Origin of the sequence: Pseudomonas sp. SORT22 (genome assembly GCF_018417635.1) — a bacterium.
Taxonomy (GTDB): Bacteria; Pseudomonadota; Gammaproteobacteria; order Pseudomonadales; family Pseudomonadaceae; genus Aquipseudomonas.
Genome location: NZ_CP071007.1, coordinates 226,050 through 336,233, shown reverse-complemented (window position 1 = coordinate 336,233; position 110,184 = coordinate 226,050). Strand labels below are relative to the sequence as shown.

Genomic DNA, 110,184 nt, shown 5'->3' with positions numbered 1-110,184 from the left:
GGCAAGTTCCGCCACCCGTGGGCTGGGCACGAACAACGGCAATTGCGCCAACTGCGGCCAGTGTTCACCGGCCAGTTGGCGCAAGTGTTGAAAACCCTGCCCACTGCTGACCACCAGGCCGTTCAGGCGTTCCCCGGCGATACACCGGACCAGGGTGGCCTCAGGGTAATGCGGCAGGTAGCGGCGATACAACTCAAGGTAATCGACCCGCGCGCCAAGTGCCGCCAGACGCTCGGCGAGCAGCTCGCGCCCGCCTTCGCCACGGATGATCAGCACCCGGGATTGCGGGCGCTTGATCGCCGCGGTCAACGCCGGCAGTTGAAGCAGCGCTTCGCTGTCATCACCTTGTGCCGGGTAGCTGACATTCAGACCGTGGTCGTCGAGGATCTGTGCGGTGGCAGCGCCAACGGTGAACCAGGCTTGCGCGGGCAGCTGCGGCCAGTGCGCGTTCAGTTGCTCAAGCGCCAGGCGCGCCGCCGGCTTGCTGACGACGATGATCGCGCTGTACTGGTCGAGCGCCTGCACCTGGCCAAGCTGCGCCGGCGTCAGCGCCAGCGGCTCGGTTTCCAGCAACGGCAGGCTACTGCTGAACACGCCCTGCTCAGCAAGCGTGCGGGCCAGCGCGCTGCACTCTTCGGCCGGCCGGGTCAGCAGCAGGCGCCAGGCGCTCACGGGTGCCCGGCCTCGCCGTAGACCGCCTTGAGGATGTCTTCGGCACCTTGAGCCAGCAGGTCTTCAGCGACCTTGATACCGAGCGCTTCGGCCTCCTCGCGCGGCGCACGGGCCTGAGCCGTGAGCAGCTTGCCGCCAGCCGGTTCGCCAACCAGGCCGCGCAGCCACAGCTGCTCGCCTTCGAGCACCGCGTAGCAGGCAATCGGCACCTGGCAGCCACCATTGAGGTGTTTGTTAAGGGCGCGCTCGGCAGTCACCCGGTCGGCGGTGTCGGCGTGATGCAGCGGCGCCAGCAGCGCATGGATTTCGCTGTCGGCACTGCGGCACTCGATGCCCACTGCGCCCTGGCCGCCTGCGGGCAGGCTGTCGTCGACGCTGATGCTGGAGGTGATACGGTCTTCGAAGCCCAGGCGGATCAGGCCGGCGGCGGCGAGGATGATGGCGTCGTACTCGCCGGCATCGAGCTTGGCCAGACGGGTGTTGACGTTGCCGCGCAAGAAGCGGATCTCGAGGTCCGGGCGGCGGGTCAGCAACTGCGCCTGGCGGCGCAGGCTTGAGGTACCGACGATACTGCCGGCCGGCAACGCCTCAAGGCTGTCGAAGGTGTTGGAAACAAAGGCATCGCGCGGGTCTTCGCGCTCGCAGATGCAGAACAGGCCCAGGCCTTCGGGGAAGTCCATCGGCACGTCTTTCATCGAGTGCACGGCGATGTCGGCCTGGTTTTCCAGCAGCGCGGTTTCCAGCTCTTTGACGAACAGGCCCTTGCCGCCGATTTTCGACAGCGGCGAGTCGAGCAGTTTGTCGCCACGGCTGACCATCGGCACCAGGGTCACGACCAGGCCGGCGTGGGCCTGTTCCAGACGGGCTTTGACATATTCGGCCTGCCACAGGGCCAAGGCACTTTTGCGGGTGGCAATGCGGATTTCGCGAGTGGACATGGAACGATCCGTACGAGATAGATTCGCCCGATGATAACAGCTCAGTCCAGACCGCTAGCAGATCTAAATCATGGTAGGAGCCGACCATCCCTGGCCGTCGACCGCTCCCTGGTCCCCGCCCTTAAAGCTGTTGCATCATTTTGCGTACACCAGCCACATGCCGGCGGCTGACGATCAGGGCATCACCGTTGAGGCCCTTGAGGAATAGCTGAAAATGCCCAAGCGGCGTGCGTTGCAGACGTTCGATGCGGTTGCGGGCGACCAGCGCATTGCGGTGAATGCGCACAAAGCGTTCACCAAACTCGTCTTCCAGAGCCTTGAGCGGCTCGTCCAGCAGCACTTCGCCGGCCTCGTGGCGCAAGGTCACGTATTTGTGATCGGCAATGAAGTAGATCACCTGGTCGAGCGGAATCAGCTCGATACCCTTGCGGGTGCGCGCGCTGATATGGCTGCGCGGGCCGCTGCCGCTCTCGGCGGCCGGGCGGGTCAGGGCCGCCAGTTGCACGCGGTTGGGCCGTTCGGCCTTTTTCAAGGCGTCGCGCAGGCTGTCGGGCTGCACCGGCTTGAGCACGAAGCCCAGGGTGCTGTCCTTGAACGACTCGACGGTGAACTCATCGTCACCGGTGCAAAACACCACCGCAGGCGGTGCTTCGCGTTCGCACAGCCGGGCAGCGACCTGCAGGCCATCCAGGCCCGGCATGCGAATGTCGAGCAGGACCACCTCAGGCTTGAGGCTGTCGATCAGGGCCAGGGCCTCTTCGCCATTGGTGGCGCTGGGCTCCAGCACGGTATAGCCCTCCAGTTCGCCGAGCAGTCGGCTCAGGCGTTCCCGGGCTTGGGGTTCGTCATCAACGATCAGGACATTCATATAGCGCTGGATTCCTGCGTGAGTCTCGCACAAGGATAGCGTAGACAGGTGAGGTGACGACCGTCACGGCGATCCACGCTCAGACTCGCACGATGGCTAAAGATTCACTGGCCCGGCAGGAAACATGCCGCGCCTCTGTCCAACTGTAGACGGTTGCCGCAACACTGCCGTTCAATCGATAAATATCCTGTTGCAAGCGCGCTGTCGCGGGCCTGTGCTGCGACATAAACCCGCATTTGCCCCGACCGCCGCACTCCGGCAGCCCCGCCAATCCTGCTATGATCGACGCCACTTTTTCCGTTCACGCCTTCAAGAGTGAATCCATGAGCACCGACAAGACCAATCAGTCCTGGGGCGGCCGCTTCAGTGAGCCCGTCGACGCCTTCGTCGCCCGTTTCACCGCCTCCGTCAATTTCGACCAGCGCCTGTACCGCCACGACATCATGGGTTCGATCGCCCACGCCACCATGCTGGCGAAGGTCGGCGTCCTCACCGACGCCGAGCGCGACACCATCATCGATGGCCTGAAAACCATCCAGGGTGAAATCGAGGCCGGCAACTTCGACTGGCGCGTCGACCTTGAAGACGTGCACATGAACATCGAAGCGCGCCTGACCGACCGCATCGGCATCACCGGCAAGAAGCTGCACACCGGCCGTAGCCGCAACGACCAGGTCGCCACCGACATCCGCCTGTGGCTGCGTGACGAAATCGACCTGATCCTGGCCGAGATCACCCGCCTGCAGCAGGGCCTGCTGGAGCAGGCCGAGCGCGAAGCCGAGACCATCATGCCCGGCTTTACCCACCTGCAAACCGCGCAGCCGGTGACTTTCGGCCACCACCTGCTGGCCTGGTTCGAAATGCTCAGCCGCGACTATGAGCGCCTGGTTGATTGTCGCAAGCGCACCAACCGCATGCCCCTGGGCAGCGCCGCGCTGGCCGGCACCACCTACCCGATCGATCGCGAACTGACCTGCCAGCTGCTGGGCTTCGAAGCTGTGGGCGGCAACTCGCTGGACGGCGTTTCCGATCGCGACTTCGCCATCGAGTTCTGCGCCGCCGCCAGCGTGGCGATGATGCACCTGTCGCGTTTCTCCGAAGAGCTGGTGCTGTGGACCAGCGCGCAGTTCCAGTTCATCGACCTGCCTGATCGCTTCTGCACCGGCAGCTCGATCATGCCGCAAAAGAAGAACCCGGACGTCCCGGAGCTGGTGCGCGGCAAGACCGGCCGTGTGTTCGGCGCCCTCACCGGCCTGCTGACCCTGATGAAAGGCCAACCGCTGGCCTACAACAAGGACAACCAGGAAGACAAAGAGCCGCTGTTCGACGCCGCCGACACCCTGCGCGACTCGCTGCGCGCCTTTGCCGACATGATCCCGGCGATCAAGCCTCGCCACGCCATCATGCGCGAAGCGGCCCTGCGCGGCTTCAGCACCGCCACCGACCTGGCCGACTACCTGGTGCGCCGCGGCCTGCCGTTCCGTGATTGCCACGAAATCGTTGGCCACGCGGTGAAGTACGGCGTCGATACCGGCAAGGACCTGGCCGAGATGAGCCTGGAGGAACTGCGCCAGTTCAGCGACCAGATCGAGCAGGACGTGTTCGCCGTACTGACCCTCGAAGGCTCGGTCAACGCCCGTGACCACATCGGCGGGACTGCGCCTGCGCAAGTACGCGCCGCCGTAGCCCGCGGCAAGGCGCTGCTCGCCGCGCGCTAAGCCCTTCCTGCGTCTTGCTACCCAGCCAGTTCTGCCTGGGTAGCCGCACGCAAGCGCTGAAGGAAAGCCGGCGTTTCGGCTTTCCTGTCAGCTGCGACCTTGTGCACATTCGGATTTTCCCCCAGTCGCTCGAACAGTGCCCGGGCGCCCGGCAATGGCTGCAGGTAATCAATGCCGAACAGACGCTGGCCAACCTGGCAGGCCAGGTCGACGCTATAGAGAAAGTACAGGTCCGCCAGGGTAAGGCACTCGCCTGCCACATACGGGGCGAATCGACCGCGCTGGGCCAGGGCGGCAAAGCCCTTGTCCAGATCACGCCGGGCCTTGGCCTTCAAGGCCTCCGGGGTCGCCCTGCCGGCAAAGAACACTTCGACATAGCAGTAGCGGGCGGGCAGCTCGATGTACAGCTCGATTTCCTTGGCCAGCGCGCGCACCTGGGCGCGCTGGAAAGGATCGGCCGGCAACAGCGCCACCTCAGGGCAGGCCTCTTCGAGGTAATCGAGGATGGCGTCGGTTTCGCTGATAAAGCCCTGCGCCACCTCCAGCACCGGCACCTTGCCGCGCGGGCTGATCGCCAGCACTTGCGGGTTCTGGCAACCATGCAGGGGCACCTCCTCGAACGGCAGGCGTTTTTCCAGCAGGGCGAGCTTGACCATGTTGTAGTAGTTGCTTGCAGAGAATCCGTGCAGTCGGAACATTTCCGGCCTCCTAGCCGTGTGAAGTCTCTGCATTTTTGGAACGAATCAAGCCAGAAAGCTGCCGTATGCTTCCGATAAACACGTAGGAGCTTTCTGCTTTTGCCTCAATAGTGCTCCAATCAGCGCTTGCCCGAGCGCACCATCTCGAGGAAAGCCGGCATCTGCGCTTCCTTGTCGGCGACGATCTTCTGTACGTTCGGGTTGTTCTTGAACTGCTCCAGCAGCGCCTTGGCCTGTGGGAAGTCTTCCAGCACATCGATGGCAAAAACCTTCTTGCCCACGGCATAGGCCAGGTCGACGCTGAAGCAGAACAGCAAGTCGGCGATGGTCAGGCTGTCGCCGGCCACATAAGGGCTGAACTTGCCGTTGCGCTTGAGGGTAGCGATACCGGCCAGCAGTTCGGTCTTGGCCTTGGCCTTGATGGCTTCATCGACCTGGGCGCCGAAAAACGCTTCGGGGTAGCAGGCACGTGCGGGCAGCTCGATATACAGCTCGATTTCCTTGGCCAGCTCGTGAACCTTGGCCTGGGCAAATACCCCCTCCGGTAGCAATGCCTTGCCTGGCTGGGTCTGCTCGATGTAGTCGAGGATCAGGCTGGTTTCACTGAGAAAACCGTCTTCGCTCTGCAGCGCCGGTACTTTGCCGCGCGGGCTGATTTTCAGCGCTTCGGGGCTCTGGCCGCCGAAAAACAGCACTTCCTCAAACGGTACGCCCTTTTCCAGCAGCGCCAGTTTGACCATGTTGTAGTAGTTGCTGACCGCGAATCCATGAAGCTTGAGCATGAAACAGCCTCCAGGCCGAAAAGGGGTTGGCCGGGTTGTTATAGACCCAAGTGCCGGGTACTGACCAGCATCATGAAGATTGTCGATAACAAGGCATTGCTGCCGGGCCCGTGGCAAACTGGGCACCCCAAAAGAGGAAAGCGCCCATGAGCGAACCTACCGATATCGACAACGACGAAGAAGCGTTCGCCGAGTCGACCCTGATCGAAGCGATCGAGAACCAGATCGAAAGCGACAACCCGCCAGCGGCCAAGGCCACGTTCAACAAGCTGACCCTGGTGGGCTACGAGCGTGAAGACATCCTCAACCTTATGGCCCACGTGCTGGCCTACGAGATTGATGCGATGCTTGAAGACGACCGCGCGTTCAACACCGAATGGTACGAAACCGCCTTGCGCGCCCTGCCCGAGCTGCCGCCGGAAAAGGACTGAAGCAAAGCAGGATTTCCCTGACTACACTGCAAAACCAGGCACCGGCGACGGTGCTGCCCTCCTTGTCTGGAAGTCGGAGTCTTTATGTCGTTTACCCCCGAACTGATTGCCGAGCTGGAAGTCCTTGCCTTGTTCAACCTGGATAGCAGCCAGGAAGGCATCAAGGTGCATAACACTGCCTCCAAGGAGGTGATCGCCGCTGCGCGTCGCCTGTACGAGAAAAAGCTCACCGACCAGCCCGATGGCGGTTATCTGACCAGCCTTGGTCACGATGCTGCCGAGAACGTGCAGGTGTTGCTGAACATTCTGAACGTCGTCGAACCTGCCTGATAACTGCAATCGCGGGGCAAGTCGGGGCGCCGCACCGCCGCTCCTGCCGGCCTGGTGGGTGAGGCGGTGCGGCGCCCCGACTTGCCCCGCGATGCGTCAAGCGCTAATAAAATGGCGTCAAATTCCAAATACCACTTAAACTCGCCATTGCTCCCTAGACGGCCGGTTTCAGCTCGCCATGAACCACCCCCACGAAATTCGCCCCGACCTCGACCAGGGCATTGACCGCAAGGTGCTCAGCCAGCTGCGCCAACGCTTCCTGAAGCTCAACCAGGGGCGCCTGGGGCGGGCCATGGACGGGCTGTCGAGCCGCCAGCAGCAGGTCTTGACCCTGCTGCCGCTGTTTTTTCACGTCAATCACCCACTGTTGCCCGGTTATGTCTCAGGCACGACGCCTGCGGGGGTCGCCAACTTCGAGCCTGATGCGCAACTGCTGGCCGAAGCCCAGCGCCTGACCCGCTCATTTTCGTACAAGGCCCGGCGCGGCAACCCGCCCCAGCCGATTCACGGGCTGTTCCTGATGGGCAGCCTGGGCACCCTGGCCCAGGCCGAGCAGAGCGACATGGACGTCTGGGTCTGTCACGCCGCCGACCTGAGCGAAAGCGAACTGGCGGAGTTGCGCAAGAAATGCCTGCTGCTGGAAATCTGGGCCGCCAGCCAGGGCGCCGAAGCCCACCTGTTCTTGATCGAGCCGCAAGGCTTCGTTCAGGGCGAACGCGACGGCCAGCTCAGCTCCGATGACTGCGGCACCACCCAGCATTACCTGCTGCTCGACGAGTTCTACCGCACCGCCATCTGGCTGGCCGGGCGCACACCCTTGTGGTGGCTGGTGCCGGTCTATGAAGAACCACGCTACCGGCAATACATCCAGACCCTGCTGTCCAAGCGTTTCGTGCGTGCTGAAGACCACCTCGACCTCGGCCACCTGGCGCACATCCCTCCGGGCGAATTCGTCGGCGCCGGGCTCTGGCAACTGTTCAAGGGCATTGAATCGCCCTACAAGTCGGTGCTCAAGCTGCTGCTTACCGAGGTCTACGCCAGTGAACACCCGCAGGTGCAGTGCCTGAGCCTGCAGTTCAAGCAGGCGGTGTTCAGCAATCGCCTCGACCTCGACGAGCTCGACCCCTACATGATGGTCTACCGGCGTATCGAGCAGTACCTGCAAGGCCGCGGCGAACGCGAGCGGCTGGAGCTGGTGCGGCGCAGCCTGTACCTGAAGGTCAACAAGAAGCTCAGCGGCCTGGCCCGCCAGCGCAGTGCCAGCTGGCAGCGGGACCTGCTGCAGCGCCTGAGCCAGGAATGGAGCTGGGATCAACGCCAGCTGGCGCTGCTCGACAACCGCAGCCAATGGAAAGTCCGCCAGGTGGCGGTCGAGCGCCGGGAGCTGGTAGCCGAGCTGAACTACAGCTACCGCTTCCTCTGCCAGTTTGCCCGCAGCCAGAACGCCACCAGCCGCATCGACCAGCGCGATCTCAGCGTGCTCGGCCGGCGCCTGTACGCCGCCTTTGAACGGCGCGCCGGCAAGGTTGAGTTCATCAACCCGGGCATCGCCCCGGACCTCGCCGAAGACACCCTGACCCTGGTGCAGTCACCCAACCGCAAAGAGCCCGGGCAGACCCACTGGGGCCTGTACAACGGCAACCTCGGCGTGCACGAGTGGGAGCACTTCGCGCCGATCAAACGCTGCCGCGAACTGCTCGAACTGCTGACCTGGGCGCACCGCAACGGTGTGATCGACAGCAGCACGCGCCTGGCCCTGCACCCGGGCAGCAGCGACCTGAGCGAGTATGAGCTGTTCAACCTGCTCGGCAGCCTGCAACAGAGCGTCGCCCTGCCCCTGACGGTGGTCAGCGAACAGCGCCTGCTGCAACCGAGCGTGGTGGACGAGATCCTGCTGCTGGTCAATGTCGGCATCGACCCGCTACAGCACCACCGCGACCTGAACATCCTGATGACCACCGAGCGCACTGACTCGCTGAGCTACGCCGGGGTGCGCGAAAACCTGGTGCTGACCCTCGACCAGGTCACCCTCAACAGCTGGAACGAAGTGCAGGTGCACCGCTACGACGGCGAACATGCCCTGCTGCGTTGCCTGCGTGATTACCTCAACAGCCTGGGCGCCGGCCACACGCCCAGGCTGCGGGTCCGCTGCTTCTGCCACAACCGCGCCCAGGCCATCGCCCTGCGGGTCGAGGAAGTGTTCGCCAGCACTCAGGCGCTGCTGGCGCAGAACCTCAACCAGCGCTACTTGTTGCAAGTCGAGCAGCACACCCATGTACTGGAACTGCAACGCGGCGCGGTAAACCTGGTGACCCTCGACGATCCGGACGCGGTGCTGCGCTACCTCGGTGAAGAACGCAGTGACTACAGCCCCCTGCACCTGGACGCCAATGCCCTGCAGGAGCTCGACCTGGCGCAACTGCTGCCGCTGGGCCAGCCGCAGTGCATCCAGCTGTTCTATCGGCTGCAGGACACCTGGGCGGATGTCTACGTACTCGATGAGCACAATGCCCTGTGGCAGCAGCGCTTGCCGTTTCACGATGAAAACAGCCTGTTGTTGCCGCTGCAGCGCTTCTTGCAATCGATCGTGTTTCGCCGCGATGCGCGCCTGCCACTGGACAGCCTGCAGGCCCAGGGTTCACTGGATATTCTTTATTACCAATTGTTGCCATCAGGCACTGGCAAGGTTCGCCAGGTAGAAGCGCGCCAGGTCGAGGTCAAGGCCATCGACCGGCCCTACTACGAAGTGCAGGCGATTCTGCAGGCCGGCGCCAGCGATGACGTACAAGTCACGCTGTACTGCAATCAGCGGGAGTTTTCCCAGCTCGAGCATGGCGACCAGCTGTATGCGGTGGTCGCCCGCGAGATCATCGAGCAGCGCCGCGAGGCTGAGCGCTACCGCTGCTACATCACCGACCTGGACTTGTCGGGCCTGCTGGCCGATGGCCTGGGCTCGAGCATTCTCTACCTGCGCTACAAGGGCGAACTGGAGCGGGCGCTCAACGAGGCCCTGGCGCAGGCTTGAGGCTCAGAGGTCGAAGTCACCTGCCGCTTCTGGCTGGTATTCGACTTCAAGCAGCTTGAGCTTGAGGGTCTTGCCGCCCGGGGCCGGCCAGTCGATCTGCTCGCCTACCGACAAGCCCAGCAGCGCGCTGCCGATCGGCGCGAGGATAGAGATCTTGCCTTCGTCGGCGTTGGCGTCTTTCGGGTAGACCAGGGTCAGGTGGTAGTCCTTGCCGCTGGCTTCTTCGCGGCAATGAACCCGGGAGTTCATGGTCACGACACCGGCCGGAACTTCCTCGTGACCGACCTGGTCGGCGCGGTCGAGCTCGTCCTGCAAGGCGAGCACACCCGGCGAGTCCTGCGTCTTCTCATCGAGGCTGTCGATCAGACGCTCGAGACGCTGCACGTCCAAGCGGGTGACGATAATGGAAGGGTGGGTGCTCATGATCCGGTCAGACTCCTTTTTTTGGGCGATATAAAGCAAAACCCCGCCCAAGGGCGGGGTTTGCAGGAATTCGGCACAGCCGAAACAGGTTCGACACTACCACAGCCAAGTAAATACACAATACCCGCAGGGTCTATGCCAACCCGGCCAGCTGTCGACGCGCCAGCGCCTCGCGGCAGATCTGCCGGCGCTGCTCGTCATCGGCCGCGCGCCACTGGCGAATGTCCTCGACATGGCGATAGCAACCGATGCAGACCTTGTGTTCATCCAGCCGGCAGGTGCTGATGCACGGCGACGGTACTGCCGGGCTGACGTTACTGTAGAGCGGCTTGGCCGGCTTGGCTGCGCTGCTCATCAGATGTCGTCGAAATCGAGCTTTTCACCCGCCCGCTCCCAGACGATGCGCTCCAGCATCTCGCCCAGCAGCTCCTCGGTCTTTTCACAGGTCCACTTGCCGTTCTGCTCGTCGTAGTCGAAGTGGAAACCACCGGACTTGTCGGCCAGCCACAGCTGGCGCAGCGGTTCCTGGCGGCTGAAGATCAGCTGGCTGCCGTTGTCGAACTTGATGGTCAGGACCCCTGCCGAGTTCTCCATGTCCAGATCCAGGTCAGTCTCGTCGAACAGGTCTTCCAGCGCCTGTTGGGTCGCGTCGACCAGGTCGTGAAAACGCGCTTCGGTCAAACTCATTGCAAGAACCTCAAAAATGTCTGCACACACGCAAGCCGGGCAAGATACGAGCGCGGCGCGCCGAATGCAAAGGATACCGACCTGCGCCAGGCAGCGCAGCCACCACCCCGCCCGACGGCGGGTTGCCCGCATAGGCAAGGGGCCGGGCGCTCGGTATACTCGGGCGCAATACTGCTTATTACAAAGGATTACGCCATGAAGCGCCTGATCTCCACCCTCGCGGCGCTCGTCGCGGTTGCCTGCCTCGTTTCCGCCTGCGGCCAGAAGGGCCCGCTGTACCTGCCAGACGACAGCAAAGACGGTAAAAAGTCGCAATCGCACAAGCACCAGTAAGGGTAACCCATGGACGCTTTCAACTACCGCGACGGTCAGCTGTTCGCGGAAGGCGTGGCCCTGTCGGCCATCGCCGAACGTTTCGGCACGCCGACCTACGTCTACTCGCGCGCCCACATCGAGGCCCAGTACCGTAGCTACGCCGATGCTCTGGAGGGGGTTTCGCACCTGGTGTGCTTCGCCGTCAAGGCCAACTCCAACCTCGCTGTGCTGAACCTGCTGGCCCGCCTGGGCGCAGGTTTCGACATCGTTTCCGGCGGTGAGCTGGAGCGTGTACTGGCCGCGGGCGGGCGTGCCGATCGCGTGGTGTTCTCCGGCGTCGGCAAAACCCGCGAAGACATGCGCCGCGCCCTGGAAGTCGGCGTGCACTGCTTCAACGTCGAATCCACCGACGAGCTCGAGCGCCTGCAGGTAGTGGCCGCCGAAATGGGCGTACGCGCGCCGGTTTCGCTGCGGGTCAACCCGGACGTCGATGCCGGTACCCACCCGTACATCTCCACGGGCCTGAAAGAAAACAAGTTCGGTATCGCCATCGCCGATGCCGAAGAGGTGTACATCCGCGCCGCGCAACTGCCGAACCTGGAAGTGGTCGGCGTCGACTGCCATATCGGCTCGCAGCTGACCACCCTGGAACCCTTCCTCGATGCCCTCGACCGCCTGCTGGCGTTGATCGACCGCCTCGGCGACTGCGGCATCCTCCTGCGTCACCTGGACCTGGGTGGCGGCGTCGGTGTGCGTTATCGCGACGAAGAGCCGCCGCTGGCCGGCGACTACATCAAGGCCATCCGCGAGCGCGTCGGCGACCGCGACCTGGCCCTGGTGTTCGAACCGGGCCGCTATATCGTCGCCAACGCTGGCGTGCTGCTGACCCAGGTCGAGTACCTCAAGCACACCGAGCACAAGGATTTCGCCATCGTCGATGCGGCGATGAACGACCTGATCCGCCCAGCCCTGTACCAGGCCTGGATGAACGTTACGGCGGTGCAGCCGCGTGCCGGCGAAGGCCGTGTTTACGACATCGTCGGGCCGATCTGCGAAACCGGCGACTTCCTCGCCAAGGAGCGCGAGCTGAACCTGGCCGAAGGCGACCTGCTGGCGGTGCACTCGGCGGGCGCCTATGGTTTTGTCATGAGCTCGAACTACAACACCCGTGGTCGTTGTGCCGAAGTGCTGGTCGATGGTGACCAGGCCTTCGAAGTGCGTCGTCGCGAAACCGTGGCCGAGTTGTTCGCCGGCGAAAGCCTGCTGCCGGAGTAAACCCATGCTGCTGCGTTTTACCAAGATGCATGGGCTGGGCAACGACTTCATGGTCCTCGACCTGGTCAGCCAGCATGCGCACATTTTACCCAAGCACGCCAAGCAATGGGGCGACCGCCACACCGGCATCGGTTTCGACCAGTTGCTGATCGTCGAGGCGCCGAGCAATCCGGAAGTGGATTTCCGCTACCGGATCTTCAACGCCGACGGCTCCGAGGTCGAACAGTGCGGCAACGGTGCGCGCTGCTTTGCGCGCTTCGTGCTGGACAAGCGCCTGACTGCGAAAAAACGCATCCGCGTTGAAACCAAAGGCGGCATCATCGAGCTGGACGTGCGCAACGACGGGCAGATCAGCGTCGACATGGGCCCGCCGCGGCTGGTGCCGGCCGAGATCCCGTTCGACGCGCCGGCCCAGGCCCTGAGCTACCCGCTCGAGGTCGCAGGGCGCAACGTCGAACTCTTCGCCGTGTCGATGGGCAACCCCCATGCCGTGCTGCGCGTCGACGACATCAACGCCGCGCCGGTGCACGAGCTGGGCGCGCAGATCGAACATCACCCGCGCTTCCCGCAGCGGGTCAATGTCGGTTTCATCCAGGTCATCGACCGTCACCGCGCGCAACTGCGGGTGTGGGAACGCGGCGCGGGCGAAACCCAGGCCTGCGGTACCGGTGCCTGCGCCGCTGCCGTGGCGGCGATCAGCCAGGGCTGGATGGATTCACCGCTGTTGATCGACCTGCCGGGTGGGCGCCTGTCCATCGAATGGGCAGGCCCGGGCAAACCGGTGTTGATGACCGGCCCCGCCGTACGTGTGTTTGAAGGACAGGTTCGTCTATGAGTGAGTACCAGCCATGACCGATCAGCCCCAGGCTCCCGCCGAACAGCCCACCGACCTTAGCGCCGAGGGCTCGACGCCCACCCTCGGGGCTGAGGCCGTGGTTGCCTACCTGCGCGACAACCCGACGTTCTTCGCCGAGCACGACGAACTGCTCAGCGAGCTGCACATTCCCCATCAGCGTGGCGATAGCGTGTCGCTGGTCGAGCGCCAGCTCAAGCTGCTGCGCGACCGCAATATCGAGATGCGTCACCGCCTGTCGCAACTGATGGACGTGGCCCGCGACAACGACCGGCTGTTCGACAAGACCCGCCGGCTGATCCTCGACCTGCTCGATGCTGACAGCCTCGAAAGCGTGGTGATGGCTGTCGAAGACAGCCTGCGCCAGGAGTTCAAGGTGCCCTTCGTCAGCCTGATTCTGTTCGGCGAAACTGCCGCGCCGGTCGGCCGCTGGGTCAACAGCGGCGACGCCCAGCAAGCCATTGGCGGCCTGTTGTGCGCCGGCAAGACGGTCAGCGGCAACTTGCGCGATCATGAGCTGGACTTCCTGTTCGGCGAAGAGCAGCGCAAGGAAGTCGGCTCCAGCGCCGTCGCCACCCTCAACCACCAGGGCCTGCACGGCGTACTGGCAATCGGTAGTCGCGACCCGCAGCATTACAAGAGCACGGTCGGTACCCTGTTCCTCAGCTACATCGCCGAAGTGCTCGGCCGGGTCGTCCCGCGCCATACCCAGACCCTGCGTCCGGTGCGCTAGTGGAACGCCAGCTGGAGGCCTTCTGCGCGCACTTGCGCAACGAGCGCCAGGTGTCCGAACACACCCAGCTGGCCTACCGACGCGACCTCGAAAGCGTCCTGGCGTTCTGCACCAAGAGCGGCATCGACAGCTGGAACGCCCTGCAGATCCAGCACCTGCGCCAACTGATCGCCCGCCAGCATCACCAGGGCCAGTCCTCGCGCAGCCTTGCCCGCCTGCTCTCAGCGGTGCGCGGTTTCTACCGTTACCTCAACCGTGAAGGCCACTGCAGCCACGATCCGGCCAACGGCCTGTCAGCGCCCAAGGGCGAACGGCGCCTGCCCAAGACCCTCGACACCGACCGTGCCCTGCAACTGCTGGAAGGCGCGGTCGAAGATGAATTTCTCGCCCGCCGCGACCAGGCCATGCTCGAGCTGTTCTACTCCTCCGGCCTGCGCCTGTCGGAGTTGACCAGCCTCAACCTGGAGCAGCTCGACCTGCCCGGTGGCCTGGTGCAAGTCCATGGCAAGGGCAGCAAGACCCGCGTGCTGCCAGTCGGGCGCAAGGCCCGCGAGGCGCTGGAGCAATGGCTGGTGCTGCGCGCCGGCAGCGGCCCGCAGGACGGCGCGGTGTTCGTCAGCCAGCAGGGCCGGCGCCTGGGCCCACGGGCCATTCAACTGCGGGTGCAAGCCGCTGGCGCCCGCGAACTGGGCCAGAACCTGCACCCGCACATGTTGCGACACTCCTTCGCCAGCCACTTGCTGGAATCGTCCCAGGACCTGCGCGCCGTGCAAGAGATGCTCGGCCACGCCGACATCGCCACCACGCAGATCTACACTCACCTGGACTTCCAGCACCTGGCCGCCGTGTATGACAGCGCCCACCCCCGGGCCAAACGCAGTAAGGGCAGTGACTCATGAGCATCAAGCTGATCACCTTCGACCTCGACGACACCCTGTGGGACACCGCACCAGTGATCGTCAGCGCCGAGACCACCCTGCGCGACTGGCTGGCAGCCAATGCGCCAACCCTGGGCGCGGTTCCGGTCGAGCACCTGTATGCCATTCGCGAGCGCCTGGTGCAGGCAGAACCCGGGCTCAAGCACCGCATCAGCGCCCTGCGCCGGCGCGTACTGTTCCATGCCCTGGAAGAGGTCGGCTACAGCGAGAACAAGGCCCGTGAGCTGGCCAACGAAGGCTTTGAAGTGTTCCTCCACGCCCGCCACCAGATCGATATCTTCCCTGAGGTGCAGCCGGTGCTGGAGATCCTCCGTCACCACTACACCCTGGGCGTGGTCACCAATGGCAACGCCGATGTGCGCCGCCTGGGCCTGGCCGATTACTTCAAATTTGCCCTGTGCGCCGAAGACCTAGGCATCGGCAAACCCGACCCGCAACCCTTCCTCGAAGCCCTGCGCCAGGGCGAAGTCGAGGCGACTGCGGCGGTGCACATTGGCGATCACCCCGGCGATGACATTGCCGGGGCCCAGCGCGCCGGCCTGCGGGCGATCTGGTTCAACCCCCAGGGCAAGGCCTGGGAAGCCGAGAACCGCCCTGACGCAGAGATCCAGCGCCTGTCGCAGTTGCCTGAACTGCTCAACAGCTGGCGTTAATTCTGTGGGAGCGGCGGTGCGGCGACCCGACTTGACCCGCGATTGCGGACTGTCAGCGCACATCGCATCGCGGGGCAAGCCCGCTCCCACATTTCGGCGACCCAACCATTACAGACACAAAAAAGCCCGCAGCGACGGCGGGCTTTCTTGCTGACGGGGCCACTCAGATAGGGCGGCTACCGTACTTGTTGTCCGGCTTCTTGGGCGGATCGGCGACCACGTTGGCCTCCACTTCCTGCACCTTGCCACCACGGGAGAGAAACTCTTCCATGGCCTTGGCCAGGGCATCACGCTCCTTCTGCTTGGCTTCCATGCTCGGCATGTCTTCTACCGAGACTGCCGCCGACTTCGACTTGCCTTTGGCTACGGGAGCCGGGCTGTCGTCGCCGCTGTCGTCAGCCACATCATCGGCTGCCGCTTCGAGGCCTTCATCGCCTTCGTCTTCATCGCCTACTTCGAGGTCGTCATTTTCCAGATCGTCGTCGCTCATGTTCTACCTCATGACTTGCGAAAAGCAGATTAGTTATAGACCAGCAACGTCGAAAATCGACAGCTGCCAGAAAAAATTCAAGGACCGCAGGCAGGCTGCGGGCCGTGGTTGCGCCACAACGAATGGCGAGAACCGGGCAAACCCCACGTCACGGGCGAGGTCTGTACAAATAAAGAGCGGGCGGCGGTAATGCGCCGACATACCCTGGCATGATCGACTCGCTTATTGGCAAGCCTAGCAAAGGGTACGGAAGTTTGCGGACAGCTCGTCAGCACCCTTCGGCGCGCATTCTAGCGTGCTCAGAGAAAAAGCAAAGTGCCTAAATTTCACTGAGCGCTGTAAGTTTTCTGCCCACGTCGCACGCAGCCATCTAAGCGCGGCAAGAAACCGTTTGCGCCTGAGAGAAGTGACAAAATCCGGACAAAAAAATGCCCGGCAAGCCGGGCAAGATTTTTTCGAGGACGTTACAGGTTGTAGCCGCGCTCGTTGTGTTGCGCCAGGTCGAGACCGACCGACTCTTCTTCTTCGTTGACCCGCAGGCCCATGACCAGATCCAGCACCTTGAGAATCACGTAGGTGACGATCGCGGTGTAGATCACGGTAAAGCCGACGCCCTTGGCCTGAATCCAGACTTGCGCGCCGATGTCTTCGACGGTGCCGAAGCCGCCCAGTGCCGGGGCTGCGAACACGCCGGTGAGGATCGCGCCGACAATACCGCCGATGCCGTGCACGCCGAAGGCATCCAGGGAGTCGTCGTAACCCAGCTTGCGCTTGAGGCTGGTGGCGCAGAAGTAGCAGATCACGCCCGCCACCAGGCCGATTACCAGGGCGCCCATCGGCCCGACAGTGCCGGCAGCCGGGGTGATGGCCACAAGACCTGCGACCACGCCCGAGGCGATGCCCAGTGCGCTTGGCTTACCGTGGGTCAGCCACTCGGCGAACATCCAGCCCAGGGCCGCTGCGGCGGTAGCAATCTGGGTCACCAGCATGGCCATGCCGGCGGTGCCGTTGGCGGCAGCGGCGGAGCCTGCGTTGAAGCCGAACCAGCCAATCCACAGCATGGCCGCGCCCATCAGCGTATAGCCGAGGTTGTGCGGCGCCATTGGCGTGGTCGGGAAGCCCTTGCGCTTGCCCAGTACCAGGCAGGCCACCAGGCCGGCAATACCGGCGTTGATGTGCACCACGGTGCCGCCAGCGAAATCGAGCACGCCCCAATCCCACATCAGGCCGCCGTTACCGCTCCAGACCATATGGGCGATGGGCGCATAGACCAGGGTGAACCAGATGGCCATGAAGATCAGCATCGCCGAGAACTTCATGCGCTCGGCAAAGGCGCCGACGATCAGCGCCGGGGTGATGATCGCGAAGGTCATCTGGAAGGTGATGAACACCGCTTCAGGGAACAGCGCCGCCGAAGAGGTCAGGCTCGCCGGGGTCACGCCGGCGAGGAACGCCTTGGACAGACCGCCAACGAAGGAATTGAAGTTGACGACACCTTGCTCCATACCGGTGGTATCGAAGGCCAGGCTGTAGCCGTAAACCACCCACAGGACGCTGATCAGGCCGGTGATCGCAAAGCACTGCATCATCACCGACAGCACGTTCTTGGAACGCACCATGCCGCCGTAGAACAGGGCCAGACCAGGGATGGTCATGAACAGCACCAGGGCTGTAGCGGTCAACATCCAGGCGGTGTCGCCGGAGTTGAGCACGGGGGCTGCCGCCTCCTCTGCCAGGGCCAGGCCAGGCATTACGAGGGACAAAAGGGCTCCTAGCCCTGCGAACTGACGCAGAGTCATATTGTTATCTCCTGGGGCGTTGGGGTTTGGTGAGGCTTTTTTTAGATCGCGTCGGTATCGGTTTCGCCGGTACGGATGCGAATCGCCTGCTCCAGATTGACCACGAAAATCTTGCCGTCACCGATCTTGCCGGTGTTGGCCGCCTTGGTGATCGCCTCGATGACCCGGTCCAGATCCTTGTCGTCGATGGCGACGTCGATCTTCACCTTGGGCAGAAAATCGACCACATACTCAGCGCCGCGATACAGCTCGGTGTGACCTTTCTGCCGGCCGAAACCTTTGACTTCAGTGACAGTAATGCCCTGCACGCCGATTTCGGACAGCGACTCGCGCACGTCGTCCAACTTGAACGGCTTGATGATGGCAGTGACTAGCTTCATGAAACTCTCTCCCGAATTGGTGGACTTGCCCCAGGAAAACAAACCCGACTCAAGTCTAAGCGCAGTGCCTGGCTTTGTAACGCGTCGTCATGGTGACTGCATCAGTGCATGGGTCATGAAGGACATAGCAGAAACCTTGCCAGAATGGTTAAAGCCCCGGATTACAGGGACTTAGGTTGCACAACCCGACTTGGCCAGTCGCCAGCACGGGTTTGCTGCACAACAACGGTGCGCGGCGTTTCGCCGCCATGCGCGAAAAGCGTGCAGCATTGGGGCGCTGAGGCTGCGTGTTACACTGGCGCCCCATTGCATACTGTGGACAGCCGAACATGCTCGCGCCCAAAGCCTTTCTTGATGCCCTGAGCGACCAGGCCTCGCGCCTGTTCAGCGGCGACACCTCGCAGCCTCGCAGCGAAATCGAAAGCCAGTTCAAAGCCCTGCTGCAAAGCGGCTTCAGCAAACTCGAGCTGGTCAGCCGGGAAGAATTCGACAGCCAGATGGTCGTCCTGGCCCGCACCCGCGCCCGTCTTGAGGCGCTCGAAGCCAAGGTCGCGGAAATGGAAGCACGCCTGAACCCGCCTGCTGCCGAGTGAGCTTGCGATGACGCCTTCTACTGAGTACCCGGTGCTGTTGTTCTCCTATGGCACCCTGCAGGACAAAGCTGTGCAGTTGGCCAACTTCGGCCGTGAACTGGTCGGCCAGGAGGACCAGATGCTCGGTTACAGCCAGGCCTGGGTGGAAATCACCGACCCGCAAGTCCTGGCCACCAGCGGCAAGACCCACCACCCGATCGTCACCCCCAGCAGCAATGCCGACGACAGCGTACCCGGCATGGTCTTGCAGATCAGCGAAGCCGAACTTGCCGCGGCGGATGCCTATGAAGTGTCCGACTACAAGCGGGTTGCGGTGACCCTGGCCTCTGGTCTGACGGCCTGGGTTTACGTGCGCGCCTGAGCGACGCGGTAGTGGTCAAGGCGTCGCACATAACGCTCGGCGTGGCTGGCTGTACTGGCCTCATCGCGGGTCAAGCCCGCTCCTACAAGCCTGAGAACAGTGCTGAACCTGTCGGAGCTGGCTTGCCGGCGATCGAGTGCGCAGCGCTCGCACTAGTGGTCCTGTAAAAACCAGACTCACTCTTCCCCGCCCCGATCCGCTCCACCCCACTACGCTTGCAGAGCCGCAGGACGCGGCTTTGTCTAGATCATGGAGCGTTCATGTCCCTCGCCCTTGTCCACAGCCGTGCCCAGGTCGGTGTTTCGGCCCCGGCGGTCAGTGTTGAAGCGCATCTGGCCAATGGTCTGCCGGCACTGACCCTGGTTGGCCTGCCGGAAGCGACCGTGAAAGAAAGCAAGGATCGGGTGCGCAGCGCGATCCTCAATTCCGGCCTGGAATTCCCCGCCCGGCGCATCACCCTTAACCTTGCACCCGCGGATTTACCCAAGGATGGCGGACGCTTTGACCTCGCCATCGCCCTGGGGATCCTTGCCGCCAACGGCCAGTTCCCGATTGCAGCGCTTGGCGAGGTGGAATGCCTGGGTGAACTGGCGCTGTCCGGGGCAATCCGCTCGGTGCAAGGCGTACTGCCCGCTGCCTTGGCGGCACGAGAAGCCGGCCGGGCCTTGGTGGTGCCGCAAGAGAATGCCGAAGAAGCCTGTTTAGCATCGGGCCTGGTAGTGTTTGCAGTCAGTCACCTGCTGGAACTGGTCGCCCACTTCAACGGCCAGAGCCCGCTCAATCCCTACGCTGCCAACGGCCTGTTGCTACAGATCCGTCCCTACCCCGACCTCAACGAAGTACAGGGCCAGCAAGCCGCCAAGCGCGCACTGCTGGTTGCCGCCGCCGGTGCGCACAACCTGCTGTTCAGCGGCCCACCGGGCACCGGCAAGACCCTGCTCGCCAGCCGCCTGCCCGGCCTGTTGCCACCGCTGGATGAACGCGAAGCGCTGGAGGTGGCGGCGATACAGTCGGTGGCCAGCCATGTGCCGCTGAACAGTTGGCCGCAGCGGCCGTTTCGCCATCCGCATCACTCGGCCTCCGGTGCTGCACTGGTCGGCGGTGGCAGCCGACCGCAACCAGGAGAGATAACCCTGGCCCATCACGGCGTGCTGTTCCTCGATGAGCTGCCGGAGTTCGAGCGGCGGGTACTGGAAGTGCTGCGCGAACCGCTGGAATCCGGCGAAATCGTCATCGCCCGGGCCAAGGACAAAATCCGCTTTCCAGCGCGCTTCCAGCTGGTCGCCGCCATGAACCCCTGCCCCTGTGGATATCTTGGCGACCCCACCGGCCGCTGTCGCTGCAGCAGCGAACAGATCCAGCGCTACCGCAACAAACTCTCCGGGCCCCTGCTCGACCGTATCGACCTGCACCTGACCGTCGCCCGCGAAGCCACGGCACTGTCCACCAACAGCAGCCACGGCGAAAGCAGCGCCACCATTGCCGCGCAAGTCGCCGCCGCCCGCGACATCCAGCAACAGCGCCAGGGCTGTGCCAACGCCTTCCTCGACCTGCCCGGCCTGCGCCATTACTGCGGGTTATCCACAGCCGACCAGAGCTGGCTGGAAAGCGCCTGCGAACGCCTGACCCTGTCCTTGCGCGCCGCCCATCGCCTGCTCAAGGTGGCGCGCACCCTGGCCGACCTGGAACAGGCTGAAAACATCGGACGCGGGCACCTGGCTGAAGCGCTGCACTATCGCCCGAGCAACCAGTAGTAATTGCCCGCATTCTGCTCTTAACTTGGCAACAGCCCACCGCACCGAGACCGGTATGTTCGCATTCGCCCAGAGTTACCCGCTGTTGCTCGGCATTACCCTGATCGTGCTCGACCTCACGCTCTGGCAACTGATACCCGTCAATCGCCGGCCCTGGCGCATCGCTGCGCGTTTGCTGGTGTTTTCGCTGTTCACCTGGGTGCTGATCAGCGCCGGGGTCAGCCCGCTACAACCTGCGCCCTGGGTCGAGGATGTGCCGCGTAATCTGCTCGCTACGGTGCTGGGGATTGCCTGGTGGCTGTTTGCGGCGCGTACCGCGACGGTGGTGATTGGCTTGGTGCTGGTGGCCCGTAGCGGCCACACCGGGCGCTTGCTGCAGGATGTGCTGGGGGCGGTGATTTTCCTGGTGGCCATTGTGGCTGCGGCGGCCTATGTGTTGCAGTTGCCGGTCAAAGGCCTGCTGGCCACCTCGGGGGTGATGGCGATCGTCATCGGCCTGGCGCTGCAGAGCACGCTCAGCGACGTGTTCTCCGGCATTGTGCTGAACACCACCCGCCCCTATCAGATCGGCGACTCGATCAGCATCGACGGCACCGAAGGCAAGGTCATCGAGATCGACTGGCGCGCCACCCGCTTGCTGACTGGCAACGGCAGCATGGCGGTGATTCCCAACTCGGTGGCGGCCAAGGCCAAGCTGCTTAATTTCAGCCAGCCCAGCGATGTGCATGGCGTCTCCATCAGCGTCGTGGTGCCGGCCAAGGTACGCCCGCGACGGGTGCTCGATGCCCTGGAAAAAACCCTGCAAGGCACACGTACCTTGCTGACCAGCCCGGCACCGAAAGCCACGATCAAGAGTTCGAGCCTGGAATCGGTGGAGTACGAGGCCAGCGGTTTTGTCAGTGCCATGAGCCAGAAGACCGAGGTGCGTAACCATATGTTCGACCTCGCCCACCGGCACCTGGAAGCCGCCGGCGTAGTGTGGAACAGCGACTCCCAGCAAGGCCAGGTGTGGAACCGTCAGCGCGCCCTGCTCGAAGACGTGCGCATCTTCCGTTCGCTCAGCAACGAGGAAAAAGACAACCTCAGCCAGCGCATGACCGCTGTGGAATACCTGGCCGACCAGGTGATCCTCGGCGTCGGCGACAGTTCGGACTACCTGCTGGTGATTGGCACCGGGGTAGTGTCGGTGGGTGTTAGTGATGGCGACAAGCAGCTCGAAGCCGGGCGCATGGGTCCGGGTGAGGTGCTGGGGGTGGAAGGCCTGCTCGAAGCGGAAGACTCCACTGCCGAGTTCCGCACCCTGACCAGTTGCATCCTCTACCGTATCGACAAGGACGAAGTACGCAGCTGCCTGGAACAACGCACCGAGGTCAAGACCGCACTGATCAAGTTGCAACGCATCCGCCAGCAAACCCGCCAGTCACTGCTCGAGCAAAAACCTGCAGCCATCAAGAAAGGCGGCTTTCTCAGCTGGCTGCACAAGTAGCGGTCAGAGCACCACGCGCAAGCACTGCCCGGCGTGATACAGCGAGAACCCGGTTTCGTAGAAGCCGGTCCGCAGCGCCGGCGCCGACACCGGTTTCATCGCCGAGAACGGAATCGGCAAGGCATCGGGGTTATCGCACAACAGGTACTGGGCGAAGGCTTTGCCGATCACTGTGCCGGTGGTGTTGCCGCGGCCGTTGTAGCCGGTGACGGCGACGATGCCCGGCGCTGGCTCGAACAGGCGCATCAGGTGGTCCGGGGTGAAGTCGATGCAACCGGTCCAATGCATTTCCCACTCGACTTTGCCCAGTTGCGGGAAGTAATGGTTCTGGATGCGATCGGCCCAGCTGCGGATGAACCAGGCCGGCTTGTTGTCGACCCGCCCAAGGCTGCCGAGCAACAGCCGACCCTGAACATCGCGACGGATGCTGCTGAGCACCGTGCGCGTATCCCATGAACCCTGGCCGTGCTTGAGCACGTTGTCGGCAGCGGCGCCTTGCAGCGGTACCGAAGCGACCTGGTAGTAGTAACCGCGGAAGAACTGGCGTTGCAGGTTGGTCCAGTCGCCCTCGGTGTAGGCGCCGGTGGAGATCACCACCTTGTCGGCACTGACCGAACCCTGGGCGGTTTTCACTCGCCAATTGCTGCCTTCACGCTCCAGGCCTTGCACGGCGGACTGCTGGAAGATCTGCCCGCCCAGGCGCTCGACCGCAGCGGCCAGGCCCTGGGTATACCCCATGGGGTTGATGGTGCCGGCGCGGCGATCAAGCAGCGCGGCGGAAATCTTGTCAGTACCGCAATATTCTTCGCACTTTGCCCCGGTCAGCAGTTCGACATCGGCACCGCGACTGCTCCATTGCTGGTGACGGGCTTGGAGGTCGGCAACGCCGGTGGCGTTGTGGGCCATGTGCAGGGTGCCGCTGTTGTGCGCCTGGCAGTCGATACCCAGGCGTTCGATGGTGGCGAACACCTCGCCCGGCGCTTCGCCCAGCACCTTGTTCAGGCGGCTGCCTTGCTTCTGGCCCAGGGTCGCTTCGACGTCGTCCGGGCGAATCCAGGTGCCGGCGTTGACCAGGCCAACGTTGCGCCCGGAACCTCCGTGGCCGATTTTCCAGGCTTCGAGCAGGATGACTGACTTGCCCTGCTCAAGCAGGTGGATGGCTGCCGACAGGCCAGTGATGCCGCCGCCGATGATGCACACATCGGCCTTGAGTTCGGCGCTCAGCACACGGGACGGCGCGGCGGGCTGGGTGACGTGCTCCCAGAGGCATTGTTGACGCAGTTCTGGCATGGCCGGCTTCCTGTTTTATTCTTGTACAGTGGTGTTCTGATCGCGGGGCAAGCCCGCTCCCACAGAGATCACCTCCCCTGTGGGAGCGGGCTTGCCCCGCGATAGGGCCCGTCAGTCGAACACGATCCCCTGCGCCAACGGCAGCTCGCGGGAATAGTTCACGGTATTGGTCTGCCGGCGCATGTAGGCCTTCCACGAATCCGAGCCCGACTCACGGCCACCGCCGGTTTCCTTCTCACCGCCAAACGCCCCGCCAATCTCCGCACCGCTGGTGCCAATGTTGACGTTGGCAATCCCGCAGTCACTGCCCGCGGCGCTCTGGAAGCGCTCGGCTTCGCGCAGGTCGGTGGTGAAGATGCACGACGACAAACCTTGCGGCACTTCGTTGTTCAGGCGCAGGGCTTCTTCGAACTCGTCGTAGGCCAGCACGTAGAGGATCGGTGCAAAGGTTTCATGACGAACCACGGCGCTCTGGCCAGGCATCTCGACGATCGCCGGGGCCACGTAGTAGGCATTCGGGTACTGGTCCTGAATCTGCCGCTCACCGCCAAACACCTGGCCGCCTTCATCGCGGGCGCGCGCCAAAGCGTCCTGCATGCCTTCGAACGAAGCCTTGTCGATCAGCGGGCCGACCAGGTTGTCCTTGCGCGGGTCGCCGATACGAACCTTGGCATAGGCGGCTTTGACCCGAGCAACCACTTCGTCCTTGATCGAGCGATGGACGATCAGCCGGCGCAAGGTGGTGCAGCGCTGGCCAGCAGTACCGACGGCGCTGAAGAGGATGCCGCGCACGGCCAGATCCAGGTCGGCACTCGGTGCAAGAATCATCGCGTTGTTGCCACCCAGTTCGAGGATGCTGCGGCCGAAACGTGCAGCCACCCGCGGGCCGACTTCACGGCCCATGCGGGTGCTGCCGGTGGCGCTAACCAGCGGCACGCGCGGATCGTCGACCAGCGCTTCGCCGGCCTCACGATCACCGATGATCAACTGGCTCAGGCCTTCTGGCGCATCACCAAAGGCTTTCAGGGCTTTTTCGAACAGCGCCTGGCAGGCCAGCGCGGTCAGCGGGGTTTTCTCCGACGGCTTCCAGACCACGGCGTTGCCGCACACCAATGCCAGGGTGGTGTTCCAGGCCCAGACCGCGACGGGGAAGTTGAAGGCGCTGATCACTCCAACCACGCCCAACGGGTGCCAGGTTTCACGCATATGGTGGCCCGGGCGCTCGGAGGCGATAGTCAGGCCATAGAGCTGACGCGACAGGCCGACGGCGAAGTCGCAGATGTCGATCATTTCCTGCACTTCGCCCAGGCCTTCCTGGGTGATCTTGCCGGCTTCGATCGACACCAGCTCGCCGAGCTCGGCCTTGTGCTTGCGCAATACTTCGCCGAACAGGCGGATCAACTCACCGCGGCGTGGGGCCGGGACGTTGCGCCAGGCCTGGAAGGCTTTTTCGGCCTGATCGATCTTGGCGGTTACCTGGGCTTTGCTTTCCAGGTGCACCGCGGCAATCGCGCTGCCATCGATAGGGGTGTGAACGGGATGGTTACCGTGGGTGTAGGCAGTGGCCGGGACACCGAGGCGGTCAAGCAGTCCATCAACCATTTTCTTCTCCTGCATGCGATGAGTGGTTGAAATAGTGATAGGGATCAGTATTAATCCGATCACTCTGGCGCAACAAACGACCTTTATTCTGCATATCATTCCGCCAGGTAATGATCTACTGGCTTAGAGACCGCTATGTCCAAACGTCTGGTGCCATCGATGGCCGCCCTGCAGTGTTTCGAGGCTGCCGCCCGGCACCTGAGCTTCACCCGCGCCGCCGAGGAGCTGCACCTGACCCAGAGCGCAGTGAGCAAGCAGGTGGCCCAGCTTGAAGAGATGCTCCGCCATCATTTGTTTCTGCGCATCCGCCGGCGCCTGCAGCTGACACCAGCAGGCGCGCTGTACCTGGCCGAGGTCAACAAGATTCTCACCCAGGTCGATATGTCCAGCCGTTACATCATGTCCTACGGCGAGCAGACCGAAGTCCTCAAGGTAGCCACTCAGCCGAGCTTTGGCGTGCGCTGGCTGATTCCGCACCTCAAGGGCTTCGGCAAGCAGCACCCGAACATCCACCTCGACATCCGCAACGAAATGGAACCCTTCGCCCTGTTGCAGGCGACCGCCGACGTGGTGTTCTTCTTTGGCCAGGGCACCTGGCCTGGCGCGACCTGCATCGAGCTGTTCGGTGAAGAAGTGCTGCCGGTGTGTGCGCCAGAGCTGTTGCAGGGGCGCACACTCAAGGACGCCAGCGAACTGGCCGAACTGGTGCTGCTGCAAAGCACCTCGCGCCCGGAGGCCTGGCATGAGTGGTTCCTGGAGCAAGGCCTGCACTCGGCCCACAGCTATCACGGGCCGCGCTTCGACACCTTCTATATGAGCCTGAGCGCTGCCCAGTCCGGCTGCGGCGTGGCCCTGGTACCGCGCTACCTGGTGGCCCAGGAGCTGGCCGAGGGCAAACTGGTGGTGCCCTGGCAGCACAGCATGCGCAGCAATGGCGCGCATTTCCTGGCGTTTTCCGAGCATGCCGCCGAGGTGCCGAAGGTGCGCGCCTTGGTCGACTGGATTCGCGCTGAGCTGGCTGGGCAAGATCGATAATTTTTGGAATGACGCATCGACTTTTTTTCGCTTGTGCAGGTACTGCATTCCTCGCTTTCATGTAAGGGTGCCCACTTACCAGGAAGCTTTCGATGCCCGCTCAAGATTTCGTCAGCCCGGACAGCATTCGCGCGCAGTTCTCGGCCGCCATGTCGCTCATGTACAAGCAAGAAGTGCCGCTGTACGGCACGCTGCTGTCGCTGGTGAGCGAAATCAATCAGCAGGTGATGGCTGAACAACCCGAAGTTGCCCAGGCCCTGCGCTGGACCGGCGAAATCGAGCGCCTCGATCAGGAACGCCACGGCGCCATTCGCGTCGGAACCGCCGAAGAGCTGACGACCATCGGCCGCCTGTTCGCGGTAATGGGCATGCAGCCGGTGGGCTACTACGACTTGAGCTGCGCCGGTGTACCGGTGCATTCCACCGCCTTTCGCGCCGTGCACGAGCAAGCGCTGCACATCAGCCCGTTCCGGGTCTTCACCTCCTTGCTGCGCCTGGAACTGATCGACAACCCGGCGCTGCGTGAACTGGCGCGCGAGATTCTTGCCCGGCGGCAGATCTTCACTCCGCGCGCGCTGCAACTGATCGAACAGTTCGAGCGTGCTGGCGGCCTGAATGCCGACGATGCCCAGGCGTTTGTCGACGAAGCCCTGCATACCTTCCGCTGGCACCGGGACGCCACGGTGACCGCCGAGCAGTACCAGCAACTGCACGACCAGCACCGCCTGATTGCCGATGTGGTGGCCTTCAAGGGCCCGCACATCAATCACCTGACCCCACGCACCCTGGACATCGATGCCATTCAGCTGGGCATGCCGGCCAAGGGCATTCCGCCCAAAGCCGTGATCGAAGGGCCGCCACCGCGCCGCTGCCCGATACTGCTGCGTCAAACCAGCTTCAAGGCGCTGCAGGAAAAGGTCGCGTTCACCGATCAGAACGGGGAAGGCAGCGGCAGCCATACCGCGCGCTTTGGCGAGATCGAACAACGGGGTGCGGCGTTGACGCCCAAAGGCCGCGAGCTTTACGACCAACTGCTCGATGGCGCCCGCGCGGCGCTAGGTGGTGTGCCGGCCGAGGCCAATGCCGAGCGCTACATGAGCCTGCTCAGCGACAGCTTCAAGGCCTTCCCCGATGACCTGGCGCAGATGCGCGAGCAGGGGCTGGCGTACTTCCGCTACTTTGCCACCGAGCGTGGCCTGGCAGCCCGCGGCGATGCTCAGCGGCCGACGTCACTGCAGGCGTTGATCGATGCCGGGCATATCCACTTTGAGGCCCTGGTGTACGAGGACTTTCTGCCGGTCAGTGCGGCGGGAATCTTCCAGTCGAATCTGGGTGATGATGCGCAGAGCGAGTACGGCAGCAACGCCAACCGCGACGCCTTCGAACAGGCGCTGGGCAAGCCGGTGCAGGATGAGTTGGCGTTGTATGCCGAAAGTGAGCGGCGCTCGCTGATGGCCTGTGCGCAGGCGCTGGATATGCCTGGGCTTTGAGGGCCTCATCGCGGGTCAAGTCGAGGCGTCGCACCGCCGCTCCTACAAAGTCTGTGGGAGCGGCGGTGCGACGCCTCGACTTGACCCGCGATGGCGTCACCGCCCAACCCGAAACCTGTCCACTTCCTGCCGCAACTGCCCCGCCAACCCCTCAAGCTCACGCGCGGTAGCCGCCAGGTTAGTCGCCACCTCATGCTGCTCGCTGTTGGCCAGGGCAATGCTCTGCAGGTTGCGGCTGAGCACGTTCGCCGTGCTGCTCTGCTCCTGGGTAGCGGTGGTAATGGCGGCAAACTGCTCCCCCGCCGAGCGGCTGCGCTCATCGATCTGCGCCAGCGCTGCGGCAACCTTGGCATTGCGTTCCAGGCCTTCTTGCATCAGGCGGTTGCCCTGCTCCATGGTGCTGATGGCATTGCCGGTTTCCTGCTGGATGCTGCCGATCATCGCCGAGATTTCATCGGTGGCCTGACGGGTGCGCGAGGCCAGGTTGCGCACCTCGTCGGCAACCACGGCAAAGCCCCGGCCCTGCTCACCGGCCCGCGCCGCTTCGATGGCAGCGTTCAAGGCCAGCAGGTTGGTCTGCTCGGCAATCGAGGTGATCACGCCGACGATGCCGCCAATTTCTTCGGAGCGCAGGCCCAGGGTGTCGATCACCGTGGCGGTGCCGGCCAGGGCGCTGGCGATCTGCTCCAGGGACGATGACGCCTGGTCCATCGAGGCACGGCCAATGCGGGTTTGCTGGACGTTGTCCTGGGCCATGCGTTCGGTGCTGCCCATGTTCTCGGCGATGTTCATCGAGGTGGCGCTGAACTGCTCGACAGCGCCGGCCATGCTGGTGATTTCGCCAGACTGCTGCTCCATGCCCTCACAGGCCCCGGAGGACATGCCCGACAAGGCCTGGGCGCGGCTGCTGACTTGCTCCGCTGCTGCGCGAATGTGCTCGACCATGCTCGCCAGGGCTTCGCCCATCTGGTTGAAACTGTGCGCCAACTGGCCGATTTCGTCATCGCTCGATACCCGCAAGCGCGCCTGCAGGTCACCGGCGCCAAGGGCCTGCGCCTGCTGCAAGAGGTCAGCCAAGGGGCGCAGACGGCGGCGCAACAGCCACAGGGTGGCGGCGACCGCCAGCAACATCGCCAGCAAACTGCCGATGGCCAGGCGCGTGCCGACGCTCCAGGTCACTGCGCGGATTTCCGCCTTCGGCATGCTTGCCACCACCGTCCACGGCCCGCCGGCAAACGCCACGGTCACGCTGAACAGCTCTTCGACGCCGTCATGCCAGAAACGCCCTTCGCCCGCAGTGAACCCGGCAAGCGCCTGCGCCGCCTGACTGTCCGCACGCACACCTGCTGGCGGCACCAACCAGTGCTGCTTGTCGTCGAGCAAGGCCAGTGAACCGGTCTGGCCGATACGAAAACGTCCGAGGTTGGCAAACTGAGCCTTCTGCGCGTCGGTGTAGTCGAAACCGACAAACAGCACCGCGATCACCCGCCCGCTGCCGTCACGCACCGGGGTGTACTGGGTCATGTAGTCGCGCTCGAACAGGTTGGCCCGGCCAACGTAGGCCTGACCGGCTAGCAAGCGCGCGTAGGCCGGATGCTGACGATCCAGCAGGGTGCCAATGGCGCGACTGCCGTCCTGCTTGGTCAGCGAGGTGCTGATGCGAATGAAGTCGTCGCCGCTGCGCACGAACAAGGTGGCAACGCCTGCGGTCATCTGGCGAAAATCATCCACCTGGCGAAAGTCGTTGTTGAGCAGTTGCTCGCCCAGGTACAGCGCGGGCGTGGAAACCCCGGCAACCGTCACCGACTCCCCTGGATGCAGCTGCAAACCGGCAGCAAAGCGCTTCTCGAACAGCCCGCTGAGGCGCTGGGTGCTTTCGCGCAGGGTACTGTGGAAAGTGTCGAGCTGATCGGCGAGCAGGCGCGCTTCACTGGCCAGGTGTTCCTGGCGGGTATTCAGGTTGGCGTTGTCCAGCGAACGCAGGGCAAACAGGGTGCTACCGGTAATCACCACAGCAAGCACGATGGCAAGGGCGATACCGAGTTGCGAGGCAATCCGGGCACGGGGTTGAGACATGGAAGCTCCTGGCAAGAGGGGCCGGGATCGTCCTGATCACGCTGACCGTCCGCATCGATACGGGAATCGAACCATCTAGGCGTGGCTCTGATGCCTCTGCTTCGGCGGCCTGACGCAATACTTGAGCGTGCAACAGGGTTATCCTGCGCAAACGGTCAACTCGCTCCGATTGCCGCTGATGTCCCCAGAATTTGAACCTTGGGCAGGTCCATCGAATCCGCCTCGCCCTGCAGGAAGTCGCTCAGACGCCGCAGCCGCTCGCCACCGGGGCGGGTTCGCGGCCAGACCAGGTAGTAATCCAGGCCGCTGGCAACCGCTGTCGGCCACGGCAGGCTCAGGCGGCCCTGGGCGACGTCTTCGGCAACCATCAGCAGGTCGCCCATGGACACTCCATAACCGCGAGCGGCGGCGATCATGCCCAGCTCCAGGGTATCGAATACCTGGCCGCCCTTGAGCGACACCTTGTCGGTGAGGTCCATGCGCGCCAGCCAGCTGCGCCAGTCGCGCTTGTCGGGGGTTGGATGCAGCAGCTCGACACCGGCCAGGCGCCGCTCGTCCCACTGCCCTTCCTTGAGCAGCTCGGGCGCGCCTACCGGGATCAGCAGCTCGGAAAACAGCCGCTTGACCTCCCAGTCCGGCGGAAAGTGACCGTCGCTGAGCAATACCGCGCAGTCGAAAGGCTCATGGTTGAAATCGACATGATCGACATCCATCCAGGCGCTGGTCAGTTGCACTTCGTTGCCCGGCTGCAGGTGGCGAAAGCGACTGAGGCGCGCCAGCAGCCAGCGCATGGTCAGGGTCGAAGGGGCTTTCATGCGCAGGATGTCGTCTTCACTGCGCAGGGTGTTGCAGGCCCGCTCCAGCGCGGCAAAGCCTTCGCGCACCCCTGGCAACAGCAAACGCGCCGCTTCGCTCAGTTGCAAGCTGCGGCCATTGCGCACGAACAAACGGCAGGCAAAGTGCTCTTCAAGGGTGCGGATGTGCCGGCTGACGGCACTCTGGGTTATCGATAACTCATCTGCGGCGCGGGTGAACGAGCTATGCCGGGCCGCCGCTTCGAAGGCCCGCAGTGCATACAGAGGCGGTAAACGGCGAGACATGGCGGCGGGCTCCGGGTTATCCACAGGCAATCGACTGGATCATACTCCCATGAGTTTTAATCATGCCAACCATCGCTATTATCCTTTTGTGGATAACCGCACCAAGCCTCAGACTTTCACGCTTTGAATCTATCGCGTAAGAAAAGGACGACTCCATGCAGGCTGCGCCTACCCAAGAACTCAAGGCTTTGCTGCGCCTGGCCGGGCCGCTGATTGCCTCGCAGTTGGCGCACATGCTGATGGTGCTCACCGACACTCTGATGATGGCCCGCATCAGCCCGCAGGCCCTGGCCGGTGGCGGCCTGGGCGCGGCGAGCTATTCGTTCGTGTCGATCTTTTGCCTGGGCGTGATCGCCGCCGTCGGCACCCTGGTGGCGATTCGCAAGGGTGCTGGCGACATCGCCGGCGCCACCCGCCTGACCCAGGCCGGGTTGTGGCTGGCCTGGGTCATGGCCCTGGTGGCGGCTTTGGCGCTGTGGAACCTGGAGCCGGTACTGCTATTGCTCGGCCAGAGCCCGAACAACGTCGAGGCGGCCGCGCAGTTCCTGCTGCTGCTGCCCTTCGCCCTGCCCGGCTACCTGAGTTTCATGGCCCTGCGCGGCTTTACCAGCGCCATTGGCCGCTCGACGCCGGTGATGGTCATCAGCCTGATCGGCACGGTGGCCAACTTCCTGCTCAACTATGCGCTGATCGAAGGCATGTTCGGCCTGCCGAAGCTGGGCCTGGTGGGCATCGGCCTGGTGACCGCAATCGTTGCCAACTGCATGGCCGTGGCCATGGCGCTGTATATCCGCTGGCACCCGGCCTATGCACCCTACCCGATTCGCCAGGGCCTGAGCCGCCCGTCGTGGCCAGCCCTGCGTGAGCTGTGGCGCCTGGGCCTGCCGATTGGCGGCACCTACACCGTCGAGGTCGGCCTGTTCGCCTTCGCCGCGCTGTGCATGGGCGTGCTCGGCAGCACCGAGCTTGCCGCGCACCAGATCGCCCTGCAGATCGTCTCTACCGCATTCATGATTCCGGCCGGCCTGTCGTACGCCGTGACCATGCGTGTAGGGCTCTATTACGGCGCCGACAACCTGTTGGGGGCACGGCATGCCGGCCGCGTGGGTATCGGTTTTGGCGCGGCGATGATGCTGATGTTCGCCATCCTCTTCTGGCTGCTGCCAGACCCGCTGGTGGGGCTGTTCCTCGACCACGGTGACCCGGCCTTTGCCGACATCATCCAGCTGGCGGTAAGCCTGTTGATGGTCGCCGCCTGGTTCGAGCTGTTCGACGGCGTGCAGACCATTGCCATGGGCTCGATCCGAGGCCTCAAGGATGCCAAGACCACCTTCCTGGTCGGGCTGTTCTGTTACTGGGTGATCGGTGCACCGGCGGCCTGGCTGCTGGCCTTCAACCTCGGCCTGGGCGCGGTAGGCGTGTGGTGGGGGCTGGCGCTGGGCCTGGCGTGTGCGGCGGTGAGCCTGACCCTGGCATTCGAATGGCGGATGAAGCGCTTGCTGGGCAGTGCCGCTGGGGTGAACAAGGTGACTGCTTCAGTGGTTTGAAGGGCCCCATCGCGGGTCAAGCCCGCTCCTACATGACCCGCGATGCTGCTTGCTGCGCCGGCCCGCGCAGCAAATACTCCATCAACTCATCAATCGGCAATGGCCGGCTGATCAGAAACCCCTGCACCTGATCGCAATCGAAACTGCGCAGCAGGTCCATTTGCTCCGGGGTTTCCACGCCCTCGGCCACCACCTCGAGGTTGAGGTTGTGCGCCAGGTTGATCATCGCGTGCACCAGCTTGCGGTTCTCTTCACGCTGCTCCATGCCGCCGACAAAGCTGCGATCGACCTTGAGCAAGGTGATCGGCAGGCTGTTGAGGTGCACGAACGACGAAAAGCCGGTGCCGAAATCGTCCAGCGAGAAGCGCACGCCCAGGCGCCCAAGGGCGTCCATGGTCTGTTTGACCAGGTCATTGCGGCGCATCACGGCGGTTTCGGTCAGTTCGAATTCCAGCCAGCGGGCATCGACGCCGTGTTCGATGATCAGCCGGCTCAGGGTCGCCAACAGCTGGCTGTCCTGGAACTGGCGAAACGACAGGTTCACCGCCATGTGCAACGGCGCCAGGCCCTGCTCACGCAGCGCCTGCATGTCGCGCAGGGCCCGGGAGATGACCCAGTAGCCCAAAGGCACGATCAGCCCACTCTGCTCGGCCAGCGGTACGAACTCGCTGGGCGGCAGCAGCCCGCGTTCGGCATGGCGCCAGCGCACCAGGGCTTCGAGGCCGACAATGCGCCCGTCGGCCAGGTTCAGTCGCGGCTGGTAATGCAGCTCCAGCTCGTCGCGGCGCAGCGCCCGGCGCAGCTCGCTTTCCAGGTCGGCAAGGCTGCGGGCGTTGCGGTTGATGCGTTCGTTGAAGACGTGAAAGGTACAGCCCTGGGTGCTCTTGGCCTGCTGCATGGCGATGTGCGCATGCCACATCAGCGGGTCGGCGCCACCCTGGGCGCGGGCGTGGGCAACCCCCAGGCTGCAGCCGAGCAACAGGCTTTCGCCGTCGATCCAGTAAGGTTCGGCCAGGGCTTCGGTGATGCGTTCGGCCATCCATTCGGCGCGCTGCGGCTCGCGGCGGGTATCGATCAACAGGGCGAATTCGTCGCTGCCCAGACGTGCAACCTGGTCGCCGGCTTCAAGCTGGCTCTTCAGCCGGCCCACCACCTGCAGGATCAACCGGTCGCCGGCCTGGTGGCCGAGGGCGTCGTTGGCATGGCGAAAGTTGTCCAGGTCCAGGTGCCCGAGGGCGACGCCGCGCCCTTCGTTGTCGGCCAGGCGCGCAGCCAGCAGGGTCTGGAAACCCTGGCGGTTGGCGATGCCCGTCAGCGGGTCCTGTTCGGCCAGGCGTTGCAGGGTCGCTTCGAGGACGCCGCGCTCGCGGACGTGGCGCAGGCTGCGGCGCAGGATATTGCTGGTCAGCTGGTCACGAATCAGCCAGTCGCTGACACCCGGCGGCGGCACCTGCGGTTCATGCTCGAGCAGCAGCACCATCGGCAGCACGCAACGCCCGGGCGCCGGCTGCAGTTGCGGGGTCGCCAGCACCAGCGCATTGCGGTCATTGGCAAACAGGCTGTCGACCGCCTCCCAGTTCGGAGCGGTCAGCAATACCGCCTGGCCCGCCATCGGCAGCAGACACTCGCGCAACACAATGGCCCATTCCGGCTCATCGGCCAGCAGGAGCAAACGCAAGGGTTCGACGGGCGTAGACAAGCTGGCTCCTTAGGACGTAGACACAGTCAAATGACGATGGGCAGCGAGAATGCGTATCCTAAACCATTAATGAAAATGATTTTCACTTAAAGTCATGCCATTCCATTGCCGACATCCCGCAGGTTTCGCCACGCATCCTGCGGGAAAGTATCAAATGCGGCAAATTTAGATCGCGTGGTACGTCACACTGTCAGACGGTCGCGGCAGAAACTTTCTACCCCTGCTAAAATGCCCGGCTATTTTTCTAGCGTCCCCGGTTTTCGTCATGTCCCGACTCAACCCCCGGCAACAAGAAGCCGTGAACTACGTCGGCGGCCCTCTTTTGGTGCTCGCCGGTGCAGGCTCCGGCAAAACCAGCGTGATCACCCGCAAGATCGCGCACTTGATCCAGAACTGTGGCATCCGTGCCCAGTACATCGTGGCCATGACCTTCACCAACAAGGCCGCGCGGGAGATGAAAGAGCGGGTCGGCACCCTGCTGCGCAAGGGCGAAGGCCGCGGCCTGACCGTGTCGACCTTCCACAACCTGGGCCTGAACATCATCCGCAAGGAGCATGAACGGCTGGGCTTCAAACCGGGCTTCTCGATTTTCGACGAGACCGATGTCAAAGCCCTGATGACCGACATCATGCAGAAGGAATACTCGGGCGACGACGGTGTCGACGAGATCAAGAACATGATCGGCGCCTGGAAGAACGACCTGATCCTGCCGCCCGAAGCCCTGGAAAACGCCCGCAACCCCAAGGAGCAGACCGCCGCGGTGGTCTATGCGCACTATCAGCGCACCCTGCGGGCGTTCAACGCGGTGGACTTCGACGACCTGATCCTGCTGCCGGTCAAGCTGTTCCAGGACAACCCCGATGTCCTCGAAAAGTGGCAGAACAAGGTCCGTTACCTGCTGGTCGACGAATACCAGGACACCAACGCCAGCCAGTACCTGCTGGTGAAGATGCTGATCGGCACGCGCAACCAGTTCACCGTGGTTGGCGACGACGACCAGTCGATCTACGCCTGGCGCGGCGCCCGGCCCGAGAACCTGATGCTGCTCAAGGACGACTACCCGTCGCTGAAAGTGGTGATGCTCGAGCAGAACTACCGCTCCACCAGCCGCATTTTGCGCTGCGCCAACGTGCTCATCTCGAACAACCCGCATGCCTTCGAAAAGCAGCTGTGGAGCGAGATGGGCCACGGCGACGAGATCCGCGTGATCCGCTGCAAGAACGAGGAAGCCGAGGCCGAACGGGTAGCCATGGAAATCCTCAGCCTGCACCTGCGCACCGACCGGCCCTACAGTGACTTCGCCATTCTTTACCGGGGCAACTACCAGGCCAAGCTGATCGAGCTGAAGCTGCAGCACCACCAGGTGCCGTATCGCCTGTCCGGCGGCAACAGCTTCTTCGGACGCCAGGAAGTTAAAGACCTGATGGCCTACTTCCGCCTGCTGGTAAATCCGGACGATGACAACGCCTACCTGCGGGTGATCAACGTACCGCGCCGGGAAATCGGCTCGACCACCCTGGAAAAACTCGGCAACTACGCCACCGAGCGCAAGGTTTCGATGTATGCCGCCAGCGAGGAGCTGGGCCTTGGCGAGCACCTGGACAGCCGTTATACCGACCGCCTGCAGCGCTTCAAGCGCTGGATGGACAAGGTCCGCGAACAGGTTGCCCTGGAAGACCCGATCGCTGCCCTGCGCAGCATGATCATGGACATCGACTACGAAAACTGGATTCGCACCAACAGCTCCAGCGACAAGGCTGCGGATTTTCGCATGAGCAACGTCTGGTTCCTGATCGAGGCGTTGAAAAACACCCTCGAGAAAGACGAAGACGGCGGCATGACCATCGAAGAGGCCATCGGCAAGCTGGTTTTGCGCGACATGCTCGAGCGCCAGCAGGAAGAGGAAGACGGTGCCGAAGGCGTGCAGATGATGACCCTGCACGCCTCCAAGGGCCTGGAATTCCCCTACGTGTTCATCATGGGCATGGAGGAGGAAATCCTCCCGCACCGTTCCAGCATCGAAGCCGACACCATCGAAGAAGAACGGCGCCTGGCCTACGTCGGGATTACCCGCGCACGTCAGACCCTGGCCTTCACCTTTGCTGCCAAGCGCAAGCAGTACGGCGAAATCATCGATTGCTCGCCGAGCCGCTTCCTGGACGAGTTGCCCGACGACGACCTGGCCTGGGAGGGCCTGGACGACGCGCCAACCGAAGTGAAGGCCGCTCGCGGCAACAACGCACTGGCCGATATCCGTGCCATGCTCAAACGTTAGATAATCAACCTTTGCTGCGGCGTATTGCCGTGGCCACTCTTGCTACATCGAGGAAATACCACAGTGGAAGCACTGCACCAGAAGATTCGCGAAGAAGGCATCGTGCTTTCCGATCAGGTTCTCAAAGTCGATGCGTTTCTCAACCATCAGATCGACCCTGCGCTGATGCAACTGATTGGCGACGAGTTCGCCCGCCGGTTTGCCGATTCGGGCATCACCAAGATCGTCACCATCGAAGCCTCGGGCATTGCCCCGGCGGTGATGACCGGCCTGAAACTGGGCGTCCCGGTGATTTTCGCGCGCAAGCACCAGTCGCTGACCCTGACCGAAAACCTGCTGGTGGCTTCGGTGTATTCCTTCACCAAGCAGACTGAGAACACCGTGGCGATCTCCCCGCGCCACCTCAACAGCAGCGACCGCGTGCTGGTGATCGACGACTTCCTGGCCAACGGCAAAGCCTCCCAGGCGCTGATCTCGATCATCAAGCAAGCCGGCGCCACTGTTGCCGGCCTGGGTATCGTCATCGAGAAATCGTTCCAGGGCGGTCGCGCCGAGCTGGACAGCCAGGGCTACCGCGTTGAATCGCTGGCCCGGGTCAAGTCGCTGAAAGATGGCGTGGTTACTTTCATCGAGTAATCAACGCCGACTTTTTCGCGGGGCAAGCCCGCTCCTACCAGCCTGTAGGAGCGGGCTTGCCCCGCGATCAGTTAAAAGCTGTCGCCTGCAACCCCGCCAGCAACAGCCGCTGATACAGATCTTCCTTCAGCCCCTGCGGCTGCGCCAGGTTCATCCGCGCCAACTGCGCAGGAAACGCCTCGGGCGCCGGTGCATCCAGCGCCGCCTTGCCCAGCTCCAGCACCTCGCTCAACTTGAACTTGCTCTTCAGCCAGTTCAGCGCCCGCAGCAAATCGCGCTCCTCGGCGGTGAAATCACTGCCCAGTGGATACTCGGGGAACAACCGTGCATGGCGGTCACGCAGCGCCTGCAAACGCTGCGGGGTGTTGTCGCTGAAGCGCGGGGCCAGGCAAAAGTCCTTGGGCAACTTGCCGGCTTTCTGCGCCCGCTCGATCAGTTCGGGCTGAAAGCGCGAGTCCGTGATCGCCAGCAAACGGGCAATCACCTCGGCATCGGTCTGCCCGCGCAGGTCGGCGATTCCGTATTCGGTGACGACGATATCGCGCAGGTGGCGGGGAATGGTGCAATGGCCGTATTCCCAGACCAGGTTGGAACTGACCTCGCCGCCTGACTCACGCCAGCTGCGCAGCAGCAGGATCGAACGCGCGCCTTCCAGGGCATGGCCCTGGGCAACGAAGTTGTACTGCCCGCCGACCCCGCTGAGCACCCGGCCGTCTTCCAGCTGGTCGGCGACCCCGGCGCCCATCAAGGTCATGGTGAACACCGTATTGATAAAGCGCGCATCCCGGCGCTGCAGGCGCTTGAGCGACTCCTGGCCATACAGCTCGTTGATGTAGCTGATGGCGCTCATGGCGAAGCGTTTGCGCTGGCTTGGCGGCATTTCCCGCAGGCGCTGGTAAAACGCCTGAGGGCCAAGAAAGAAGCCGCCATGCACTAGCACACCCTGGTCATCCAGCTCGCCGTTGTTGGCCGCCTGCTGGCGCGACTCGTCCGGGTACACCGGGCGGCGGATAATTCCGGCTTCGACCAGTGCCAGCAGGCCGTTGACGAACATTTCGCTGCAGCCGTACAGGCCGCGGGCAAAGGGCTGGAGGCCGCCTTCGCGTTCGATCAGGCTATGCCAGGGCGTCAGGTTGATATCTGCCAGCAATGCCTGGTACGCCTCGCTGTCAGCCTGTCGCGCCAGCAACCCTGCGGTCAGCGCATCGCCCATGGCACCAATGCCGATCTGCAGGGTGCCGCCATCGCGCACCAGGGTGCTGGCATGCAGGCCGATGAAATGGTCCTGGGTGGTCACCGGCATGTTCGGCGTGGAGAACAACCGGGTGTTTTCCGGGCGGTCGATCAGCAGGTCGAAGTCATCCCGGGGCAGCTCGGACGCGCCCGGCATGTACGGCAGTTCGGCATGCACCTGGCCGAGCATGAGGATGGTTTCGCCGGCTGCCCGGCGGCGGGCAATCATTGGCAGCAGGTCGAGGGTGATGTCCGGGTTGCAGCTCAGGCTCAACTGGCCGGGATGTGCCGGATCTTCGGCTACCAGCTGCGCCACCAGGTTCAAGCCCTTGGCGTTGATATCGCGGGCGGCATGGCTGTAGTTGCTGCTGACGTAGTCCTGCTGGGCCATGGTGCTGTGCAACAGGCTGCCGGGTTGCATGAAGAACTGCTCGACACGGATGTTGGCCGGCAACTGGTCGCGGCGCAGGTCATGCAGGTAGTCCAGCTCAAGGTAGTCGGCGAACACCCGCTCGATGAAGGGCTCAAGAAAGCGCCGCTGCAAGCCGTCGCCCAGGTCCGGGCGGCCCAGGCTCAAAGCGGTGTAAATGGTCAGTTGCCGCTCGGGCAACTGGCGGATTCGCGCATACAGGGCGTTGACGAAGCGGTTGGGCTTGCCCAGCCCCAGCGGCAGGCCCATGTGGATATGCGCGGGCAGGCGCGCCAGCACCTGGTCTACGGCATCGTCGATCGAACAGCTGTACGCCATCGCGGCCTCCTGTGGCATTCCTTGAACAGGTTGGACCGAGCATGCCGCCAGATTGCTGCGCTGGCCAGCGCTAAAAAGCACAAAGCCCGCACGTGGCGGGCTTTGTTGGGCAAGCGCTGGGCTTACAGGCCGGACATCTTCTTGATGGCGCCCATCAGGTCGTCATCCGAGCAGTCGGCGCAGGTGCCTTTCGGCGGCATGGCGTTGATGCCGGTAATGGCCTTGGCGAGGATGCCGTCCAGACCACCCTGGTGGTCGGAGCGCTCTTTCCAGGCGGCGGTATCGCCGATTTTCGGCGCGCCGAGCAGGCCACTGCCATGGCAAGCATTGCAGTGCTTGGCGATGATTTCATCCGGGGTCTTGGCACCGCCGCCAGCAGCAGAGGCTGCGACTTCCATTCCCTTGCATTCCTGCCCCTGAACACACACCTGGCCGACCGGTTCCAGTCGCTTGGCGATGTCGTCGTTGGTCGCAGCTTGAGCGCTGACTGCCCAAAGGGCCAATACGGCAGCTGGTACGGCCAGCATTTTCTTGATTAGATTCACGCGTACACCCTCATGGTGGCTAGTCACGCCCGCGGCCACGGTTTCGCAGGCGGCGCAAGTATAACGGGAACCCTGCCTCACCGAAACAACCCTAGTGTCCAAAGGGTCTTAGCCGCGACAATCCGCCGCGCAATACCCGCTAGAAGTTGGCCGGAGTCGCCGCGCTGATCAGCCGGGCCGGCTCATCGTAAGGATTGCGGAAACGGTGCGGCTTGGTACTTTCAAAATAGTAGCTGTCGCCCGCTTCGAGGATGAAAGTTTCCAGGCCTACTACCAGTTCGAGACGACCTTCAAGAAGGATGCCGGTCTCTTCGCCGTCGTGGGTGAGCATTTCTTCGCCGGTGTCGGCACCCGGTGGATAAACCTCGTTGAGAAAGGCAATGGCCCGGCTCGGGTGCGCCTTGCCGACCAGTTTCATGGTCACCGCGCCGTCCGAAATGTCGATCAGCTCGTGAGCCTTGTAGACGATCTGGGTGGGGTTTTCCGGTTGCAGCTCTTCGGAAAAGAACTCGACCATGGACATCGGAATACCGCTCAACACCTTGCGCAACGAGCTGATGGAAGGGCTGACGCTGTTCTTCTCGATCATCGAGATGGTGCTGTTGGTGACGCCCGCACGTTTGGCGAGTTCACGCTGTGACAGGCCCTTGAGCTTGCGTATGGCTTGCAGTCGTTCACCGACGTCCAAAGCTGGAGCCCTCCTAAACGAACGAGTGGGGTCGAAATTGAACGTTATCATCGCAACAGCGTTCAGTATTTACAACACTTCGACCCGCAGCCTGTCCGCTTTGGCGCCTTAATCGCCGCTGTAGTCCAGCGGTACGCGCTTGAGGTTGCAGAAAATCTGGTAAGGGATGTTGCCAGCGTGCATGGCCACTTCGCTGGCCAGCACGTTTTTGCCCCACAGTTCCACCGGGCTGCCGAGGCCCGCTTCAGGCACGTCGGTGAGGTCAATGCAGAGCATGTCCATCGATACCCGGCCAATCAGCTGGGTACGTTTGCCGGCCACCAGCACCGGCGTACCGTTTGGCGCCTGGCGCGGGTAGCCATCGGCGTAACCCATGGCCACCACACCAACCCGGGTCGGCCGCGGGCTGACAAACTTGGCACCGTAGCCTACCGGCTCGCCGGCTGGCAGCTCACGCACGCTGATCACCCGTGATTGCACGGTCATCACCGGCTGCAGGCGCGCCGCTTGAGCCTGGGGCACTTCGAACGGCGTAGCGCCGTACAGCATCAGGCCCGGGCGCACCCAGTCGCTGGGCATGTTCGGCCAACCGAGCACGGCCGGCGAGTTGCGCAGGCTGACCTCGGCGCTCAAGCCCTGGCGTGCGGCCTGAAATACCGCCAGTTGTTCGTTGCTGGCCTCGCTGTCGAGCTCATCGGCACGGGCGAAGTGGCTCATCAGCACAATGCGCGCAACCTTGCCGCTGGCCAGCAGGCGCTGGTACGCGGCCTGGTAGTCCTTGGCATGCAGGCCAACCCGGTGCATGCCCGAGTCGAGCTTGAGCCAGACTGTAATCGGCTTGCTCAGGTGCGCCTGTTCGATAGCCTCCAGTTGCCACAGCGAATGCACCACGCACCACAGGTCATGCTCGGCGATCAGTTGCAGTTCGCTGGCTTCAAAGAAGCCTTCGAGCAACAGCACCGGCGGCTTGATCCCGGCTGCGCGCAGCTCCAGCGCCTCTTCGATGCAGGCCACGGCAAAACCATCGGCGTGCTGCTCCAGGGCCAGGGCGCAACGCACGGCACCGTGACCATAGGCATCGGCCTTGATCACGGCCAGGGCTTTGGCTCCGGTCAGTTCGCGGGCAAGTTGATAGTTGTGACGCAGGGCTTGAAGATCGATCAGGGCACGGGCGGGACGCATGACGGCAGCCTTCTGGGCAGTCTGGTTAGAAGTAAAAAGCCCGGTGCTCGAAGGCAGCTGGTCGGCCGCCGGCGGCACCGGGTTAGGGATCGGGTATTACGGCAGTGCGGCGACCACCGACAGCTCGATAAGGATTTCCGGCTCGCACAGCTTGGCTTCAACGGTGGCACGGGCCGGGGCGACGCCTTTTGGCAGCCACTTGTCCCACACCGCGTTCATGCCCTGAAAATGCGCGTCGATGTCCTTGAGATAGATGGTCACCGAAAGCAGGCGGCTCTTGTCGGTGCCGGCCAGGTCCAGCAGGCGCTCGATGTTGGCCAGGGTCTCGCGGGTTTGCTGCTCGATCCCGGCGTTCATGTCGTCACCGACCTGGCCCGCGAGGTACACGGTGCCGTTGTGGGTAACGATCTGGCTCATGCGCTCATTGGTGAGCTGGCGCTGGACTGACATGCTTGGCAGGCTCCTGGTGTTTTCCGTAGCGAGAGATATCGAGGCCTTCAGCGCTGATTTGCGGCTTCTTGCGCGCAATCAGGTCGGCCAGCAGGCGACCGGAACCGCAGGCCATGGTCCAACCCAGGGTACCGTGACCGGTGTTGAGGAACAGGTTACGGAACGGGGTAGCACCGACGATCGGCGTACCGTCCGGGGTGGTCGGGCGCAGGCCGGTCCAGAAACTGGCCTGGCTCAGGTCGCCGCCACGAGGATAAAGGTCGTTGACGATCATCTCCAGGGTTTCGCGCCGACGCGGGTTCAGCGACAGGTCGAAACCGGCGATTTCAGCCATGCCGCCGACGCGGATGCGGTTGTCGAAACGGGTGATCGCGACCTTGTAGGTTTCGTCGAGAATGGTCGAGGTCGGGGCCATGGCCGGATCGGTGATCGGCACGGTCAGCGAGTAGCCTTTGAGCGGGTAGACCGGGGCCTTGATGCCCAACGGCTTGAGCAACTGCGGCGAGTAGCTGCCCAGGGCCAGCACGTAGCGGTCGGCGGTTTCCAGCTTGCCGTCGATCCATACACCGTTGATGCGATCACCGGCGTAGTCCAGGCGCTGAATGTCCTGGCCAAAGCGGAACTCGACACCAAGCTTGATCGCCATTTCCGCCAGGCGGGTAGTGAACAGCTGGCAGTCGCCAGTCTGGTCGTTGGGCAGGCGCAGGGCGCCGGCAAGGATATCGGTCACGTTGGCCAGGGCCGGCTCGACGCGGGCAATGCCTTCGCGGTCGAGGACTTCGTACGGCACGCCGGACTGCTCGAGGACGGCGATGTCCTTGGCGGCGTTGTCCAGTTGCGCCTGGGTGCGGAACAGCTGGGTAGTACCCAGGGTACGGCCTTCGTAGGCAATGCCGGTTTCGGCGCGCAGCTCGTCGAGGCAGTCACGGCTGTACTCGGACAGGCGCACCATGCGCTCCTTGTTCACCGCGTAACGGTTGGCGGTGCAGTTGCGCAGCATTTGCGCCATCCACAGGTACTGGTCGATGTCGGCGGTGGCCTTGATGGCCAGGGGCGCGTGGCGCTCCAGCAGCCACTTGATGGCCTTGAGCGGCACGCCCGGGGCAGCCCAGGGCGAAGCGTAACCAGGCGAGACCTGGCCGGCGTTGGCAAAGCTGGTTTCCATGGCGACTGCCGGTTGACGGTCGACCACGACGACTTCGAACCCTTGCCGTGCCAGATAGTAGGCACTGGCGGTTCCGATCACACCGCTACCAAGTACCAGAACTCGCATGTTTATTACCCTCGACGCAGCGTACCGCTGACATTTGTTGTTAATGGCGTAGATGCGCGCAGTATAGGAAGGTATGACCAGTGCTTTTCACTATATAAAAGCCTATATTTGGCGAGAATTCTCGGCAAGGTTGGCTTTTACGGAGGGGCATCCACTATGAGAACCCAGCACCAAAGCAAGCGTGAACTGGACAAGATCGACCGCAATATTCTGCGCATCCTGCAGGCCGATGGACGCATCTCGTTTACTGAACTGGGCGAAAAGGTCGGCCTGTCGACCACCCCCTGCACCGAGCGGGTCCGGCGCCTGGAGCGCGAAGGGATCATCATGGGCTACAACGCCCGGCTCAATCCGCAGCACTTGAAGGGCAGCCTGCTGGTGTTCGTCGAGATCAGCCTCGACTACAAGTCGGGCGACACTTTCGAAGAGTTCCGACGTGCCGTGCTGAAGTTGCCGCACGTGCTCGAGTGCCACCTGGTCTCGGGCGACTTCGATTACCTGGTCAAGGCGCGGATTTCCGAGATGGCCTCGTACCGCAAGCTGCTTGGCGACATCCTGCTCAAGCTGCCGCATGTGCGCGAGTCGAAGAGCTACATCGTCATGGAAGAGGTGAAGGAAAGCCTCAACCTGCCGATTCCGGACTGAGGTTCAGACCAGCACCTGGCGGGTGCTGGCGATGTACTGGTGGACCAGCTTCTCGGCCTGCGGATCGATCATCTCGGCCGGGCCGCGGCCATTGGGGCATGGCAGCTTCGGCGTGGTACCGAACAGGCGGCAGATCAGCGGCCGCTCTTCGTACACGGTGCAACCGTTGGGGCCCAGGTGCACGCAGTTCAGTTCCGCCAGCGCGGCTTCCTGCTCGGCGGCACTCTTGCGCGGCAGGCGGGCCATTTCTTCTGACGAAGTGGTGACCGGCCCGCAACAGTCGTGACAGCCCGGCACACATTCAAACGACGGGATCTGCTCGCGCAGGAAGCGGATCTTGTGGCTGTTGCAACTCATGGCGGCCTGCGGCAAAGAAGTCTGGCGCTCTATTTTGCCCTACGGTTGCCCACCCCTGAAAGCGCAGCTTATCCTGCGTAAAATTTTCCAAACACTCAGAACCAGGACATCGCCATGAACGCCGGCGTTCAGCAGCCCGCCTCGCACACCGCTTCCTACTACGCTGCCAGCAGCGCCCCACAAGCGGATTATCCACAGCTGCAGGGCGAACTGAGTTGCGACGTCTGTATTGTCGGCGGTGGTTTTTCCGGGCTGAACACGGCGATCGAACTGGCCGAGCGCGGCCTCAATGTGATCCTGCTGGAAGCGCGCAAAATCGGCTGGGGCGCCAGTGGGCGTAACGGCGGGCAGCTTATTCGTGGCGTCGGCCACGGCCTTGAGCAGTTCACGTCGATCCTTGGTTGCGACGGCGTGCGCGAGCTCAAGCTGATGGGCCTGGAAGCGGTAGACATCGTCCGCGAGCGTATCGAGCGGCACAGCATAGAGTGCGACCTGACCTGGGGTTACTGCGACCTGGCCAACAAACCGCGCGACCTGCAAGGTTTCGCCGAGGATGCCGAAGAACTGCGCAACCTCGGTTACCGCCACGAGCTACGCCTGGTAGCGCCGGAGCAGATGCACAGCGTGGTCGGCTCGGACCGCTACGTTGGCGGCTTGATCGACATGGGCTCCGGGCATTTGCACCCGCTCAACCTGGCCCTGGGCGAGGCCGTGGTGGCTGGCAAGCTGGGCGTGCGCCTGTTCGAGCAGTCTGCGGTGACGCGCATCGACTATGGCCAACAGGTGCGCGTGCACACCGCGCAAGGTTCGGTATTGGCCAGCACCCTGGTGCTCGGTTGCAACGCCTACCTTAACGACCTGAACCCCGAACTCGGTGGCAAGGTGCTGCCCGCCGGCAGCTACATCATCGCCACCGAGCCTCTGAGCGAAGCCCAGGCCAGCCAGTTGCTGCCGCAAAACATGGCCGTCTGCGACCAGCGCGTGGCCCTCGATTACTACCGCCTGTCGGCCGATCGCCGGCTGCTGTTTGGCGGTGCCTGTCATTACTCCGGACGCGATCCGCAAGACATCGCCGCCTACATGCGGCCGAAAATGCTCAAGGTGTTCCCGCAGCTCGCCGATGTGCGCATCGACTATCAATGGGGTGGAATGATCGGCATCGGTGCCAATCGCCTGCCGCAGATCGGCCGCCTACCCAACCAGCCCAACGTGTACTTCGCCCAAGCGTATTCCGGCCATGGCCTGAATGCCACGCACCTGGCCGGCAGGCTGCTCGGTGAAGCCATCAGTGGCCAGCACAGCGGGCGCTTCGACTTGTTCGCACGGGTGCCGCACATCACCTTCCCGGGCGGCAAACACCTGCGCTCGCCGCTGCTGGCTCTGGGCATGCTCTGGCATCGGATGAAAGAGCTGGTCTAAGACCGCCAGAACGGCTTCAAGCCTTCCTCGCGGGCCTGCTCAGGAGTCAGGCCGACGTCGCGCAGTTGCGCTGCGTCCAGCGCCAGTAGTGCCCTGCGGGTATGCCAACGGTGCGCCATCAGGCCCCAGCGACTGAGACCGGTGGGCGCACTGAACAGCTGGGTACGCTGCTCGCGGCTCAGTTCTTCGGCATACAGTTTCAGGCGCACATCGCTCATGCCGCTCATTGCTTATTACCTCCAGGGTGTGTGAACCGTGGAGAAAGCATGCGCGTCAAGGCAAAACCATTACAGATCCAAAGACCGACTATTATTTCCATACAGAATTGGCAGATTTCCTACTGAATGCTGTATTTTTTCCTCATCTGTATTGGTCTGTTGCTGTAGTCGTTTTCCGGAGTATGCCATGACGTTGTACATCAACCTCGCCGAGCTGCTCGGTGCCCGTATCGAACAAGGCCTATACCGTCCCGGCGACCGCTTGCCTTCGGTACGCGCCCTGAGCATCGAACATGGTGTCAGCCTGAGCACGGTGCAGCAGGCCTATCGCCTGCTGGAAGACAACGGCCTGGCCGCACCACGGCCAAAATCCGGCTACTTCGTGCCCAACAACCGCAGCCTGCCCGCCCTCCCCGATGTCAGCCGCCCGGCACAACGGCCGGTGGATATTTCCCAATGGGAGCAGGTCATCGAGCTGATCCGCAGCGAGCCGAATAAAAACGTGGTGCAACTGGGCCGCGGCATGCCCGATATCGACAGCCCGACTCTCAAGCCGCTGCTGCGCAGCCTGGCCCAGCTCAGCCGGCGCCAGGACATGCCCGGCCTGTATTACGACACCATCTCTGGCACCCGCGCCCTGCGCGAGCAGATCGCCCGGCTGATGCTCGACTCCGGCTGCACTGTGAGCCCGGCCGACCTGGTGGTGACTACCGGTTGCCACGAAGCGCTGTCGAGCAGCATCCGCGCGGTGTGCCAGCCTGGCGATATCGTCGCGGTGGATTCGCCCAGCTTTCATGGCGCCATGCAAACCCTCAAGGGCCTGGGCATGAAGGCCCTGGAGATCCCCACCGACCCGCTCACCGGGATCAGCCTCGAAGCCCTGGAACTGGCCCTGGAGCAATGGCCGATCAAGCTCATCCAGATCACCCCGAACTGCAACAACCCGCTCGGCTACATCATGCCCGAGGCGCGCAAGAAGGCCTTGCTGACCCTGGCGCAACGCTTCGACGTAGCGATCCTGGAAGACGATGTGTATGGCGACCTTGCCTACACCTATCCCAGACCGCGGACCATCAAGTCGTTCGACGAGGACGGTCGAGTGCTGCTCTGCAGCTCGTTCTCCAAGACCCTGGCGCCAGGCCTGCGCATTGGCTGGGCGGCCCCGGGACGGTATCTGGAGCGGGTGCTGCACATGAAGTACATCAGCACCGGCTGCACCGCCACCCAGCCGCAACTGGCAATTGCCGACTTCATCGAAGGCGGCCACTACCAGCCGCACCTGCGGCGCATGCGCAGCCAGTACCAGCGCGGGCGCGACCAGATGAGCGACTGGGTTACCCGCTACTTTCCACCGGGCACCCGCGCCAGCCGGCCCCAGGGTGGTTTCATGCTGTGGGTGGAATTGCCGGAAAGTTTCGACACGCTGCGCCTGAACCGGGCTTTACTTGGGCAGGGCGTGCAGATTGCTGTCGGCAGTATTTTCTCGGCCTCGGGCAAGTACCGTAACTGCCTGCGGATGAACTTCGCCGCACGCCCCAGTGCCGAAATCGAAGCGGCAGTGCGCAAGGTTGGCGAAACCGCCATTCGTCTACTGGCCCAGGAGCACGGCGCCGGGTAACTTTGCGCCGCCGCTCGCGGTCCATATTCTTACGCCTCAGTTGTAACAGGACGATCTTTTTGAAAAGCCAGCGGGTGCTGCCACTACTGCTGTCGCTACTGCTCGGCCTGGGCGGCTGCGCCAGCGTCAGCCAGCCACGGGAAGTCAGCCAGGCGCTGCCGGCCAGTGACTCGGCCTTTGGCCGTTCAGTGCAGCGCCAGGCCTCGGCCTATGACGGGCGTTCCGGCTTTCGCCTGCTGCCCAACAGCAACGAAGCCTTCCGCGCCCGCGCCGAGCTGATTCGCAACGCCCAGTCGAGCATCGACCTGCAGTACTACATCGTCCACGACGGCCTCAGCACCCGCGCGCTGGTGCACGAGCTGCTGCAGGCCGCCGACCGCGGGGTGCGCGTGCGCATCCTGCTCGACGACACCACCAGCGATGGCCTCGACGAAATGATCGGCACCCTGGCCGCGCATCCGAACATTCACATCCGCGTGTTCAACCCCTTGCACCTGGGCCGCAGCACTGGCGTAACCCGGGCCATGGGCCGGCTGTTCAACCTGTCGTTGCAGCACCGGCGAATGCACAACAAGCTGTGGCTGGTGGACAACAGCATGGCCATTGTCGGGGGGCGCAACCTGGGCGATGAGTATTTCGATGCCGAACCCAACCTCAACTTTACTGACATCGACCTGCTCGGCGTCGGCCCGGTGGCCGAACAGCTGGGGCACAGTTTCGACCAGTACTGGAACAGCGCGCTGAGCAGGCCGATTGGCGATTTTCTGTTCACCCAACCCGATGCCGACGACCTGCGCAACAGCCGCCAGCGCCTTGAGGCGTCACTGGCCGATGCGCGGGTCAAGCGCAAGGCTCTGTATGACCGGCTGATGGCCTATCAAGCCCAGCCGCGCCTCGACGTGTGGCGCAACGAGCTGATCTGGGCCCATAACCAGGCGCTCTGGGACGCGCCAAGCAAGGTACTGGCCCGTGACGAGCCGGACCCGCAACTGCTGATGACCCAACAACTGGCACCGGACCTGAACAACGTCCAGCACGAGCTGATCCTGATCTCGGCCTATTTCGTGCCCCGCGAGTCCGGCCTGCTCTACCTGACCAGCCATGCCGACAAAGGCGTATCGGTAAAATTGCTGACCAATTCACTGGAAGCCACCGATGTGCCGGCGGTGCATGGCGGCTATGCACCCTATCGCAAGGCACTGCTCGAGCACGGCGTGCACCTGTATGAACTACGCCGCCAGCCAGGCGATCCGGGCTCGCGCCGCGGCTTGCGCTTTCATGGCAGCTCGGACTCGAGCCTGCACAGCAAGGCGATCGTCTTCGACCGCAAGAAGACCTTCATTGGCTCGTTCAACTTCGACCCACGCTCGGTGCTGTGGAACACCGAGGTCGGGGTGTTGGTCGACAGCCCGGAACTGGCCGAATACACCCGCGAGCTAGCCGCCCAGGGTATGGCCCCGGCGGTCAGCTACCAGCCACAATTGGTCGATGGCCAGCTGGTCTGGGTGACCGAGGACAACCACCGCCTGCACACCCTGACCACCGAGCCCGGTGGTCTGTGGCGGCGCTTCAACGCCTGGATCAGCAAGGCTGTGGGCCTGGAGAAGATGCTCTAGACCGGCGCCGGCTCAAAAGCATTGGGCCGCCGCGCGAGCAGCACCAGGCCAAAGGCCCCCACGGCCATGAACAGCGGCAGCGCATGCCCGCTGACCCATTGGCTGCCCGCCCCTGCCGCCAGCGGTCCGATCAGGCAACCGATGCCCCACAGCTGCGCAACATGAGCATTGGCGCGCACCAGTGCGTCGTCGCGGTAGCGTTCGCCAATCAGCACCAGCGACAAGGTGAACAGGCCGCCGGCACTGGCGCCGAACAACACCCACAAAGGCCAGATCAGCGGCGTTTGCAGCGCCAGCGGGATTGCCAGGCTCGAAGCCAGCAGCGTCAAGGCACAGCCACTGAACAGCGTGCGCCGCGACATGCGGTCGGCCAGTGCGCCGATCGGCAGTTGCAGCAGCGCATCACCGACCACCACGGTACTGACCATGAACAGGGCGATTTCGGTAGTGAACCCCTGCTGCAGGCAATAAACCGGCAGCAAGGTCAGGATCATCGCCTCGAAGGCAGCAAACAGGGCAATAGCCCAGGCGATCACCGGCAATCGCCGGCAGAAACCGAACAGGTCGGTGAAGGTCACGCTGCAGGCTTCGGCACTCGGTGCACCGTCGCGCCCGAGCAGCACCAATGGCGCGGCAATCAGCAGACCGGCACCGATCCAGAAGCCCAGGTCATCCTCCGAACCCACCACGCCAAGCAACAATGGCCCGGCCAACTGGCTCAAGGCATAACTGCTGCCATACAGCGCCACCAGACGCCCGCGCCATTGCTCGACCACCAGCTGGTTGATCCAGCTTTCGCCGAGGATGAACACGATAGTCAGGATGATCCCGATCAACAGGCGCAAGGCCAGCCACAACGGATAGCTCGGCAGCAACGCCAGCAAGCCGATAGACAACGCCCCCGCCCACAGGCACAGGCGCATCAGCCCCGGCGTACCAAAACGCGCGGCCAGACGGCTGGACAGGCTGGCACCGACCAGCACGCCAATGGCCGGCATCGCCGCCATCACACCAATGGCAAAGCTGCCGTAGCCCCAACCCTCCAGGCGCAACGACACCAGCGGCATACTGACGCCCAGGGCCAGGCCGACACTGAGCACGGCCGCCAGCACGGCGAAATAGGTTCCCCAACGCATCGGCGTCTTCCTCGCAAAAAAATCGCGGGGCAAGCCCGCTCCCACACTGTGGAAGAGGGCTTGCCCCGCGACAGGTCCGTCTGGATTTACAGCTTGATCCAGGTCGCCTTCAGCTCGGTGTACTTGTCCAGCGCGTGCAGCGACTTGTCACGGCCGTTGCCCGACTGCTTGAAGCCGCCGAACGGTGCGGTCATGTCGCCGCCATCGTACTGGTTGACCCACACGCTACCGGCACGCAGGGCCTTGGCGGTCAGGTGCGCCTTGGAGATGTCGGCGGTCCACACACCGGCAGCCAGGCCGTATGGGGTGTCGTTGGCGATGTTGATCGCCTCGATGGTGGTGTCGAAGGTGATCACCGACAGGACCGGGCCGAAGATCTCTTCCTGGGCGATCTTCATGGCGTTGGTCACGCCGTCGAAGATGGTCGGTTCGACATAGGTGCCGCCGGTTTCTTCGAGAATGCGCTTGCCGCCCACCAGCAGCTTGGCACCATCGCTGTGGCCAGCGTCAATGTAGGACAGCACGGTGTTCATCTGCTGGGTATCGACCAGAGCACCGACGGTGGTAGCTGGGTCAAGCGGGTTGCCCGGCTTCCAGGCCTTGAGTGCTTCGAGCACCAGCGGCAGGAACTTGTCCTTGATCGAGCGCTCGACCAGCAGGCGTGAACCTGCGGTGCAGACTTCGCCCTGGTTGAAGGCAATGGCGCTGGCGGCGGCCTCGGCGGCGGCGTTGAGGTCGGGGGCGTCAGCGAAGACGATGTTCGGGCTCTTGCCGCCGGCTTCCAGCCAGACGCGCTTCATGTTCGACTCACCCGCGTAAATCATCAGCTGCTTGGCGATCTTGGTCGAACCGGTGAACACCAGGGTATCGACGTCCATGTGCAGGGCCAGGGCCTTGCCAACGGTGTGGCCATAGCCTGGCAGCACGTTGAGTACGCCCGCCGGGATGCCGGCCTCGATCGCCAGTTGGGCGATACGGATGGCAGTCAGCGGTGATTTTTCAGAAGGCTTGAGCACCACCGAGTTACCGGTGGCCAGGGCCGGGCCGAGTTTCCAGCTGGCCATCAGCAGCGGGAAGTTCCACGGCACGATGGCGGCAACCACGCCCACCGGCTCGCGGGTCACCAGGCCGAGCTGGTCGTGCGGGGTAGCGGCGACTTCGTCGTAAATCTTGTCGATCGCTTCACCGTTCCAGCTCAGGGCCTGAGCGGCGCCTGGCACGTCGATGTTCAGCGAGTCGCTGATCGGCTTGCCCATGTCCAGGGTTTCCAGCAGGGCCAGCTCTTCGACGTTCTGCTTGAGCAGCGCGGCGAAACGAATCATGGTGGCCTTACGCTTGGCCGGGGCCAGGCGCGACCAGACGCCGGAGGCGAAGGTGGCACGGGCGTTTTCAACGGCGCGGTTGGCGTCGGCCTCGTCACAGCTGGCGATCTGCGCCAGGAGGCGTCCGTCGACCGGGCTGAGGCACTCGAACGTGGCGCCGGAAACGGCAGCGGTGTATTCACCATTGATGAAAGCACGGCCTTCGATCTTCAGTTGCTGGGCACGCTGTTCCCAGTCCGCACGAGTCAGGGTGGTCATACGAAACTCCTCCTCTTGTTAAGGTGCAGTGCCGCGCGAGGGCTTGGGGGCACTGTCGAAAATTCTGGCTGGGCGACACAGGCGCACAGGCACCTGCCACCCTAAACCACCGGCGCCCTAATTTTCAATATATTTGACATAATCACACCAAACACCTACTGATGTTCATTTTATTAAACAACAAAAAGGGGACCCGATCATGCGCATTGACCAGATCATCGACTTCGCCCAAGTGCTGACCGAGGCTGAACGCTACCGTCCTGCCGCGGAAAAGATACTCAAGGGCGAACCGGATCAAGCCGTCTATAACCACTATGCCAGCCCTTGCGGACAATTCGCCGCCGGCGTCTGGGAAGGCGAAGTCGGTCAATGGACCGTCAATTACACCGAACACGAGTATTGCGAGATCGTTCAAGGCGTCTCGGTGCTTCGCGACGAGGCAGGCGGGGCAAAAACCCTGCGCGCGGGCGACCGCTTCGTGATCCCGGCGGGCTTCAAGGGCACCTGGGAAGTGCTGGAGCCGTGCCGCAAGATCTATGTGATGTTCGAACAGAAGTAAATAACTACCACTCGGGCTGGACCTGACCGACGGAGCATGGCGCTGCCCAACCGGGTATGTACTCAATGAAAGGAAGCAACGCCGTGACCAACGAAGAAGCCCTGCAACACATCAATCACCTTGTCGGCACCCGCTATGTACCTAGTGCCAAGGCCTACATCAGCGAACTGACCGGCCGCGCTCACGTGGTCGGTGCGGGTGAGTTCTCCACCCGCGAGTACGACCCGAGCCGTATCCAGGTGATTGCTAACGACGAAGGCATCATCCAGTCGTTTCATTTCAGCTAATTTCAAAGCGGCATAAAAAAAGGGCCCGTATCCTGAGATACGGGCCCTTTTTTCGTCAGCCGGATCAATTACTTGATCTTGGCTTCCTTGTAGATCACGTGCTTGCGAACAACCGGATCGAATTTTTTGATTTCGATTTTGTCCGGAGTGGTGCGCTTGTTCTTGTCGGTGGTGTAGAAGTGGCCGGTATTAGCGGTCGACACCAGACGGATCAATTCACGCATGATTCTCTCCCTTAGACCTTAGCGCCGTTACGGCGAATGTCGACCAGAACGGCATCAATGCCGCGCTTGTCGATGATACGCATGCCTTTGGCAGATACGCGCAGACGCACGAAACGCTTCTCGGACTCGACCCAGAAGCGATGATGCTGCAGGTTCGGCAGGAAACGACGACGGGTTTTGTTGTTTGCGTGGGAAATGTTATTCCCGGTTACCGGACCCTTACCGGTAACTTGACAGACTCTCGACATGCCTCAGCCCTCTAAAACCACATGCCCAACCCGGCATGGGTTGGCCGCTTAATCTCTCAGTCTTTGGCGCCAGGCGCCGTGTTTCTTCAGGGTCTTATCGACTCGGTCAGCAGATGCGACAAGCCGAGCCCCTAGAAAAGAGCGCTGCTTTATACCAGAAAGACCAGAGCACAACAACAGAAGATGTGCTTTGACTTGCTGTTCGACACGCCGGACCAGCATAACCACTGGCCCGGCCGGCTGTCGACCGCCCGTCGCTCGATCGGCAAAAAAGGATATGGTCATTTGTCTCACGGCACACTAGGGTAGGACTTTTCCAGACTGCACTGGCAGATGGGCCATCGATCAGCCAAGGAATCCCCATGCGTGCTGCCGCTCTACCCCTGTTGTTCGCCACCTTGCTCGGCCCGGCTTTCGCCCAGGCGGCTGCGCTGAGTGTGTGCACCGAAGCCAGCCCCGAAGGCTTCGACGTGGTCCAGTACAACTCGCTGACCACCACCAATGCCTCGGCCGACGTACTGATGAACCGCCTGGTCGAGTTCGATGCGCGCCAGGGTCAGGTGGTGCCGAGCCTGGCCGAAAGCTGGACGGTTTCGCCAGACGGTCTGATCTATGAGTTCAAGTTGCGCCCGGGGGTAAAGTTCCATAGCACCGGCTACTTCAAGCCCGGGCGTACGCTGGATGCCGACGACGTGCTGTTCAGTTTTCAGCGCATGCTCTACCCCGCCCATTCCTGGCACAAGATCGCCCAGAGCGGCTATCCGCACGCCCAGTCGCTGCAGCTACCCAGCCTGATCAAGCAGATCGAGGCCGTCGACCCGCTGACCGTGCGCTTTACCCTCGACCTTCCCGACGCCACGTTCCTGGCCACCCTGAGCATGGGCTTTGCCTCGATCTATTCTGCCGAGTATGCCGACCAGTTGCTCAAGGCCGGCACCCCGGAGAAGCTCAACAGCCAGCCGATCGGCACCGGGCCGTTTGTGTTCAATCGTTTCCAGAAGGACGCGGTGATCCGCTACCGCGCCAACCCGGACTACTTTGCCGGCAAGCCGGGCGTCGACCCGCTGATCTTCGCCATCACCCCCGATGCCAACGTGCGCCTGCAAAAACTCAAGCGCAATGAGTGCCAGATCGCCCTGTCGCCGAAACCGCTGGATATCGCCGCGGCCAGCGAGGATCCGACCCTCAAGGTGGAAAAGACCGAAGCCTTCATGACCGCTTTCGTCGCCATCAATAGCCAGCACGCACCGCTGGACAAGCCGGAAGTACGCCAGGCCATCAACCTCGCCTTCGACAAGGCCAGCTACCTCAAGGCCGTGTTCGAAGGCACCGCCGTCGCCGCCAATGGCCCGTATCCGCCCAACACCTGGAGCTACGCCAAGGACCTGCCAGGCTATCCGGCCAACCTCGACAAGGCCCGCGCCCTGCTGGCCAAGGCCGGCCTCAAGGACGGCTTCAGCACCACCATCTGGACCCGCCCGCAAGGCAGCCTGCTCAACCCCAACCCCAGCCTCGGCGCGCAATTGCTGCAGGCCGACCTGGGCAAGATCGGCATCAAGGCTGAAATCCGCGTGATCGAATGGGGCGAGCTGATCCGCCGGGCCAAGGCTGGCGAGCACGACCTGCTGTTCATGGGCTGGGCCGGTGACAACGGCGATCCGGACAACTTCCTCAGCCCGCAGTTTTCCTGCGCGGCGGTCAAGTCCGGGACCAACTTCGCCCGTTACTGCGATCAGCGCCTCGACCAGTTGATCAGCGCCGGCAAGACCACCAATGACCAGAGCGTGCGCAGCCGTCTGTACCAACAGGCGCAGACGCTGATTCAGCAGCAGGCCTTGTGGCTGCCCCTGGCCCACCCGACCGCCGCCGTACTGGCGCGCAAGGATGTCCAGGGTTACCAGGTCAGCCCGTTCGGTCGTCAGGACTTCGCCGGGGTCAGCACCTCGCGCTAGAGCCAGCCGTGCTCGGCCATCGACAGTGGCTCGCCGTCGCCGATGACGAAGTGGTCGAGCACGCGCACTTCGATCATGTCCAGCGCTTTGGTCAGGCGCCGGGTCAGGACCAGGTCGGCATCGCTGGGCTCGCTCACGCCTGAAGGATGGTTGTGGCAGAGGATCAACGCCGCGGCGTTATGGGCCAGGGCGCGCTTGATCACCTGCCGCGGATAGACGCTGGCGCTGTTGATCGAGCCCTGGAACAGCGCCTCGAAGGCCAGCACCCGGTGCTTGCTGTCGAGAAACAGGCAACCGAAGACCTCATGCGGCTCGTGGCGCAGGCGCGCCTTGAGGTAGTCCTTGACCGCCTGCGGGCTCTGCAGGGCTGAATCGCGCCGCAGGCCCTCGGCCAGGTGGCGCCGGGACATTTCCAGCACGGCCTGCAACTGGGCGAACTTTGCCGGGCCCAGGCCGAGCTCGCCATTGAAGCTGCGGCTGTCTGCCTCCAGCAGCCCGCGCAGGCTGCCGAAGCGCCCGAGCAGATGCCTGGCCAGGTCGACCGCGCTACGCCCACGCACCCCGGTGCGCAAAAAAATCGCCAGCAGCTCGGCATCCGACAGGTTGCCCGCCCCCGACTCCAGCAGTTTTTCCCGCGGGCGCTCCGCCGCAGGCCAATCCCTGATACTCATGACAATTCCCTCTGTCTTTCGGTTACTGCTCCCGGTTTGAGCCCTGTGCTACATTAGCCGCTCATTTTTACGCGACGAACCGGCCTGGGGAGGCGTCGTCGCCGCGTGCAATCACTGAGCAAAAGGCAAGCCTATGCAGCGGCTGTATCGGAAGCGCATCGTTCTCGGCGTCGGCGGCGGCATTGCCGCCTACAAGAGTGCCGAGCTGGTTCGCCGACTCCTGGAACACGGCGCCCAAGTGCGCGTCGTCATGACCCGTGGCGGGGCCGAATTCATCACCCCGCTGACCATGCAGGCCCTGTCCGGCCACCCGGTGCACATGGACCTATTGGACCCTGCTGCCGAAGCGGCGATGGGCCATATCGAGCTGGCCAAGTGGGCCGACCTGGTGCTGATTGCCCCAGCCACCGCCGACCTGCTCGCGCGCCTGGCCCAGGGTGTCGCCGATGACCTGCTGACCACCCTGGTGCTGGCTACCGATGCCACCGTGGCCGTGGCCCCGGCGATGAACCAGGCAATGTGGCGCGACCCGGCCACCCAGGCCAACCTTGAGCTGCTGCAAAGCCGCAATATCCAGGTGTTCGGCCCGGCTTCCGGCAGCCAGGCCTGTGGCGACGTCGGCCTGGGCCGCATGCTCGAAGCCACCGACCTGGCCTGGTGCGCCGCCGAGACTTTCAAGCGCGAGTCGCTGACCGGCAAGCACGTGTTGATCACTGCCGGCCCGACCCAGGAAAACATCGACCCGGTGCGCTACATCACCAACCACAGCTCGGGGAAAATGGGCTTTGCCCTGGCTGAAGCCGCCGTGGAAGCTGGCGCCAAGGTGACCCTGGTGACCGGCCCGGTGAATCTGCCGACACCCGACCGCGTCACCCGCATCGACGTGGTCAGCGCCCGCGACATGCTTGCCGCCTGTGAAGCCGCCATCCCCTGCGATGTGTTCATCGCCTCGGCAGCAGTCGCAGACTACCGCCCAGAAGTGGTAGCCCCGCAAAAACTCAAGAAAGACCCTACGACAGGTGACGGCCTGCTGCTGCAGATGGTCCGCAACCCGGACATTCTTGCCAGCATCTCCACCCGTCCTGACCGCCCGTTCAGCGTCGGCTTTGCCGCCGAGACCGAACACTTGCTCGATTACGCCGCGCGCAAGCTCAAGGACAAGAACCTCGACCTGATTGTCGCCAACGATGTGGCCAACCCCAGCATCGGCTTCAACAGCGAGGAGAACGCCTGCAGCGTCATCGACCGTCAACTTCACGCAACAGTTTTCGCGCAGACCAGCAAGGGCAAGATCGCCCGCCAGCTGGTAGCCTTCATTGCCGAACGTCTCAACCAGGTTTAATTTCGCATGCACGCTCTACAAGCCAAGATTCTCGATCCACGCATCGGCAGCGAGTTCCCGCTGCCGCAGTACGCCACCCCGGGTTCGGCCGGCCTTGACCTGCGCGCCATGCTCAAGCAAGACACCGTCCTCGAGCCAGGCCAGACCCTGCTGATCCCTACCGGCCTGTCGGTGTACATCGGCGATCCGGGCCTGGCGGCGCTGATCCTGCCGCGCTCGGGCCTTGGCCATAAACATGGCATCGTCCTCGGCAACCTGGTCGGCCTGATCGACTCCGACTACCAGGGCGAGCTGATGGTCTCGTGCTGGAACCGCGGCCAGACCCCATTCACCATCGCCATCGGCGAGCGCATTGCGCAGCTGGTGCTGGTACCCGTGGTACAGGCGCACTTCGATATCGTCGAAACCTTCGACGAAAGCCAGCGTGGCGCTGGCGGCTTCGGTCATTCCGGTAGCCATTGAGGCGCTTCCAGCAGGTGCTGCCGGGGCTATTGATAGCCCTGGCTGGCCTGCTTGCGGGCGTACTACTGACTTGGTTCACCGCAGTACTGACTGGCCAGCGTGAGCACCGCAACAACCTGGCTTACGCCCAGGCCGGTGCACTCGTATCGCGCCTGGACGCCTCGATCATTGCCGTCAGCAACGAAGTGAACGCCCTGGCGAGAAGCCCGGCGGTACTGGCATTGGTTCAATCACCTGACCCAAAAAAGCTGCTTGGCGCATTCGCCCACCTCGACGGCCTGGTGGCGGCACAGTTGCTCAAACCTGGACAGGCCGCCTCGAGCCCACCCATGAGCGAGCCCGTGCTCGACATGGTCCGGCGCGCCGAGCGCGGCGTTCCACCTGCCCTTGAAGCCTATCCTGAGGCTGGACAGCAACGGGTTTTCAGCGTCACCGCACTGCGTGAGTCTGCTGACGCCCCCGTACAGGCCATTCTGGTGCTCACATTCGCGCTCTCACGCTTCACTGACCCACTGCAGCGCGATGCGGGTACGATTGGTCAGATGCGACTGACACAATTGGTATTCAACGACCCACCCATCGAGCTTTTCAACCACGGCCACAGCCAGGCGCCGGCATTGCACCAGTTGGGCACTGCCAACGCCACCTGGGCCTTGGGGTTTCAGCCCGGCCCCTTGATCGAGAACGCCTCGGCATACAGGTTCAACCCCTGGCTGCTGCTCGCCGCCTTTCTAGCGTTGTCCGGCCTGTTCGGCGGCTTTTGGTTAACCGCCAGACGCTCCCAGAATGGGGCCGTAAACATCAGCTGAATGTAGACAGAACAGACTTTACCGGCGAACTCTGTCGCGAAAATGCCGTCAAAGGCGGACATATTGACTCGCGCAGTGGCTGCCGCTGACGCTCTCAGCAACCCTTTTAGATTGGAGTTTCCCAGGTGACCAGCATGGAACGAGTGACCCCGAACCTTCCCGCCAGCATCTTCCGCGCCTACGATATCCGTGGCGTGGTCGGTGACACCCTGACCGCCGAAACCGCTTATTGGATCGGCCGCGCCATCGGCGCCCAGACGCTGGCCCAGGGTGAGCCGAACATCTCGGTCGGCCGCGACGGGCGCCTGTCGGGGCCAATGCTGGTCGAGCAACTGATCAAGGGCCTGGTCGAAGCCGGCTGCAAGGTCAGTGACGTCGGCCTGGTGCCGACCCCAGCCCTCTACTACGCCGCCAACGTACTGGCCGGCAAGTCCGGAGTGATGCTCACCGGCAGCCACAACCCGCCGAACTACAACGGCTTCAAGATCGTCATCGCCGGCGACACCCTGGCCAACGAGCAGATCCAGGCGCTGTTGATCCGCCTGCAAACCAACGACCTGAGCCGCGGCGAAGGCAGCGTCGAGAAAGTCGAAATCCTCGAGCGCTATTTCAAACAGATCGCCGGCGATATCAAGCTGGCGAAGAAGCTCAAGGTGGTGGTGGACTGCGGCAACGGTGCGGCTGGCGTGATTGCCCCGCAGCTGATCGAAGCCCTGGGCTGCGAAATGATCCCGCTGTTCTGCGAGGTCGATGGCAACTTCCCCAACCACCACCCGGACCCGGGCAAGCCTGAGAACCTGGTCGACCTGATCGCCAAGGTCAAGGAAACCGGCGCCGACCTGGGCCTGGCCTTCGATGGCGATGGCGACCGCGTCGGCGTGGTCACCAACACCGGCAACATCGTCTACCCCGACCGCCTGCTGATGCTGTTCGCCCAGGACGTGCTGGAGCGCAATCCGGGCGCCGAGATCATCTTCGACGTCAAATGCACCCGCCGCCTGACCCCGCTGATCGAGCAGTACGGCGGCCGCGCGCTAATGTGGAAAACCGGTCACTCGTTGATCAAGAAGAAGATGAAACAGACCGGCGCCCTGCTCGCCGGTGAAATGAGCGGCCATATTTTCATCAAGGAACGCTGGTACGGTTTTGACGATGGTATTTACAGTGCCGCGCGCCTGCTGGAGATCCTCAGCAAGGCCAAAACCGATGCCGAACAGCTGTTCGCGGCGTTCCCGAACGATATTTCCACGCCGGAAATCAACATTGATGTGACCGACGAGGGTAAATTCAGCATCATTGATGCACTGCAACGCAACGCCGACTGGGGCAACGACGCCAACCTGACCACCATCGATGGTGTGCGGGTCGACTACCCACAAGGCTGGGGCCTGGTTCGCGCCTCCAACACCACGCCGGTGCTGGTATTGCGCTTCGAGGCCGACACTGACGCCGAACTGCAGCGTATCCAAGAGGTATTCCGCGCCCAGCTAAAGCGCGTTGCCCCTGACCTGCAACCCGAGTTCTGACCGACTATCTGTTCCAACTGGAGCCCTGCATGACCCTCGATCGCGATGCCGCCACCCATGTCGCCCAGGTTTTGTCCGAAGCGCTGCCTTATATCCGCCGCTTTGTCGGCAAGACCCTGGTGATCAAATACGGCGGCAACGCGATGGAGAGCGAAGAGCTCAAAACCGGTTTTGCCCGCGACGTGGTGCTGATGAAAGCGGTCGGCATCAACCCGGTGGTCGTGCACGGTGGCGGCCCGCAGATCGGTGACCTGCTCAAGCGCCTGTCGATCGAAAGCCACTTCATCGACGGCATGCGCGTTACCGACGCGCAAACCATGGACGTGGTGGAGATGGTCCTCGGCGGCCAGGTCAACAAGGACATCGTCAACCTGATCAACCGTCATGGCGGCAGCGCCATCGGCCTGACCGGCAAGGATGCCGAGCTGATTCGCGCGAAGAAGCTCACCGTCAGCCGCCAGACGCCAGAGATGACCACCCCGGAAATCATCGACATCGGTCATGTGGGCGAAGTGGTCGGGGTGAACACCGACCTGCTCAACATGCTGGTCAAAGGTGACTTCATTCCGGTGATCGCGCCGATCGGCGTGGGCGCCAACGGCGAGTCGTACAACATCAACGCCGACCTGGTGGCCGGTAAGGTTGCCGAAGCACTGAAAGCTGAAAAGCTGATGCTGCTGACCAACATCGCCGGCCTGATGGACAAGCAAGGCACCGTGCTCACCGGCCTGACCACCGAGCAGGTCAACGAACTGATCGCCGACGGCACCATTTACGGCGGCATGCTGCCGAAAATCCGCTGCGCCCTTGAAGCGGTGCAAGGCGGGGTCAACAGCTCGCACATCATCGATGGCCGGGTGCCGAACGCGGTACTGCTGGAGATCTTCACCGACAGCGGCGTAGGCACCCTGATTACCAACCACAAGCCGCGCTAAGGCACAAAAAAGGCGACCCTCGGGTCGCCTTTTTGTTTGCCTCAGATACCGTACTGAGCCCGGTAGGCCTCGACGGCCGGCAAGTGCTGCTTGAGCGCCGGGTCGTCGGCGAGGAACTCCAGCACCTGGGTCAGCGAGACGATGCTCACCACCGGAATGCCGAAGTCGCGCTCCACTTCCTGGATCGCCGACAGCTCGCCGTTGCCGCGCTCCTGGCGGTTCAGCGCGATCAACACGCCAGCAGCCTTGGCTTGCTGGCCCTGGATGATCTGCATGACTTCGCGGATGGCGGTACCGGCAGTGATCACGTCGTCGATGATCAGCACATCGCCGGTCAGCGGTGCGCCGACCAGGCTGCCGCCTTCACCGTGGGCCTTGGCCTCTTTGCGGTTGAAGCACCACGGCAGGTCGAGGTCATGGTGCTCGGCCAGGGCCACGGCAGTGGCTGCCGCCAGGGGGATACCCTTGTAGGCCGGGCCGAACAGCACGTCGAACGGGATCTTGCTGTCGACGATTGCCGCAGCATAGAAACGCCCGAGCTGAGCCAGGGCCGAACCGCTGTTGAACAGGCCGGCGTTGAAGAAGTACGGGCTGGTGCGCCCGGACTTGAGGGTGAACTCACCGAAGCGCAGAACCCCGCGGTCGATGGCAAAACGAATGAAGTCGCGCTGATACGGCTGCATGAAGAGTCCCGGATACCACGGATTTAGCTAATTGAGTACAGCTCGGGTATCATACACGCACGAGATTTTTGGGGCCATTTATGCGGATCATCAGTGTGAACGTTAATGGCATTCAGGCTGCCGTTGAGCGTGGTTTGCTCAGCTGGCTACAAGCCCAGAATGCTGACGTCATCTGCCTTCAGGATACCCGCGCCTCGGCCTTTGAACTCGACGACCCAGCTTTCCAGCTCGATGGCTACTTCCTTTATGCCTGCGACGCAGAAGTTCCCGCCCAAGGCGGCGTGGCACTTTATTCGCGGTTGCAGCCCAAGGCAGTCATCAGCGGCCTGGGCTTCGAGACAGCCGACCGCTACGGACGTTACCTGCAGGCCGATTTCGACAAGGTAAGTATTGCAACCCTGTTGCTACCTTCGGGAATGAACGGCGATGAAGACTTGAACCAGAAGTTCAAGTTGATGGACGACTTCGCCAAGTACCTGGACAAGCAGCGGCGCAAGCGTCGCGAGTACATCTATTGCGGCTCGTTGTACGTGGCGCAGCAGAAGCTCGACGTCAAGAACTGGCGCGATGGCCAGCAGTCTCCAGGCTTCCTGGCGCCGGAACGCGCCTGGATGGACGAGATTGTCGGCAACATGGGCTATGTCGATGCCCTGCGCGAAGTCAGCCGTGAAGGCGACCAGTACAGCTGGTGGCCAGACAACGAGCAGGCCGAGATGCTCAACCTGGGCTGGCGCTTCGACTACCAGCTGCTGACCCCGGGCCTGCGCCGCTTTGTTCGCAGCGCACGCCTGCCACGCCAGCCGCGCTTCTCCCAGCACGCGCCGCTGATCGTGGATTACGACTGGACGCTGACCATCTAAGTCGTGCAGCCACAAAAAAACCGACTTCATGTCGGTTTTTTTGTGGCTTCAGCTTTTATCAGATCATTATTTGATCGGCCGCCAGGTCAGCGGGTAGCGATAGGGCTGGCCTTCGTTGGCCTTGACCCCGGCGATGATGGTCAGGATCAGCACGGCGATCATCAGCATGCCAAACAGCACGATGCCGATCAGGACAAACATCAGCAGCCCACAGATGATTCCGGCGATGAATACTGTGATCTGGAAGTTCAGTGCCTCCTTGCCCTGGGCATCGACGAACGGGTCGACGTCCTTTTTCCAGATCCACATCACCAGCGGCCCCAACAGGCTACCGAAGGGGAAGACCAGGCCGAGCAAGGCAGCCAGGTGACAGAACATCGCCCATTGCCGGACTTCGGCGTTGGGAGTGGGCAACTGCAAGGGCTGCTCGGTCATGCTCTGCTCCTGGGCTTGGGTGTATCAGTCAGCCAGCGAGGCCTGCTGCAGTTCGAACAGGTCAACCATGCCTTTTTGCGCCAGTGCCAACATGGCGTTGAGCTCTTGCGGCTGGAATGGCGCGCCTTCGGCAGTGCCTTGTACTTCGATAAAGCCGCCTGCGCTGGTCATCACCACGTTCAGGTCGGTCTCGGCTGCCGAGTCTTCGAGGTAGTCCAGGTCGAGCACCGGCTCACCCTGGTACATGCCTACCGAGACGGCTGCGATCATGTGCTTGAGCGGGTCACCGCCCTTCAGGCCGCCGCGCTTCTTGACCACGCGCAGGGCATCAACCAGGGCAACCATGGCGCCGGTGATCGAAGCGGTGCGGGTGCCGCCGTCGGCCTGAATCACGTCGCAGTCGACGTACAGGGTGATGTCGCCCAGCTTGCTCATGTCCAGCGCAGCGCGCAGGGAGCGGCCAATCAGGCGCTGGATTTCGAGGGTGCGACCGCCTTGCTTGCCACGGCTGGCTTCGCGCTGGTTACGCTCGCCGGTAGAACGCGGCAGCATGCCGTATTCGGCCGTCAGCCAGCCCTGGCCCTGGCCTTTGAGGAAGCGCGGGACACCGTTCTCGACACTGACGGTACAGATGACTTTGGTGTCACCGAACTCGACCAGTACTGACCCCTCGGCGTGTTTGGTGTAGTTGCGGGTGATGCGGATCGAGCGGAGCTGATCGGCAGCGCGACCACTTGGACGTTTCATTTGGGATACCTGTACTGGACTTGAATCTGCCCAGCATTATAGAGCGCGCCGGGCGATGAGGACACGCCTATTGTCGCAGGCCCCGAAACAGACGGCCCAGGGCCGCAGGTCGGGTTTTTCCGGGAACCGCGTGAGGGTTTGTAACATCAGTTGATTGGGAGCCAGCGCCGCACTGCGCTACAATCCTGCGCCTTCAGCCGCTTGGCTTTCCTTCATCTTTTGCGCGAGGTACTTCCCATGGTGCACAGCATGACCGCTTTTGCTCGAGTCGAGCGCGCCGGTAGCCAGGGCACCCTGATCTGGGAACTGCGCTCAGTCAATCATCGTTACCTGGAGCCGCACCTGCGCTTGCCAGAAGCCTTCCGCGACCTCGAGGGCGCCGTGCGCGAAAGCCTGCGCCAGGGCCTGTCGCGCGGCAAGGTCGAATGCACCCTGCGCTTCAACGAAGAGAACAACGGCAAGGCCCTGCAGGTTGATCGCGAGCGCGCCGCGCAACTGGTTGCCGCCGCCGAGACAGTCGCCAGCCTGATCAAGCAGCCGGCGCCGCTCAACCCGCTCGAGGTTCTGGCCTGGCCCGGCGTGCTGGTGGCCGATGCCGCCGACCCGCAGGCGCTCAACAGCGAGGCCATGGCCCTGTTCGAAGAGGCCCTGAACGAGCTGAAGAACGGCCGCAACCGCGAAGGCGCAGAACTCGCGCGACTGATCAACGAGCGCCTGGACAACATGGCCAGCGAGGTCACCACCTTGCGCGCCCTGGTGCCGCAGATGCTCGCGGCGCAACGGCAGAAGATCCTCGACCGCTTCAGCGACATGCAGGCCGAGCTCGACCCGCAGCGCCTGGAGCAAGAGATGGTCATGCTCGCGCAAAAGAGCGACGTCGCCGAAGAGCTCGACCGCTTGAGCACCCACGTCACCGAAGTGCGCCGGGTGCTCAAGTCCGGCGGTGCCGCCGGCCGGCGCCTGGACTTCCTGATGCAGGAGCTCAACCGCGAAGCCAATACCCTGGGCTCCAAAGCCTTCGACCCACGCAGCACCCAGTCCGCGGTCAACCTCAAGGTACTGATCGAGCAGATGCGTGAACAAGTACAGAACATTGAGTAAGGCCACCCCGACCATGAATCACAGCAGCGGCACCCTTTACATCGTTTCGGCCCCCTCCGGCGCCGGCAAGACCAGCCTGGTCAAAGCCCTGATCGATGCTGACAACAGCATCCAGGTGTCGGTCTCGCACACCACCCGGGCCATGCGCCCGGGCGAAGTGCACGGCGTGAACTATCACTTCGTCGAACACACCGAGTTCAAGCTGATGATCGAGCAAGGCGACTTCCTCGAACAGGCCGAAGTCTTCGGTAACTTCTACGGGACTTCGCGCAGCGCGCTGCAACAGGCGCTCGACCAGGGCCAGGACCTGATCCTCGAGATCGACTGGCAAGGCGCCCAGCAGGTGCGCACGCTGATGCCCGAGGCGCGCTCGATCTTCATCCTGCCGCCGACCCAGGAAGCCCTGCGCCAGCGCCTGACCAACCGCGGCCAGGACAGCGACGAGATCATCGAAGGACGGATGCGTGAAGCAGTGAGCGAGATGAGTCACTACGACGAGTATGACTTTGTCATCATCAACGATGACTTCGCCACGGCACTGGAAGACCTCAAGGCGGTGTTCCGCGCCAATCGCCTGCTGCAAGCCAACCAGCAGCAGCGTCATGGCCAGCTGCTCAAGCAATTGCTTGCCTGAGCAACCTGCCGCTCCAGCCGCTTAGCGGCGGCTGGAGACCGTGGCGTGACGATGCAGGGTCATGCCCAGGAAGAACGCCGGCGCACGCAGACGCGACAGCATCATCAGCACCAGGCCGAGTACGGTGATGATCATTGCGATCACGAACACCAGGCCCAACCCGCCCACATGCGAACCGCTGCCGAACGACGGCGAAGCGCTGTCGATGGCTGTCTGCAGGAAAATCACCGAAAGGATGCCACCGCCAAGCAGCGGGCACAGGCCGCGCATCAGGAAATGCCGCACGCTGTCGAACAGGCTGTGGCGGAAGTACCAGACGCAAGCATAGGCAGTCAGCGAATAGTAGAAGCAGATCATCATGCCCAGGGCGGTGATGGTGTCTGCCAGGACGTTTTCGCTCAAGGTACGCATGGTCACGTAGAACACACCTGCCGCCATTCCGGCGCAGATGGTGGCGTAGCGCGGGGTTTTCGAGCGCGGGCAGATGCTGGCGAAACGCTCGGGCACAGCGCCGTAGTAACCCATGGCCAGCAACGTGCGCGCCGGCGATACGAAAGTGGACTGCAGCGAGGCGGCAGTGCTGGCCAGCACCGCGATCGACATCAGGATAGCCAGCGGCCCCATGACCGGGCCGGCCAGGTGAGCGAAGACGTTTTCCTGGATGCGCGGGTTGTTCAGGCCCAGGCCAATGTCACCGATACCGGCGAATTGCAGGGTAGCGATTGCTGTGACCAGGTACAGGCCAAGAATCAGCAGCACCGTCAGGGTCGCCGCACGGCCAGGGGTATCACCGCTGCCGACCGATTCTTCACTGATGCTCAGGCACACGTCCCAGCCCCAGAAAATGAAAATCGACAGCGACAGGCCGGCGGTAAAGGCCGAGAACGACTCAACGCCGAAGGGGTTGAACCAGTCCAGGTCGAACGCCAGCGGTGGCGTCGCCGACGACTCGCCAAACGCAGCCATGGCAAAGCCCACCAGCACCACCAGCTGCAAGGCCACCAGGCCGTACTGCACGGTCATGGTCGTGGCGATGCCGCGACAGCAGATCCACACCGCCATGGCGATGAACACGCAACAGGTGACGACATTGACCAACAGGTTGTCGCTCAGCGCAGCCACCTCGTGGCTGCCGGTGATCTGCCCAAGGAATAGATAGAAGAAGTCGACGGCCACCCCGGCCAGGTTGGACAGCACGATGGTGGTTGCGGTAACCAGCCCCCAGCCGCCAATCCAGCCGATCATCGGGCCGAACGCCCGTGCCGACCAGGTAAAGGAAGTACCGCTGTCCGGCTCGGCCGCATTCAGTTCGCGGTAACCCAGGGCCACCAGCAGCATCGGCAGGAAGCCAACGATGAATACCGCCGGCAGATGAGCCCCGACTTCACGCACGGTCGGGCCCAACGCACCAGTCAGGGTGTAGACCGGAGCGATGGTGGAAATGCCCAGCACGATGCTGGCCAGCAGTCCGAGCCGGCCCTTGGCCAGCCCCTTGGATCGCCCGCCCTCACCTGGGGACAGGCCTGCTTTGTGTTCACTCATGAGTAGTTGCCGCCAATATTGGTATTGTTTTTCAGGACGCCCCGCGGGGTGTCCGCTTTCACTCATTGAAACCTGTTGCGTGGTACTTCAAGCCCGGATCAACCGGCTGACCTCATAGAATCTTCTCCCGGATCCGCTCGCCCATGGCACGGGTCAGGCATGCCTCACGAAATGCCTGGAACAGGCGCAGCGAGACCGGGTTGTCGGCAAAACGGTACTCGGGGTGCCATTGCACGCCGACCACAAAGCCCGGGGCGTCTTGCATCGACACCGCTTCGATCAGCCCGTCGGGGGCCAATGCCTCGGCGCGCAAGCCGCCAGCCAGGCGATCGATACCCTGGCTGTGCAGCGAATTGACCATGAAGCTGTGCGCCATCCCCAGGCGTTCGAACAACCCGCCGGGCTGGACAGTGACCAGGTGACGGGGGCTGTACTGTTCTTCCAGCGGGGCGTCCTGCGGCTCGCGATGATCCAGGTAACCCGGCAGTTCCTGCACCCGCTGGTGCAGGGTGCCACCGAGGGCCACGTTGAGTTCCTGGAAACCACGGCAGATGCAGAACACCGGCACGCCGTCGGCAATCGCCGCCTGCAGCAGCGGCAGGGTCAGTCGATCGCGAAACACGTCGTGCTGGGTCCCTTCCACGCTGGGGGCGCCATTGTAATGATGCGGCTCGACATTTGAAGGCGAACCGGTAAAAAGAATGCCATCGAGCCGCTCCAGTACGCGGCGCGGGTCGCTGGGCTCGGCCCTGGCCGGGAGGATCAGGGGGATCCCGGCAAAGCCTGCGGCCTCGACATATTTGTCGCCCACGGTGTGCGACGAGTTCTTGCCCAGTTGCTGGCGGCAAGCGGAAACGCCAATCAATGGCGGCATTGCTGCGGTAGTTTGCATGGGTTCACCCTCCCTTACAGCTTGATCCAGGTCGCCTTGAGTTCGGTGTATTTGTCGAAAGCGTGCAACGATTTGTCCCGGCCATTACCCGACTGCTTGAAGCCGCCAAACGGTGCGGTCATGTCGCCGCCGTCGTACTGGTTGACCCAGACACTGCCAGCACGCAGGGCGCGAGCGGTGTTGTGGGCACGGGAAATGTTGCTGGTCCACACCGCCGCCGCCAGGCCGAAGGGCGAGTCGTTGGCAATGTCGATGGCTTGTTCGGCGCTATCGAAGGTGATCACCGACAGCACCGGGCCGAAGATTTCTTCGCGGGCGATACGCATGGCATTGGTCACGCCATCGAAGATCGCTGGCTGCACGTAAACACCGCAGGTGTCTTCCAGCACCCGCTCGCCACCGGTGACCAGGGTGGCACCGTCAGCCTTGCCGGCTTCGATGTAACCGAGCACGGTGTCCAGTTGGGTGGTGTCGACCAGGGCCCCGACGCGGGTGTCCGGGTCCAGCGCATGGCCGGGCTTCCAGGCCTTGAGGGCCTCGACCACCATCGGCAGGAACTGGTCCTTGATCGAGCGTTCAACCAACAGGCGCGAACCGGCAATGCACACTTCGCCCTGGTTGAAGGCGATAGCGCTGGCCGCAGCTTCGGCGGCGGCCTGCAGGTCCGGGGCGTCGGCGAAGACGATATTCGGGCTCTTGCCACCGGCTTCGAGCCAGACGCGCTTCATGTTCGACTCGCCGGCGTAGACCATCAGCTGCTTGGCAATGCGGGTGGAACCGGTGAACACCAGGGTATCGACGTCCATGTGCAGGGCCAGGGCCTTGCCGACGGTGTGGCCGTAACCTGGCAGCACGTTGAGGACACCCGCCGGCAAACCGGCTTCGATCGCCAGTTGAGCGATACGAATGGCGGTCAGCGGCGATTTTTCGGACGGCTTGAGGATCACCGAGTTACCGGTGGCCAGGGCCGGGCCGAGTTTCCAGCAGGCCATCATCAGTGGAAAGTTCCACGGAACAATGGCCGCGACCACGCCGACCGGCGAGCGGGTGACCAAACCCAGCTGGTCGGACGGGGTCGCAGCAACTTCGTCGTAAATCTTGTCGATGGCTTCAGCGTTCCAGCGGATGGCGTTGGCCGCCGCCGGAATGTCGATGCTCAGGGCATCGGCAATCGGCTTGCCCATGTCCAGGGTCTCGAGCAATGCCAGTTCTTCGGCATTGGCCAGAAGCAAATCTGCAAAGGCAATCAGCACCCGCTTGCGCTGGGCCGGCGCCTGGTTGGCCCAGACGCCACTGTCGAAACTGCGCCGGGCCGCAGCTACCGCGCGTTCGGCATCGGCGCTGTCACAGCTGGCGATCTGCGCCAGCTGGCGGCCGTCGACCGGGCTTGAACACTCGAAAGTCTCACCGGACACACTGGCGCAGTACTGGCCGTCGATGAAGGCGCGGCCTTCGATGTTCAGGCCTTGGAAAAGCTGTTCCCAGTGTTGGCGTGGTGCTGTTGTCATTGTTGTTTTCTCCGGCGTCACACCGTGTGCAGGTACCAGTTGTATTCGAGGTCGGAAATCGACACCTCGAACTCGGCCATCTCGCTTTCCTTGCAGGCGACAAAAATATCGATGTAGTCGGGGCTGATGTACTTGTTCAGCACTTCACTGTCATCGAGCTCACGCAGCGCATCGCGCAGGTTGTTCGGCAGGCTCTGCTCCAACTGCTCGTAGGAGTTGCCCTCGATAGGCGCTCCCGGCTCGATCTGGTTGGTCAGGCCATGGTGGATGCCGGCGAGAATGGCCGCCATCATCAAGTACGGGTTGGCATCGGCGCCGGCAACCCGGTGCTCGATTCGCACGGCATCGCTGCTGCCGGTCGGCACGCGGACCGCTACGGTGCGGTTGTCCAGCCCCCAGCTCGGCGCGTTGGGCACGTAGAACTGAGCACCGAAACGCCGGTAGGAGTTGATGTTCGGGCACAGGAAGGCCATTGACGCTGGCATGGTCTCGAGCACGCCACCAATGGCGTGGCGCAGGGTTTCGCTTTGCTCGGGGTCTTCGCTGGTGAAGATGTTCTTGCCGGTTTTTTTGTCCAGCAACGAGATATGCACGTGCAGGCCGTTACCGGCCTGGCCCGGATAGGGCTTGGCCATGAAAGTGGAGTCCATTTCATGGTCGTAGGCGATGTTCTTGATCAGGCGCTTGAGCAACACCGCGTAGTCGCAGGCCTTCATCGGGTCGGCAACGTGGTGCAGGTTGACCTCGAACTGCGCCGGGGCGCTTTCCTTGACGATCGCATCCGCCGGGATGCCCTGCTCCTTGGCGGCTTCAAGCATGTCCTGCAGGCAATCGACGTATTCGTCGAGATCGTCGATCAGGTACACCTGGGTCGACTGCGGGCGCTTGCCGGAGATCGGCGAACGCGGCGGTTGCGGGCGGCCGTTGAGGTTGTCCTGGTCGATCAGGTAGAACTCAAGCTCAAACGCCGCGCAAATATCCAGGCCCAGCGCATCGAACTTCTCCACCACGCTGCGCAGCACTTCCCGCGGGTCGGCGAAGAATGGCGTGCCGTCCAGTTCATGCATGGTCATCAGCAATTGCGCGGTCGGACGCTTCTGCCACGGCTCGTAGGCCAAGGTACCGGGGATCGGGAAGCAGATGCGGTCGGCATCGCCGATGTCCAGGCCCAGGCCGGTGCTTTCGACGGTCGAGCCGTTGATGTCCAGGGCAAACAGCGAAGCCGGCAGGTTGATGCCTTTTTCGTAGACTTTAACCAGGCTTGCACGCTCGATGCGCTTGCCACGCACCACGCCGTTCATGTCTGCAATCAGCAGATCGACAAATTGCACCTCAGGGTGGGCCTGGAGAAATTCGCCCATCTCATCGAGAGGGATGGCGCACGGGGAGACCGACGTCATGGCTAGGCATCCTTTGATTTTTTATCGAACGACATGGAGGAGGTACTACTGCGCTATCGAGAGCGGCGATGGTTTCATTTGTTCTTTTTAAGTGGTCCCATCGTGGGGAACAGCTGAACGCCGTGGGTTCGCACGGACGTTCCAGATTTTTCTGACAACGTCGCGACTTGATTCACGACTGCCGCCTCACTATAGAATGGCCCCCACGCAACAGACATTGGCATTTAGGCAAGTAAAGAGTGCATCCATGCAATATCAGATCAGCCACGCCGACCTTTCCCTGGTGCTTGCACTGGTCCGCGGCCGCTCCCTGGCCAAGGCCGCCGAGCTGCTGAAGGTCGATGTATCGACTGTTTTTCGTTCGATCCGGCGCATGGAAGCCGCCCTGGGTACCGCGTTGTTCGTCAAAAGCCGCAAAGGCTACATCCCCACCGGTACCGCCCAGGCCCTGGCCGAGCAGGCCGAACGCGCCGAGCAGGCACTGGATGCCGCGCGGGTGGCGCTGGAACTCGGTGAGCAGGTGGTCAGCGGCACGGTGCGCCTGACCTGCACCGACGCCGTGCTGCACAGCCTGTTGCTGCCAGCGCTGGCCGAGTTCATGCCGGCGTATCCGGCGCTGTCGCTGGAGCTGGCGACCTCCAACACCTTTGCCAACCTCAGCCGGCGCGATGCCGACCTGGCCCTGCGCCTGACCAACACCCCGCCGGAGCACCTGGTCGGGCGCTGCCTGGGATCGGCGTCCTACGTGGTGTGCGGCCGCGAAGAGTTTCGCGACAAGCTCAAGGACGCGCCGGCGGCGCTGCCGTGGATAGCCCCGGACGACACCATGCAGGACCACCCCACCGTGGTCTGGCGCAGCGAACACCTGCCCGGGGTCATGCCGCGCTACCGTTGCAGCAGCATCTCGGCGATTGCCCAGCTGGTAACCGCCGGCCTGGGCGTGGCGGCCCTGCCAGACTACATGGCCCATACCCTGCCCGGCGTCGAATCGCTGAGCGCTGCCCTGCCCGGCTGCGACACCGAAGTCTGGCTGCTGACCCGCCCCGATTGCCGCGCCTTGCGTTCAGTGCAGACGCTGTTCGACGAATTGACCCCGCGCCTGCGCGATGCCTTGGGTCGCCAGTGAAATCGTCCTCGCGGGGCAAGCCCGCTCCCACAGAACCTCTGTAGGAGCGGGCTTGCCGCGCGATGCTATTGAATTGAGCACGCATACAAGACAGTTGTGCTAGAGCCCTGCAAGTAGGTATCGTCGAGGTATCAAGGGCTCGAAATGAAATCAGCGCTTCCCTAAAGGCTGGTGATTTTTTAAACTATCGAGTCCGCTCGCCCTTTCGGGCTGAACTCCGCATTTGCTACTTGAGGAAGACCATGGCCCGCGTAACCGTTGAAGACTGCCTAGAACACGTGGCTAACCGTTTTGAGCTGGTCATGCTCTCCACCAAACGTGCCCGTCAACTGGCCACCGGCGGCAAAGAGCCGAAGCTGCCATGGGAAAACGACAAACCTACCGTCATGGCCCTGCGCGAAATCGCTGAAGGCATCTGCACTGATGAGTTCATGGCTGCAGAGTCGATCCAGACTCAAGTTGAGCCAATGTTCGCGTTCAGCGAGGGTGACGAGACCAACGAGGCGGTCTAAGCCCATGCCTGGTCGACGTAGTACGGCACCGGTCATCGTCCCTTGGCAAGAGGTCATCCCATGCCGAGCATAGACGCCCTCGCCGATCGCTTGTCGACCTACCTCGGCGCCGACCAGGTCAACCTGGTGCGCCGGGCGTATTTCTACGCCGAACAAGCCCACGACGGCCAGCGCCGTCGCAGCGGCGAAGCCTACGTCACGCACCCGCTGGCGGTGGCAAGCATCCTTGCCGACATGCACATGGACCATCAGAGCCTGATGGCCGCCATGCTTCATGACGTGATCGAAGACACCGGCATCGCCAAGGAAGCACTCAGCTCGCAATTTGGCGAAACCGTGGCCGAACTGGTCGACGGCGTCAGCAAGCTGACCCAGATGAACTTCGAGACCAAGGCCGAAGCCCAGGCGGAAAACTTCCAGAAAATGGCCATGGCCATGGCCCGGGATATCCGCGTGATCCTGGTCAAGCTGGCCGACCGCCTGCACAACATGCGCACCCTCGAAGTGCTGTCCGGCGAAAAGCGCCGGCGCATTGCCAAAGAAACCCTGGAAATCTACGCCCCCATCGCCAACCGCCTGGGCATGCACAGTGTGCGCGTAGAGTTCGAAGACCTCGGCTTCAAGGCCATGCACCCGATGCGCTCGGCGCGCATCTACCAGGCGGTCAAGCGCGCCCGCGGCAACCGCAAGGAAATCGTCAACAAGATCGAAGAGTCGCTGGCCCACTGCCTGGCGGTCGACGGTATCGAAGGCGAAGTCAGCGGCCGGCAGAAGCACCTCTATGGCATCTACAAGAAGATGCGCGGCAAACGCCGGGCCTTCAACGAGATCATGGACGTCTACGCGTTCCGCATCATCGTCGACAAAGTCGACACCTGCTACCGCGTACTGGGCGCCGTGCACAACCTGTACAAGCCGCTGCCGGGGCGCTTCAAGGATTACATCGCGATCCCCAAGGCCAACGGCTACCAGTCGCTGCATACCACGCTGTTCGGCATGCACGGGGTCCCGATCGAGATCCAGATCCGCACCCGCGAAATGGAAGAGATGGCCAACAACGGCATCGCCGCCCACTGGCTGTACAAGTCCAGTGACGACGAGCAGCCCAAGGGCACCCATGCCCGGGCGCGCCAATGGGTCAAAGGCGTGCTGGAAATGCAGCAACGCGCGGGCAACTCCCTCGAATTCATCGAGAGCGTGAAGATCGACCTGTTCCCGGACGAGGTCTACGTGTTCACGCCCAAGGGCCGGATCATGGAGCTGCCCAAAGGCTCCACGGCGGTCGACTTCGCCTACGCGGTGCACACCGACGTCGGCAACAGCTGCATTGCCTGCCGCATCAACCGCCGCCTGGCGCCGCTGTCCGAACCGCTGCAGAGCGGCTCGACGGTCGAGATCGTCAGCGCCCCGGGGGCGCGACCGAACCCGGCCTGGCTCAACTTCGTGGTGACCGGCAAGGCCCGTACGCACATCCGCCATGCGCTCAAACTGCAGCGCCGCTCGGAATCCATCAGCCTCGGCGAACGCCTGCTGAACAAGGTTCTCAACGGCTTCGACAGCGCCCTGGACAAGATCCCCCAGGAGCGCATCCAGGCCATGCTCGGCGAATACCGCCTGGAACTGATCGAAGACCTGCTCGAAGACATCGGCCTGGGCAACCGCATGGCCTACGTAGTGGCCCGCCGCCTGCTGTCCACCGAAGGCGAGCAACTGCCAAGCCCGGAAGGCCCGCTGGCCATTCGCGGCACCGAAGGCCTGGTGTTGAGCTACGCCAAATGCTGCACGCCGATCCCGGGCGACCCGATTGTCGGTCACCTGTCGGCGGGCAAAGGCATGGTGGTACACCTGGAAAACTGCCGCAACATCAGCGAAATCCGCCACAACCCGGAAAAATGCATCCAGCTGTCCTGGGCCAAGGATGTCACCGGCGAATTCAACGTCGAGCTGCGCGTCGAGCTTGAGCACCAGCGCGGCCTGATCGCGCTGCTGGCCAGCAGCGTCAACGCCGCCGACGGCAATATCGAGAAAATCAGCATGGATGAACGCGATGGTCGCATCAGCGTGGTCCAACTGGTGGTCAGCGTGCACGACCGTGTGCACCTGGCACGCGTGATCAAGAAACTGCGCGCCCTGACCGGGGTGATCCGAATCACCCGCATGCGTGCGTAGCCCAATAACAGCAAGGAGTCATCATGACCAAGACCGTCATCACCAGTGACAAGGCCCCAGCCGCCATCGGCACCTATTCCCAGGCGATCAAGGCCGGCAACACGGTGTACATGTCCGGGCAGATCCCGCTGGACCCGAAAACCATGGAACTGGTCGAAGGCTTCGAAGCCCAGACCGTCCAGGTCTTCGAAAACCTCAAAGCCGTTGCTGAAGCCGCTGGCGGTTCGTTCAAGGACATCGTCAAGCTGAACATCTTCCTCACCGACCTCAGCCACTTCGCCAAGGTCAACGAGATCATGGGCAAGTACTTCGACCAGCCGTACCCGGCCCGCGCCGCCATTGGCGTTGCTGCCCTGCCGAAAGGCTCGCAGGTTGAAATGGATGCCATCCTGGTCATCGAGTAACACCCCCGAGGGCGCGCCGCCCGGTGCGCCCTCATCCCCCGCCCCTGCAAGGACCCCCGCCATGCGCTACGCGCTCGCCCTGTCGCTGCTCGCCACCCTGTTGAGCGGCTGCGCCAGCCACAGCCCGGAAGACCTCAACGGTACCTGGATCAACCAGAACGCCATCGACGCTGCCGCCAAAGGCTCCAACCTGCGCCAGGCCCTGCTCGCCAACGGCCCGAACCTTGAGTGGAAGGTCAACGTTGCCGCCAGCCAGGCCACCTTCAGCAATGGCTTTGAAGCGGGCGACGGCAAGCTCAAGGCGCTCAAAGATGGCCAGTGGGAAGTCGATTTCTACGGTAACTACGCCGAGACGCTGAGCCTGGACGGCGACGAACTGGTTCAAGCGGCCAGTGACGCCAACCCGCAGCAGAGCTTCCAGCGCGCCGAAACCCCGGCACCCATTGATGCGCCAGCTGGCACCACCTTTGAAACCGAGCTGTACAAGGCTTACATGGGTGGCGACTGGAAGATTGTCGAGGGCCCGGGACAGGGTGCAGTGGCGCATTTTCGCGCCAACGGCAGCCTCGACGGCCTGCCCGGCCTGGATCGCTACGCGCTGTGCCTGGCTGGTGATTGCGCGGCCATGAGCGGCGAGCACGACAGCCTGTGGCTGGAACGCAACCAGCAGGGCAACCCGTGGATCTTCAAGCGTGACGGCAAACAGCTGGAAATCTTCCAGGCCGTCAACAAGGCCCAGGCCGACGAGATGCCCGATCTGCAACCTGGCCCTCGTCGCTGGCTGCTTGAGCGTCAGTAAGGGTTAATTGCTACCGGCAAGGATGGCCGCATAGCCTTCCTTGTAGCTTGGGTACTGTGGCGCCCAGCCCAGTGCCCGGGCCCGGGCGTTGCTGCAGCGCTTGCTGCCGGCACGGCGCACCCGCTCCTGTTCCGACCACTGGGTAACGCCCATGTACTCGCGCAGCCAGGCAACCACGTCAAACAGCGGCGCCGGCGCGTCATCGACACCGATGTAGCAGTCGTCCACAGCCTTGCCTTGCTGATCGCTCTTGAGCAAGAACGCCAGCAGCCCGGCGGCATCTTCAGCGTGAATGCGGTTGCCGTACAGCGGCGGCTCCTCGGTTACTCGATAACCCTGGCGGACCTGGCTGAGCAGCCATTCGCGACCCGGGCCGTAGATGCCCGTAAGGCGCACGATGGTCGCCGGGATGCCGCTGGCCAGGGCCAGTTGCTCGGCTTCGAGCATGACCTTGCCCGAATAGCCTTCAGGCGCCACGGCAGCAGTTTCGTCAATCCACTCGCCGTCCTTTTGCGCATACACGCTGCTGCTCGAGACAAACAGCAGGCGCCGCGGCTTTTGCCCGCGCTCGGCCAGCCAGGCCAGCACGTTGCGCAGGCCCTCGACATAAGCGGCCTGATAACCGGCTTCGTCATGCTGGCTGGCGGCAACGCTGTAGACCAGGTAATCCGGAGCGTCAACCGGCCAGTCGGCCGGGCAACGCGAGTCATTCAAGTCGGCAGCGATCGCCGTCACCCCCTCTGGCAATTGGCCAACACTGCGGCGCAAGCCGCTCACCGGCCAGCCAGAGGCCAGCAATTGCTTGGCCAGACGGCCACCGACATCGCCACAACCGACGATCAGAACTGAGGGCGCAGACATCCTGAAACTCCGCAAATCAAAGGCCCAGCCTATCCAAATAAATCGATAGGCGGCTAGCTATGATGGAAAAAAAGTAACTTTATTACTTCTGCTAACAAGAATTACTTGCAATAATGGCCACCCAATTTTGTTCTCGGCCTGTCTCGAGGCCTGGAAGGACAACCACCTCTTTCTTCTTCATCAGGTCAGGCCAGCATGACACGTATCCAACCTTCCGCTTCGCCAACCACGTCGCGCGCATGGCGCGCCGTTGCCGCGCTGATGCTCAGCCTGGTGATGGCACCCGCCGCCCTGGCCGATGAGCCGACCACCGCACCCGCCACTCCAGCCGCCGCCGTTGCACCGGCCGCACCGGGTGCCGAACAGGCTGCTGCGCCGACCGATCCGGCTGCCGCGCCTGCTGTTGCTCCGGTTGATGGCCAGGCCGCCAGCCCGGCTGACGAAAGCGTTGAAGCACTGGTTGAAGATACCAGCCTGGGCATGGCCCACGACCTGTCGCCATGGGGCATGTACAAGAACGCCGACATCGTGGTGAAGATCGTCATGATCGGCCTGGCCATCGCCTCGATCATTACCTGGACCATCTGGATCGCCAAAGGCTTCGAGCTGCTGGGCGCCAAGCGTCGTCTGCGTGGCGAGATCGCCGCCCTCAAGCGTGCCACCACCCTCAAGGAAGCCAGCGACAGTGCCAACAAAGAAGGCACCCTGGCCCACATCCTGGTTCACGATGCCCTGGATGAAATGCGCCTGTCGGCCAATACCCGCGAGAAAGAAGGCATCAAGGAGCGCGTCAGCTTCCGCCTTGAGCGCCTGGTAGCTGCCAGCGGCCGCAACATGAGCAGCGGCACCGGCGTCCTCGCCACCATCGGTTCCACCGCGCCGTTCGTCGGTCTGTTCGGTACCGTCTGGGGCATCATGAACAGCTTCATCGGCATCGCCAAGACCCAGACCACCAACCTCGCCGTGGTTGCCCCGGGTATCGCCGAAGCCCTGCTGGCCACCGCCCTGGGCCTGGTCGCAGCGATCCCTGCGGTGGTCATTTACAACGTCTTCGCCCGCTCCATTGCCGGTTACAAGGCGCAGGTGTCCGATGCCTCGGCCGAAGTCCTGCTGCTGGTCAGCCGCGACCTGGACCACCAGCCAGGCGATCGCGCCGCGGCACCTCACATGGTTAAAGTGGGCTAAGCCATGGGCCTGCATCTTAACGAAGGTGGCGACGACCTCGCCGAAAACCACGAAATCAACGTCACGCCGTTCATCGACGTCATGTTGGTCCTGCTGATCATCTTCATGGTGGCAGCGCCGCTGGCAACCGTCGACATCAAGGTCGACCTGCCCGCCTCGACCGCAAAACCGGCGCCGAGGCCCGAGAAGCCGGTGTTCCTCAGCGTCAAGGCTGACCAGAACCTGTACGTCGGTGACGAGCAGGTCCAGCGTGACCAGCTCGGCGCGATTCTCGACGCCAAGACCAAGGGCGACAAGGACACCACGATCTTCTTCCAGGCCGATAAAGGTGTCGATTACGGCGATCTGATGGAAGTCATGAACACGCTGCGCGCGGCCGGTTACCTGAAAGTCGGTCTGGTCGGCCTTGAGACGGCAGCCAAGAAATGATCAAGACGCGGCATAAGCTGGCGCGTTACAGCAGTAGTCTGGCGATTGTGCTGGGTATCCATGCCGTTGCCGTGTTGCTGACGCTCAATTGGTCGGTGCCCCAAGCGATCGAGTTGCCGCCTGCGGCAATGATGATCGAAATGGCCCCGATGCCCGAACCGGCCCCGCCACCTCCACCCAAGGTGGTCACCCCGCCACAGCCGCCAGCGCCGGTCGAAGAACCGCCGCTGCCGAAACTGGCCGAGGCGCCGAAACCGAAAATCGCCATTGCCAAGCAGGTCAAGCCAAAGGCCAAACCGCAGCCGCCCAAGCCCGAGAAAAAGCCTGAGCCGCCGCAGGAAAAGCCGGCCGACGAGGAAGTGGTCGATACACCGCCAACCACCGCACCGTCGCAAAAATCGGCGGCTCCGGCGCCGAGCATCGCCACCAACAGCAATGCCCTGCCGACCTGGCAGAGCGATCTGCTGCGACACCTGGCGAAGTACAAGCGCTACCCGGAAAACGCCCGGCGCATGCGTATGGAAGGCATCAACCGCCTGCGCTTCGTGGTCGATGGCGAGGGCAAGATCCTCTCCTACGCCCTGGCTGGTGGATCGGGCAGCGCGGCACTGGATCGGGCGACCCTGGAGATGATCCGTCGCGCGCAACCGGTGCCACCGCCGCCTAAAGAACTGCTGAACAACGGCAGCATTGAAGTGATCGCGCCTTTCGTCTACTCGCTGGACAAACGCTAACGCTTTGTTTCTGTCACAAACGAGCAAGTCTGATAACGTGCGTCTATCGATTGCAGCCGCTATGCTGGGGCCGCAACTTCATGGACGCACGTTATGACCCTCACAGAATTGCGCTACATCGTCACCCTCGCCCAGGAGCAGCACTTCGGCCACGCCGCCGAACGCTGCCACGTCAGCCAGCCGACCCTGTCGGTCGGCGTCAAGAAGCTTGAGGACGAGCTGGGTGTACTGATCTTCGAGCGCAGTAAAAGCGCGGTACGCCTGACCCCGGTCGGCGAAGGCATCGTTGCCCAGGCGCAAAAGGTACTCGAGCAGGCCCAGGGCATTCGCGAGCTGGCCCAGGCCGGCAAGAACCAGCTGACCGCCCCGCTGAAAGTCGGCGCGATCTACACCGTCGGCCCCTACCTGTTCCCGCACCTGATCCCGCAACTGCACCGGGTCGCCCCGCAGATGCCGTTGTACATCGAAGAGAACTTCACCCACATCCTGCGCGACAAGCTGCGCAATGGCGAGCTGGACGCAGTGATCATCGCCCTGCCGTTCAACGAAGCCGACGTACTGACCCTGCCGCTGTACGACGAGCCGTTCTACGTGCTGATGCCCAGCGAGCATCCATGGACCCAGAAAGAAACCATCGACGCCAGCCTGCTCAACGACAAGAGCCTGCTGCTGCTCGGTGAAGGCCACTGCTTCCGTGACCAGGTGCTCGAGGCGTGCCCGACCCTGGCCAAAGGCAGCGACGGCGCCAAGCACACCACGGTCGAGTCCAGCTCGCTGGAAACCATTCGCCACATGGTCGCTTCGGGCCTGGGCGTATCGATCCTGCCGCTGTCGGCAGTGCACAGCCACCATTACGCCCCGGGCGTGATCGAAGTGCGCCCGCTGAGCCCACCGGCGCCGTTTCGCACCGTGGCCATCGCCTGGCGCGCCAGCTTCCCGCGGCCCAAGGCCATCGAGATCCTCGCTGACTCGATCCGCCTGTGCTCGGTCGCCAAACCCGCCGCGAGCCAGTAGGAAAGCACCATGCCGGAGTTGTCCCAGGTCTCGGTGACCGCGCTCAAGGGAGTCGGCGAGGCCATGGCCGAAAAACTCGCCAAGGTCGGCCTGGAGAACCTCCAGGACGTGCTGTTCCACCTGCCGCTGCGCTATCAGGACCGCACCCGCGTGGTGCCCATCGGCGCCCTGCGCCCGGGCCAGGATGCAGTGATCGAAGGCGTGGTCAGTGGCACCGACGTGGTCATGGGCAAGCGCCGCAGCCTGCTGGTGCGCCTGGGCGACGGCAGCGGCGTTCTGAGCCTGCGCTTCTACCACTTCAGCAACGCGCAGAAGGAAGGCCTCAAGCGCGGCACCCACCTGCGCTGCTACGGTGAAGCGCGCCCGGGTGCTTCCGGGCTGGAAATCTACCACCCGGAATACCGCGCGCTGACCGGCGACGAGCCGGCCCCGGTGGAGCAGACCCTGACCCCGATCTACCCGACCACCGAAGGCCTGACCCAGCAGCGCCTGCGCCAGCTGTGCCAGCAGAGCCTGGCCCTGCTCGGCCCGCGCAGCCTGCCGGACTGGCTACCGGACGAACTGGCCGGGGATTACCAACTGGCGCCGCTGGACGATGCGATCCGCTACCTGCACCACCCACCGGCCGATGCCGACGTCGATGAGCTCGCCGAAGGCCACCATTGGGCCCAGCACCGCCTGGCGTTCGAAGAGCTGCTGACCCACCAGCTGTCCCAGCAGCGCCTGCGCGAAAGCCTGCGCGCCCAGCGTGCGCCGGTATTGCCCAAGGCCAGCCGCTTGCCCCAGCAGTACCTGGCCAACCTCGGCTTTGCACCAACCGGTGCCCAGCAACGCGTGGGCAACGAGATCGCCTACGACCTCAGCCAGCCAGAGCCGATGCTGCGCCTGGTGCAAGGCGATGTCGGCGCCGGCAAGACCGTGGTCGCTGCCCTCGCTGCCCTGCAAGCGCTGGAAGCCGGTTACCAGGTGGCGCTGATGGCACCCACTGAGATCCTCGCCGAGCAGCATTTCATCACCTTCAAGCGCTGGCTGGAGCCGCTGGGCATCGAAGTCGCCTGGCTGGCCGGCAAGCTCAAGGGCAAGGCACGCAGCAGCGCCCTGGAACAGATCGCCGCCGGCGCCCCGATGGTGGTTGGCACCCATGCCCTGTTCCAGGAAGAAGTGAAGTTCAAGAACCTGGCCCTGGCGATCATCGACGAACAGCACCGCTTCGGCGTGCAGCAGCGCCTGGCCCTGCGCCAGAAAGGCGTGGGCGGTCAACTGTGCCCGCACCAGCTGATCATGACCGCCACGCCGATCCCGCGCACCCTGGCCATGAGCGCCTATGCCGACCTGGACACCTCGATCCTCGACGAATTGCCGCCAGGCCGCACCCCGGTCAACACCGTGCTGGTAACCGACAGCCGGCGCTTCGAAGTGGTCGAGCGGGTGCGCGCGGCCTGCGCCGAAGGGCGCCAGACCTACTGGGTCTGCACCCTGATCGAAGAATCTGAAGAGCTCACCTGCCAGGCCGCCGAAACCACTTACGAGGAACTTAGCAGCGCCTTGGGCGAGTTGCGTGTCGGCCTGATTCACGGGCGCATGAAACCTGCGGAGAAAGCCGCGGTGATGGCCGAATTCAAGCAGGGCAATTTGCAGCTGCTGGTGGCAACCACGGTGATCGAGGTTGGTGTCGACGTGCCCAATGCCAGCCTGATGATCATCGAGAACCCCGAGCGTCTGGGCCTGGCCCAATTGCACCAGCTGCGAGGCCGGGTTGGCCGGGGCAGCGCGGTGAGCCATTGCGTGCTGCTGTATCACCCGCCGCTGTCGCAGATCGGCCGCGAACGCCTGGGGATCATGCGCGAGACCAACGACGGCTTCATCATCGCCGAGAAAGACCTGGAGCTGCGCGGCCCGGGTGAAATGCTCGGCACCCGCCAGACCGGCCTGCTGCAATTCAAGGTCGCCGACCTGATGCGCGACGCTGACCTGCTGCCCGCCGTGCGCGACGCCGCCCAGGCCCTGCTAGCCCGCTGGCCGTCACACGTCAGCCCCTTGCTGGAACGCTGGCTGCGCCACGGCCAGCAATACGGCCAAGTGTGACGCCCGTCCCAGATTGCGGCCAGCCCGGGGTTCAAGCTGGTTATACTCATGCGATTGAAAAAATTTTGGATACAGACCATGACTGAAGTTGCTCTGGACACCGCAACCCCCCACGCTCCGTCTGTTATCCGGTTGCTGCTCGACAAGCTCGGCATCGCCTACCGCGAAGTGACCGACCATCCGCAGCTGCCGGCCGCCGCCAAAGTGCAGGCCGTACTGCTGGACGACGAAGTCGGCGCGTTGATGGTGCTGTTCCCGCAAAACCAGTTGCTCGACCTCAGCCGCCTGACCGAGCTGACCGGCCGCAAGCTGGCTGCGGTACCGCTGGAACGCCTGCGCCACATGCTGGAAAAGCACGGCCTGAAGATCCTCCCGGGGATTCCGGCGCTGACCAGCTCACCGTGCCTGTACGAAGAAAGCCTGCTGCGTCCCGAGCGCCTGCTGATTCACTCCGGTGAAGCCGGGTTGTTGCTGGAGATCGAGCGCGACGACTTCAAGAAGATGCTCAGCAAGGCCAGCGCCGGCAACTTCGGCGAACTGCTGACCAGCATCCGCCCAAATCTCGACCGCCCCCACGACGACCGCGAAGAAATTTCCCAGGCCGTCCAGGCATTCACCGCCCGGCGCATCCAGCAGCGCCTGGAAAGCACCATCGAGATCCCGCCGCTGGCGGAAACCGCGCAAAAAATCATCAAGCTGCGGGTCGACCCCAACGCCACCATCGATGACATCACCGGCGTGGTCGAAACCGACCCGGCCCTTGCTGCGCAAGTGGTCAGCTGGGCGGCTTCGCCCTACTACGCCTCACCGGGCAAGATCCGCTCGGTGGAAGACGCCATCGTTCGCGTGCTCGGCTTTGACCTGGTGATCAACCTGGCCCTGGGCCTGGCGCTGGGCAAAACCCTGAGCCTGCCCAAGGACCACCCGCAACAGACCACACCGTACTGGCAGCAATCGATCTACACCGCTGCGGTGATCGAGGGCCTGACCCGGGCCATGCCGCGGGCCGAGCGCCCGGAATCGGGCCTGACCTACCTGGCCGGGCTGCTGCACAACTTCGGCTACCTGTTGCTGGCGCATGTGTTCCCGCCGCATTTCTCGCTGATCTGCCGGCACCTGGAGGTCAACCCGCACCTGTGCCACAGCTACGTCGAGCAACACCTGCTGGGCATCAGCCGCGAGCAGATCGGCGCCTGGCTGATGCGCTACTGGGACATGCCGGATGAGCTGTCCACCGCCCTGCGCTTCCAGCACGACCCGACCTATGCCGGCGACTGCGCCGCCTTCCCCAACCTGGTGTGCCTGGCGGTACGCCTGCTGCGCTCGCGCGGAATCGGCTCGGGGCCGCAGGAAAGCATCCCCGACGAGCTGCTCGAGCGTCTGAACCTGACCCGCGAAAAAGCCGAGGACGTGGTCAACAAGGTGCTGGAAGCCGAAGCCATGCTGCGTGAGCTGGCCTCGCAATTCAGCCAGCACTGAGGCGTAAGCCTGACCTTGGCGGTCAGGCCTTCTTTTTCGGTTTCAGGTACTTCATCAGGCCCTGGAACCAGATCACCAGCGCCGGGTTGCCCTTGATCTGGATGCTTTTGTCCTGAATCCCCTGCATGAAGGCCAGTTGCTTGTTCTTGGCCTGCAGGGTGGCAAAACCGAACGCGGCATCCTTGAAGGCGATAGCGAAAGCTGGCGCAGGGTGAGTGCCGGATTTGCTGCTGATTCGCAGGTCCTTGACGATGAAATGGCGCGCCGCCTTGCCATCGAGGGTCTGCAGCTGGAACACCAGGTCCTTGTCGGCCAGTTGCTGCTGAAAGGCAGGGTTGTTGCGGCTGGCTTTGGCCATCAGCAGGCCCATGGCCCAAAGGAGAAAGCGAAACTTCATGTGCACGCCTCGGCTAAAAAGTGACTGGCGAAGCAGTTTATAGTCTCGCTACAAAAACGCCATAGTTCTCTACGCTTTACCCGATGATAGCCGCCGTTGGCCTTGTAACCGGGTTATTCACTGACGCCTGAACCTGCTCAACGCGTACAGAATCAACTGGTTCGCGCCGACAGCCGCCAGTGCCGTAGACAACCCCAGCACGCTGCAAAACATTGCGCGCAGCGGATGCTGGGGCAACAGGTAGAGCAGGATTGCGGCAGGAATGGCCGCCGCCAGCAGCAACCGCCACTTGAGCCGCGGCACCAGCGCGATCGCCAGGTTCATCAACACCACGAAGTAGAAGATCAGGTACATGCCCATGCCGATCGCGACGCCGCGCGACATCAGCCCGCCGGCCATCTGCCGGTACATTGTCATGCCAGTGTTGTGCAGCCACAGGTAAGTGACAATGGCCAACAGGTGCACAACCAGAGCGATTGCCAGGCGGTAAGGGGGAGTTACAAGCATTTCTGTGTCTCGTCTTCGACCACGCCTTTGTCGCTCAGGCGCTTGATACCGTCCACGGCGCTGTCGCGGTAACCGCTGGCCTCCAGTGCCGCTTGCTGGTAGCAAGCCATGGCGCGGTCATTGTCCTGCTGGCCAAGCTTGCCTGCCTCGTAGGCAAAGCCAAGCTCCACCAGCCCCCGCGGCGACTCCAGCTTCGCCGATTGGCGCAAGGCTTGAAGCGCTTTGCCCGGGTCCTGGCAGACCCGGTCCTCGGCATACTCTTCGCCGTAGCAAACGAAGTGCGCCAGCATGGCCCCGGCGTCCCGTTCAGTGACCATAGCCGCCTCCAGGAGCTGAACGATGGTCGAGTCCGGCAGTCGTTCGGCATCCCCTGAAAAAATCAGGATGACCGCCTGGACTGCGGCCTCGTTGTTGCCCTTGGTAGCGGCACTGAGCAGACTGTTGAGGGCGGCGTTCATCAGTTGCCCAGGGTTGTCGTAGAGCCCTGCCCTGCCCAGATTCTCATAGAGCCTGGCGCGCTCGACATCCAGCTCGCCGGCAACCTTCTCCTGGCGCCCGGTAAAGAAGCCCGCCAGCGACCAGTCATCGATCCGCTGTAACACCCAGCATTGGCCGCGGGTAAAGGTATAGACCTTGAGCAGTTCGCCCTTGGTGTCGTGCAACACCACTTGCCGGCTACCCTCCTGCTCGACCACCAGCCCCAGCGCGGCACGCTTGGCCGGCTGTAGCAAGGCCAGCGACGGGCGCTGCTCCGGGGCCAGCTTGCGGATCGCCACACGCGGTTGCTTGCGACCGGGGTAGATCCGCTGCTCGATCAGCGGGTCAGCCACCAGCGACTGCTGCAGCGCTTCGCTCTGGGCAAAAGCGGCGAAAAAGGCGCCAAAATCGTTGTCGGAGCAGTCCGGCATGTCCGCCGGGGCACCAGCGCAGGTTGTCGCCCCGGCCAGCAGCAGGAACGAGCAGAACCACTGCCGCCACGTCGTCGCAAAGCCTTTCATGGTTTGCCTCTGTCGATCAGCTGTTGAGTGGGAGTACACCAGTAGTCACTGAAACCCAGCCAGTAACCCAGCACATCGCGGATAAAGCGCAGGGCGTTTTCCGGCTTGCGGCAATCGGCCTGCTCGTCGGCCACGTCATAGGGCGTATTGCTGATGAAGTAGTTGAGCCAATGGGGCTTCCAGTTGGGTATGGCGATCTCGATATGCCCATCAGCCTTGTACAAGCTGATCCAGACGATGCCGACAGTGCCGTTGTCTTCGTAATCGCGCATGTCCAAAGAGGTCTGCGAGAACAGCGGCGTGCGGTAAACCTGCTTTTGATTGCTGCGGTCAATGAAACGCAGGTAGGCCAGGTCATCGAAAGGCACCAGCCAGCCACCAACCGGCACATTCTCCATGAGATAACGGCCCGACTCGCTGACCACCCTGACTTCGCCTGGCCGATCGATCAATACCTGGATGTTGTGTCCCACCCAAAGTACCAATGCCCCAACCATCGCCAGGGCAAAATAGTGCCTACGTTTCAAGACCGATCCTTGTTGAATACATTCAGCCGGCCCAACCAGTGGGCAAGCATTATCGCCAGGAAAGTCAGACCACCGGCCAGCGGGCTGAAAAACATCGTTCGCACCGGGTGATCCGGCATCAGCCAGTAGATGATCAACGCCACCAGCGCGCCATTGATCATGAGTTTGTGCTTGAGCCTCGGCACGAAAACGATCACCAGGCTGAAGATCACCATCACATCGAACACCAGCCAGAAAATGGCGCCAGACGCCACGCCGCGGGCGGTGAAGCCGCCGTAGATCTGCTTGTAGTAATGAACCCCGATGTCGTTGAGCACCAGGAACAGGAAGCAAGCCAGCGCATGCACGGCCAGGGCGATCAGCCAGCGTTTGATCATCGGGAGTTTCCTTGCAAAGCCTGGCACCAGCTGCGCACATCGTTCCTGTCGAAGCCCGGGCAGTTGTTGTCGCGGGGGATATAGCGATAGGGGTGCGCGGCTTCGTAGGTGAAGTGGTAGTAGTTGTGCTTGTCCTGGCCGTACAGCCAGTAGGACGAGGAGCCCTGGGAAATCTGGTAGGGCTCGAAGGTCAGCATTGAGGATTCGGCGGGGATGAAGTTGTCAGGCTCCATCCACAGCAGCAGCGCGTTCGAATACAACGGCGTGGTCACGCCTGGCAGCAGCAGGAGTACCAGCAACGCCAGGGCCAACCCTTTGCCTTTGCTCATGCCGGCGGCAGGTTCGCATAGTAGGAACCCACCAGTTCCATGACCACCACGGTGGTCAGGCAAATGAACGTCAGCAGGCGATGCCAGAGCTGGTCACGCCAGCGTCGGTGCAGGCTGGTGAGTATCAATATCAGGCAGACAAAGGCCAGGCTGCCGAACAGGTCGCTGTCGGCAACGCCCGCCAGGTAGTTGGGCAAGGTCAAGCCGTCATACATGGCGTTGCCCTGCGCTAGCGGTTAGTGCGAATCCTTCGGTCTTCATCACGGCCCTCCCTGGACACTTCCCCGTCCTTGCGACGGCGGCCGCGTATGCTAGCCAGATGCCAGGGCGGCGGCAATAAAAAACGGGCACCTTGTGCGGTGCCCGTTTTTCACTGCAATCGATCTGTGCGAGGCATCACGGATTGACGCTGTCCTTCAGGGATTTACCTGGTTTGAAAGCAACAGTGTTGCTGGCCTTGATCTTGACCGGCTCGCCGGTTTGCGGGTTTTTGCCCGTGCGGGCACCGCGGTGGCGCTGCAGGAAGGTACCGAAGCCGACCAGGGTCACGCTGTCCTTGCGGTGCAGGGCGCCGGTGATTTCTTCGAGCACGGCGTTGAGCACGCGGTTGGCTTGCTCTTTGGTGAGATCAGCCTTTTCCGCAATGGCGGCGGCGAGTTCTGGTTTACGCATAGTGAAGCCTCTTTGACGGTTTTTTTGTTGTTATGCCGTGCTGCTCTTGAAGAACAGCGCCCAAGGCACCGCAGGCTCTAAACTGCGGCAGACGGAGTGAGAATGGCATGCCCTCAGGGGCCGCGCCAGTCTCTGGGCGGCCATTGCTGGGGCAAAGGCAGGGGAAATCCGACAGAACGCCGGTTATTTACGCCATCAGCGCCGGAAGTTGCCGATTTAGAGCCAGCTTGTCCATGACGGCGGTGCCGGTCAGGGCATAGCCCAGCAGTTGGCCGTCTGCGTCATGGCAGAGCACCTTGAGGTCGGCGCCCTGGCCTTCAACGCTCCACTGGCCCTCACGGCCATGGGGCACAGGCGACACCACCAGCGGGCAGGCCGGGGTTTTAACCGTAACCGGCATCGGCCCGTAGGCGACCGCTGTCGGGTTGCCGGCCAGGGTTTGCGCCAGCGCCCGGGCGCAACTCATCAACGGCATCACATACAGCAGATTGAGGCCATCGACTTCGGCGCAATCACCGAGGGCGAAGATGTTGGCGTGGGAGGTACGCAGCTGGCGATCAACCACTACGCCGCGATTGACCTGCAACCCCGCAGCCGAGGCCAGGTCGATGCGTGGGCGCAGGCCAACAGCCGAAACCACCAGGTCGCAAGCAATCACGCTGCCGTCGGACAAGTGCGCTTCCAGGCCCTGCTCCAGCCGCTGCAGGCGGGTCAGTACCGGGCCCAGGTGGAAACGCACGCCCAGCTCTTGAAGGCCGGCCTGAACCGCGGCTGCCGCCATCGGGTGCAGCAAGGTCGGCATGACCTGCTCGCACGGCGCCACCAGCTCGACCTGATAGCCACCCAGGCTCATGTCGTTGGCGAACTCACAGCCGATCAGGCCGGCGCCGAGGATCAGCACCCGTTGCTTGCCAGCGGCGGCGGCGCGAAAACGCGCGTAGTCCTCGAGGTCGTTGATCGGGAAGATCAGCTCGCCTGCATCGCCTTCGACCGGCACCCGCACGGTTTCGGCGCCCCAGGCCAGGATCAGGTCGCGGTAGTGAACCTGCTCTTCACCGATCCACAGGCGTTTGTGGCCCGGGTCGATGCCGCTGATGCGGGTGTGGGTGCGCACCTCGGCCTTGAGCTGCTCGGCCATGGCGCCGGGTGCGGCCATGCTAAGGCCGTCGGCGTCCTTGTTCTTGGCGAAACCGGTGGAAAGCATCGGCTTGGAGTAGGAGCGGCCGTCGTCGGCGGTAATCAGCAACAACGGCGTATCGCCGTCGAGCTTGCGAAACTCGCGAGCCAGGTTGTAACCCGCCAGACCTGTACCGACAATCACCACTGGAGCCGTCATGCGCTGCCTTCCTTGAAATCTGATTGAAATGTGATCAGTTGATTTCGATCATCTCGAAATCCATCTTGCCGACACCGCAGTCCGGGCACAGCCAGTCTTCGGGTACGTCTTCCCACCTGGTGCCTGGAGCGATGCCGTCGTCCGGCCAACCGTCAGCTTCGTTGTAGACCAGGCCACAGACAATACATTGCCACTTTTTCATAACGCACTTCCTCGAAAGACTCAGGCATTGGAGTGGCCGCTCTCGTGAAGATTACAGTGGCGGCCATCAAAGAAAGGGCTTTGTACTGGAGCCAGGTGCCAGCATGCAAGCCGGATCGGGCAATCATGCTAAGCTCGGCGTCTCTCTGGCCTGTTATTCGATACCGCCGTGCCGTACGAAACATTGCAAGCGCCCGCTGCACTCTGGCTGCAGCACCCTGACCTGGCAGACAGCACATCGCCCACGACTCGCGACTGGTTGTACGACCAGGGCTCCCTGACCCGCCGCCTGATTCAATTATCCGCCGATCACTTTTGCGTGACACCCCTTTGCGAGGGCTGGCAACGACTGCGCGAAGACGAATGCCAGGCCCTTGACCTGCCGTTGGGCAGCGAAGGCTGGGTGCGCGAAGTGTACTTGCGCGGCCATGGCCAGCCCTGGGTGTTTGCCCGCAGCGTGGCCGCGCGCAGCTCGCTGGAAAGTGGCGGCCTGGACATGGAAGCGCTGGGCAGCCGCTCATTGGGCGAACTGCTGTTCTGCGAACAGGGCTTTGTCCGCCGGCCCATCGAGGTCTGCCACTATCCGCAGGCCTGGTTGCCGCTGGAGCAGTGCCATGTCGGCTTGTGGGGGCGCCGTTCGCGCTTTGATCGCGACGCCTTGAGCGTGCTGGTGGCCGAGGTGTTCTTGCCTACACTGTGGATTGCCGCCGACACCCCATCGGAGACCCGCTGATGTACCTGCAGCTGCTCAAGTCGTTCAATCGCCTGCACCCCCGGGCCTGGGACTTCATCCAGCTGAGCCGGATGGACCGTCCGATTGGCATCTACCTGCTGCTGTGGCCGACCCTTTCGGCCGTCTGGATTGCCGCCAAGGGCGCGCCGACCCTGGCCAACGTGCTGATATTCACCCTCGGCGTGGTGCTGATGCGCGCTGCCGGCTGCGCCATCAACGATTTCGCCGACCGCAAGGTCGATGGCCACGTCAAACGCACTGCCGACCGCCCGCTGGCCGCCGGACGGATCAACGCCCGCGAGGCGCTGACCCTGTTTGCGGTATTGGTCGGGGTGAGTTTCTTGCTGGTGCTGTGCACCAATGCCACCACGGTGTGGCTGTCGTTCGGCGCTGTGGCGCTGGCGGCCTGTTACCCGTTCATGAAGCGCTACACCTACTACCCGCAGGTGGTGCTGGGGGCGGCCTACTCCTGGGGCATCCCCATGGCCTTCACCGCCGCCACCGGCGAGCTGCCGGCCATCGCCTGGCTGCTGTACATCGCCAACCTGCTGTGGACCGTGGGCTACGACACGTACTACGCCATGGTCGACCGCGATGACGACCTGAAAATCGGGGTCAAATCCACCGCCATCCTGTTCGGTGAAGCCGATCGGGTGATCATCCTCACCTTGCAGGTATTGTCCCTTGGCTGCCTGTTACTGGCCGGCAACCGCTTCGAGCTGGGCGGCTGGTTCCACCTGGGACTGATGGCAGCCTTGCTGTGCTTTGCCTGGGAGTTCTGGTCGACGCGCAAGCTGGACCGCGAATCGTGCTTCAAGGCCTTCTTGCACAACCACTGGGCCGGGTTGCTGGTGTTTGTCGGCATCGTGCTGGATTACAGCTTCTGATTCATCGCGGGGCATGCCCGCTCCTACCTGTAGGAGCGGGCTTGCCCCGCGAAAAAGCCATTACGGTTTGGCAACGTGCCAGACGTCCTTCATACCGTCGCCCACAGTGTCCCCCGCCTTCTGGTCCTTGACGAAGGTGTACAGCGGCTTGCCATCATAGGCCCACTGCATGTTGCCGTCATCGCGCTTGATCTGTGTCCACTTGCCTTCGGCCTTCTCGCCATCCTTGACCATCAACGGCGGCCAGTTCTTGGCACAATCAGCGTTACACATGGATTTGCCGTCAGCGTCCTTGTCAAAGGTGTACAAGGTCATACCCTTATGGTCGACCCACATGCCGTCCTTCTCCATGGCATGATGAGCCGAGGCCACTCCCGGCAGCGCCAGGGCTACTGCAGCGAATAGACCCATCCAGTTCAGCGTATGTCGTGTCATTGGATTCACCGTAATTCTCGGGAGAGGGAATTTAAGCCTAGCCCAGTAACAGAATGTTGCTGCAATGGCCCACGAGCTGTCACACGACTGCAATAATTCCGTTATCTAATGCGGGCCAAGACACCTTTAATGGAAGAGGTTTAAGCATGGTTGGCAGAAACATTCTGATCGTTGACGACGAAGCGCCAATTCGCGAGATGATCGCCGTTGCATTGGAAATGGCCGGCTATGACTGCCTGGAAGCCGAAAACTCCCAGCAGGCCCACGCCATCATCGTCGACCGCAAGCCGGACCTGATCCTGCTCGACTGGATGCTCCCGGGCACCTCCGGTATCGAACTGGCCCGCCGCCTCAAGCGCGACGAGCTGACCGGCGACATCCCGATCATCATGCTCACCGCCAAGGGTGAGGAAGACAACAAGATCCAGGGCCTGGAAGTCGGCGCCGACGACTACATCACCAAGCCTTTCTCGCCGCGCGAGCTGGTGGCCCGGCTTAAGGCCGTGCTGCGCCGCGCCGGCCCGAGCGATGGCGAAGCGCCGATCGAAGTCGGCGGCCTGCTGCTCGATCCAATCAGCCACCGAGTGACCATCGATGGCAAGCCGGCCGAAATGGGCCCGACCGAATACCGCCTGCTGCAATTCTTCATGACCCACCAGGAGCGCGCCTACACCCGTGGCCAGCTGCTCGACCAGGTCTGGGGCGGCAACGTCTATGTCGAGGAACGCACCGTCGACGTGCATATCCGCCGCCTGCGCAAGGCATTGGGCGATGCCTACGAAAATCTGGTACAAACCGTCCGCGGCACCGGTTACCGGTTCTCAACTAAAAGTTGAGAAAGCTGCAAGCTACAAGCCCCAAGCTGCAAGAAAGAGCAAAAGCACACGCAGATCCGCTTCAACCTTGCAGCTTGTAGCTTGCAACGTGCAGCTGATCCGCTAAGGATCCCAATTGAACCAGAACTGGCATGGCACCCTGATTCGCCACATGCTGTTGCTGATCACCGTCTGCCTGCTGGCCGGCCTGATCAGCGGCTACTATGGCTGGAGCCTGGCCATGGGCCTGGCGATCTACCTGGGCTGGACCCTCAAGCAACTGCTGCGCCTGCACGAATGGCTGCGCCTGCACAAACCCGATGAAGCACCGCCCGATGGCTATGGCCTGTGGGGCGAGGTGTTCGACAGCATCTACCATCTGCAACGCCGCGACCAGCGCGTGCGCGGGCGTCTGCAGGCGGTGATCGACCGGGTGCAGGAGTCCACCGCCGCCCTCAAGGATGCGGTGATCATGCTCGACAGCGATGGCAACCTGGAGTGGTGGAACCGCGCCGCGGAAACCCTGCTCGGCCTCAAGACCCCGCAGGACAGCGGCCAGCCAGTTACCAACCTGGTACGTCATCCACGCTTCAAGGAGTACTTCGAGCAGGAGAACTACCTCGAACCGCTGGAGATCCCCTCGCCGATCAACGACCGCATGCGCGTGCAACTGCACATCACCCGTTACGGCAACAACGAGCACCTGATGCTGGTACGCGATGTCACCCGCATCCATCAGCTGGAGCAGATGCGCAAGGATTTCGTCGCCAACGTCTCCCACGAACTGCGCACGCCGCTGACGGTGATCGCCGGCTACCTGGAAACCCTGCTCGATAACGTCGAAGAGGTGAACCCGCGCTGGGTTCGTGCCCTGCAGCAGATGCAGCAGCAAGGCGGGCGCATGCAAACGCTGCTCAACGACCTGCTGTTGCTGGCCAAGCTGGAAGCCACCGACTACCCCTCGGACAACCAGCCAGTAGCGGTCGAGAGCCTGCTGCAATCGATCAAGGGCGACGCCCAGGCATTGTCCGGGCAGCGTAACCAGCGCATCAGCCTGGAGGCGCAGCCGGGCATTCGCCTCAAGGGTAGCGAGGCGGAGCTGCGCAGCGCCTTTTCCAACCTGGTGTTCAATGCAGTCAAATACACCCAGGACGAAGGCCAGATCCGCATCCGCTGGTGGGCCGACGAGCAAGGCGCACACCTGAGCGTGCAGGACTCGGGCATCGGCATCGACCCCAAGCATCTGCCACGCCTGACCGAGCGCTTCTACCGCGTCGACTCCAGCCGTGCCTCCAATACCGGTGGCACCGGCCTGGGCCTGGCGATCGTCAAGCACGTGCTGCTGCGCCATCGCGCGCGCCTGGAAATCAGCAGCGTGCCAGGCCATGGCAGCACCTTTACCTGCCATTTCGCCCCGGTGCAGATAGCCTCGCGCCAGGCATCCTGAGCCGCCGCCCTTTAAATTTGCGCAGTCAGCCGCTACATTGGCTGACTCGCGCCAGCTCATGCTGGCATTGCTGTACTCCCTTTCTTAAAAGACGGACCCCGTAAAACTCCATCATGGACCCTTCCCCTGGTTTCAACCTCGCTGCACTTTTCGCCGATTTCGGCATGATTCTTTTTGCTCTGCTGCTGGTTCTGCTCAACGGCTTCTTCGTTGCCGCCGAGTTCGCCATGGTCAAATTGCGCTCGACCCGGGTCGAGTCGATTGCCGAGCAGCATGGCTGGCGCGGGCAGATCCTGCGCACCGTACACAGCCAGCTGGACGCCTACCTGTCCGCTTGCCAACTGGGTATCACCCTGGCCTCGCTGGGCCTGGGCTGGGTCGGTGAGCCGGCCTTCGCGCACCTGCTCGAACCCCTGCTGGCCGCCGTCGGCGTTGAATCGCCGGAAGTCATCAAGGGCATCTCGTTCTTCAGCGCCTTCTTCGTCATCTCCTACCTGCACATCGTTGTCGGTGAGCTGGCGCCCAAGTCCTGGGCGATCCGCAAGCCCGAGCTGCTGTCGCTGTGGACGGCGGTGCCGCTGTACCTGTTCTACTGGCTGATGTACCCGGCCATCTACCTGCTCAACGCCAGCGCCAACGCCATCTTGCGTATTGCCGGCCAGGGCGAGCCCGGGCCGCACCACGAACACCACTACAGCCGTGAAGAACTCAAGCTGATCCTGCACTCCAGCCGTGGCCAGGACCCTAGCGACCAAGGCATGCGGGTACTGGCCTCGGCGGTGGAAATGGGCGAGCTGGAAGTGGTCGACTGGGCTAACTCGCGGGAAGACATGGTCTGCCTCGATGCCAACGCGCCGCTCAAGGAAATCCTCGCGATGTTCCGTCGGCACAAGTTCAGTCGCTACCCGGTACTCGATGCCGAGCGCGGCGAATTCATCGGCCTGCTGCACATCAAGGACCTGCTGCTGGAGCTGGCCGATCTCGACCATATCCCCGAGTCTTTCAACCTGGCCGAGCTGACCCGGCCGCTGGAGCGCGTGTCGCGGCACATGCCGCTGGCGCACCTGCTCGAGCAGTTCCGCAAAGGCGGTGCGCACTTTGCGCTGGTCGAGGAAGCCGACGGCAAGGTCATCGGCTACCTGACCATGGAGGACGTGCTGGAAGTGCTGGTTGGCGACATCCAGGACGAACACCGCAAGGCCGAGCGCGGCATCCTCGCCTACCAGCCGGGCAAGCTGCTGGTACGCGGCGACACCCCGCTGTTCAAGGTCGAGCGCCTGCTTGGCGTGGATCTGGACCACATCGAGGCCGAAACCCTCGCCGGCCTGGTCTACGAGACCCTCAAGCGGGTTCCGGAAGAGGAAGAGCTACTGGAAGTCGAAGGCCTGCGCATTATCATCAAAAAGATGAAGGGGCCGAAGATCGTCCTGGCCAAGGTGCTCAAGCTCGATTGAGCCGCCTCAGGGGTTGCCGGCGGTAAAGTTCGGCAGCCCGCCGACGGGCTGGTTGAACTGGTAGGGTATCGACTCCAGCGCCAGCCCGACGTTGCGCTGCACCACAAAGTGCAAGTGCGGGCCGCTGCTGTTGCCGGTATTGCCGGATTTTGCCAGCGGCGTGCCGTACACCACCCGCTGCCCTTCCCTGACCACCACTGAGCCGCGCATCAGGTGCAGGTACACGCCCATGGTGCCGTCTTCGTGAAGGATGCGCACAAAGTTGCCTGACGGATGACTGCCACGGCCGCTCTGGCTGTTTTCGGTCTTGATCACCACCCCTGCCCGTGCGGCGATGATCGGCGTGCCTTCAGGCATGGCGATGTCCATGGCATAACGGCCCTTGGGCCCGAAGTGGCTGTAGCGGCCATTGGGCCCCTGGGTCAGGCGAAAGGGCCCGCCGCGCCAGGGCAATGGGTAACGGAACGCCTGTTGACGCTGGCCCGGGTTGCCCAGGGCAAAATCGAACTTGCTCTTGTAGCTCACCGGCTTGCCGGGCTGGCGGGCACTGAGCAGCGTCAGCGCCACCGTGCTGCGCGCCGGCACCACTCGCCGCACCAAACGCGACGCCCCACCCTGGACATTGCCCAGGCGCTCCAGGCGCAGCTCTACCTCGACCGGCGCGTAGGTGTCGTTACGCGCACTGAAGCGCACGCCTGCGGCAAAGCGGTTGGCCTGCAACTGCACCTGGGTTTCCAGTTGCTCAACCATCCTGTCGCCAAAGACAAACGCCTGGCCGCCGGGAATCGGTCGATCGGAATAGGACACCACGCCGTAGGCGTCGGTACTTTTGTAAAGGGTCATGGCCAGCACAGGGCCGCAGGCCATGAGCAAGGCGCAGAACAGCAGCGTGCGTGCAGGCATGAGTAGTGGCTTTTTGACAGTGAGTGGTCTGTCGAAGCCTAGCAGCGGATTTTGGCGGGGGTATGGCGAGAGTGTTTCAGGGGTGTACCAGGAGACGAACGGTGCATTGATCGCCGGCAAGGCCGGCTCCTGTAGGAGCCGGCTTGCCCCGCGAAGAGGCCAGCCCAGTCAATACATCAGGTGTTGTCTGGATTGCGACCGCTGCGCGCTCGATCGCGGGCAAGGCCCGCTCCCACAGGGCCTTCAGGCCCCTGGCACGAAGTGCTTCTGCGCCGAACCGCGGGCGATCAGGCGCGACAGGTAGTCGAGCTTCTGCGCATCCTGGTCAACGAACTTGAAGGTCAGTTGCAACCAGTCGCTGTCGGGTTTCGGCTCCAGCGCGGCAACCGCATGCAGGTAGCCGTTGAGGCGGGCGATCTCGGCGTTCTCGCCCTGCTCCAGGTCGAGTACCGCGCCTTCCAGAACCTGTGGCAGGGTTTCGCCACGGCGCACCACCAGCAGCGCTTCCTTGAGGCTCAAGGCCTTGATCACACACGGCTGCACGCCGCTTGGCAGGCGCAGTTGGCCCTGGCCACGCCCTGCCGGCGCCGCAGCTGCAGGCTTGGGAGCGCTCACCAGGGGTTTGGCCGCGGCTACCGGGGCCACCGGGGCTGTCGGCTTGACCGTTTCGGCACGGCCGCCAGTCAGGGCGCTCAGCGAGTCGTTGGCAAACGCCGACGTCGCGCGGGTCGGCGCACTGGCCAGCAAGGTGTCGAGCTTGCCGACCTTGGTCAGGGCTTTTTTCACCTTGGTCAGCAGTTGCTCGTTGGTGAACGGCTTGCCGACGAAATCCGAGACCCCGGCCTGAATCGCCTGGACCACGTTCTCCTTGTCGCCACGGCTGGTCACCATGATGAACGGCAGGGTCTTCATCGACTCTTGCTGACGGCACCAGGTCAGCAGCTCAAGGCCGGACATTTCCGGCATTTCCCAGTCGCACAGGACCAGGTCGAAAGCCTCACGGCTCAGCAAGGTCTGGGCCTTGCGGCCGTTGACCGCATCTTCGATGACGATACCGGGGAAGTAGTTACGCAGGCACTTCTTGACCAGGTCGCGAATGAACGGCGCATCATCCACAACCAACACACTGACTTTACTCATCGCCACTCCTATTGAATCCCGACTAGCATAACGCTGACTGATGGCCATTTGCCAAACATTGGGTCACGCCGGGACTCGTTGTTTCGTTCGCGGCTGCCTCACCCGCAAACGAAAACGCCCGGCCAAGGCCGGGCGTTCATTCTCGGGCAGTCTTAGTTATCGTCAGATTTGCCCGGAACATTAGCCTTTTCGCCGCTGCGCTGAACCTCTTCCTGCATACGCTTGAGGCCCAGGTGACGGACGTCGGTACCGCGCACCAGGTAGATCACCAGCTCGGAGATGTTGCGCGCGTGGTCGCCGATACGCTCCAGCGAACGCAGCGCCCAGATCACGCTGAGAACGCGCGAGATCGAGCGTGGATCTTCCATCATGTAGGTGACCAGCTCGCGCAGCGCGGTCTTGTACTCGCGGTCGATGGTCTTGTCGTACTGGGCCACCGACAGCGCCAGGTCGGCGTCGAAACGGGCAAAGGCATCCAGGGCATCACGGACCATGTTGCGCACCTGGTCGCCGATGTGACGCACTTCAACGTAACCGCGAGGCGATTCGCCTTCTTCGCACAGCTGGATGGCGCGACGGGCAATCTTGGTCGACTCGTCGCCGATGCGCTCCAGGTCAATTACCGACTTTGAAATGCTGATGATCAGGCGCAGGTCAGACGCCGCCGGCTGACGTCGGGCCAGAATGCGCACGCACTCTTCGTCGATGTTGCGCTCCATCTGGTTGATCTGCTCGTCGACTTCGCGCACTTGCTGGGCCAGGCCCGAGTCGGCCTCGATCAGCGCGGTAACCGCATCGTTGACCTGCTTCTCGACCAGGCCGCCCATCGCCAGGAGGTGGCTGCGAACCTCTTCGAGTTCGGCGTTGAACTGCTGGGAGATATGGTGGGTAAGGCTGTCTTTATCGATCATGCTTTCGCTCCGCGAAAAAGCTTCAAGTAGCAAGCTTCAAGCTTCAAGTTTGTTCGTGTCGTTCCCGGGCTTCACGCTCGCCACTTTCTTGCAGCTTGCGGCTTGAAGCTTGCAACTGCCGCTAGCCATACCGGCCGGTGATGTAGTCTTCGGTCTGCTTCTTCGCCGGGTTGGTGAACAGCGTGTCGGTATCACCGAACTCCACCAGCTTGCCCATGTACATGAATGCGGTGTAGTCGGAGACCCGCGCCGCCTGCTGCATGTTATGGGTAACGATGACGATGGTGTACTTGGACTTGAGCTCGTAGATCAGCTCTTCGACCTTCAGCGTCGAGATCGGGTCGAGTGCCGAGCATGGCTCATCGAGCAGCAGTACCTCCGGCTCCACGGCAATGGTACGGGCAATCACCAGGCGCTGCTGCTGACCACCGGACAGGCCCAGCGCCGACTCGTGCAGGCGGTCCTTGACCTCCTCCCACAGCGCCGCACCCTTGAGCGCCCACTCCACGGCTTCGTCGAGCACGCGCTTCTTGTTGATACCCTGGATACGCAGGCCGTAGACCACGTTCTCGTAAATGGTCTTGGGGAACGGATTGGGCTTCTGGAACACCATGCCAACCCGGCGGCGCAGTTCGGCGACGTCTTCGCCCTTGCGGTAGATGTTGTTGCCGTAAAGGTTGATCGCGCCGTCCACGCGGCAGCCGTCAACCAGGTCGTTCATGCGGTTGAAGGTGCGCAGCAAGGTCGATTTACCGCAGCCGGACGGGCCGATGAAAGCGGTCACACGCTGCTTGGGGATGTTCATGCTGACATCGAACAGCGCTTGCTTGTCGCCGTAGTACAGGCTCAGGCCTGGCACTTCGATGGCTACGGTTTCTTCAGCCAGGCGCAGGCTCTGTTTGTCGCGACCCAGGGCCGACATGTCGATACCGTGAGAATGGGTTTCATGTTGCATGATTTCACTCCGTTTGTAGCTGCATGCTTCTAGCTGCAAGCTGCAAGTTTGAGCAAAAGCGGCGTGTAGCTTGCCGCTTATGGCTAATAGCTTTCAGTCAACTGTCCAGCGCCTTGTACTTCTCGCGCAGGTGGTTACGAATCCATACCGCCGAGAGGTTCAGGGTGGCGATTACCAGCACCAGCAGCAATGCCGTGGCGTACACCAGCGGCCGCGCGGCCTCGACGTTCGGGCTCTGGAAGCCGACGTCATAGATGTGGAAGCCCAGGTGCATGATCTTCTGGTCCAGGTGCAGGTACGGGTAATTGCCGTCCACCGGCAGCGACGGCGCCAGCTTCACCACACCTACCAGCATCAGCGGCGCCACTTCACCGGCGGCCCGGGCCACGGCGAGGATCATGCCGGTCATCATTGCCGGGCTGGCCATGGGCAGGACGATCTTCCACAGGGTCTCGGCCTTGGTTGCACCGAGCGCCAGCGAACCTTCGCGGACCGTGCGTGGAATCCGCGCCAGGCCTTCTTCAGTGGCCACGATCACCACTGGCACCGCAAGCAGCGCCAGGGTCAGCGAAGCCCAGAGCAGCCCCGGGGTACCCAGGGTCGGCGCCGGCAGCGCTTCGGGGAAGAACAGCCGGTCGAGCGAGCCACCCAGCACATAGACGAAGAAGCCCAGGCCGAACACGCCGTAGACGATCGCCGGAACACCGGCGAGGTTGTTCACCGCAATACGGATCAGGCGGGTCACCGGGCCCTGACGCGCATATTCACGCAGGTACACCGCCGCCAGCACGCCGAACGGGGTGACGATCACGGCCATGATCAGGGTCATCATCACGGTACCGAAGATCGCCGGGAAGATCCCGCCTTCGGTGTTGGCCTCACGCGGGTCGTCGCTGAGGAATTCCCAGACCTTGGCAAAATACACGCCCAGCTTGGTGAAGATACCCATGCCGTTCGGCTGGTAGGCATGCACCACCTTGCTCAGGTTGATTTCCACCTCACGACCATTACCGTCCTTGGCCACCAGGCTGTCGCGGCCGAAGTCCTGGTGCAGGCCGCCCAGACGCTCTTCGATGGCCTTGTAGCGGTTGTTCAGCTCGGCGCGCTCGGCTTCGATATCGGCCTGGGCAGCGGCGTCCAGCTTGCCGTCCAGCTCCAGCTTGCGGGTCTGCAGGCGCAGACGCTCAAGACCGTAGTTGATCGCACCGATGTCCTTCTTCTCGAGCTTCTGCAGCTCGCCGGCCAGCTTGTCGGCACGCTTGAGGCGATCTTGCAGCTCGCGCCAGGCCGCCTGGCCTTCGGCGACGACCTTGCCGTTTTCCTTGACGCTGACCAGGTAGCCATAGAAGTTGCCCCACTCGCGGCGCTCCAGGGCGATCAGGTCGACCGGCTTGTGCTGGTCGGTCAGCCATTCGCCGACCACCCAGGTGAAGTCGCTACCGTTGAGGTCGCGGTTACCGACCTTGATCAGCTCGCGGGTCATGAACTCCGGGCCTTCATCAGGCACCGGCAGGCCGGCACCTTTCAAACGGGCACGGGGTACCTCTTCCTTCTGCACCACTTCGCCAACGACGATGTGGTTGGCCTGGCCAGGCACGTTGTAGCTGGCTTGCAGCAGGTCAGCCGGCCAGAAATGGCCCAGGCCGCGCACGGCGATCACGGCGAGCAGACCGATGGTCATGATCACCGCGATGGCGACCGCGCCACCGCTCATCCAGACGCCGGGGGCGCCGCTCTTGAACCAGCTTTTGAGGGAATCCTTTTTCACGGATCGCTACCTTTCTATCAAAGCGACGAGTATTTCTTGCGCAGACGCTGGCGAATCAGCTCGGCCAAGGTGTTCATCACGAAGGTGAACATCAGCAGCACCAGCGCGGCGAGGAACAGCACGCGGTAGTGACTGCCACCGACTTCCGACTCGGGCATCTCCACCGCAACGTTGGCCGCCAGGGTGCGCATACCTTCGAACAGGTTCATTTCCATGACCGGGGTGTTGCCGGTGGCCATCAGCACGATCATGGTTTCACCCACCGCGCGGCCCATGCCGATCATCAGCGCCGAGAAGATCCCCGGGCTTGCGGTCAGGATGACCACGCGGGTCAGGGTCTGCCATGGCGTGGCACCGAGTGCCAGCGAACCCAGGGTCAGGCTGCGCGGCACGCTGAACACGGCGTCTTCGGCGATCGAGTAGATGTTCGGGATCACCGCAAAACCCATGGCGATACCGACCACCAGGGCGTTGCGCTGGTCGTAGGTGATACCCAGGTCGTTGGTAATCCACAGGCGCATGTCGCCGTCGAAGAACCAGGTCTCGATGAACGGGCTCATGTACAGGGCGAACCAGCCGGTGAAGAGGATCACCGGGATCAGGATCGCCGCTTCCCAGCCATCCGGAACCCGCAGGCGCAGCGACTCGGGCAGGCGGCTCCAGGCGAAGCCGGCGACCAGGATGCCCAGCGGCATCAACAGGAACAGGCTGAACACACCCGGCAGGTGGCCTTCAAGGAACGGCGCCAGGAACAGGCCGGCGAAGAAGCCGAGAATCACCGTCGGCATCGCCTCCATCAGTTCGATCACCGGCTTGACCTTGCGGCGCATGCCCGGGGCCATGAAGTAGGCGGTGTAGATGGCGGCGGCAATGGCCAGCGGCGCAGCGAGGATCATCGCGTAGAACGCGGCCTTCAAGGTACCGAAGGTCAGCGGCGACAGGCTCAGCTTGGGTTCGAAGTCGGTGTTCGAGGCGGTCGACTGCCAGACATACTTGGGCTCGTCGTAGTTCTCGTACCAGACCTTGCTCCACAGCGCGCTCCAGGACACTTCCGGGTGCGGGTTCTTCAGGGTCAGCGGCAGCAGCTTGCCGCCTTCTTCGATGATGATGCGGTTGGCCCGTGGCGACAGCGCCAGAATGCCCGCGCCTTCAGCGGCCGGCTCGACCAGCAGGGTACGGTGCGCGGTGCTGTGGAACACGCCGAGCTTGCCGTCAGCGTCGAGGGCAACGAAGCCCTTGCGGCGCTCTTCGGCATCGATCTGCACCACCGGCGCCTTGCCCATCTGGAACTCGCGAATGCGCTTGAAGCGCTGCTCGCCATCCGGGTCGCGGGCCATGAACCACTGGGCCAGGCCACCCTTGGAGTCACCGATGATCAGCGAGATACCACCCACCAGCTGAGTGCTGGCGGTGACTTCGGCATTGCCGTCGTCAAGCAGCTTGTAGCGGCCGTTGAGGCTCTTGTCGCGCAGGCTGAAAACGTCAGCCTGGGCACGACCGTTGATCACATACAACCACTGCTGGCGCGGGTCGATGAAAATGGCTTTGACCGCTTCGGTCATCTGCGGCAGCTCGATACGGCTCTGCTCGCTGGTGACTTCGCCGGTCATCATGTTCTCTTCGCGGCTCAGCGACACCACCTGCAGGTGCGCACCGGTGGAACCGGCCACCACCAGGGTCTCGCCATTGACGTTGAGGCTGACATGCTCCAGCGCCCGGCCCTGGTCATCCAGGGCGAAGGGCTCCTGGCCATAGGGGTAGTCGATGGCCGGAGTGATGGTTTTCTTGTTGTCCGGGTAGGTGATCTTGTAGCTGTGGCTGAACACCAGCGCCTGGCCATTGGACAGGCCCAGCACCACCAGCGGGTTACCCGGCTGATCGGCACCGATCGAGGTCACCTGGGTGCCAGCCGGCACCGGCAGTTCGACGCGCTTGAGCTCGGCACCGCTCTTGGTGTCGAAGAACAGTGCCTGGCCCTTGTCGGAAACCCGCATGCCGACCAGGTTCTGCTCTTCCAGGGCGATCATCAGCGGCTTGCCGGCGTCCTGCTGCAGCCAGGTAGGCTCCAGAGCCTTCTTGCTGGTCAGGGTAGCGCCCTGGAACAGCGGTACGACCACATAGGCCAGGTAGAAGAAGATCAGGGTAATGGCTGCCAGCACGGCAAGCCCGCCCACCAGTACATACCAGCGGGTCAGGCGATCCTTGAGCGCACGCATGCGCCGCTTGCGTTGCAGTTCGGGCGTATTGAAGTCAATCCGCACGGGGGGAGAATTTTGGGTCATGGTGGAGTTGGCCAGATCATTCATGCGCACACCCTAGCGGTCCCGTATGACAAAAACATGACAATGCAGTGACGCAAAAAAGCCCGCCGCGCAGATACCCCTGGCAGCGGACTCGCAATGAGTGGCGAGACCGGGACAAAACCCGCCCCCGCCGGTCCTTCAGTTACTTCTTCGCAACGTTGCCGTTGTGATTCAGGCCCAGGTCAGCCAGGGCTTTATCAACCACTTTGGCTGGCAGCGGGATGTAACCATCCTTCACCACCACTTGCTGGCCGGCTTGCGACAGCACCAGCTTGACGAACTCGGCTTCCAGCGGGGCCAGAGGCTTGTTCGGCGCCTTGTTGACGTAGACGTAGAGGAAGCGCGACAGCGGGTAGGTGCCGTTCAGGGCGTTGGCTTCGTTGTCTTCAACGAAGGCACCGCCTTCTTTCTTGGCCAGGGCTACAGTCTTGACGCTGGCGGTCTTGTAGCCGATGCCCGAGTAACCGATGCCGTTCAGCGAGCTGCTGATCGACTGCACGACCGAAGCCGAGCCAGGTTGTTCGTTGACGTTAGGCTTGAAGTCGCCTTTGCACAGGGCTTCTTCCTTGAAGTAGCCGTAGGTGCCGGACACCGAGTTACGGCCGAACAGCTGCACTGGCTTGTTGGCCAGGTCGCCGGTCACGCCCAGGTCACCCCAGGTTTTCACGTCGGCCTTGGCGCCGCACAGGCGGGTCGAAGAGAAGATTGCATCGACCTGGGCCATGGTCAGGCCTTTGATCGGGTTGTCCTTGTGTACGAATACGGCCAGGGCGTCGACGGCAACCGGGATGGCGGTTGGCTTGTAGCCGTACTTCTGTTCGAAGGCCTGCAGCTCGACGTCCTTCATCTTGCGGCTCATCGGGCCGAGGTTGGCGGTGCCTTCAGTCAGCGCGGGTGGCGCGGTGGAGGAGCCGGCAGCCTGAATCTGGATGTTGACGTTCGGATATTCCTTTTTGTAGGCCTCGGCCCACAGGGTCATGAGGTTGGCCAGGGTATCGGAACCGACGCTGGAGAGGTTGCCCGACACACCGGTGGTCTTGGTGTAGGTCGGAATAGCAGGGTCAACAGCGGCAACCGCATTGGCGGTGGCAACGCCAGCGGCGACGAAAGTCAGGGCCGCCATCAAACGCTTCAGTTTCATGCCTTGCTCCTAGCAGGAATTGGGGTGAGATGGATCGGGCCCAAGTATCTGCAGGCCGTATGACTACTCTATGAATCGAATGTGACAATTAGATGAAAGGCCATCACCGGCGAGCGGTGATGGCCTTTTCAAAATGTTGCGAGATTTGATTTAGAGCGGTTTCAGCGCTTTTTCGCGGTCAGATAAATACCCACCAGCAGACCAATGGTGCAGATACCAGCAACGTAATAAGCCGGCGCCATCGGGCTGAACTTGAGCATCGCGGTGACGGCCATCGGCGTCAGGCCGCCGAAGATCGCGTAGGCCAGGTTGTAGGAAAACGACAGGCCACTGAACCGAACTACCGGCGGGAAGGCTTTAACCATGACATACGGCACGGCGCCGACGATGCCGACACACAAGCCGGTCAAGGCATACAACGGGAACAGCCACTCGGGGTGGGTAGGCAGCGTGTGATAAAAGGTCCAGGAGGTCACCAGCAGCGCCAGGCTGCCAACAATGAACACCCGCCCGGCGCCAAAACGGTCGGCCAGCGCGCCGGTGCCGATGCAACCGAGGCTGAGCAGGACGATGGCCAGGCTGTTGGCCTTCAGCGAATCGGTCGGACTGACCTGATAAAGGCTCTGCAGCAGCGCCGGGGTCATCAGGATCACCACGACAATGCCGGCCGACAGCAGCCAGGTCAGCAGCATCGACAGCACGATGGCGCCACGGTGGTCGCGCAATACCGCGCGCAGCGGCACTTCTTCGGCCAGCGCCTTGCGCGCCTGCATCTCGGCAAACACCGGGGTTTCGTGTAGCCAGCGGCGCAGATAGACCGCGAACAAGCCAAACACGCCGCCGAGCAGAAACGGAATACGCCAGGCGTAATCGGCCACTTCCTGCTGGCTGTAAACCGTGTTGATCAGCGTCGCCACCAGCGAACCGAGCAGAATCCCGGCAGTCAGCCCCGCCGTCAGCGTGCCGCAAGCGTACCCGGTGTTGCGCGCCGGCACGTGCTCGGAGACGAACACCCAGGCGCCCGGCACTTCACCGCCAATCGCCGCGCCCTGGATCACCCGCATCACCAGCAACAGGATCGGAGCCCACAGGCCGATCTGCGCGTAGGTCGGCAGCAAGCCCATGATCAGGGTCGGCACGGCCATCATGAAGATGCTCAGGGTGAACATCTTCTTGCGCCCCAGCAGGTCGCCGAAGTGGGCCATGACGATGCCGCCCAGCGGCCGCGCCAGGTAGCCGGCGGCAAAGATGCCAAACGTTTGCATCAAACGCAGCCATTCAGGCATTTCGGCGGGAAAGAACAGCTTGCCGACCACCGTGGCGAAGAACACGAAGATGATGAAATCGTAGAACTCCAGCGCACCGCCCAGGGCGGAAAGCGACAAGGTCTTGTAGTCACTGCGGGTCAGCGGCCTCGAAGGCTGCGCGATACTGCCGGGCACGGAGGTCATAGGTCTCTCTTGTTTGGCATTTCTTATTGGGGGTGCAGGCCGCCTGGCACGCGGGTTTGGGCCTGGGCAGCCTGGAAAGATAGCAAATTGGCAGAAAAAGCACATAGCAGTACAAATTCAATACAAGTATTCATGACTGCATGGTCGTCGCTGCGCTTTCGGCTCTATATACTGGCCGCTTGTAGGAAAGGGTTGCGCCTTCTGAAGGATGTTGTGCGAAAACGCCGCTAGGTATGCTTAGTCGGTTTCGCAGAGTTTCCCTTCGCCGCCTGGCAAAGCGAAAGCAGCGTAGAATAGTTGTGCTGAATCGTTTTTCGAGGCGTCTGTCATAGCGCCAACCAACGAAGCGTCATGGGTCAGAGGCACCCCCGGCATGATTGAACTCGAACAAGAAGATCCTATCCCGCAAGGCGACCTGGCCTTGCAGATCACCGCATTGCCCCGTGAAACCAACGGTTTCGGCGATATCTTCGGCGGCTGGCTGGTCGCCCAGATGGACCTGGCCGGTACCGCCATGGCCAGTCGCGTTGCCGGTGGCCGGGTAGCTACCGTGGCCATCGATCGCATGGCATTCCTGGTGCCGGTGGCAGTCGGCGCGCAATTGTCCTTCTATACCCAGACCCTGGAAATCGGCCGCAGCTCGATCCAGATGATGGTCGAGGTGTGGAGCGACGACCCGCTGTCCAGCGAGTGGCGCAAGGTGACCGAAGCGGTATTCGTGTTCGTCGCCATCGACGGCAGCGGGCGCACCCGCTCGGTTCCTCCTCGTCGCTGAGACCGCTGCGCGGTAAACTCGAAGGTATGCAAGCGGTCCAAGACCGTACGGCAAACCTACGAGATAAAGCGCATGTCCACACCCAAGGTCGAATCCGAAAAGCACGGCGAGCTCAATTGCTGGCGCATCACCAGCGACACGGCTGAATTGCTGGTCGCCCAGCAAGGCGCGCAGGTGCTCAGCTATCAGCGGCTCGGCGAGCCACCTTTGCTGTGGCTCAGCGAACAGGCCATCTTCAGGCAGGGCAAGTCCGTGCGCGCCGGGGTTCCGGTGTGCTGGCCCTGGTTTGGCATTTTCAAGCGCAACCCCGATGCCGTGCAGGCCATGTATCGCGCTGAAGACGGCCCGGCCCATGGCCTGGTGCGCGGTCGTGACTGGCAATTGCTGGGCATCGCCGTGAAGGACGGCAATGTAACAGTCGAATTCACCCTGCCAGAGGCCAAAGGCGACCTGCCCGGCTGGCCACACATCGTTGAGCTCAAGCTGACCATCGTCATGGGCGAACAGCTGAGCATCACCCTCTCCAGCTATAACCTCGACAACGTCCCGGTCACCCTCAGCCAGGCGCTGCACAGCTACTTCGCGGTCAGCGATGTGCGCGAGGTCCAGGTCGAAGGTGTCGATGGTCTGAACTACATCGAAACCCTGGCCAACTGGGAGCAGCGCCAGCAGCAAGGCGCGCTGGGCTTTGCCGGTGAAACCGACCGCATTTATCTGCAGGCGCCCGAGCAACTGAGCATCGTCGACCCGGCCTGGAATCGTCGCGTGGTGATAACGGCCCAGGGTTCGCGTACGGCTGTGATCTGGAACCCCTGGACCGAGCGTGCCGCTGAGTTGCCGGACATGGCCGATGATGGCTGGCAGCGCATGCTCTGCATCGAGACCGCGAACGTGTGGGACGATGTGGTGACACTGGCGCCTGGGGCAACCCATTCGCTGAGTCTGAAAATCGATAGCGAACAGCTCTAGATCACTATCGCGGGGCAAGCCCGCTCCCACAGTATCCGGTGGGAGCAAGCTTGCCCCGCGATCATTCAAAGATCGGCGTCTTCCACCACCCGCACCTTGGCTGCATCCATTGCATAGGCCGCATCCGCCAGGTCATTGCTGACCGTCTCCACCTTCAACGTACCGTTGACCCACAGCGGCGTGTAGATATCGTCGAGCTTCAAGCCCTTGGGATAGCGCACCAGCACCAGCTGGTTCGGTGGTGGCGGCGGTACGTGGATGCAGGCGCCGGGGTAAGGCACCAGGAAGAACAACGTGCTGTTGCCCTTGGCGTCGGTTTCCAGCGGCACCGGATACCCGCCCAGGCGGATGTGCTTGCCATTCATGGCGGCCACGGTCTTGGTCGAATACATCACTGCCGGCAAGCCCTTGCTCTGCTTGAGGCCACCCTTTTCGCTGAAGGTGCCCATGGCTTCCGGGGAGTTGTGGTCGATTTCGGGCATCTGCTCGAGGGCTTTCTGGTCCGACTTGGGCATCAGCTCCAGCCAGTCGGTTTCCGGCAACTCAGCCCGGGCCAGGCCGCTCAGCAGCAACAGAGAAAGCAGTAATACACGGCGCATGAAAAAGCTCGGCAACGAAGGAATTCGGTGCCGAGCATTCTAGCCTGCCGTCAGCTCTTTTTGACGACCAGCCCGTAGATCACCAACAGGATAATCGCGCCCACCAGCGCGCCGAGGAAACCTGCACCCTCTCCAGCCTGATAGATGCCCAGCGCCTGGCCGCCGTAGGTCGCGGCGAGCGAACCGGCAATGCCCAGCAGAATGGTCATGATCCAGCCCATGCTGTCGTCGCCAGGCTTTAGAAAGCGTGCCAGCAGACCGACGATCAGGCCGATGAAGATGGTTCCGATGATACCCATGGCAATCCCTCTGAGTTGAATGGCGCATGCCAAAGCCTAGTCAGCGCTTTGGCATCCTGCCATCAGAGGGACAGCGGGGCGGGAAGGTTCCCTTCAGCCCTTGATCAGGGCTTCGACTTGCTGGATTTTTTGCTCCAGGGTCGTCAGGTCGTCGCAGCGCAGGGTGGCGTGGCCAACCTTGCGACCGACCTTGAAGGCCTTGCCGTAGTGGTGCAGGTGGCATTCGTCGATGGCGATCACCTGGTCGACTGCCGGCACTTCGCCGATGAAGTTGAGCATGGCGCTTTCGCCGACCTTGGCGGTCGAACCCAGCGGCAGGCCGGCAACGGCGCGCAGGTGGTTCTCAAACTGGCTGCACTCGGCGCCTTCGATGGTCCAGTGCCCGGAATTGTGCACCCGCGGGGCGATCTCGTTGGCTTTAAGGCCGCCATCGACTTCGAAGAACTCAAAGGCCAGCACACCGACGTAGTCGAGCTGCTTGAGCACGCGACCGGCGTAGTCTTCGGCCAGGCCCTGCAGCAGGTGGTCTTCGCTGGCCACCGACAAACGCAGGATGCCGTTCTCGTGGGTGTTGTGCACCAGCGGGTAGAAGCGGGTTTCGCCATCGCGTGCACGCACGGCGATCAGCGACACTTCGCCGGTGAACGGCACGAAGCCTTCGAGCAGGCACGGCACGCTGCCCAGTTCGGCGAAAGTACCCACAACATCTGCGGCAGTTCGCAGCACTTTCTGACCTTTGCCGTCATAACCCAAGGTGCGGGTCTTGAGCACGGCAGGCAAGCCGATGCTGGCAACGGCGGCCTCCAGGTCGGCTTGCGACTGGATATCGGCGAAGGCCGGGGTGGGAATGCCCAGGTCCTTGAACATGCTCTTTTCGAACCAGCGATCGCGGGCGATACGCAGCGACTCGGCGCTCGGGTAGACCGGCACGAACTGCGAAAGGAAGGCCACTGTTTCTGCCGGGACGCTTTCGAACTCGAAGGTCACCAGGTCAACTTCGTCGGCCAACTGCCGCAGGTGGTCCTGGTCACCGTAATCGGCGCGCAGGTGCTCGCCCAGGGGCGCCGCGCAGGCGTCCGGAGCCGGGTCGAGGAAAGCGAAGTTCATGCCCAGCGGAGTACCTGCCAGGGCCAACATGCGGCCCAGCTGGCCGCCACCGATTACACCGATTTTCATGCTTTTGACCTCAAGCCTGGCGCGGATCTGGATTGTCCAGAACGTTGTCTGTCTGCTCAGCGCGGAACTGTTTGAGCACAGTGTGGAACTGCGGGTGCTTGGCGCCGAGGATGCTCGCCGAGAGCAGCGCGGCGTTGATCGCGCCAGCCTTGCCGATCGCCAGGGTGGCAACCGGAATGCCGGCCGGCATCTGCACGATCGACAGCAGCGAATCGACACCCGAGAGCATCGACGACTGCACCGGTACGCCCAGCACCGGCAGGTGGGTCTTGGCCGCGCACATGCCTGGCAGGTGGGCAGCGCCACCGGCGCCGGCGATGATCACCTCGATGCCACGGCCTTCGGCCTCTTCGGCATACTGGAACAGCAGGTCCGGGGTACGGTGGGCAGAGACCACCTTGACCTCGTAGGGAATGCCGAGTTTTTCCAGCATATCGGCGGTGTGGCTAAGGGTGGACCAATCGGACTTGGAGCCCATGATCACGCCAACCAGTGCACTCATCGTCGAGCCTCTTCTCTTGGGCGCCCGCAGGCGCGTCAAAAAACAACAAGCCACGCGGGGACAACCGGCGTGGCTTGTTATACGAATTAGGGCCGGGTGAAACCGACCGAAGGCCGCGCAGTATATCGCAAAGCGGTGCGCTTAATGCACTCCGACGACCAACTGTCGGCCTTATTTTTCGGGGCTTTGGCTGACTTTCGGGTCAAGCCGGCGTCGCCGGCCCACCCTCCAGCTTGCGCCACAGCAGGCGCACGTTGGCCTTGCGCACCAGGGCGCAGCGATACAGGCGGATTTCCAGCGGTACGTGCCACTGGCTACCGCCGCAAATCACCAGCTCACCGCGTTCAAGTTCGGCCCGCGCCGACAGCCTCGGCACCCAGGCGATGCCCAGGCCTTCGAGGGCCATGCTCTTGAGGCTGTCGGCCATCGCCGTTTCATAGACAGTGGTAAAGCGCAGGTTGCGCTGGCGCAGCAGCAGATTGACCGAACGCCCAAGGAACGCCCCGGCGCTGTAAGCCAGCAATGGCACACTGCCCTCGCCTTCCAGGTCGAACAGCGGCTTGCCGTCGGCATCGGCGGCGCACACGGGCAGCATTTCAGTGTGGCCCAGGTGCAACGAGGGGAAGATCTCCGCATCCATCTGCAAGGCGGCATCGGGGTCGTAGAACGCCAGCATCAGATCACAACCGCCTTCGCGCAGGGCATGCACAGCGTCGCCGACGTTGGTCGCGACCAAACGCGTGGCGATGTTCAGGCCGTCGTTGCGCAACTGCGCGATCCAGCGCGGAAAGAACCCCAGCGCCAGCGAGTGTGCCGCCGACACCTGGATCACCTCGCCCTGCCCGCCTTCCAGGTGATGCAGATGGCGCAGCACCTCGCCCAGCTGATCGACCACCGTACGCG

At 62.9% G+C, this 110,184-nt stretch carries 112 protein-coding genes and 2 pseudogenes (2 of these 114 running past the window's edge); 52 read left to right on the top strand and 62 right to left on the bottom strand.

All coding sequences use genetic code 11. The features are described 5' to 3' along the window. The 4 genes and pseudogenes from JYG36_RS01580 to JYG36_RS01565 all read right to left on the bottom strand — a co-directional run. Nucleotides 1-672, bottom strand: the 5' portion of a protein-coding gene (locus JYG36_RS01580; RefSeq protein WP_045201006.1) for a uroporphyrinogen-III synthase. Its footprint begins 96 nt before the window's first position; only the first 672 of its 768 coding nucleotides appear in the window; the start codon lies at nucleotides 670-672; its stop codon lies off the left edge, out of view. Beyond that, nucleotides 669-1,610, bottom strand: coding sequence for a hydroxymethylbilane synthase (gene hemC, locus JYG36_RS01575; RefSeq protein WP_045201004.1), 942 nt, complete (start codon nucleotides 1,608-1,610; stop codon nucleotides 669-671). Before hemC ends, JYG36_RS01580 begins: the two co-directional genes overlap by 4 nt. A 121-nt stretch (nucleotides 1,611-1,731) precedes the next feature. Continuing rightward, nucleotides 1,732-2,478 carry a LytR/AlgR family response regulator transcription factor gene (locus JYG36_RS01570; RefSeq protein ID WP_045201002.1) on the bottom strand — a complete coding sequence of 249 codons (747 nt, stop codon included), beginning with the start codon at nucleotides 2,476-2,478 and terminating at the stop codon, nucleotides 1,732-1,734. Continuing rightward, a pseudogene (locus JYG36_RS01565) lies at nucleotides 2,475-2,582 on the bottom strand (sensor histidine kinase); the annotation flags it as partial. The gene JYG36_RS01570 and the pseudogene JYG36_RS01565, both read right to left, overlap by 4 nt. Nucleotides 2,583-2,801: 219 nt before the next feature. Between JYG36_RS01565 and argH the strand changes: the two are divergent. After that, a complete protein-coding gene (gene argH, locus JYG36_RS01560; protein WP_093378152.1) occupies nucleotides 2,802-4,196 on the top strand; it encodes an argininosuccinate lyase in 1,395 nt (464 codons plus the stop codon). 17 nt (nucleotides 4,197-4,213) lie between these two features. On the opposite strand, the gene JYG36_RS01555 is transcribed toward argH, so the two are convergent. After that, nucleotides 4,214-4,894 (bottom strand): glutathione S-transferase family protein, encoded by a 681-nt coding sequence (locus JYG36_RS01555; protein ID WP_093378148.1) that lies wholly within the window; start codon nucleotides 4,892-4,894, stop codon nucleotides 4,214-4,216. A gap of 119 nt (nucleotides 4,895-5,013) precedes the next feature. After that, entirely contained in the window at nucleotides 5,014-5,676 is a 663-nt protein-coding gene (locus JYG36_RS01550; protein ID WP_045200996.1) for a glutathione S-transferase family protein, read from the bottom strand. Between the two features lie 146 nt (nucleotides 5,677-5,822). Between JYG36_RS01550 and JYG36_RS01545 the strand changes: the two genes are divergently transcribed. From JYG36_RS01545 to JYG36_RS01535, 3 genes are all read left to right on the top strand, one after another. Then, a complete protein-coding gene (locus JYG36_RS01545; protein ID WP_093378138.1) occupies nucleotides 5,823-6,107 on the top strand; it encodes a hypothetical protein in 285 nt (94 codons plus the stop codon). 84 nt (nucleotides 6,108-6,191) lie between these two features. Beyond that, complete coding sequence (locus JYG36_RS01540; protein WP_045200993.1) at nucleotides 6,192-6,437, top strand: TIGR02647 family protein; 246 nt, start codon at nucleotides 6,192-6,194, stop codon at nucleotides 6,435-6,437. Between the two features lie 178 nt (nucleotides 6,438-6,615). Then, nucleotides 6,616-9,462, top strand: coding sequence for a class I adenylate cyclase (locus JYG36_RS01535; RefSeq protein WP_213602902.1), 2,847 nt, complete (start codon nucleotides 6,616-6,618; stop codon nucleotides 9,460-9,462). Nucleotides 9,463-9,465: 3 nt separating this feature from the next. Here the strand turns inward: JYG36_RS01535 and rnk are convergent, their stop codons facing one another. The 3 genes from rnk to cyaY form a co-directional block, all read right to left on the bottom strand. Then, a complete protein-coding gene (gene rnk / locus JYG36_RS01530; protein WP_045200989.1) occupies nucleotides 9,466-9,885 on the bottom strand; it encodes a nucleoside diphosphate kinase regulator in 420 nt (139 codons plus the stop codon). A 133-nt stretch (nucleotides 9,886-10,018) separates the two neighbouring features. Next, nucleotides 10,019-10,240, bottom strand: coding sequence for a DUF1289 domain-containing protein (locus tag JYG36_RS01525; RefSeq protein ID WP_045200987.1), 222 nt, complete (start codon nucleotides 10,238-10,240; stop codon nucleotides 10,019-10,021). Beyond that, entirely contained in the window at nucleotides 10,240-10,572 is a 333-nt protein-coding gene (gene cyaY / locus JYG36_RS01520) for an iron donor protein CyaY (RefSeq protein ID WP_045200985.1), read from the bottom strand. The genes JYG36_RS01525 and cyaY overlap by 1 nt, the downstream gene beginning before the upstream one ends. A gap of 195 nt (nucleotides 10,573-10,767) precedes the next feature. Here cyaY and lptM point away from each other — a divergent pair, with 195 nt between their 5' ends. From lptM to JYG36_RS01490, 6 genes are read left to right on the top strand one after another with little or no spacing between them, the layout of a single operon-like run. After that, nucleotides 10,768-10,905, top strand: coding sequence for an LPS translocon maturation chaperone LptM (lptM, locus tag JYG36_RS01515; protein WP_045200983.1), 138 nt, complete (start codon nucleotides 10,768-10,770; stop codon nucleotides 10,903-10,905). Between the two features lie 9 nt (nucleotides 10,906-10,914). Beyond that, nucleotides 10,915-12,162 (top strand): diaminopimelate decarboxylase, encoded by a 1,248-nt coding sequence (gene lysA, locus JYG36_RS01510; protein WP_093378127.1) that lies wholly within the window; start codon nucleotides 10,915-10,917, stop codon nucleotides 12,160-12,162. A 4-nt stretch (nucleotides 12,163-12,166) separates the two neighbouring features. Then, nucleotides 12,167-12,997: a diaminopimelate epimerase gene (gene dapF, locus JYG36_RS01505; RefSeq protein WP_093378122.1), complete on the top strand. Its 831-nt coding sequence runs from the start codon at nucleotides 12,167-12,169 to the stop codon at nucleotides 12,995-12,997. A 13-nt stretch (nucleotides 12,998-13,010) separates the two neighbouring features. Further along, on the top strand, nucleotides 13,011-13,748 hold the full coding sequence (locus JYG36_RS01500; RefSeq protein WP_045200976.1) for a DUF484 family protein: 738 nt from the start codon (nucleotides 13,011-13,013) through the stop codon (nucleotides 13,746-13,748). Further along, the gene (gene xerC / locus JYG36_RS01495; protein ID WP_213602900.1) at nucleotides 13,748-14,647 is read left to right on the top strand and encodes a tyrosine recombinase XerC; all 900 of its coding nucleotides are present in this window, start codon (nucleotides 13,748-13,750) and stop codon (nucleotides 14,645-14,647) included. The genes JYG36_RS01500 and xerC overlap by 1 nt, the downstream gene beginning before the upstream one ends. Beyond that, the gene (locus JYG36_RS01490; protein WP_045200972.1) at nucleotides 14,644-15,339 is read left to right on the top strand and encodes an HAD family hydrolase; all 696 of its coding nucleotides are present in this window, start codon (nucleotides 14,644-14,646) and stop codon (nucleotides 15,337-15,339) included. Before xerC ends, JYG36_RS01490 begins: the two co-directional genes overlap by 4 nt. 163 nt (nucleotides 15,340-15,502) lie before the next feature. Here the strand turns inward: JYG36_RS01490 and sutA are convergent, their stop codons facing one another. The 3 genes from sutA to glnK form a co-directional block, all read right to left on the bottom strand. Continuing rightward, the gene (sutA, locus tag JYG36_RS01485) at nucleotides 15,503-15,829 is read right to left on the bottom strand and encodes a dormancy-specific transcriptional regulator SutA (RefSeq protein ID WP_093378113.1); all 327 of its coding nucleotides are present in this window, start codon (nucleotides 15,827-15,829) and stop codon (nucleotides 15,503-15,505) included. A 464-nt stretch (nucleotides 15,830-16,293) separates the two neighbouring features. Beyond that, complete coding sequence (locus tag JYG36_RS01480) at nucleotides 16,294-17,628, bottom strand: ammonium transporter (RefSeq protein ID WP_045200968.1); 1,335 nt, start codon at nucleotides 17,626-17,628, stop codon at nucleotides 16,294-16,296. 41 nt (nucleotides 17,629-17,669) lie between these two features. Continuing rightward, entirely contained in the window at nucleotides 17,670-18,008 is a 339-nt protein-coding gene (glnK, locus tag JYG36_RS01475; RefSeq protein ID WP_002555808.1) for a P-II family nitrogen regulator, read from the bottom strand. A 329-nt stretch (nucleotides 18,009-18,337) separates the two neighbouring features. On the opposite strand from glnK, the gene JYG36_RS01470 reads away from it, so the two are divergent. From JYG36_RS01470 to JYG36_RS01455, 4 genes are all read left to right on the top strand, one after another. After that, nucleotides 18,338-18,601 (top strand): accessory factor UbiK family protein, encoded by a 264-nt coding sequence (locus tag JYG36_RS01470; protein ID WP_010221117.1) that lies wholly within the window; start codon nucleotides 18,338-18,340, stop codon nucleotides 18,599-18,601. Between the two features lie 7 nt (nucleotides 18,602-18,608). Then, nucleotides 18,609-18,962, top strand: a complete 354-nt coding sequence (locus tag JYG36_RS01465; RefSeq protein ID WP_093378104.1) for a gamma-glutamylcyclotransferase family protein — start codon at nucleotides 18,609-18,611, stop codon at nucleotides 18,960-18,962. Between the two features lie 260 nt (nucleotides 18,963-19,222). After that, on the top strand, nucleotides 19,223-20,716 hold the full coding sequence (locus JYG36_RS01460; RefSeq protein ID WP_093378099.1) for a YifB family Mg chelatase-like AAA ATPase: 1,494 nt from the start codon (nucleotides 19,223-19,225) through the stop codon (nucleotides 20,714-20,716). A 55-nt stretch (nucleotides 20,717-20,771) separates the two neighbouring features. Next, nucleotides 20,772-22,202 carry a mechanosensitive ion channel family protein gene (locus JYG36_RS01455; RefSeq protein WP_093378095.1) on the top strand — a complete coding sequence of 477 codons (1,431 nt, stop codon included), beginning with the start codon at nucleotides 20,772-20,774 and terminating at the stop codon, nucleotides 22,200-22,202. 3 nt (nucleotides 22,203-22,205) lie between these two features. Here the strand turns inward: JYG36_RS01455 and amaA are convergent, their stop codons facing one another. Together amaA and amaB are read right to left on the bottom strand one after the other, a co-directional pair. After that, nucleotides 22,206-23,492 carry an L-pipecolate oxidase gene (gene amaA / locus JYG36_RS01450; RefSeq protein ID WP_213602898.1) on the bottom strand — a complete coding sequence of 429 codons (1,287 nt, stop codon included), beginning with the start codon at nucleotides 23,490-23,492 and terminating at the stop codon, nucleotides 22,206-22,208. 111 nt (nucleotides 23,493-23,603) lie between these two features. After that, nucleotides 23,604-25,094, bottom strand: a complete 1,491-nt coding sequence (gene amaB, locus JYG36_RS01445; RefSeq protein WP_195885310.1) for an L-piperidine-6-carboxylate dehydrogenase — start codon at nucleotides 25,092-25,094, stop codon at nucleotides 23,604-23,606. A 135-nt stretch (nucleotides 25,095-25,229) separates the two neighbouring features. On the opposite strand from amaB, the gene JYG36_RS01440 reads away from it, so the two are divergent. Further along, nucleotides 25,230-26,129: a LysR family transcriptional regulator gene (locus tag JYG36_RS01440; RefSeq protein WP_213602896.1), complete on the top strand. Its 900-nt coding sequence runs from the start codon at nucleotides 25,230-25,232 to the stop codon at nucleotides 26,127-26,129. Between the two features lie 92 nt (nucleotides 26,130-26,221). After that, on the top strand, nucleotides 26,222-27,619 hold the full coding sequence (hglS, locus tag JYG36_RS01435; protein WP_213602894.1) for a 2-oxoadipate dioxygenase/decarboxylase HglS: 1,398 nt from the start codon (nucleotides 26,222-26,224) through the stop codon (nucleotides 27,617-27,619). A 96-nt stretch (nucleotides 27,620-27,715) separates the two neighbouring features. Here the strand turns inward: hglS and JYG36_RS01430 are convergent, their stop codons facing one another. Together JYG36_RS01430 and JYG36_RS01425 are read right to left on the bottom strand one after the other, a co-directional pair. Next, a complete protein-coding gene (locus tag JYG36_RS01430) occupies nucleotides 27,716-29,695 on the bottom strand; it encodes a methyl-accepting chemotaxis protein (RefSeq protein WP_093378075.1) in 1,980 nt (659 codons plus the stop codon). A gap of 155 nt (nucleotides 29,696-29,850) precedes the next feature. After that, nucleotides 29,851-30,795 carry a LysR substrate-binding domain-containing protein gene (locus JYG36_RS01425; RefSeq protein WP_093378071.1) on the bottom strand — a complete coding sequence of 315 codons (945 nt, stop codon included), beginning with the start codon at nucleotides 30,793-30,795 and terminating at the stop codon, nucleotides 29,851-29,853. A gap of 155 nt (nucleotides 30,796-30,950) precedes the next feature. Between JYG36_RS01425 and JYG36_RS01420 the strand changes: the two genes are divergently transcribed. Continuing rightward, the gene (locus tag JYG36_RS01420) at nucleotides 30,951-32,342 is read left to right on the top strand and encodes a NorM family multidrug efflux MATE transporter (RefSeq protein ID WP_093378066.1); all 1,392 of its coding nucleotides are present in this window, start codon (nucleotides 30,951-30,953) and stop codon (nucleotides 32,340-32,342) included. Between the two features lie 28 nt (nucleotides 32,343-32,370). On the opposite strand, the gene JYG36_RS01415 is transcribed toward JYG36_RS01420, so the two are convergent. Then, a complete protein-coding gene (locus tag JYG36_RS01415; RefSeq protein WP_093378061.1) occupies nucleotides 32,371-34,041 on the bottom strand; it encodes a putative bifunctional diguanylate cyclase/phosphodiesterase in 1,671 nt (556 codons plus the stop codon). Nucleotides 34,042-34,306: 265 nt separating this feature from the next. Between JYG36_RS01415 and rep the strand changes: the two genes are divergently transcribed. Together rep and JYG36_RS01405 are read left to right on the top strand one after the other, a co-directional pair. Next, entirely contained in the window at nucleotides 34,307-36,316 is a 2,010-nt protein-coding gene (gene rep, locus JYG36_RS01410; RefSeq protein ID WP_038998055.1) for a DNA helicase Rep, read from the top strand. 63 nt (nucleotides 36,317-36,379) lie between these two features. Beyond that, entirely contained in the window at nucleotides 36,380-36,952 is a 573-nt protein-coding gene (locus JYG36_RS01405; RefSeq protein WP_045199628.1) for a xanthine phosphoribosyltransferase, read from the top strand. A 67-nt stretch (nucleotides 36,953-37,019) separates the two neighbouring features. Here the strand turns inward: JYG36_RS01405 and JYG36_RS01400 are convergent, their stop codons facing one another. The 6 genes from JYG36_RS01400 to dadA all read right to left on the bottom strand — a co-directional run bounded on the left by JYG36_RS01400 (nucleotide 37,020) and on the right by dadA (nucleotide 43,071). After that, nucleotides 37,020-38,933 (bottom strand): acetyl-CoA hydrolase/transferase C-terminal domain-containing protein, encoded by a 1,914-nt coding sequence (locus JYG36_RS01400; RefSeq protein WP_213602892.1) that lies wholly within the window; start codon nucleotides 38,931-38,933, stop codon nucleotides 37,020-37,022. A gap of 122 nt (nucleotides 38,934-39,055) precedes the next feature. Further along, nucleotides 39,056-39,460: a c-type cytochrome gene (locus tag JYG36_RS01395; RefSeq protein WP_045199625.1), complete on the bottom strand. Its 405-nt coding sequence runs from the start codon at nucleotides 39,458-39,460 to the stop codon at nucleotides 39,056-39,058. Between the two features lie 157 nt (nucleotides 39,461-39,617). Next, nucleotides 39,618-40,166 carry a cupin domain-containing protein gene (locus JYG36_RS01390; protein WP_010225839.1) on the bottom strand — a complete coding sequence of 183 codons (549 nt, stop codon included), beginning with the start codon at nucleotides 40,164-40,166 and terminating at the stop codon, nucleotides 39,618-39,620. Nucleotides 40,167-40,274: 108 nt separating this feature from the next. Continuing rightward, nucleotides 40,275-41,348 carry an alanine racemase gene (gene alr / locus JYG36_RS01385; RefSeq protein ID WP_093378051.1) on the bottom strand — a complete coding sequence of 358 codons (1,074 nt, stop codon included), beginning with the start codon at nucleotides 41,346-41,348 and terminating at the stop codon, nucleotides 40,275-40,277. 96 nt (nucleotides 41,349-41,444) lie between these two features. Beyond that, on the bottom strand, nucleotides 41,445-41,798 hold the full coding sequence (locus JYG36_RS01380) for a RidA family protein (RefSeq protein WP_010225843.1): 354 nt from the start codon (nucleotides 41,796-41,798) through the stop codon (nucleotides 41,445-41,447). Further along, a complete protein-coding gene (gene dadA, locus JYG36_RS01375; protein ID WP_045199621.1) occupies nucleotides 41,770-43,071 on the bottom strand; it encodes a D-amino acid dehydrogenase in 1,302 nt (433 codons plus the stop codon). Before dadA ends, JYG36_RS01380 begins: the two co-directional genes overlap by 29 nt. 156 nt (nucleotides 43,072-43,227) lie before the next feature. On the opposite strand from dadA, the gene dadR reads away from it, so the two are divergent. Further along, nucleotides 43,228-43,716 (top strand): transcriptional regulator DadR, encoded by a 489-nt coding sequence (gene dadR / locus JYG36_RS01370; protein WP_008366790.1) that lies wholly within the window; start codon nucleotides 43,228-43,230, stop codon nucleotides 43,714-43,716. Between the two features lie 3 nt (nucleotides 43,717-43,719). Here the strand turns inward: dadR and JYG36_RS01365 are convergent, their stop codons facing one another. Further along, a complete protein-coding gene (locus JYG36_RS01365) occupies nucleotides 43,720-44,073 on the bottom strand; it encodes a YkgJ family cysteine cluster protein (RefSeq protein ID WP_038998046.1) in 354 nt (117 codons plus the stop codon). A 114-nt stretch (nucleotides 44,074-44,187) separates the two neighbouring features. On the opposite strand from JYG36_RS01365, the gene JYG36_RS01360 reads away from it, so the two are divergent. Beyond that, nucleotides 44,188-45,492: an NAD(P)/FAD-dependent oxidoreductase gene (locus tag JYG36_RS01360; RefSeq protein ID WP_213602890.1), complete on the top strand. Its 1,305-nt coding sequence runs from the start codon at nucleotides 44,188-44,190 to the stop codon at nucleotides 45,490-45,492. Here JYG36_RS01360 and JYG36_RS01355 read toward each other — a convergent pair. Next, complete coding sequence (locus tag JYG36_RS01355) at nucleotides 45,489-45,719, bottom strand: YjiS-like domain-containing protein (protein ID WP_045199613.1); 231 nt, start codon at nucleotides 45,717-45,719, stop codon at nucleotides 45,489-45,491. The genes JYG36_RS01360 and JYG36_RS01355 overlap by 4 nt on opposite strands. Before the next feature lie 178 nt (nucleotides 45,720-45,897). Between JYG36_RS01355 and JYG36_RS01350 the strand changes: the two genes are divergently transcribed. Both JYG36_RS01350 and JYG36_RS01345 read left to right on the top strand, forming a co-directional pair. Continuing rightward, a complete protein-coding gene (locus JYG36_RS01350; protein ID WP_093378042.1) occupies nucleotides 45,898-47,328 on the top strand; it encodes an aminotransferase-like domain-containing protein in 1,431 nt (476 codons plus the stop codon). A 59-nt stretch (nucleotides 47,329-47,387) separates the two neighbouring features. Then, nucleotides 47,388-48,944 carry a phospholipase D family protein gene (locus tag JYG36_RS01345; protein WP_213602888.1) on the top strand — a complete coding sequence of 519 codons (1,557 nt, stop codon included), beginning with the start codon at nucleotides 47,388-47,390 and terminating at the stop codon, nucleotides 48,942-48,944. Here JYG36_RS01345 and JYG36_RS01340 read toward each other — a convergent pair. Continuing rightward, on the bottom strand, nucleotides 48,941-50,080 hold the full coding sequence (locus tag JYG36_RS01340; protein WP_045199607.1) for an MFS transporter: 1,140 nt from the start codon (nucleotides 50,078-50,080) through the stop codon (nucleotides 48,941-48,943). The genes JYG36_RS01345 and JYG36_RS01340 overlap by 4 nt on opposite strands. Nucleotides 50,081-50,166: 86 nt before the next feature. Next, complete coding sequence (locus tag JYG36_RS01335; RefSeq protein ID WP_045199605.1) at nucleotides 50,167-51,660, bottom strand: aldehyde dehydrogenase; 1,494 nt, start codon at nucleotides 51,658-51,660, stop codon at nucleotides 50,167-50,169. A gap of 199 nt (nucleotides 51,661-51,859) precedes the next feature. On the opposite strand from JYG36_RS01335, the gene JYG36_RS01330 reads away from it, so the two are divergent. Both JYG36_RS01330 and JYG36_RS01325 read left to right on the top strand, forming a co-directional pair. Next, on the top strand, nucleotides 51,860-52,219 hold the full coding sequence (locus JYG36_RS01330; protein ID WP_045199603.1) for a cupin domain-containing protein: 360 nt from the start codon (nucleotides 51,860-51,862) through the stop codon (nucleotides 52,217-52,219). A gap of 65 nt (nucleotides 52,220-52,284) precedes the next feature. Beyond that, entirely contained in the window at nucleotides 52,285-52,506 is a 222-nt protein-coding gene (locus JYG36_RS01325) for a hypothetical protein (protein WP_349629003.1), read from the top strand. Between the two features lie 68 nt (nucleotides 52,507-52,574). Here the strand turns inward: JYG36_RS01325 and rpmG are convergent, their stop codons facing one another. Both rpmG and rpmB read right to left on the bottom strand, forming a co-directional pair. Then, complete coding sequence (gene rpmG / locus JYG36_RS01320) at nucleotides 52,575-52,730, bottom strand: 50S ribosomal protein L33 (protein WP_010225867.1); 156 nt, start codon at nucleotides 52,728-52,730, stop codon at nucleotides 52,575-52,577. 11 nt (nucleotides 52,731-52,741) lie between these two features. After that, nucleotides 52,742-52,978: a 50S ribosomal protein L28 gene (rpmB, locus tag JYG36_RS01315; protein WP_010225868.1), complete on the bottom strand. Its 237-nt coding sequence runs from the start codon at nucleotides 52,976-52,978 to the stop codon at nucleotides 52,742-52,744. A 362-nt stretch (nucleotides 52,979-53,340) separates the two neighbouring features. Between rpmB and JYG36_RS01310 the strand changes: the two genes are divergently transcribed. Next, nucleotides 53,341-54,930 carry an ABC transporter substrate-binding protein gene (locus JYG36_RS01310; RefSeq protein WP_213602886.1) on the top strand — a complete coding sequence of 530 codons (1,590 nt, stop codon included), beginning with the start codon at nucleotides 53,341-53,343 and terminating at the stop codon, nucleotides 54,928-54,930. Here JYG36_RS01310 and radC read toward each other — a convergent pair. Next, nucleotides 54,927-55,601 (bottom strand): RadC family protein, encoded by a 675-nt coding sequence (gene radC / locus JYG36_RS01305; RefSeq protein ID WP_010225870.1) that lies wholly within the window; start codon nucleotides 55,599-55,601, stop codon nucleotides 54,927-54,929. The two genes, JYG36_RS01310 and radC, sit on opposite strands and share 4 nt — an antisense overlap. A gap of 133 nt (nucleotides 55,602-55,734) precedes the next feature. On the opposite strand from radC, the gene coaBC reads away from it, so the two are divergent. From coaBC to argB, 5 genes and pseudogenes are all read left to right on the top strand, one after another. Next, nucleotides 55,735-56,943, top strand: coding sequence for a bifunctional phosphopantothenoylcysteine decarboxylase/phosphopantothenate--cysteine ligase CoaBC (gene coaBC, locus JYG36_RS01300; protein ID WP_045199598.1), 1,209 nt, complete (start codon nucleotides 55,735-55,737; stop codon nucleotides 56,941-56,943). Nucleotides 56,944-56,949: 6 nt separating this feature from the next. Next, a complete protein-coding gene (dut, locus tag JYG36_RS01295; protein WP_010225872.1) occupies nucleotides 56,950-57,405 on the top strand; it encodes a dUTP diphosphatase in 456 nt (151 codons plus the stop codon). Further along, nucleotides 57,402-58,214: a hypothetical protein gene (locus JYG36_RS01290; protein ID WP_213602884.1), complete on the top strand. Its 813-nt coding sequence runs from the start codon at nucleotides 57,402-57,404 to the stop codon at nucleotides 58,212-58,214. Before dut ends, JYG36_RS01290 begins: the two co-directional genes overlap by 4 nt. 149 nt (nucleotides 58,215-58,363) lie before the next feature. Further along, nucleotides 58,364-59,740: pseudogene (locus JYG36_RS01285) on the top strand (phosphomannomutase/phosphoglucomutase); the annotation flags it as partial. Nucleotides 59,741-59,769: 29 nt separating this feature from the next. Beyond that, a complete protein-coding gene (gene argB / locus JYG36_RS01280) occupies nucleotides 59,770-60,675 on the top strand; it encodes an acetylglutamate kinase (RefSeq protein ID WP_045199591.1) in 906 nt (301 codons plus the stop codon). A gap of 41 nt (nucleotides 60,676-60,716) precedes the next feature. Here argB and pyrE read toward each other — a convergent pair whose 3' ends face one another. Continuing rightward, the gene (pyrE, locus tag JYG36_RS01275; protein ID WP_010225878.1) at nucleotides 60,717-61,358 is read right to left on the bottom strand and encodes an orotate phosphoribosyltransferase; all 642 of its coding nucleotides are present in this window, start codon (nucleotides 61,356-61,358) and stop codon (nucleotides 60,717-60,719) included. An 80-nt stretch (nucleotides 61,359-61,438) separates the two neighbouring features. On the opposite strand from pyrE, the gene crc reads away from it, so the two are divergent. Next, entirely contained in the window at nucleotides 61,439-62,218 is a 780-nt protein-coding gene (crc, locus tag JYG36_RS01270) for a catabolite repression control protein Crc (protein ID WP_010225880.1), read from the top strand. A gap of 66 nt (nucleotides 62,219-62,284) precedes the next feature. Here the strand turns inward: crc and JYG36_RS01265 are convergent, their stop codons facing one another. Further along, a complete protein-coding gene (locus JYG36_RS01265; RefSeq protein ID WP_045199587.1) occupies nucleotides 62,285-62,653 on the bottom strand; it encodes a DUF4870 domain-containing protein in 369 nt (122 codons plus the stop codon). Between the two features lie 24 nt (nucleotides 62,654-62,677). Beyond that, entirely contained in the window at nucleotides 62,678-63,400 is a 723-nt protein-coding gene (rph, locus tag JYG36_RS01260) for a ribonuclease PH (RefSeq protein ID WP_045199585.1), read from the bottom strand. Nucleotides 63,401-63,637: 237 nt separating this feature from the next. On the opposite strand from rph, the gene JYG36_RS01255 reads away from it, so the two are divergent. Next, nucleotides 63,638-64,501, top strand: a complete 864-nt coding sequence (locus JYG36_RS01255) for a YicC/YloC family endoribonuclease (protein WP_045199583.1) — start codon at nucleotides 63,638-63,640, stop codon at nucleotides 64,499-64,501. Between the two features lie 13 nt (nucleotides 64,502-64,514). After that, the gene (gmk, locus tag JYG36_RS01250; protein WP_045199581.1) at nucleotides 64,515-65,135 is read left to right on the top strand and encodes a guanylate kinase; all 621 of its coding nucleotides are present in this window, start codon (nucleotides 64,515-64,517) and stop codon (nucleotides 65,133-65,135) included. A 21-nt stretch (nucleotides 65,136-65,156) separates the two neighbouring features. Here the strand turns inward: gmk and JYG36_RS01245 are convergent, their stop codons facing one another. From JYG36_RS01245 to JYG36_RS01230, 4 genes are all read right to left on the bottom strand, one after another. Beyond that, complete coding sequence (locus JYG36_RS01245) at nucleotides 65,157-66,677, bottom strand: APC family permease (RefSeq protein WP_045199579.1); 1,521 nt, start codon at nucleotides 66,675-66,677, stop codon at nucleotides 65,157-65,159. 112 nt (nucleotides 66,678-66,789) lie between these two features. After that, the gene (locus JYG36_RS01240; RefSeq protein ID WP_213602882.1) at nucleotides 66,790-67,569 is read right to left on the bottom strand and encodes a gamma-glutamyl-gamma-aminobutyrate hydrolase family protein; all 780 of its coding nucleotides are present in this window, start codon (nucleotides 67,567-67,569) and stop codon (nucleotides 66,790-66,792) included. Between the two features lie 14 nt (nucleotides 67,570-67,583). Further along, complete coding sequence (locus JYG36_RS01235) at nucleotides 67,584-69,077, bottom strand: aldehyde dehydrogenase (protein ID WP_045199576.1); 1,494 nt, start codon at nucleotides 69,075-69,077, stop codon at nucleotides 67,584-67,586. Nucleotides 69,078-69,094: 17 nt separating this feature from the next. Next, nucleotides 69,095-70,477 carry a glutamine synthetase family protein gene (locus JYG36_RS01230; protein ID WP_045199574.1) on the bottom strand — a complete coding sequence of 461 codons (1,383 nt, stop codon included), beginning with the start codon at nucleotides 70,475-70,477 and terminating at the stop codon, nucleotides 69,095-69,097. A gap of 247 nt (nucleotides 70,478-70,724) precedes the next feature. Here JYG36_RS01230 and JYG36_RS01225 point away from each other — a divergent pair, with 247 nt between their 5' ends. From JYG36_RS01225 to JYG36_RS01205, 5 genes are all read left to right on the top strand, one after another. Then, nucleotides 70,725-71,603, top strand: coding sequence for a LysR family transcriptional regulator (locus JYG36_RS01225; RefSeq protein ID WP_045199572.1), 879 nt, complete (start codon nucleotides 70,725-70,727; stop codon nucleotides 71,601-71,603). Nucleotides 71,604-71,845: 242 nt separating this feature from the next. Further along, nucleotides 71,846-72,115, top strand: coding sequence for a DNA-directed RNA polymerase subunit omega (rpoZ, locus tag JYG36_RS01220; protein ID WP_213602880.1), 270 nt, complete (start codon nucleotides 71,846-71,848; stop codon nucleotides 72,113-72,115). A 60-nt stretch (nucleotides 72,116-72,175) separates the two neighbouring features. After that, entirely contained in the window at nucleotides 72,176-74,284 is a 2,109-nt protein-coding gene (gene spoT / locus JYG36_RS01215) for a bifunctional GTP diphosphokinase/guanosine-3',5'-bis pyrophosphate 3'-pyrophosphohydrolase (protein WP_045199568.1), read from the top strand. A 23-nt stretch (nucleotides 74,285-74,307) separates the two neighbouring features. Further along, nucleotides 74,308-74,688, top strand: a complete 381-nt coding sequence (ridA, locus tag JYG36_RS01210) for a deaminase RidA (RefSeq protein WP_003229509.1) — start codon at nucleotides 74,308-74,310, stop codon at nucleotides 74,686-74,688. A gap of 61 nt (nucleotides 74,689-74,749) precedes the next feature. Beyond that, entirely contained in the window at nucleotides 74,750-75,487 is a 738-nt protein-coding gene (locus tag JYG36_RS01205; protein ID WP_045199564.1) for a hypothetical protein, read from the top strand. Between the two features lie 3 nt (nucleotides 75,488-75,490). Here the strand turns inward: JYG36_RS01205 and JYG36_RS01200 are convergent, their stop codons facing one another. After that, the gene (locus tag JYG36_RS01200) at nucleotides 75,491-76,348 is read right to left on the bottom strand and encodes an SDR family oxidoreductase (protein ID WP_093377997.1); all 858 of its coding nucleotides are present in this window, start codon (nucleotides 76,346-76,348) and stop codon (nucleotides 75,491-75,493) included. A gap of 195 nt (nucleotides 76,349-76,543) precedes the next feature. Here JYG36_RS01200 and exbB point away from each other — a divergent pair, with 195 nt between their 5' ends. The 6 genes from exbB (at nucleotide 76,544) to JYG36_RS01170 (ending at nucleotide 83,274) form a co-directional block, all read left to right on the top strand. Next, nucleotides 76,544-77,533, top strand: a complete 990-nt coding sequence (gene exbB, locus JYG36_RS01195; protein WP_093377992.1) for a tonB-system energizer ExbB — start codon at nucleotides 76,544-76,546, stop codon at nucleotides 77,531-77,533. A 3-nt stretch (nucleotides 77,534-77,536) separates the two neighbouring features. Further along, nucleotides 77,537-77,962, top strand: coding sequence for a TonB system transport protein ExbD (exbD, locus tag JYG36_RS01190; protein WP_045199557.1), 426 nt, complete (start codon nucleotides 77,537-77,539; stop codon nucleotides 77,960-77,962). After that, on the top strand, nucleotides 77,959-78,696 hold the full coding sequence (locus JYG36_RS01185; RefSeq protein ID WP_045199555.1) for an energy transducer TonB: 738 nt from the start codon (nucleotides 77,959-77,961) through the stop codon (nucleotides 78,694-78,696). The genes exbD and JYG36_RS01185 overlap by 4 nt, the downstream gene beginning before the upstream one ends. A gap of 93 nt (nucleotides 78,697-78,789) precedes the next feature. Next, complete coding sequence (locus JYG36_RS01180; protein WP_045199553.1) at nucleotides 78,790-79,710, top strand: hydrogen peroxide-inducible genes activator; 921 nt, start codon at nucleotides 78,790-78,792, stop codon at nucleotides 79,708-79,710. Nucleotides 79,711-79,719: 9 nt separating this feature from the next. Then, nucleotides 79,720-81,795 (top strand): ATP-dependent DNA helicase RecG, encoded by a 2,076-nt coding sequence (recG, locus tag JYG36_RS01175; protein ID WP_213602878.1) that lies wholly within the window; start codon nucleotides 79,720-79,722, stop codon nucleotides 81,793-81,795. A 78-nt stretch (nucleotides 81,796-81,873) separates the two neighbouring features. Further along, nucleotides 81,874-83,274 (top strand): aminoacyl-tRNA deacylase and HDOD domain-containing protein, encoded by a 1,401-nt coding sequence (locus JYG36_RS01170; RefSeq protein WP_045199549.1) that lies wholly within the window; start codon nucleotides 81,874-81,876, stop codon nucleotides 83,272-83,274. Between the two features lie 22 nt (nucleotides 83,275-83,296). On the opposite strand, the gene JYG36_RS01165 is transcribed toward JYG36_RS01170, so the two are convergent. The 10 genes from JYG36_RS01165 to JYG36_RS01120 form a co-directional block, all read right to left on the bottom strand. After that, nucleotides 83,297-83,671 (bottom strand): helicase, encoded by a 375-nt coding sequence (locus tag JYG36_RS01165; protein ID WP_045199547.1) that lies wholly within the window; start codon nucleotides 83,669-83,671, stop codon nucleotides 83,297-83,299. 117 nt (nucleotides 83,672-83,788) lie between these two features. Next, nucleotides 83,789-84,178: a hypothetical protein gene (locus JYG36_RS01160; RefSeq protein WP_213602877.1), complete on the bottom strand. Its 390-nt coding sequence runs from the start codon at nucleotides 84,176-84,178 to the stop codon at nucleotides 83,789-83,791. Then, on the bottom strand, nucleotides 84,169-85,176 hold the full coding sequence (locus JYG36_RS01155; protein ID WP_093377984.1) for an SEL1-like repeat protein: 1,008 nt from the start codon (nucleotides 85,174-85,176) through the stop codon (nucleotides 84,169-84,171). Before JYG36_RS01155 ends, JYG36_RS01160 begins: the two co-directional genes overlap by 10 nt. Further along, complete coding sequence (locus JYG36_RS01150) at nucleotides 85,173-85,703, bottom strand: hypothetical protein (RefSeq protein WP_213602875.1); 531 nt, start codon at nucleotides 85,701-85,703, stop codon at nucleotides 85,173-85,175. Before JYG36_RS01150 ends, JYG36_RS01155 begins: the two co-directional genes overlap by 4 nt. Further along, the gene (locus JYG36_RS01145) at nucleotides 85,700-86,080 is read right to left on the bottom strand and encodes a hypothetical protein (RefSeq protein ID WP_213602873.1); all 381 of its coding nucleotides are present in this window, start codon (nucleotides 86,078-86,080) and stop codon (nucleotides 85,700-85,702) included. Before JYG36_RS01145 ends, JYG36_RS01150 begins: the two co-directional genes overlap by 4 nt. Then, complete coding sequence (locus JYG36_RS01140; protein ID WP_045199539.1) at nucleotides 86,077-86,409, bottom strand: hypothetical protein; 333 nt, start codon at nucleotides 86,407-86,409, stop codon at nucleotides 86,077-86,079. The genes JYG36_RS01145 and JYG36_RS01140 overlap by 4 nt, the downstream gene beginning before the upstream one ends. Continuing rightward, nucleotides 86,406-86,624 (bottom strand): hypothetical protein, encoded by a 219-nt coding sequence (locus JYG36_RS01135; RefSeq protein ID WP_045199537.1) that lies wholly within the window; start codon nucleotides 86,622-86,624, stop codon nucleotides 86,406-86,408. Before JYG36_RS01135 ends, JYG36_RS01140 begins: the two co-directional genes overlap by 4 nt. 181 nt (nucleotides 86,625-86,805) lie before the next feature. Further along, nucleotides 86,806-87,081 carry an HU family DNA-binding protein gene (locus JYG36_RS01130; protein ID WP_003213368.1) on the bottom strand — a complete coding sequence of 92 codons (276 nt, stop codon included), beginning with the start codon at nucleotides 87,079-87,081 and terminating at the stop codon, nucleotides 86,806-86,808. A 187-nt stretch (nucleotides 87,082-87,268) separates the two neighbouring features. After that, the gene (locus JYG36_RS01125; RefSeq protein WP_093377970.1) at nucleotides 87,269-88,417 is read right to left on the bottom strand and encodes an NAD(P)/FAD-dependent oxidoreductase; all 1,149 of its coding nucleotides are present in this window, start codon (nucleotides 88,415-88,417) and stop codon (nucleotides 87,269-87,271) included. 34 nt (nucleotides 88,418-88,451) lie between these two features. Beyond that, a complete protein-coding gene (locus JYG36_RS01120; RefSeq protein ID WP_045199533.1) occupies nucleotides 88,452-88,619 on the bottom strand; it encodes a rubredoxin in 168 nt (55 codons plus the stop codon). 168 nt (nucleotides 88,620-88,787) lie between these two features. Between JYG36_RS01120 and JYG36_RS01115 the strand changes: the two genes are divergently transcribed. Together JYG36_RS01115 and ubiA are read left to right on the top strand one after the other, a co-directional pair. Beyond that, nucleotides 88,788-89,351 carry a chorismate lyase gene (locus JYG36_RS01115; protein WP_213602871.1) on the top strand — a complete coding sequence of 188 codons (564 nt, stop codon included), beginning with the start codon at nucleotides 88,788-88,790 and terminating at the stop codon, nucleotides 89,349-89,351. Then, nucleotides 89,351-90,238 carry a 4-hydroxybenzoate octaprenyltransferase gene (gene ubiA, locus JYG36_RS01110; RefSeq protein ID WP_093377965.1) on the top strand — a complete coding sequence of 296 codons (888 nt, stop codon included), beginning with the start codon at nucleotides 89,351-89,353 and terminating at the stop codon, nucleotides 90,236-90,238. The genes JYG36_RS01115 and ubiA overlap by 1 nt, the downstream gene beginning before the upstream one ends. Before the next feature lie 60 nt (nucleotides 90,239-90,298). Here ubiA and JYG36_RS01105 read toward each other — a convergent pair whose 3' ends face one another. Then, nucleotides 90,299-90,673, bottom strand: a complete 375-nt coding sequence (locus JYG36_RS01105) for a COG4315 family predicted lipoprotein (RefSeq protein ID WP_213602869.1) — start codon at nucleotides 90,671-90,673, stop codon at nucleotides 90,299-90,301. A 146-nt stretch (nucleotides 90,674-90,819) separates the two neighbouring features. Between JYG36_RS01105 and phoB the strand changes: the two genes are divergently transcribed. From phoB to JYG36_RS01090, 3 genes are all read left to right on the top strand, one after another. Beyond that, entirely contained in the window at nucleotides 90,820-91,509 is a 690-nt protein-coding gene (gene phoB, locus JYG36_RS01100) for a phosphate regulon transcriptional regulator PhoB (protein WP_010225936.1), read from the top strand. Between the two features lie 151 nt (nucleotides 91,510-91,660). Continuing rightward, nucleotides 91,661-92,935, top strand: a complete 1,275-nt coding sequence (phoR, locus tag JYG36_RS01095) for a phosphate regulon sensor histidine kinase PhoR (RefSeq protein ID WP_249744431.1) — start codon at nucleotides 91,661-91,663, stop codon at nucleotides 92,933-92,935. Between the two features lie 113 nt (nucleotides 92,936-93,048). Then, nucleotides 93,049-94,389 (top strand): hemolysin family protein, encoded by a 1,341-nt coding sequence (locus JYG36_RS01090; protein ID WP_045199523.1) that lies wholly within the window; start codon nucleotides 93,049-93,051, stop codon nucleotides 94,387-94,389. A 6-nt stretch (nucleotides 94,390-94,395) separates the two neighbouring features. Here JYG36_RS01090 and JYG36_RS01085 read toward each other — a convergent pair whose 3' ends face one another. The 8 genes from JYG36_RS01085 to JYG36_RS01050 form a co-directional block, all read right to left on the bottom strand. After that, on the bottom strand, nucleotides 94,396-95,292 hold the full coding sequence (locus tag JYG36_RS01085; RefSeq protein ID WP_213602865.1) for a peptidoglycan DD-metalloendopeptidase family protein: 897 nt from the start codon (nucleotides 95,290-95,292) through the stop codon (nucleotides 94,396-94,398). A gap of 243 nt (nucleotides 95,293-95,535) precedes the next feature. Next, a complete protein-coding gene (locus tag JYG36_RS01080) occupies nucleotides 95,536-96,432 on the bottom strand; it encodes a response regulator (protein ID WP_045199519.1) in 897 nt (298 codons plus the stop codon). A 152-nt stretch (nucleotides 96,433-96,584) separates the two neighbouring features. Then, a complete protein-coding gene (gene phoU / locus JYG36_RS01075) occupies nucleotides 96,585-97,343 on the bottom strand; it encodes a phosphate signaling complex protein PhoU (RefSeq protein WP_038997986.1) in 759 nt (252 codons plus the stop codon). 121 nt (nucleotides 97,344-97,464) lie between these two features. Next, entirely contained in the window at nucleotides 97,465-98,298 is an 834-nt protein-coding gene (pstB, locus tag JYG36_RS01070) for a phosphate ABC transporter ATP-binding protein PstB (RefSeq protein WP_045199517.1), read from the bottom strand. A gap of 97 nt (nucleotides 98,299-98,395) precedes the next feature. Continuing rightward, nucleotides 98,396-100,012, bottom strand: a complete 1,617-nt coding sequence (gene pstA, locus JYG36_RS01065; RefSeq protein ID WP_176794310.1) for a phosphate ABC transporter permease PstA — start codon at nucleotides 100,010-100,012, stop codon at nucleotides 98,396-98,398. Nucleotides 100,013-100,083: 71 nt separating this feature from the next. Beyond that, nucleotides 100,084-102,372 carry an ABC transporter permease family protein gene (locus JYG36_RS01060; protein ID WP_045199513.1) on the bottom strand — a complete coding sequence of 763 codons (2,289 nt, stop codon included), beginning with the start codon at nucleotides 102,370-102,372 and terminating at the stop codon, nucleotides 100,084-100,086. A gap of 139 nt (nucleotides 102,373-102,511) precedes the next feature. Continuing rightward, nucleotides 102,512-103,510 carry a phosphate ABC transporter substrate-binding protein PstS gene (locus JYG36_RS01055; RefSeq protein WP_045199510.1) on the bottom strand — a complete coding sequence of 333 codons (999 nt, stop codon included), beginning with the start codon at nucleotides 103,508-103,510 and terminating at the stop codon, nucleotides 102,512-102,514. Between the two features lie 161 nt (nucleotides 103,511-103,671). After that, nucleotides 103,672-104,961 carry an MFS transporter gene (locus JYG36_RS01050; RefSeq protein WP_045199508.1) on the bottom strand — a complete coding sequence of 430 codons (1,290 nt, stop codon included), beginning with the start codon at nucleotides 104,959-104,961 and terminating at the stop codon, nucleotides 103,672-103,674. 373 nt (nucleotides 104,962-105,334) lie between these two features. On the opposite strand from JYG36_RS01050, the gene JYG36_RS01045 reads away from it, so the two are divergent. Further along, entirely contained in the window at nucleotides 105,335-105,736 is a 402-nt protein-coding gene (locus JYG36_RS01045) for an acyl-CoA thioesterase (RefSeq protein WP_009402429.1), read from the top strand. 72 nt (nucleotides 105,737-105,808) lie between these two features. Further along, complete coding sequence (locus JYG36_RS01040) at nucleotides 105,809-106,705, top strand: D-hexose-6-phosphate mutarotase (RefSeq protein ID WP_213602863.1); 897 nt, start codon at nucleotides 105,809-105,811, stop codon at nucleotides 106,703-106,705. A gap of 65 nt (nucleotides 106,706-106,770) precedes the next feature. On the opposite strand, the gene JYG36_RS01035 is transcribed toward JYG36_RS01040, so the two are convergent. The 5 genes from JYG36_RS01035 to JYG36_RS01015 form a co-directional block, all read right to left on the bottom strand. Then, the gene (locus JYG36_RS01035) at nucleotides 106,771-107,304 is read right to left on the bottom strand and encodes a DUF3299 domain-containing protein (RefSeq protein WP_045199652.1); all 534 of its coding nucleotides are present in this window, start codon (nucleotides 107,302-107,304) and stop codon (nucleotides 106,771-106,773) included. A 50-nt stretch (nucleotides 107,305-107,354) separates the two neighbouring features. Further along, nucleotides 107,355-107,603, bottom strand: a complete 249-nt coding sequence (locus tag JYG36_RS01030) for a GlsB/YeaQ/YmgE family stress response membrane protein (RefSeq protein WP_045199503.1) — start codon at nucleotides 107,601-107,603, stop codon at nucleotides 107,355-107,357. Between the two features lie 93 nt (nucleotides 107,604-107,696). Further along, on the bottom strand, nucleotides 107,697-108,779 hold the full coding sequence (locus tag JYG36_RS01025) for a 5-(carboxyamino)imidazole ribonucleotide synthase (RefSeq protein ID WP_093377936.1): 1,083 nt from the start codon (nucleotides 108,777-108,779) through the stop codon (nucleotides 107,697-107,699). A gap of 10 nt (nucleotides 108,780-108,789) precedes the next feature. Then, on the bottom strand, nucleotides 108,790-109,281 hold the full coding sequence (purE, locus tag JYG36_RS01020; protein ID WP_038615995.1) for a 5-(carboxyamino)imidazole ribonucleotide mutase: 492 nt from the start codon (nucleotides 109,279-109,281) through the stop codon (nucleotides 108,790-108,792). A gap of 202 nt (nucleotides 109,282-109,483) precedes the next feature. Continuing rightward, nucleotides 109,484-110,184, bottom strand: the 3' portion of a protein-coding gene (locus JYG36_RS01015; RefSeq protein ID WP_045199499.1) for a LysR substrate-binding domain-containing protein. 208 nt of this gene lie beyond the right edge of the window; only the last 701 of its 909 coding nucleotides appear in the window; its start codon lies beyond the right edge, outside the window; its stop codon occupies nucleotides 109,484-109,486.

Excerpts from the sequence above, each read along its gene's own strand:
- JYG36_RS01180 (WP_045199553.1), top strand. The coding sequence starts at position 78,790 with ATGACCCTCACAGAATTGCGCTACATCGTCACCCTCGCCCAGGAGCAG.
- JYG36_RS01395 (WP_045199625.1), bottom strand. The coding sequence starts at position 39,460 with ATGCTGGCCGTACCAGCTGCCGTATTGGCCCTTTGGGCAGTCAGCGCT.
- amaB (WP_195885310.1), bottom strand. The coding sequence starts at position 25,094 with ATGGTTGATGGACTGCTTGACCGCCTCGGTGTCCCGGCCACTGCCTAC.
- JYG36_RS01335 (WP_045199605.1), bottom strand. The coding sequence starts at position 51,660 with ATGACCACCCTGACTCGTGCGGACTGGGAACAGCGTGCCCAGCAACTG.
- crc (WP_010225880.1), top strand. The coding sequence starts at position 61,439 with ATGCGGATCATCAGTGTGAACGTTAATGGCATTCAGGCTGCCGTTGAG.
- pstA (WP_176794310.1), bottom strand. The coding sequence starts at position 100,012 with ATGAGCGGTGGCGCGGTCGCCATCGCGGTGATCATGACCATCGGTCTG.
- JYG36_RS01130 (WP_003213368.1), bottom strand. The coding sequence starts at position 87,081 with ATGCGTAAACCAGAACTCGCCGCCGCCATTGCGGAAAAGGCTGATCTC.
- gmk (WP_045199581.1), top strand. The coding sequence starts at position 64,515 with ATGAATCACAGCAGCGGCACCCTTTACATCGTTTCGGCCCCCTCCGGC.
- JYG36_RS01185 (WP_045199555.1), top strand. The coding sequence starts at position 77,959 with ATGATCAAGACGCGGCATAAGCTGGCGCGTTACAGCAGTAGTCTGGCG.
- JYG36_RS01030 (WP_045199503.1), bottom strand. The coding sequence starts at position 107,603 with ATGGGTATCATCGGAACCATCTTCATCGGCCTGATCGTCGGTCTGCTG.
- JYG36_RS01350 (WP_093378042.1), top strand. The coding sequence starts at position 45,898 with ATGACGTTGTACATCAACCTCGCCGAGCTGCTCGGTGCCCGTATCGAA.
- phoB (WP_010225936.1), top strand. The coding sequence starts at position 90,820 with ATGGTTGGCAGAAACATTCTGATCGTTGACGACGAAGCGCCAATTCGC.
- argH (WP_093378152.1), top strand. The coding sequence starts at position 2,802 with ATGAGCACCGACAAGACCAATCAGTCCTGGGGCGGCCGCTTCAGTGAG.
- JYG36_RS01135 (WP_045199537.1), bottom strand. The coding sequence starts at position 86,624 with ATGTATGACGGCTTGACCTTGCCCAACTACCTGGCGGGCGTTGCCGAC.
- dapF (WP_093378122.1), top strand. The coding sequence starts at position 12,167 with ATGCTGCTGCGTTTTACCAAGATGCATGGGCTGGGCAACGACTTCATG.
- JYG36_RS01430 (WP_093378075.1), bottom strand. The coding sequence starts at position 29,695 with ATGTCTCAACCCCGTGCCCGGATTGCCTCGCAACTCGGTATCGCCCTT.
- JYG36_RS01440 (WP_213602896.1), top strand. The coding sequence starts at position 25,230 with ATGTCCAAACGTCTGGTGCCATCGATGGCCGCCCTGCAGTGTTTCGAG.
- JYG36_RS01225 (WP_045199572.1), top strand. The coding sequence starts at position 70,725 with ATGCAATATCAGATCAGCCACGCCGACCTTTCCCTGGTGCTTGCACTG.
- JYG36_RS01235 (WP_045199576.1), bottom strand. The coding sequence starts at position 69,077 with ATGACAACAGCACCACGCCAACACTGGGAACAGCTTTTCCAAGGCCTG.
- alr (WP_093378051.1), bottom strand. The coding sequence starts at position 41,348 with ATGCGTCCCGCCCGTGCCCTGATCGATCTTCAAGCCCTGCGTCACAAC.
- JYG36_RS01310 (WP_213602886.1), top strand. The coding sequence starts at position 53,341 with ATGCGTGCTGCCGCTCTACCCCTGTTGTTCGCCACCTTGCTCGGCCCG.
- JYG36_RS01120 (WP_045199533.1), bottom strand. The coding sequence starts at position 88,619 with ATGAAAAAGTGGCAATGTATTGTCTGTGGCCTGGTCTACAACGAAGCT.
- JYG36_RS01080 (WP_045199519.1), bottom strand. The coding sequence starts at position 96,432 with ATGAGTAAAGTCAGTGTGTTGGTTGTGGATGATGCGCCGTTCATTCGC.
- amaA (WP_213602898.1), bottom strand. The coding sequence starts at position 23,492 with ATGCCAGAACTGCGTCAACAATGCCTCTGGGAGCACGTCACCCAGCCC.
- JYG36_RS01470 (WP_010221117.1), top strand. The coding sequence starts at position 18,338 with ATGCTCGCGCCCAAAGCCTTTCTTGATGCCCTGAGCGACCAGGCCTCG.
- JYG36_RS01045 (WP_009402429.1), top strand. The coding sequence starts at position 105,335 with ATGATTGAACTCGAACAAGAAGATCCTATCCCGCAAGGCGACCTGGCC.
- JYG36_RS01055 (WP_045199510.1), bottom strand. The coding sequence starts at position 103,510 with ATGAAACTGAAGCGTTTGATGGCGGCCCTGACTTTCGTCGCCGCTGGC.
- coaBC (WP_045199598.1), top strand. The coding sequence starts at position 55,735 with ATGCAGCGGCTGTATCGGAAGCGCATCGTTCTCGGCGTCGGCGGCGGC.
- JYG36_RS01460 (WP_093378099.1), top strand. The coding sequence starts at position 19,223 with ATGTCCCTCGCCCTTGTCCACAGCCGTGCCCAGGTCGGTGTTTCGGCC.
- JYG36_RS01325 (WP_349629003.1), top strand. The coding sequence starts at position 52,285 with ATGAAAGGAAGCAACGCCGTGACCAACGAAGAAGCCCTGCAACACATC.
- argB (WP_045199591.1), top strand. The coding sequence starts at position 59,770 with ATGACCCTCGATCGCGATGCCGCCACCCATGTCGCCCAGGTTTTGTCC.
- rpmG (WP_010225867.1), bottom strand. The coding sequence starts at position 52,730 with ATGCGTGAATTGATCCGTCTGGTGTCGACCGCTAATACCGGCCACTTC.
- JYG36_RS01090 (WP_045199523.1), top strand. The coding sequence starts at position 93,049 with ATGGACCCTTCCCCTGGTTTCAACCTCGCTGCACTTTTCGCCGATTTC.
- JYG36_RS01525 (WP_045200987.1), bottom strand. The coding sequence starts at position 10,240 with ATGAGCAGCGCAGCCAAGCCGGCCAAGCCGCTCTACAGTAACGTCAGC.
- JYG36_RS01125 (WP_093377970.1), bottom strand. The coding sequence starts at position 88,417 with ATGACGGCTCCAGTGGTGATTGTCGGTACAGGTCTGGCGGGTTACAAC.
- JYG36_RS01555 (WP_093378148.1), bottom strand. The coding sequence starts at position 4,894 with ATGTTCCGACTGCACGGATTCTCTGCAAGCAACTACTACAACATGGTC.
- JYG36_RS01245 (WP_045199579.1), bottom strand. The coding sequence starts at position 66,677 with ATGAGTGAACACAAAGCAGGCCTGTCCCCAGGTGAGGGCGGGCGATCC.
- dadR (WP_008366790.1), top strand. The coding sequence starts at position 43,228 with ATGAGAACCCAGCACCAAAGCAAGCGTGAACTGGACAAGATCGACCGC.
- JYG36_RS01455 (WP_093378095.1), top strand. The coding sequence starts at position 20,772 with ATGTTCGCATTCGCCCAGAGTTACCCGCTGTTGCTCGGCATTACCCTG.
- JYG36_RS01380 (WP_010225843.1), bottom strand. The coding sequence starts at position 41,798 with ATGTCAGTCCAGCGCCAGCTCACCAATGAGCGCATGAGCCAGATCGTT.
- spoT (WP_045199568.1), top strand. The coding sequence starts at position 72,176 with ATGCCGAGCATAGACGCCCTCGCCGATCGCTTGTCGACCTACCTCGGC.
- phoU (WP_038997986.1), bottom strand. The coding sequence starts at position 97,343 with ATGATCGATAAAGACAGCCTTACCCACCATATCTCCCAGCAGTTCAAC.
- JYG36_RS01155 (WP_093377984.1), bottom strand. The coding sequence starts at position 85,176 with ATGAAAGGCTTTGCGACGACGTGGCGGCAGTGGTTCTGCTCGTTCCTG.
- lysA (WP_093378127.1), top strand. The coding sequence starts at position 10,915 with ATGGACGCTTTCAACTACCGCGACGGTCAGCTGTTCGCGGAAGGCGTG.
- JYG36_RS01050 (WP_045199508.1), bottom strand. The coding sequence starts at position 104,961 with ATGACCTCCGTGCCCGGCAGTATCGCGCAGCCTTCGAGGCCGCTGACC.
- dadA (WP_045199621.1), bottom strand. The coding sequence starts at position 43,071 with ATGCGAGTTCTGGTACTTGGTAGCGGTGTGATCGGAACCGCCAGTGCC.
- JYG36_RS01230 (WP_045199574.1), bottom strand. The coding sequence starts at position 70,477 with ATGACGTCGGTCTCCCCGTGCGCCATCCCTCTCGATGAGATGGGCGAA.
- JYG36_RS01330 (WP_045199603.1), top strand. The coding sequence starts at position 51,860 with ATGCGCATTGACCAGATCATCGACTTCGCCCAAGTGCTGACCGAGGCT.
- JYG36_RS01400 (WP_213602892.1), bottom strand. The coding sequence starts at position 38,933 with ATGGCGTACAGCTGTTCGATCGACGATGCCGTAGACCAGGTGCTGGCG.
- pyrE (WP_010225878.1), bottom strand. The coding sequence starts at position 61,358 with ATGCAGCCGTATCAGCGCGACTTCATTCGTTTTGCCATCGACCGCGGG.
- sutA (WP_093378113.1), bottom strand. The coding sequence starts at position 15,829 with ATGAGCGACGACGATCTGGAAAATGACGACCTCGAAGTAGGCGATGAA.
- rph (WP_045199585.1), bottom strand. The coding sequence starts at position 63,400 with ATGAAACGTCCAAGTGGTCGCGCTGCCGATCAGCTCCGCTCGATCCGC.
- ubiA (WP_093377965.1), top strand. The coding sequence starts at position 89,351 with ATGTACCTGCAGCTGCTCAAGTCGTTCAATCGCCTGCACCCCCGGGCC.
- rnk (WP_045200989.1), bottom strand. The coding sequence starts at position 9,885 with ATGAGCACCCACCCTTCCATTATCGTCACCCGCTTGGACGTGCAGCGT.
- JYG36_RS01160 (WP_213602877.1), bottom strand. The coding sequence starts at position 84,178 with ATGCTTGTAACTCCCCCTTACCGCCTGGCAATCGCTCTGGTTGTGCAC.
- rpoZ (WP_213602880.1), top strand. The coding sequence starts at position 71,846 with ATGGCCCGCGTAACCGTTGAAGACTGCCTAGAACACGTGGCTAACCGT.
- ridA (WP_003229509.1), top strand. The coding sequence starts at position 74,308 with ATGACCAAGACCGTCATCACCAGTGACAAGGCCCCAGCCGCCATCGGC.
- rpmB (WP_010225868.1), bottom strand. The coding sequence starts at position 52,978 with ATGTCGAGAGTCTGTCAAGTTACCGGTAAGGGTCCGGTAACCGGGAAT.
- JYG36_RS01205 (WP_045199564.1), top strand. The coding sequence starts at position 74,750 with ATGCGCTACGCGCTCGCCCTGTCGCTGCTCGCCACCCTGTTGAGCGGC.
- JYG36_RS01240 (WP_213602882.1), bottom strand. The coding sequence starts at position 67,569 with ATGCAAACTACCGCAGCAATGCCGCCATTGATTGGCGTTTCCGCTTGC.
- JYG36_RS01365 (WP_038998046.1), bottom strand. The coding sequence starts at position 44,073 with ATGAGTTGCAACAGCCACAAGATCCGCTTCCTGCGCGAGCAGATCCCG.
- exbB (WP_093377992.1), top strand. The coding sequence starts at position 76,544 with ATGACACGTATCCAACCTTCCGCTTCGCCAACCACGTCGCGCGCATGG.
- JYG36_RS01340 (WP_045199607.1), bottom strand. The coding sequence starts at position 50,080 with ATGCGTTGGGGAACCTATTTCGCCGTGCTGGCGGCCGTGCTCAGTGTC.
- dut (WP_010225872.1), top strand. The coding sequence starts at position 56,950 with ATGCACGCTCTACAAGCCAAGATTCTCGATCCACGCATCGGCAGCGAG.
- phoR (WP_249744431.1), top strand. The coding sequence starts at position 91,661 with ATGCTGTTGCTGATCACCGTCTGCCTGCTGGCCGGCCTGATCAGCGGC.
- JYG36_RS01465 (WP_093378104.1), top strand. The coding sequence starts at position 18,609 with ATGACGCCTTCTACTGAGTACCCGGTGCTGTTGTTCTCCTATGGCACC.
- JYG36_RS01360 (WP_213602890.1), top strand. The coding sequence starts at position 44,188 with ATGAACGCCGGCGTTCAGCAGCCCGCCTCGCACACCGCTTCCTACTAC.
- hglS (WP_213602894.1), top strand. The coding sequence starts at position 26,222 with ATGCCCGCTCAAGATTTCGTCAGCCCGGACAGCATTCGCGCGCAGTTC.
- JYG36_RS01355 (WP_045199613.1), bottom strand. The coding sequence starts at position 45,719 with ATGAGCGGCATGAGCGATGTGCGCCTGAAACTGTATGCCGAAGAACTG.
- JYG36_RS01550 (WP_045200996.1), bottom strand. The coding sequence starts at position 5,676 with ATGCTCAAGCTTCATGGATTCGCGGTCAGCAACTACTACAACATGGTC.
- JYG36_RS01035 (WP_045199652.1), bottom strand. The coding sequence starts at position 107,304 with ATGCGCCGTGTATTACTGCTTTCTCTGTTGCTGCTGAGCGGCCTGGCC.
- hemC (WP_045201004.1), bottom strand. The coding sequence starts at position 1,610 with ATGTCCACTCGCGAAATCCGCATTGCCACCCGCAAAAGTGCCTTGGCC.
- JYG36_RS01490 (WP_045200972.1), top strand. The coding sequence starts at position 14,644 with ATGAGCATCAAGCTGATCACCTTCGACCTCGACGACACCCTGTGGGAC.
- pstB (WP_045199517.1), bottom strand. The coding sequence starts at position 98,298 with ATGCAACATGAAACCCATTCTCACGGTATCGACATGTCGGCCCTGGGT.
- JYG36_RS01540 (WP_045200993.1), top strand. The coding sequence starts at position 6,192 with ATGTCGTTTACCCCCGAACTGATTGCCGAGCTGGAAGTCCTTGCCTTG.
- JYG36_RS01535 (WP_213602902.1), top strand. The coding sequence starts at position 6,616 with ATGAACCACCCCCACGAAATTCGCCCCGACCTCGACCAGGGCATTGAC.
- recG (WP_213602878.1), top strand. The coding sequence starts at position 79,720 with ATGCCGGAGTTGTCCCAGGTCTCGGTGACCGCGCTCAAGGGAGTCGGC.
- JYG36_RS01060 (WP_045199513.1), bottom strand. The coding sequence starts at position 102,372 with ATGAATGATCTGGCCAACTCCACCATGACCCAAAATTCTCCCCCCGTG.
- JYG36_RS01200 (WP_093377997.1), bottom strand. The coding sequence starts at position 76,348 with ATGTCTGCGCCCTCAGTTCTGATCGTCGGTTGTGGCGATGTCGGTGGC.
- radC (WP_010225870.1), bottom strand. The coding sequence starts at position 55,601 with ATGAGTATCAGGGATTGGCCTGCGGCGGAGCGCCCGCGGGAAAAACTG.
- JYG36_RS01570 (WP_045201002.1), bottom strand. The coding sequence starts at position 2,478 with ATGAATGTCCTGATCGTTGATGACGAACCCCAAGCCCGGGAACGCCTG.
- cyaY (WP_045200985.1), bottom strand. The coding sequence starts at position 10,572 with ATGAGTTTGACCGAAGCGCGTTTTCACGACCTGGTCGACGCGACCCAA.
- JYG36_RS01425 (WP_093378071.1), bottom strand. The coding sequence starts at position 30,795 with ATGTCTCGCCGTTTACCGCCTCTGTATGCACTGCGGGCCTTCGAAGCG.
- exbD (WP_045199557.1), top strand. The coding sequence starts at position 77,537 with ATGGGCCTGCATCTTAACGAAGGTGGCGACGACCTCGCCGAAAACCAC.
- glnK (WP_002555808.1), bottom strand. The coding sequence starts at position 18,008 with ATGAAGCTAGTCACTGCCATCATCAAGCCGTTCAAGTTGGACGACGTG.
- JYG36_RS01085 (WP_213602865.1), bottom strand. The coding sequence starts at position 95,292 with ATGCCTGCACGCACGCTGCTGTTCTGCGCCTTGCTCATGGCCTGCGGC.
- JYG36_RS01170 (WP_045199549.1), top strand. The coding sequence starts at position 81,874 with ATGACTGAAGTTGCTCTGGACACCGCAACCCCCCACGCTCCGTCTGTT.
- JYG36_RS01105 (WP_213602869.1), bottom strand. The coding sequence starts at position 90,673 with ATGACACGACATACGCTGAACTGGATGGGTCTATTCGCTGCAGTAGCC.
- JYG36_RS01420 (WP_093378066.1), top strand. The coding sequence starts at position 30,951 with ATGCAGGCTGCGCCTACCCAAGAACTCAAGGCTTTGCTGCGCCTGGCC.
- JYG36_RS01165 (WP_045199547.1), bottom strand. The coding sequence starts at position 83,671 with ATGAAGTTTCGCTTTCTCCTTTGGGCCATGGGCCTGCTGATGGCCAAA.
- JYG36_RS01500 (WP_045200976.1), top strand. The coding sequence starts at position 13,011 with ATGACCGATCAGCCCCAGGCTCCCGCCGAACAGCCCACCGACCTTAGC.
- JYG36_RS01265 (WP_045199587.1), bottom strand. The coding sequence starts at position 62,653 with ATGACCGAGCAGCCCTTGCAGTTGCCCACTCCCAACGCCGAAGTCCGG.
- JYG36_RS01140 (WP_045199539.1), bottom strand. The coding sequence starts at position 86,409 with ATGAGCAAAGGCAAAGGGTTGGCCCTGGCGTTGCTGGTACTCCTGCTG.
- lptM (WP_045200983.1), top strand. The coding sequence starts at position 10,768 with ATGAAGCGCCTGATCTCCACCCTCGCGGCGCTCGTCGCGGTTGCCTGC.
- rep (WP_038998055.1), top strand. The coding sequence starts at position 34,307 with ATGTCCCGACTCAACCCCCGGCAACAAGAAGCCGTGAACTACGTCGGC.
- purE (WP_038615995.1), bottom strand. The coding sequence starts at position 109,281 with ATGAGTGCACTGGTTGGCGTGATCATGGGCTCCAAGTCCGATTGGTCC.
- JYG36_RS01545 (WP_093378138.1), top strand. The coding sequence starts at position 5,823 with ATGAGCGAACCTACCGATATCGACAACGACGAAGAAGCGTTCGCCGAG.
- JYG36_RS01480 (WP_045200968.1), bottom strand. The coding sequence starts at position 17,628 with ATGACTCTGCGTCAGTTCGCAGGGCTAGGAGCCCTTTTGTCCCTCGTA.
- JYG36_RS01145 (WP_213602873.1), bottom strand. The coding sequence starts at position 86,080 with ATGATCAAACGCTGGCTGATCGCCCTGGCCGTGCATGCGCTGGCTTGC.
- JYG36_RS01040 (WP_213602863.1), top strand. The coding sequence starts at position 105,809 with ATGTCCACACCCAAGGTCGAATCCGAAAAGCACGGCGAGCTCAATTGC.
- JYG36_RS01255 (WP_045199583.1), top strand. The coding sequence starts at position 63,638 with ATGGTGCACAGCATGACCGCTTTTGCTCGAGTCGAGCGCGCCGGTAGC.
- JYG36_RS01025 (WP_093377936.1), bottom strand. The coding sequence starts at position 108,779 with ATGAAAATCGGTGTAATCGGTGGCGGCCAGCTGGGCCGCATGTTGGCC.